This is a genomic window from Aeribacillus sp. FSL M8-0254 (genome assembly GCF_038008845.1).
GTDB lineage: Bacteria > Bacillota > Bacilli > Bacillales > Aeribacillaceae > Aeribacillus > Aeribacillus composti.
This window is the reverse complement of the sequence record NZ_JBBOZY010000001.1, coordinates 753,700-869,042: the sequence shown is the minus strand read 5'-3', so window position 1 is coordinate 869,042 and position 115,343 is coordinate 753,700. Positions and strand designations below refer to the sequence as shown.

123 protein-coding genes, 1 other RNA gene, 1 pseudogene and 1 CRISPR repeat array (1 of these 126 running past the window's edge) are annotated in these 115,343 nt (G+C 40.6%); of the genes and pseudogenes, 15 read left to right on the top strand and 110 right to left on the bottom strand.

Features of this window, described 5'->3' with window-relative positions; genetic code table 11:
• The 3 genes in view from NSQ44_RS04260 to NSQ44_RS04250 are tightly spaced (at most 57 nt apart) and all read right to left on the bottom strand, a layout consistent with a single transcriptional unit that may run on beyond the window.
• Window positions 1-53: the start of a YunC family protein gene (locus NSQ44_RS04260; RefSeq protein WP_063387095.1), read on the bottom strand. It extends 256 nt beyond the left edge of the window; only the first 53 of its 309 coding nucleotides appear in the window; it begins with the start codon at window positions 51-53; the stop codon falls past the left edge of the window.
• Window positions 54-110: 57 nt separating this feature from the next.
• Window positions 111-1,520 carry a bifunctional metallophosphatase/5'-nucleotidase gene (locus NSQ44_RS04255; protein ID WP_066249209.1) on the bottom strand — a complete coding sequence of 470 codons (1,410 nt, stop codon included), beginning with the start codon at window positions 1,518-1,520 and terminating at the stop codon, window positions 111-113.
• Complete coding sequence (locus NSQ44_RS04250; protein WP_340855221.1) at window positions 1,513-2,403, bottom strand: DUF72 domain-containing protein; 891 nt, start codon at window positions 2,401-2,403, stop codon at window positions 1,513-1,515. Before NSQ44_RS04250 ends, NSQ44_RS04255 begins: the two co-directional genes overlap by 8 nt.
• A gap of 529 nt (window positions 2,404-2,932) precedes the next feature.
• Between NSQ44_RS04250 and NSQ44_RS04245 the strand changes: the two genes are divergently transcribed.
• Entirely contained in the window at window positions 2,933-3,208 is a 276-nt protein-coding gene (locus NSQ44_RS04245; RefSeq protein WP_340855218.1) for an SMI1/KNR4 family protein, read from the top strand.
• A 1,048-nt stretch (window positions 3,209-4,256) separates the two neighbouring features.
• On the opposite strand, the gene sufB is transcribed toward NSQ44_RS04245, so the two are convergent.
• The 16 genes from sufB to NSQ44_RS04165 all read right to left on the bottom strand — a co-directional run bounded on the left by sufB (window position 4,257) and on the right by NSQ44_RS04165 (window position 21,654).
• Window positions 4,257-5,654: a Fe-S cluster assembly protein SufB gene (gene sufB, locus NSQ44_RS04240; protein ID WP_063386926.1), complete on the bottom strand. Its 1,398-nt coding sequence runs from the start codon at window positions 5,652-5,654 to the stop codon at window positions 4,257-4,259.
• Between the two features lie 31 nt (window positions 5,655-5,685).
• A complete protein-coding gene (gene sufU / locus NSQ44_RS04235) occupies window positions 5,686-6,120 on the bottom strand; it encodes a Fe-S cluster assembly sulfur transfer protein SufU (protein ID WP_063386927.1) in 435 nt (144 codons plus the stop codon).
• Entirely contained in the window at window positions 6,110-7,330 is a 1,221-nt protein-coding gene (locus tag NSQ44_RS04230; RefSeq protein ID WP_340855214.1) for a cysteine desulfurase, read from the bottom strand. The genes sufU and NSQ44_RS04230 overlap by 11 nt, the downstream gene beginning before the upstream one ends.
• The gene (gene sufD / locus NSQ44_RS04225; RefSeq protein WP_340855213.1) at window positions 7,330-8,640 is read right to left on the bottom strand and encodes a Fe-S cluster assembly protein SufD; all 1,311 of its coding nucleotides are present in this window, start codon (window positions 8,638-8,640) and stop codon (window positions 7,330-7,332) included. The genes NSQ44_RS04230 and sufD overlap by 1 nt, the downstream gene beginning before the upstream one ends.
• Window positions 8,641-8,657: 17 nt before the next feature.
• Window positions 8,658-9,443: a Fe-S cluster assembly ATPase SufC gene (sufC, locus tag NSQ44_RS04220; RefSeq protein WP_063386930.1), complete on the bottom strand. Its 786-nt coding sequence runs from the start codon at window positions 9,441-9,443 to the stop codon at window positions 8,658-8,660.
• A gap of 1,038 nt (window positions 9,444-10,481) precedes the next feature.
• Complete coding sequence (locus tag NSQ44_RS04215) at window positions 10,482-11,327, bottom strand: MetQ/NlpA family ABC transporter substrate-binding protein (RefSeq protein WP_340855212.1); 846 nt, start codon at window positions 11,325-11,327, stop codon at window positions 10,482-10,484.
• Between the two features lie 18 nt (window positions 11,328-11,345).
• On the bottom strand, window positions 11,346-12,014 hold the full coding sequence (locus tag NSQ44_RS04210) for a methionine ABC transporter permease (RefSeq protein WP_066249196.1): 669 nt from the start codon (window positions 12,012-12,014) through the stop codon (window positions 11,346-11,348).
• On the bottom strand, window positions 12,007-13,032 hold the full coding sequence (locus NSQ44_RS04205; protein WP_063386934.1) for a methionine ABC transporter ATP-binding protein: 1,026 nt from the start codon (window positions 13,030-13,032) through the stop codon (window positions 12,007-12,009). Before NSQ44_RS04205 ends, NSQ44_RS04210 begins: the two co-directional genes overlap by 8 nt.
• Before the next feature lie 265 nt (window positions 13,033-13,297).
• On the bottom strand, window positions 13,298-13,612 hold the full coding sequence (locus NSQ44_RS04200) for an SCP2 sterol-binding domain-containing protein (protein ID WP_340855209.1): 315 nt from the start codon (window positions 13,610-13,612) through the stop codon (window positions 13,298-13,300).
• Window positions 13,613-13,726: 114 nt separating this feature from the next.
• Entirely contained in the window at window positions 13,727-14,038 is a 312-nt protein-coding gene (locus NSQ44_RS04195) for a thioredoxin family protein (protein WP_340855205.1), read from the bottom strand.
• Window positions 14,039-14,054: 16 nt separating this feature from the next.
• Window positions 14,055-14,405 carry a toprim domain-containing protein gene (locus NSQ44_RS04190; RefSeq protein WP_063386937.1) on the bottom strand — a complete coding sequence of 117 codons (351 nt, stop codon included), beginning with the start codon at window positions 14,403-14,405 and terminating at the stop codon, window positions 14,055-14,057.
• A gap of 791 nt (window positions 14,406-15,196) precedes the next feature.
• Window positions 15,197-15,580, bottom strand: a complete 384-nt coding sequence (gene gcvH / locus NSQ44_RS04185; protein ID WP_340855202.1) for a glycine cleavage system protein GcvH — start codon at window positions 15,578-15,580, stop codon at window positions 15,197-15,199.
• A 63-nt stretch (window positions 15,581-15,643) separates the two neighbouring features.
• On the bottom strand, window positions 15,644-16,003 hold the full coding sequence (locus tag NSQ44_RS04180) for an arsenate reductase family protein (protein WP_066249190.1): 360 nt from the start codon (window positions 16,001-16,003) through the stop codon (window positions 15,644-15,646).
• Window positions 16,004-16,205: 202 nt separating this feature from the next.
• Complete coding sequence (locus tag NSQ44_RS04175; RefSeq protein ID WP_340855199.1) at window positions 16,206-17,990, bottom strand: acyl-CoA dehydrogenase family protein; 1,785 nt, start codon at window positions 17,988-17,990, stop codon at window positions 16,206-16,208.
• 88 nt (window positions 17,991-18,078) lie between these two features.
• Window positions 18,079-19,254, bottom strand: coding sequence for an acetyl-CoA C-acetyltransferase (locus NSQ44_RS04170; RefSeq protein WP_340855196.1), 1,176 nt, complete (start codon window positions 19,252-19,254; stop codon window positions 18,079-18,081).
• Between the two features lie 18 nt (window positions 19,255-19,272).
• Entirely contained in the window at window positions 19,273-21,654 is a 2,382-nt protein-coding gene (locus tag NSQ44_RS04165) for a 3-hydroxyacyl-CoA dehydrogenase/enoyl-CoA hydratase family protein (RefSeq protein ID WP_340855192.1), read from the bottom strand.
• A 172-nt stretch (window positions 21,655-21,826) separates the two neighbouring features.
• On the opposite strand from NSQ44_RS04165, the gene NSQ44_RS04160 reads away from it, so the two are divergent.
• Both NSQ44_RS04160 and NSQ44_RS04155 read left to right on the top strand, forming a co-directional pair.
• Window positions 21,827-22,090: a hypothetical protein gene (locus NSQ44_RS04160; RefSeq protein WP_198318588.1), complete on the top strand. Its 264-nt coding sequence runs from the start codon at window positions 21,827-21,829 to the stop codon at window positions 22,088-22,090.
• 14 nt (window positions 22,091-22,104) lie between these two features.
• On the top strand, window positions 22,105-22,455 hold the full coding sequence (locus NSQ44_RS04155; protein ID WP_340855189.1) for a spore coat protein: 351 nt from the start codon (window positions 22,105-22,107) through the stop codon (window positions 22,453-22,455).
• 361 nt (window positions 22,456-22,816) lie between these two features.
• Here NSQ44_RS04155 and NSQ44_RS04150 read toward each other — a convergent pair whose 3' ends face one another.
• Genes NSQ44_RS04150 through NSQ44_RS04130 form a run of 5 tightly spaced genes read right to left on the bottom strand, consistent with a single transcriptional unit; the run spans window position 22,817 to window position 26,719 of the window.
• Window positions 22,817-23,068 carry a YusU family protein gene (locus tag NSQ44_RS04150; protein WP_339229535.1) on the bottom strand — a complete coding sequence of 84 codons (252 nt, stop codon included), beginning with the start codon at window positions 23,066-23,068 and terminating at the stop codon, window positions 22,817-22,819.
• A 15-nt stretch (window positions 23,069-23,083) separates the two neighbouring features.
• Window positions 23,084-23,848, bottom strand: a complete 765-nt coding sequence (locus NSQ44_RS04145; RefSeq protein ID WP_340855185.1) for an IucA/IucC family C-terminal-domain containing protein — start codon at window positions 23,846-23,848, stop codon at window positions 23,084-23,086.
• Window positions 23,836-24,657: an ABC transporter ATP-binding protein gene (locus tag NSQ44_RS04140; protein WP_063386944.1), complete on the bottom strand. Its 822-nt coding sequence runs from the start codon at window positions 24,655-24,657 to the stop codon at window positions 23,836-23,838. The genes NSQ44_RS04145 and NSQ44_RS04140 overlap by 13 nt, the downstream gene beginning before the upstream one ends.
• Window positions 24,658-24,668: 11 nt before the next feature.
• The gene (locus NSQ44_RS04135) at window positions 24,669-25,721 is read right to left on the bottom strand and encodes a FecCD family ABC transporter permease (protein ID WP_340855183.1); all 1,053 of its coding nucleotides are present in this window, start codon (window positions 25,719-25,721) and stop codon (window positions 24,669-24,671) included.
• Complete coding sequence (locus NSQ44_RS04130) at window positions 25,718-26,719, bottom strand: FecCD family ABC transporter permease (protein ID WP_339229540.1); 1,002 nt, start codon at window positions 26,717-26,719, stop codon at window positions 25,718-25,720. Before NSQ44_RS04130 ends, NSQ44_RS04135 begins: the two co-directional genes overlap by 4 nt.
• A gap of 161 nt (window positions 26,720-26,880) precedes the next feature.
• Here NSQ44_RS04130 and NSQ44_RS04125 point away from each other — a divergent pair, with 161 nt between their 5' ends.
• Entirely contained in the window at window positions 26,881-27,873 is a 993-nt protein-coding gene (locus tag NSQ44_RS04125) for an ABC transporter substrate-binding protein (protein WP_066249177.1), read from the top strand.
• 479 nt (window positions 27,874-28,352) lie between these two features.
• Here NSQ44_RS04125 and NSQ44_RS04120 read toward each other — a convergent pair whose 3' ends face one another.
• From NSQ44_RS04120 to NSQ44_RS04105, 4 genes are all read right to left on the bottom strand, one after another.
• Window positions 28,353-29,681 (bottom strand): TrkH family potassium uptake protein, encoded by a 1,329-nt coding sequence (locus tag NSQ44_RS04120; RefSeq protein WP_340855179.1) that lies wholly within the window; start codon window positions 29,679-29,681, stop codon window positions 28,353-28,355.
• A gap of 80 nt (window positions 29,682-29,761) precedes the next feature.
• Complete coding sequence (locus NSQ44_RS04115) at window positions 29,762-30,523, bottom strand: FixH family protein (protein WP_340855176.1); 762 nt, start codon at window positions 30,521-30,523, stop codon at window positions 29,762-29,764.
• Window positions 30,524-31,135: 612 nt separating this feature from the next.
• Window positions 31,136-32,515: a class II fumarate hydratase gene (gene fumC / locus NSQ44_RS04110; RefSeq protein WP_130156803.1), complete on the bottom strand. Its 1,380-nt coding sequence runs from the start codon at window positions 32,513-32,515 to the stop codon at window positions 31,136-31,138.
• A 143-nt stretch (window positions 32,516-32,658) separates the two neighbouring features.
• A complete protein-coding gene (locus tag NSQ44_RS04105; RefSeq protein ID WP_063386951.1) occupies window positions 32,659-32,976 on the bottom strand; it encodes a MerR family transcriptional regulator in 318 nt (105 codons plus the stop codon).
• Between the two features lie 214 nt (window positions 32,977-33,190).
• Here NSQ44_RS04105 and purU point away from each other — a divergent pair, with 214 nt between their 5' ends.
• Together purU and NSQ44_RS04095 are read left to right on the top strand one after the other, a co-directional pair.
• Window positions 33,191-34,090 carry a formyltetrahydrofolate deformylase gene (purU, locus tag NSQ44_RS04100; RefSeq protein WP_063386952.1) on the top strand — a complete coding sequence of 300 codons (900 nt, stop codon included), beginning with the start codon at window positions 33,191-33,193 and terminating at the stop codon, window positions 34,088-34,090.
• A gap of 738 nt (window positions 34,091-34,828) precedes the next feature.
• On the top strand, window positions 34,829-35,101 hold the full coding sequence (locus tag NSQ44_RS04095) for a hypothetical protein (protein ID WP_340855174.1): 273 nt from the start codon (window positions 34,829-34,831) through the stop codon (window positions 35,099-35,101).
• 410 nt (window positions 35,102-35,511) lie between these two features.
• Here NSQ44_RS04095 and ssrA read toward each other — a convergent pair.
• The 14 genes from ssrA to rpoN form a co-directional block, all read right to left on the bottom strand.
• Window positions 35,512-35,842, bottom strand: a transfer-messenger RNA (tmRNA) gene (gene ssrA, locus NSQ44_RS04090).
• Between the two features lie 109 nt (window positions 35,843-35,951).
• On the bottom strand, window positions 35,952-36,425 hold the full coding sequence (smpB, locus tag NSQ44_RS04085; protein WP_063386953.1) for an SsrA-binding protein SmpB: 474 nt from the start codon (window positions 36,423-36,425) through the stop codon (window positions 35,952-35,954).
• Between the two features lie 134 nt (window positions 36,426-36,559).
• On the bottom strand, window positions 36,560-38,842 hold the full coding sequence (rnr, locus tag NSQ44_RS04080; protein ID WP_066249291.1) for a ribonuclease R: 2,283 nt from the start codon (window positions 38,840-38,842) through the stop codon (window positions 36,560-36,562).
• 30 nt (window positions 38,843-38,872) lie between these two features.
• Complete coding sequence (locus NSQ44_RS04075) at window positions 38,873-39,619, bottom strand: alpha/beta hydrolase (protein ID WP_063386954.1); 747 nt, start codon at window positions 39,617-39,619, stop codon at window positions 38,873-38,875.
• A 154-nt stretch (window positions 39,620-39,773) separates the two neighbouring features.
• Window positions 39,774-40,007 (bottom strand): preprotein translocase subunit SecG, encoded by a 234-nt coding sequence (secG, locus tag NSQ44_RS04070; RefSeq protein WP_063386955.1) that lies wholly within the window; start codon window positions 40,005-40,007, stop codon window positions 39,774-39,776.
• A 40-nt stretch (window positions 40,008-40,047) separates the two neighbouring features.
• On the bottom strand, window positions 40,048-40,560 hold the full coding sequence (locus NSQ44_RS04065; protein ID WP_340855171.1) for a YjdF family protein: 513 nt from the start codon (window positions 40,558-40,560) through the stop codon (window positions 40,048-40,050).
• 254 nt (window positions 40,561-40,814) lie between these two features.
• On the bottom strand, window positions 40,815-42,107 hold the full coding sequence (eno, locus tag NSQ44_RS04060; protein ID WP_130156821.1) for a phosphopyruvate hydratase: 1,293 nt from the start codon (window positions 42,105-42,107) through the stop codon (window positions 40,815-40,817).
• A 19-nt stretch (window positions 42,108-42,126) separates the two neighbouring features.
• Entirely contained in the window at window positions 42,127-43,662 is a 1,536-nt protein-coding gene (gene gpmI / locus NSQ44_RS04055) for a 2,3-bisphosphoglycerate-independent phosphoglycerate mutase (protein ID WP_340855168.1), read from the bottom strand.
• Window positions 43,655-44,416 carry a triose-phosphate isomerase gene (gene tpiA, locus NSQ44_RS04050; RefSeq protein WP_340855165.1) on the bottom strand — a complete coding sequence of 254 codons (762 nt, stop codon included), beginning with the start codon at window positions 44,414-44,416 and terminating at the stop codon, window positions 43,655-43,657. Before tpiA ends, gpmI begins: the two co-directional genes overlap by 8 nt.
• A 34-nt stretch (window positions 44,417-44,450) precedes the next feature.
• A complete protein-coding gene (locus tag NSQ44_RS04045) occupies window positions 44,451-45,635 on the bottom strand; it encodes a phosphoglycerate kinase (protein ID WP_130156827.1) in 1,185 nt (394 codons plus the stop codon).
• A gap of 146 nt (window positions 45,636-45,781) precedes the next feature.
• The gene (gene gap / locus NSQ44_RS04040; RefSeq protein ID WP_063386960.1) at window positions 45,782-46,789 is read right to left on the bottom strand and encodes a type I glyceraldehyde-3-phosphate dehydrogenase; all 1,008 of its coding nucleotides are present in this window, start codon (window positions 46,787-46,789) and stop codon (window positions 45,782-45,784) included.
• A gap of 49 nt (window positions 46,790-46,838) precedes the next feature.
• The gene (locus tag NSQ44_RS04035) at window positions 46,839-47,861 is read right to left on the bottom strand and encodes a sugar-binding transcriptional regulator (RefSeq protein ID WP_063386961.1); all 1,023 of its coding nucleotides are present in this window, start codon (window positions 47,859-47,861) and stop codon (window positions 46,839-46,841) included.
• A gap of 124 nt (window positions 47,862-47,985) precedes the next feature.
• Complete coding sequence (locus tag NSQ44_RS04030; protein WP_063386962.1) at window positions 47,986-48,237, bottom strand: glutaredoxin family protein; 252 nt, start codon at window positions 48,235-48,237, stop codon at window positions 47,986-47,988.
• 15 nt (window positions 48,238-48,252) lie between these two features.
• The gene (rpoN, locus tag NSQ44_RS04025; RefSeq protein ID WP_340855159.1) at window positions 48,253-49,557 is read right to left on the bottom strand and encodes an RNA polymerase factor sigma-54; all 1,305 of its coding nucleotides are present in this window, start codon (window positions 49,555-49,557) and stop codon (window positions 48,253-48,255) included.
• Window positions 49,558-49,631: 74 nt separating this feature from the next.
• Between rpoN and yvfG the strand changes: the two genes are divergently transcribed.
• On the top strand, window positions 49,632-49,847 hold the full coding sequence (gene yvfG / locus NSQ44_RS04020; protein WP_063386963.1) for a protein YvfG: 216 nt from the start codon (window positions 49,632-49,634) through the stop codon (window positions 49,845-49,847).
• 135 nt (window positions 49,848-49,982) lie between these two features.
• Here the strand turns inward: yvfG and NSQ44_RS04015 are convergent, their stop codons facing one another.
• The 6 genes from NSQ44_RS04015 to NSQ44_RS03990 form a co-directional block, all read right to left on the bottom strand.
• Complete coding sequence (locus NSQ44_RS04015) at window positions 49,983-51,014, bottom strand: ABC transporter substrate-binding protein (RefSeq protein WP_063386964.1); 1,032 nt, start codon at window positions 51,012-51,014, stop codon at window positions 49,983-49,985.
• Between the two features lie 151 nt (window positions 51,015-51,165).
• A complete protein-coding gene (locus NSQ44_RS04010) occupies window positions 51,166-52,026 on the bottom strand; it encodes an ABC transporter permease (protein ID WP_066249140.1) in 861 nt (286 codons plus the stop codon).
• Window positions 52,027-52,809, bottom strand: a complete 783-nt coding sequence (locus tag NSQ44_RS04005) for an ABC transporter ATP-binding protein (RefSeq protein WP_340855155.1) — start codon at window positions 52,807-52,809, stop codon at window positions 52,027-52,029. It abuts the gene before it with no gap.
• A gap of 17 nt (window positions 52,810-52,826) precedes the next feature.
• Window positions 52,827-54,251 (bottom strand): 8-oxoguanine deaminase, encoded by a 1,425-nt coding sequence (locus tag NSQ44_RS04000; protein ID WP_340855152.1) that lies wholly within the window; start codon window positions 54,249-54,251, stop codon window positions 52,827-52,829.
• A gap of 252 nt (window positions 54,252-54,503) precedes the next feature.
• Entirely contained in the window at window positions 54,504-54,746 is a 243-nt protein-coding gene (locus tag NSQ44_RS03995) for a hypothetical protein (RefSeq protein WP_340855150.1), read from the bottom strand.
• 195 nt (window positions 54,747-54,941) lie between these two features.
• Window positions 54,942-55,073 (bottom strand): hypothetical protein, encoded by a 132-nt coding sequence (locus tag NSQ44_RS03990; protein WP_340855147.1) that lies wholly within the window; start codon window positions 55,071-55,073, stop codon window positions 54,942-54,944.
• A 386-nt stretch (window positions 55,074-55,459) separates the two neighbouring features.
• Window positions 55,460-55,759: a CRISPR direct-repeat array (repeat unit 30 nt; unit sequence GTTTCAATTCCTCATAGTTAAGATAAAAAC).
• A 299-nt stretch (window positions 55,760-56,058) separates the two neighbouring features.
• Here NSQ44_RS03990 and NSQ44_RS03985 point away from each other — a divergent pair.
• Window positions 56,059-57,285, top strand: coding sequence for an IS110 family transposase (locus NSQ44_RS03985; RefSeq protein ID WP_044897903.1), 1,227 nt, complete (start codon window positions 56,059-56,061; stop codon window positions 57,283-57,285).
• Window positions 57,286-57,895: 610 nt separating this feature from the next.
• Here NSQ44_RS03985 and NSQ44_RS03980 read toward each other — a convergent pair.
• From NSQ44_RS03980 to NSQ44_RS03945, 8 genes are all read right to left on the bottom strand, one after another.
• On the bottom strand, window positions 57,896-58,897 hold the full coding sequence (locus NSQ44_RS03980) for a histidinol phosphate phosphatase domain-containing protein (RefSeq protein WP_339198957.1): 1,002 nt from the start codon (window positions 58,895-58,897) through the stop codon (window positions 57,896-57,898).
• Between the two features lie 21 nt (window positions 58,898-58,918).
• A complete protein-coding gene (locus tag NSQ44_RS03975) occupies window positions 58,919-59,704 on the bottom strand; it encodes a DeoR/GlpR family DNA-binding transcription regulator (RefSeq protein ID WP_340855144.1) in 786 nt (261 codons plus the stop codon).
• Window positions 59,705-59,722: 18 nt separating this feature from the next.
• Entirely contained in the window at window positions 59,723-60,742 is a 1,020-nt protein-coding gene (locus NSQ44_RS03970; protein ID WP_339194449.1) for an ABC transporter ATP-binding protein, read from the bottom strand.
• Window positions 60,739-61,605, bottom strand: coding sequence for an ABC transporter permease (locus tag NSQ44_RS03965; RefSeq protein WP_063386972.1), 867 nt, complete (start codon window positions 61,603-61,605; stop codon window positions 60,739-60,741). The genes NSQ44_RS03970 and NSQ44_RS03965 overlap by 4 nt, the downstream gene beginning before the upstream one ends.
• The gene (locus NSQ44_RS03960) at window positions 61,602-62,456 is read right to left on the bottom strand and encodes an ABC transporter permease (RefSeq protein WP_340855140.1); all 855 of its coding nucleotides are present in this window, start codon (window positions 62,454-62,456) and stop codon (window positions 61,602-61,604) included. The genes NSQ44_RS03965 and NSQ44_RS03960 overlap by 4 nt, the downstream gene beginning before the upstream one ends.
• 97 nt (window positions 62,457-62,553) lie before the next feature.
• A complete protein-coding gene (locus tag NSQ44_RS03955; RefSeq protein ID WP_340855137.1) occupies window positions 62,554-63,390 on the bottom strand; it encodes an alkaline phosphatase family protein in 837 nt (278 codons plus the stop codon).
• The gene (locus NSQ44_RS03950) at window positions 63,380-64,492 is read right to left on the bottom strand and encodes an ABC transporter substrate-binding protein (protein WP_340855134.1); all 1,113 of its coding nucleotides are present in this window, start codon (window positions 64,490-64,492) and stop codon (window positions 63,380-63,382) included. The genes NSQ44_RS03955 and NSQ44_RS03950 overlap by 11 nt, the downstream gene beginning before the upstream one ends.
• Window positions 64,493-64,658: 166 nt before the next feature.
• Window positions 64,659-65,537 carry an IS982 family transposase gene (locus NSQ44_RS03945; RefSeq protein ID WP_044899180.1) on the bottom strand — a complete coding sequence of 293 codons (879 nt, stop codon included), beginning with the start codon at window positions 65,535-65,537 and terminating at the stop codon, window positions 64,659-64,661.
• 533 nt (window positions 65,538-66,070) lie between these two features.
• Here NSQ44_RS03945 and NSQ44_RS03940 point away from each other — a divergent pair.
• On the top strand, window positions 66,071-67,210 hold the full coding sequence (locus tag NSQ44_RS03940; RefSeq protein ID WP_340855131.1) for an IS110 family transposase: 1,140 nt from the start codon (window positions 66,071-66,073) through the stop codon (window positions 67,208-67,210).
• A 281-nt stretch (window positions 67,211-67,491) separates the two neighbouring features.
• On the opposite strand, the pseudogene NSQ44_RS03935 reads toward NSQ44_RS03940, so the two are convergent.
• Together NSQ44_RS03935 and NSQ44_RS03930 are read right to left on the bottom strand one after the other, a co-directional pair.
• Window positions 67,492-67,856: pseudogene (locus NSQ44_RS03935) on the bottom strand (transposase); the annotation flags it as partial.
• A gap of 141 nt (window positions 67,857-67,997) precedes the next feature.
• Window positions 67,998-69,173: a family 4 glycosyl hydrolase gene (locus tag NSQ44_RS03930; protein WP_340855127.1), complete on the bottom strand. Its 1,176-nt coding sequence runs from the start codon at window positions 69,171-69,173 to the stop codon at window positions 67,998-68,000.
• 157 nt (window positions 69,174-69,330) lie between these two features.
• On the opposite strand from NSQ44_RS03930, the gene NSQ44_RS03925 reads away from it, so the two are divergent.
• Together NSQ44_RS03925 and NSQ44_RS03920 are read left to right on the top strand one after the other, a co-directional pair.
• Window positions 69,331-70,161, top strand: coding sequence for a MurR/RpiR family transcriptional regulator (locus NSQ44_RS03925; protein WP_340855125.1), 831 nt, complete (start codon window positions 69,331-69,333; stop codon window positions 70,159-70,161).
• Between the two features lies 1 nt (window position 70,162).
• The gene (locus tag NSQ44_RS03920) at window positions 70,163-71,290 is read left to right on the top strand and encodes a glycerate kinase (protein WP_094245217.1); all 1,128 of its coding nucleotides are present in this window, start codon (window positions 70,163-70,165) and stop codon (window positions 71,288-71,290) included.
• Window positions 71,291-72,348: 1,058 nt separating this feature from the next.
• On the opposite strand, the gene NSQ44_RS03915 is transcribed toward NSQ44_RS03920, so the two are convergent.
• The 4 genes from NSQ44_RS03915 to NSQ44_RS03900 form a co-directional block, all read right to left on the bottom strand.
• On the bottom strand, window positions 72,349-73,863 hold the full coding sequence (locus NSQ44_RS03915; protein ID WP_339211034.1) for an acetyl-CoA hydrolase/transferase family protein: 1,515 nt from the start codon (window positions 73,861-73,863) through the stop codon (window positions 72,349-72,351).
• Window positions 73,864-73,996: 133 nt separating this feature from the next.
• On the bottom strand, window positions 73,997-74,641 hold the full coding sequence (locus NSQ44_RS03910) for a LytTR family DNA-binding domain-containing protein (RefSeq protein WP_066249117.1): 645 nt from the start codon (window positions 74,639-74,641) through the stop codon (window positions 73,997-73,999).
• Window positions 74,642-75,118: 477 nt separating this feature from the next.
• Window positions 75,119-75,640, bottom strand: coding sequence for a DUF4352 domain-containing protein (locus NSQ44_RS03905; protein ID WP_340807098.1), 522 nt, complete (start codon window positions 75,638-75,640; stop codon window positions 75,119-75,121).
• Between the two features lie 887 nt (window positions 75,641-76,527).
• Window positions 76,528-77,031 carry a tyrosine-type recombinase/integrase gene (locus NSQ44_RS03900; protein WP_340855121.1) on the bottom strand — a complete coding sequence of 168 codons (504 nt, stop codon included), beginning with the start codon at window positions 77,029-77,031 and terminating at the stop codon, window positions 76,528-76,530.
• Between the two features lie 538 nt (window positions 77,032-77,569).
• Between NSQ44_RS03900 and NSQ44_RS03895 the strand changes: the two genes are divergently transcribed.
• The 3 genes from NSQ44_RS03895 to NSQ44_RS03885 are packed head-to-tail and all read left to right on the top strand — an operon-like array spanning window position 77,570 to window position 78,516.
• A complete protein-coding gene (locus NSQ44_RS03895; protein WP_340855119.1) occupies window positions 77,570-77,899 on the top strand; it encodes a hypothetical protein in 330 nt (109 codons plus the stop codon).
• A complete protein-coding gene (locus NSQ44_RS03890) occupies window positions 77,832-78,098 on the top strand; it encodes a hypothetical protein (protein WP_340858298.1) in 267 nt (88 codons plus the stop codon). The genes NSQ44_RS03895 and NSQ44_RS03890 overlap by 68 nt, the downstream gene beginning before the upstream one ends.
• A 1-nt stretch (window position 78,099) precedes the next feature.
• The gene (locus NSQ44_RS03885; protein ID WP_340855117.1) at window positions 78,100-78,516 is read left to right on the top strand and encodes a helix-turn-helix domain-containing protein; all 417 of its coding nucleotides are present in this window, start codon (window positions 78,100-78,102) and stop codon (window positions 78,514-78,516) included.
• Window positions 78,517-78,541: 25 nt separating this feature from the next.
• On the opposite strand, the gene NSQ44_RS03880 is transcribed toward NSQ44_RS03885, so the two are convergent.
• The 34 genes from NSQ44_RS03880 to NSQ44_RS03715 all read right to left on the bottom strand — a co-directional run bounded on the left by NSQ44_RS03880 (window position 78,542) and on the right by NSQ44_RS03715 (window position 106,272).
• Window positions 78,542-79,519 (bottom strand): LysM peptidoglycan-binding domain-containing protein, encoded by a 978-nt coding sequence (locus tag NSQ44_RS03880; protein WP_340855115.1) that lies wholly within the window; start codon window positions 79,517-79,519, stop codon window positions 78,542-78,544.
• A complete protein-coding gene (locus NSQ44_RS03875) occupies window positions 79,519-79,923 on the bottom strand; it encodes a phage holin family protein (protein WP_340855112.1) in 405 nt (134 codons plus the stop codon). Before NSQ44_RS03875 ends, NSQ44_RS03880 begins: the two co-directional genes overlap by 1 nt.
• A gap of 2 nt (window positions 79,924-79,925) precedes the next feature.
• On the bottom strand, window positions 79,926-80,135 hold the full coding sequence (locus NSQ44_RS03870; protein WP_340855110.1) for a hypothetical protein: 210 nt from the start codon (window positions 80,133-80,135) through the stop codon (window positions 79,926-79,928).
• A 118-nt stretch (window positions 80,136-80,253) separates the two neighbouring features.
• Window positions 80,254-82,536: a phage tail protein gene (locus NSQ44_RS03865; RefSeq protein ID WP_340855108.1), complete on the bottom strand. Its 2,283-nt coding sequence runs from the start codon at window positions 82,534-82,536 to the stop codon at window positions 80,254-80,256.
• A 146-nt stretch (window positions 82,537-82,682) separates the two neighbouring features.
• Entirely contained in the window at window positions 82,683-83,948 is a 1,266-nt protein-coding gene (locus NSQ44_RS03860) for a hypothetical protein (RefSeq protein WP_340855106.1), read from the bottom strand.
• A 105-nt stretch (window positions 83,949-84,053) separates the two neighbouring features.
• Window positions 84,054-85,775, bottom strand: coding sequence for a hypothetical protein (locus tag NSQ44_RS03855; protein WP_340855104.1), 1,722 nt, complete (start codon window positions 85,773-85,775; stop codon window positions 84,054-84,056).
• Between the two features lie 14 nt (window positions 85,776-85,789).
• Complete coding sequence (locus tag NSQ44_RS03850; RefSeq protein WP_340855101.1) at window positions 85,790-86,176, bottom strand: phage distal tail protein; 387 nt, start codon at window positions 86,174-86,176, stop codon at window positions 85,790-85,792.
• On the bottom strand, window positions 86,173-86,883 hold the full coding sequence (locus NSQ44_RS03845; RefSeq protein ID WP_340855098.1) for a hypothetical protein: 711 nt from the start codon (window positions 86,881-86,883) through the stop codon (window positions 86,173-86,175). The genes NSQ44_RS03850 and NSQ44_RS03845 overlap by 4 nt, the downstream gene beginning before the upstream one ends.
• Window positions 86,883-87,467 carry a phage tail domain-containing protein gene (locus tag NSQ44_RS03840; protein ID WP_340855095.1) on the bottom strand — a complete coding sequence of 195 codons (585 nt, stop codon included), beginning with the start codon at window positions 87,465-87,467 and terminating at the stop codon, window positions 86,883-86,885. The genes NSQ44_RS03845 and NSQ44_RS03840 overlap by 1 nt, the downstream gene beginning before the upstream one ends.
• Window positions 87,467-89,608 (bottom strand): phage tail tape measure protein, encoded by a 2,142-nt coding sequence (locus NSQ44_RS03835; protein ID WP_340858112.1) that lies wholly within the window; start codon window positions 89,606-89,608, stop codon window positions 87,467-87,469. Before NSQ44_RS03835 ends, NSQ44_RS03840 begins: the two co-directional genes overlap by 1 nt.
• 263 nt (window positions 89,609-89,871) lie before the next feature.
• A complete protein-coding gene (locus tag NSQ44_RS03830) occupies window positions 89,872-90,489 on the bottom strand; it encodes a phage tail tape measure protein (RefSeq protein WP_340855088.1) in 618 nt (205 codons plus the stop codon).
• A 4-nt stretch (window positions 90,490-90,493) separates the two neighbouring features.
• Window positions 90,494-90,715, bottom strand: a complete 222-nt coding sequence (locus tag NSQ44_RS03825) for a hypothetical protein (protein ID WP_340855085.1) — start codon at window positions 90,713-90,715, stop codon at window positions 90,494-90,496.
• A 98-nt stretch (window positions 90,716-90,813) separates the two neighbouring features.
• On the bottom strand, window positions 90,814-91,179 hold the full coding sequence (locus tag NSQ44_RS03820) for a tail assembly chaperone (RefSeq protein ID WP_340855083.1): 366 nt from the start codon (window positions 91,177-91,179) through the stop codon (window positions 90,814-90,816).
• 57 nt (window positions 91,180-91,236) lie between these two features.
• Window positions 91,237-91,680, bottom strand: a complete 444-nt coding sequence (locus tag NSQ44_RS03815) for a phage major tail protein, TP901-1 family (protein ID WP_340855080.1) — start codon at window positions 91,678-91,680, stop codon at window positions 91,237-91,239.
• 7 nt (window positions 91,681-91,687) lie between these two features.
• The gene (locus NSQ44_RS03810; RefSeq protein WP_340855079.1) at window positions 91,688-92,131 is read right to left on the bottom strand and encodes a hypothetical protein; all 444 of its coding nucleotides are present in this window, start codon (window positions 92,129-92,131) and stop codon (window positions 91,688-91,690) included.
• A 5-nt stretch (window positions 92,132-92,136) separates the two neighbouring features.
• Window positions 92,137-92,499, bottom strand: coding sequence for an HK97 gp10 family phage protein (locus NSQ44_RS03805; RefSeq protein WP_340855077.1), 363 nt, complete (start codon window positions 92,497-92,499; stop codon window positions 92,137-92,139).
• Entirely contained in the window at window positions 92,499-92,897 is a 399-nt protein-coding gene (locus NSQ44_RS03800) for a hypothetical protein (protein WP_340855075.1), read from the bottom strand. The genes NSQ44_RS03805 and NSQ44_RS03800 overlap by 1 nt, the downstream gene beginning before the upstream one ends.
• A 12-nt stretch (window positions 92,898-92,909) precedes the next feature.
• Window positions 92,910-93,725: a hypothetical protein gene (locus NSQ44_RS03795; protein WP_340855072.1), complete on the bottom strand. Its 816-nt coding sequence runs from the start codon at window positions 93,723-93,725 to the stop codon at window positions 92,910-92,912.
• A complete protein-coding gene (locus tag NSQ44_RS03790) occupies window positions 93,722-94,093 on the bottom strand; it encodes a hypothetical protein (RefSeq protein WP_340855069.1) in 372 nt (123 codons plus the stop codon). The genes NSQ44_RS03795 and NSQ44_RS03790 overlap by 4 nt, the downstream gene beginning before the upstream one ends.
• A gap of 214 nt (window positions 94,094-94,307) precedes the next feature.
• The gene (locus NSQ44_RS03785; RefSeq protein WP_340855065.1) at window positions 94,308-95,330 is read right to left on the bottom strand and encodes a major capsid protein; all 1,023 of its coding nucleotides are present in this window, start codon (window positions 95,328-95,330) and stop codon (window positions 94,308-94,310) included.
• Window positions 95,331-95,391: 61 nt separating this feature from the next.
• A complete protein-coding gene (locus tag NSQ44_RS03780; RefSeq protein WP_340855063.1) occupies window positions 95,392-95,778 on the bottom strand; it encodes a hypothetical protein in 387 nt (128 codons plus the stop codon).
• Window positions 95,779-95,794: 16 nt separating this feature from the next.
• Entirely contained in the window at window positions 95,795-96,334 is a 540-nt protein-coding gene (locus NSQ44_RS03775) for a hypothetical protein (protein WP_340855061.1), read from the bottom strand.
• 20 nt (window positions 96,335-96,354) lie between these two features.
• Window positions 96,355-97,896, bottom strand: a complete 1,542-nt coding sequence (locus NSQ44_RS03770; RefSeq protein WP_340855058.1) for a phage portal protein — start codon at window positions 97,894-97,896, stop codon at window positions 96,355-96,357.
• Window positions 97,897-97,909: 13 nt separating this feature from the next.
• On the bottom strand, window positions 97,910-99,616 hold the full coding sequence (gene terL, locus NSQ44_RS03765) for a phage terminase large subunit (protein ID WP_340855056.1): 1,707 nt from the start codon (window positions 99,614-99,616) through the stop codon (window positions 97,910-97,912).
• 1 nt (window position 99,617) lies between these two features.
• Window positions 99,618-100,037: a phBC6A51 family helix-turn-helix protein gene (locus tag NSQ44_RS03760; RefSeq protein WP_340855054.1), complete on the bottom strand. Its 420-nt coding sequence runs from the start codon at window positions 100,035-100,037 to the stop codon at window positions 99,618-99,620.
• Between the two features lie 804 nt (window positions 100,038-100,841).
• Window positions 100,842-101,393, bottom strand: a complete 552-nt coding sequence (locus NSQ44_RS03755; protein WP_340855052.1) for a hypothetical protein — start codon at window positions 101,391-101,393, stop codon at window positions 100,842-100,844.
• On the bottom strand, window positions 101,386-101,697 hold the full coding sequence (locus NSQ44_RS03750) for a hypothetical protein (protein ID WP_340855049.1): 312 nt from the start codon (window positions 101,695-101,697) through the stop codon (window positions 101,386-101,388). The genes NSQ44_RS03755 and NSQ44_RS03750 overlap by 8 nt, the downstream gene beginning before the upstream one ends.
• Window positions 101,698-101,932: 235 nt before the next feature.
• Entirely contained in the window at window positions 101,933-102,979 is a 1,047-nt protein-coding gene (locus NSQ44_RS03745) for a DNA-methyltransferase (RefSeq protein WP_340855045.1), read from the bottom strand.
• Complete coding sequence (locus NSQ44_RS03740) at window positions 102,980-103,384, bottom strand: hypothetical protein (protein WP_340855043.1); 405 nt, start codon at window positions 103,382-103,384, stop codon at window positions 102,980-102,982. It abuts the gene before it with no gap.
• A gap of 34 nt (window positions 103,385-103,418) precedes the next feature.
• A complete protein-coding gene (locus tag NSQ44_RS03735; protein ID WP_340855040.1) occupies window positions 103,419-103,721 on the bottom strand; it encodes a sigma factor-like helix-turn-helix DNA-binding protein in 303 nt (100 codons plus the stop codon).
• 52 nt (window positions 103,722-103,773) lie between these two features.
• Window positions 103,774-104,217: a hypothetical protein gene (locus tag NSQ44_RS03730; RefSeq protein WP_340855037.1), complete on the bottom strand. Its 444-nt coding sequence runs from the start codon at window positions 104,215-104,217 to the stop codon at window positions 103,774-103,776.
• 86 nt (window positions 104,218-104,303) lie between these two features.
• Window positions 104,304-104,534, bottom strand: coding sequence for a hypothetical protein (locus NSQ44_RS03725; protein ID WP_340855034.1), 231 nt, complete (start codon window positions 104,532-104,534; stop codon window positions 104,304-104,306).
• Window positions 104,534-105,016: a DNA N-6-adenine-methyltransferase gene (locus NSQ44_RS03720; RefSeq protein WP_340855033.1), complete on the bottom strand. Its 483-nt coding sequence runs from the start codon at window positions 105,014-105,016 to the stop codon at window positions 104,534-104,536. Before NSQ44_RS03720 ends, NSQ44_RS03725 begins: the two co-directional genes overlap by 1 nt.
• Complete coding sequence (locus NSQ44_RS03715; protein ID WP_340855031.1) at window positions 105,016-106,272, bottom strand: HsdM family class I SAM-dependent methyltransferase; 1,257 nt, start codon at window positions 106,270-106,272, stop codon at window positions 105,016-105,018. Before NSQ44_RS03715 ends, NSQ44_RS03720 begins: the two co-directional genes overlap by 1 nt.
• 78 nt (window positions 106,273-106,350) lie before the next feature.
• Here NSQ44_RS03715 and NSQ44_RS03710 point away from each other — a divergent pair, with 78 nt between their 5' ends.
• On the top strand, window positions 106,351-106,728 hold the full coding sequence (locus tag NSQ44_RS03710; protein ID WP_340855028.1) for a hypothetical protein: 378 nt from the start codon (window positions 106,351-106,353) through the stop codon (window positions 106,726-106,728).
• Here the strand turns inward: NSQ44_RS03710 and NSQ44_RS03705 are convergent.
• The 14 genes from NSQ44_RS03705 to NSQ44_RS03640 are packed head-to-tail and all read right to left on the bottom strand — an operon-like array spanning window position 106,703 to window position 115,261.
• Entirely contained in the window at window positions 106,703-107,266 is a 564-nt protein-coding gene (locus tag NSQ44_RS03705) for an AAA family ATPase (RefSeq protein ID WP_340855026.1), read from the bottom strand. The two genes, NSQ44_RS03710 and NSQ44_RS03705, sit on opposite strands and share 26 nt — an antisense overlap.
• On the bottom strand, window positions 107,259-107,987 hold the full coding sequence (locus NSQ44_RS03700) for a hypothetical protein (RefSeq protein ID WP_340855022.1): 729 nt from the start codon (window positions 107,985-107,987) through the stop codon (window positions 107,259-107,261). The genes NSQ44_RS03705 and NSQ44_RS03700 overlap by 8 nt, the downstream gene beginning before the upstream one ends.
• Before the next feature lie 13 nt (window positions 107,988-108,000).
• A complete protein-coding gene (gene thyX / locus NSQ44_RS03695) occupies window positions 108,001-108,810 on the bottom strand; it encodes an FAD-dependent thymidylate synthase (protein ID WP_340855021.1) in 810 nt (269 codons plus the stop codon).
• Window positions 108,811-108,936 (bottom strand): hypothetical protein, encoded by a 126-nt coding sequence (locus tag NSQ44_RS03690; protein WP_340855019.1) that lies wholly within the window; start codon window positions 108,934-108,936, stop codon window positions 108,811-108,813. It abuts the gene before it with no gap.
• Window positions 108,937-108,953: 17 nt separating this feature from the next.
• Entirely contained in the window at window positions 108,954-109,541 is a 588-nt protein-coding gene (locus NSQ44_RS03685; RefSeq protein ID WP_340855016.1) for a dUTP diphosphatase, read from the bottom strand.
• Window positions 109,542-109,565: 24 nt separating this feature from the next.
• Window positions 109,566-110,282: a PhoH family protein gene (locus NSQ44_RS03680; protein WP_340855014.1), complete on the bottom strand. Its 717-nt coding sequence runs from the start codon at window positions 110,280-110,282 to the stop codon at window positions 109,566-109,568.
• Complete coding sequence (locus NSQ44_RS03675) at window positions 110,283-110,453, bottom strand: hypothetical protein (RefSeq protein WP_340855010.1); 171 nt, start codon at window positions 110,451-110,453, stop codon at window positions 110,283-110,285.
• 21 nt (window positions 110,454-110,474) lie between these two features.
• Window positions 110,475-111,518 carry a ribonucleotide-diphosphate reductase subunit beta gene (locus tag NSQ44_RS03670; RefSeq protein WP_340855008.1) on the bottom strand — a complete coding sequence of 348 codons (1,044 nt, stop codon included), beginning with the start codon at window positions 111,516-111,518 and terminating at the stop codon, window positions 110,475-110,477.
• Window positions 111,519-111,532: 14 nt separating this feature from the next.
• On the bottom strand, window positions 111,533-113,830 hold the full coding sequence (locus NSQ44_RS03665) for a ribonucleoside-diphosphate reductase subunit alpha (protein ID WP_340855005.1): 2,298 nt from the start codon (window positions 113,828-113,830) through the stop codon (window positions 111,533-111,535).
• A 17-nt stretch (window positions 113,831-113,847) separates the two neighbouring features.
• Window positions 113,848-114,012: a hypothetical protein gene (locus NSQ44_RS03660; protein ID WP_340855002.1), complete on the bottom strand. Its 165-nt coding sequence runs from the start codon at window positions 114,010-114,012 to the stop codon at window positions 113,848-113,850.
• Window positions 114,006-114,191, bottom strand: a complete 186-nt coding sequence (locus NSQ44_RS03655) for a hypothetical protein (RefSeq protein WP_340854999.1) — start codon at window positions 114,189-114,191, stop codon at window positions 114,006-114,008. Before NSQ44_RS03655 ends, NSQ44_RS03660 begins: the two co-directional genes overlap by 7 nt.
• A gap of 13 nt (window positions 114,192-114,204) precedes the next feature.
• Window positions 114,205-114,462 (bottom strand): hypothetical protein, encoded by a 258-nt coding sequence (locus NSQ44_RS03650; protein WP_340854995.1) that lies wholly within the window; start codon window positions 114,460-114,462, stop codon window positions 114,205-114,207.
• Entirely contained in the window at window positions 114,459-114,758 is a 300-nt protein-coding gene (locus NSQ44_RS03645; protein WP_340854993.1) for a hypothetical protein, read from the bottom strand. The genes NSQ44_RS03650 and NSQ44_RS03645 overlap by 4 nt, the downstream gene beginning before the upstream one ends.
• A gap of 11 nt (window positions 114,759-114,769) precedes the next feature.
• Window positions 114,770-115,261, bottom strand: coding sequence for a crossover junction endodeoxyribonuclease RuvC (locus NSQ44_RS03640; protein WP_340854990.1), 492 nt, complete (start codon window positions 115,259-115,261; stop codon window positions 114,770-114,772).
• Window positions 115,262-115,343: the final 82 nt, after the last annotated feature.

Sequence of the window (115,343 nt, the reverse complement as noted above, 5' to 3'; positions counted from 1 at the left end):
GTAATGGCGGTAAATTGATGATCACCAATTTTAACCGGCGATACAGATACCATAAAATACCCTCCTTCCCTACTTCACTTTATGAAAGGAAAGGTGATGTTGACAAAAATTTATTGATGGATTTGCAGGAACTGTTTCGATAATTTCCAAGCAAGTACATCTCTTAGCAATTCAGGCATGAAGTATATTTTATTCTTTACACGGCTTAATTGCGGATATAATGGACCTAATGTAAACATATCAATAGTTGCCACTGCATACACATGATTTTGATCAAGATGTTTTCCATTTACAAAGATCTTTTTCACATGTTCCTTGCCATCTTCCAACGTTTCCATGACCGTTTCAATGCCGTCAAAAACCATACGCCCCATTACTTTGCCTCTGAAGCCTAATCCTTTAAGCTTCAATTGCTCCATTTCTTTTGTCCGTGCTTGTAAAATAACTTCTTTTAATTGATCGCCTTGAACCATGATTTTACAAGGATTAATCGGATGAGGACAAATCCGGTGCAAATCGCCTTTTGTGACGAGTCCTTTCGGAAGCGATTCAAGCAATACTCCGGCATTCACCATGGAAACTTCCCCATCGCACCATTCTTTTAAAGCGGAAGCCAACAGTTTTGCAAATGGTGAATCTGAAAACCAATCAATCCGTAATTCTTCTTTTAATTCCACAACAGCTTCGTTAAGTTTTTGAGCACTTTCAGCTTTTTTTTGATCAAGCCACTTTATAGTAAAAACATCTTCTTTTTCAATCGTTTTCGTTTCAATAATCTCCGCTTTTTTATTTACCAGCTTCTTTTGAGCAGAGTCGATCTTAAGTTCAATATGTCCAAGCCACTGTCCAAACTTTCCTGCTCCCGCCAAAAGCGTATTGCCTACAAGCTTTCCACGATCAAGCACATGATGTGTATGGGCTCCTAATATAACATCGATATCAGGAAATTGTTGAGCAATCCATTCATCATCGGATATTCCAAGGTGTGATAAAAGAATGATAACATCTGCTTTGCCCCGGATTTCCTCCAATGTTTCTTTTATATTTGCCATCGGTTCTGTTATCATCCACCCTAACTGACGGTAAAATTGCTCAAAGCAAACCGTTACGCCTAAAATACCGATTCGGACTCCATTTTGTAAATGTTTAATCACATAAGGCTTTGCCCATTTTGGTCTAGTACCGTCTAAGTAAAATAAATTAGACACAATGACAGGGAATTGTGCATGATTATACAGCCGATCCAATGCTTCAAAAGGAAGAGTAATTCCTTCATTATTTCCAATCGTTATTGCATCTGGAGTTAAATGATTCAGCAGCTCAACATTTGCGACTCCCCCGGTCGCTTCAGTAATTGGGTGAAAGCGATCGACGTGATCGCCGATATCGAATAAAAAAACAGTTTCGTTTTTACTTTTATGAATATGTTTTTTTGTTTTTAGATAATGAACGATTTTCGGCCAATTTTCAAAATGGCTGTGCAGATCATTCGTATGATATATATGAACCGTCTCAATCAAAGTCGCTCTCTCCTTCAGTCGGATACTTTTCAAAACACTCAAATAAATCAAGCTGCCTTGGCGCTAAATCATGATATGTAATTCCTAACTTTTTCATCAGTTCTTTTCCATTGTCCGCCGCGTCTTTGCCCGAGTTGTTGTTGAAAATGAGATAGAGATCTTTAGTTTGCTTTTTCAGCATTTTTATGTGTCCTTTCCATTCATCAAGCTCTTGTTCATTATATCTATATAAATATCGTACTTCACGCCAATTCCCTTCTTTTGGCCTCAGCCATCCATGAACATTTCGTCCATGAAATCTTACCAAGGTCTTTTCTCTATTCGTGCAATATAATACGGTCGGAACTGAATTTTCCCCTGCCTGCGGCTCATCACAAATGGTGTGAATCCACCCTTCCTTCTCCATGAATTGAAGCGTTTTTTCATAATATGTAGGAAGGAACCAGGAGCGGTGGCGAAATTCTAGTGCACAAGGGGCATCCTTCATTTGCTCTTTGCACCATCGCAAGAAATCAACATTTTCTCTTTTGCAGTGAAACCAAGGGGGAAATTGAAAAAGGACCATTGCCAATTTATTCGCTTCTTGAAAGGGCTGAATCATTTTATAAAAAGCAGCGAACATTTCTGAGCGGCTTTCGAAAGATCCTAAGCCTGTTTCGTGTCCAGTCATTCCTTTATACGCCTTTACAATGAATTGAAAATTTTGGGGCGTCTCGTTCACCCATTTTCGAACGTTTTTCTCAGGCTGTATCGAATAAAAAGTGGAATCGACCTCAACAACAGGAAAATGTCCTGCATAAATCGTTAATTTATCATTCGATGATGTCCCGGATGGATAGAGAGAATCATGATCTCCCCAACCTGTCAAGCCTATGTAAATCATTTCTGACTCCTATCAATGTAGTCTTTATATACTCATCATAATACAGCATCGAAAAAGATTCACGATTTAAGCACTTTTTTGTTATAAAAGGCTGGCAGTATTTTTGGACATTGTATTTATAACAACAATAAAAATAAAGAGTTTTGCAACAAAAAAGTTCAAATATCTCATCCTGTACATTTGCTGATCGAAGAAACAGGTAAAGTAAAGATGTTATAAGGATCTATGATCAGGAAATAATTCACAGATTCATCATTTACAACTTGAAAAAGCTGATGCTGCCAATTGGACTACTTCAGATAGAAAAATTACAGAAAATGGTATAATAAACATATAAGAGCACAGTTTGGCCAAATGATAAAATACACCGTATTCGACAATTTTAGTAACCTCATACAACTGTAAAAGGATTTCCATAGAAAGATTGTTAGTCCTTGCTGGATGAATGATAAAAGAGTGATAGCCACAACATGTCAGTACGAATCAATTGACTTTAGATGCTTTGAATAAAAGACTAGATGAAAAGAATATGCTGGTTGTTCAAAATGAAGAAGGATTTTTAGGAAAACTACAATTTCGTTTCAATCCCCCTGTAACAGATGAAGAAATCAAGAAGCTGCCTTTTAATATTCCTAGTGACTATGAAACCTTTCTGAAAATATGTAATGGTGCTACATTATTTGATGATCCTGAAAACGGAGGTGGACTGCAATTATTATCTGTCGAAGAGATACTAGAATATATTGATTATCCTCCAGATTGGTTTCCTATTGGATATGGCTACGTTGGCTGCGGCTCATTATAGCTTTAGCTCCCGAAAGAAAAGGATATCTTTATTGGCTTGACAACGGCAGAAGTTTGGACGATCCGTTTGGGTTTCTAAACCTGACTTTTGAAAAATGGTTTGATTACTTTATAGTAGCCCAAGGTAGTAAGTTTTGGGAATGGACATGGGATTTTAATAGGTAAATTATCGCTTAGGGCTAAATATATTTTGATCGTATAAATAAGTTTGCTTCTTCTTTATGAAAGGGTCTCATTAAAAAGGATGCGGCTTCAGAAAATGACGCGCAATACAAATGTATTAAGGTGGTTGTGTTGAAGATCGTGAAAGAAGCCGTGATTGTTTCTCTTGCACTCCATAATTATGTATTTTAGGAACAGTTATATTTGGCCAACATCTTATACTCCTAATATGATGAATTTTTATTAGGAGATGAAATTACTGCAAATAATATAGCATTTGGTTTTATCAATCCATTATTTTTCTTGTTATCTTTTATTCTCCTTACTGTAATTTGCGGCTCGGTTTTATTTTTGTATGAGAAGATGTTCAAGCCTCATAGAAAAACGTAAGCCATCATTTATGGTGTTCTAGAGGAGAGGGGCAAGGGAAATTTTAAAGCCTTCTGATTCTTCTTTCTCACAGCCACTATTGGCATTGGAGAAAAGCTGTTATGCAATGTAAACCTTTGAAATAGTCCGGTGAGTGACGTTTCCTGCTTGTGACAGCCTCAGAAGCGTGCAAACATGCAAACTCCCTGTTCTTTCTTTACATGATGCTCTCCTTTAGCTGGAGCGAAAGATTAAAATACTAAAGCATAAAAATAACCGCTGACACATATCTCCATGTGACCAAGAAAATTGAGGACGAGGCACTGGAGTTGTATTAACGGTATACAAACATGAATATTTAATTTTTGTGGGTGAATTGTGGGACTGTCCAGAAAGTCAAATCCCCATTGAAAACAAAAAATTATAAACACCGATATATCAACTTTTCTAAAACATTCATGGGGGCGTCAATAAGCCGTAAAAACGACTTATTAGACACCCCCTTAGTATTATAAGGATTATCCAATACTTCCTTCCATTTCAAACTTGATGAGGCGGTTCATTTCAACGGCGTATTCCATTGGCAGCTCTTTTGTGAATGGTTCAATGAATCCCATGACGATCATTTCGGTTGCTTCCTCTTCAGAAATGCCGCGGCTCATGAGATAAAACAGCTGCTCTTCAGATACTTTCGATACTTTTGCTTCATGTTCCAAAGATATATTATCGTTTAAGATTTCATTATATGGAATCGTGTCGGAAGTTGATTGGTTATCCATGATTAATGTGTCGCATTCAATATTTGCACGTGCTCCATCTGCTTTCCGACCAAAATGGACAATACCTCGGTACGTTACTTTTCCACCTTGTTTCGAGATCGATTTCGAAACAATCGTAGATGAAGTATTCGGAGCTAAATGAAGCATTTTCGCTCCTGCATCTTGATGTTGACCTTTACCGGCAAGGGCAATGGACAATGTCATGCCGCGTGCACCTTCACCTTTCAAAACGACTGCAGGATATTTCATAGTTAATTTCGAACCGATGTTTCCGTCAATCCATTCCATTGTTGCATTTTCTTCACAAACCGCACGTTTCGTTACTAAGTTATACACATTGTTTGCCCAGTTTTGAATTGTTGTATAGCGGCAATAGGCTCCCTTTTTCACAATGATTTCTACAACAGCACTGTGCAGCGAGTTAGTTGTGTAGACAGGCGCCGTACATCCTTCAACATAATGAACGTGGGCACCTTCATCAACTATAATTAATGTCCGTTCAAATTGTCCCATGTTTTCTGAATTAATTCGGAAATATGCTTGCAAAGGCGTATCAACTTTTACTCCAGGCGGAACATAAATAAATGAACCCCCTGACCAAACTGCAGAGTTTAAAGCGGCAAATTTGTTATCAGTCGGCGGAACGACCGTCGCCCAATATTTTTTAAAGATGTCCTCGTTTTCTTTTAAGGCGCTGTCTGTATCTTTAAAAATGATGCCCATTTTTTCAAGGTCTTCTTTCATATTGTGATACACAACTTCTGATTCGTATTGGGCAGAAACACCTGCTAAATATTTTTGTTCCGCTTCAGGAATTCCGAGCTTATCAAAAGTACGTTTAATTTCTTCTGGAACTTCATCCCAAGAACGTCCTGAGTGTTCAGAAGGTTTTACGTAATAAGTAATTTCATCGAAATCTAAAGCAGACAAATCGCCGCCCCATTGAGGCATTGGCATTTTATAAAAATGATCTAAAGCTTTCAAGCGGAATTGCAGCATCCACTCAGGCTCATTTTTCATTTTCGAAATTTGTTCAACAATTTCTCTTGTCAATCCGCGTTCTGCTCGGTAAATAGAAACGTCTTTATCGACAAAACCATACTTATAATCGCCTATTTCAGGCATTTTTTTCGCCATACTTTCTCACTCCAATCTAATTTAAATTTTATCACTCGACTTCAGATCGCACACCTTTTTCCATCGCTTTCCAGGCAAGCGTTGCACATTTGATTCGAGCTGGAAATTTTGAAACGCCTTGCAATGCTTCAATATCTCCTAAATCAATATCATCATCGTATTCCTTGCCTTGCATCATATCGGAGAAGATTTTAGAAAGCTTCAGAGCATTTTCAATCGTTTGTCCTTTGATCGCTTCGGTCATCATGGATGCCGATGACATCGAAATGGAGCAGCCTTCCCCTTCAAACTTCGCATCGATGACTTTTCCATCTTCAATTTTCATTGTCAAATGAATTCTATCACCGCAGGTTGGATTGTTCATGTCAACCGTAACGCTGTCTTGAAGAGAGCCTTTATTTCTAGGATTTTTATAGTGATCCATAATGACTTGACGATACAATGTGTCAAGATTATCAAATGACATTGCCGAAATACTCCTTTGTTTTTTGAATTGCGCGAATGAATAAATCAATTTCTTCTTCAGTATTATATAGATAAAAGCTCGCCCGTGCTGTCGCTGATACTTTTAAGCATTTCATCAATGGCTGGGCGCAATGGTGCCCGGCTCGGATCGCAATACCTTCCGCATCCAGAACAGTTGCCACATCGTGAGGATGAATGCCTTCGAGGTTGAAGGTAACGAGCCCAGCCCGTTCTTTCGGTCCGTAAATTGTCATGCCTTCAATATTTGAGCATTGTTCCAATGCATATTGGGCAAGTCTATGTTCATGATTGAAAATATTCTCAAGCCCAATTTCTTCTAAAAAGTCAATTGCTGCGGCTAATCCAACTGCTCCGGCAATAATTGGTGTACCAGCTTCAAATTTCCATGGGAGCTCCTTCCATGTAGATTCATATAAACCGACAAAATCAATCATCTCTCCGCCGGTTTCAACCGGCTCCATATTTTCGAGCAGCTCTTTTTTTCCGTATAGAACACCGATTCCTGTCGGAGCACACATTTTATGTCCAGAGAAAGCAAGAAAATCACAATTTAAATCTTGAACATCAATTTTCATATGTGGTGCTCCTTGAGCAGCATCTACGACAAGAACAGCTCCGTTTTGATGAGCAATTTCGCCTATTTCTTTTACTGGATTGATCGTGCCAAGAACATTGGATACGAGCGCAATCGAAACAATTTTCGTATTGGCTGTAATCGTATTTCGAACATCACTTAATGAGATAGTTCCGTCTTCTTTTAGTGGTATATATTTTAACGTAGCTCCTGTTTCTTTTGCAACTTGCTGCCATGGAATTAAATTGGCATGATGCTCCATGTACGTAATGACAATTTCATCGCCTTCATTTAAATTGGCCCTTCCATAGCTCTGTGCCACCATATTTAGTCCTGTTGTTGTTCCCCGTGTAAAAATAATTTCCTGGACGGATTTTGCGTTAATAAATTGACGAACTCTTTCCCGTGAACCTTCATAGGCATCTGTAGCTTTTGTACCAAGTGTATGAACACCGCGATGCACATTTGAATTGTACTCGCGGTAGTATTTTGTGATTGCATCAATGACGACATTTGGCTTTTGCGATGTTGCAGCATTATCCAAATAAACTAAATCGCGGCCGTTGACCTTTTGACTAAGGATCGGGAACTGTTTGCGAATTTCTTTAATATCCATTACCGAACTTTCCTTTCAATAACCTCTGTCAATTGGTTTTTTACACTTTCAATCGGCATTTGTCTTACAACAGGATCTAAAAATCCATGAATAATTAATCGCTCAGCCTCCGATTTTGAAATTCCTCTGCTCATTAAATAGTAGAGCTGAATCGGGTCAACACGTCCCACAGATGCGGCATGGCCGGCGACAACATCATCTTCATCAATGAGCAAAATCGGATTTGCGTCTCCTCTTGCCTTTTCACTTAACATTAAAACGCGGGATTCCTGCTCAGCATTTGATTTCGATGCACCGTGCTCAATTTTGCCGATGCCGTTAAAAATGGACGTCGCACTGTCTTTCATAACACCATGTTTTAAAATGTTGCCTTCGGTATGTTTGCCAAAGTGAACGACCTTCGTCGTAAAGTTTTGAATTTGGCTTCCTCTCCCAACAACAACTGTTTTTGTATCGCCTATAGAACCGTCTCCGACAAGATTTGTTGTGTTTTCAGAAATCGTATTGCCGTCATTCATTAATCCTAATGCCCAAAGAATTTTTGCATCGCGTCCAGCAACCCCGCGGCGGTTCACATATGTTGTGATGTTTTCAGTCAGATTGTCAACCGCACCGTAGGAAACTTTCGCATTAGTATTGGCGATAACTTCGGTAATTAAATTAAACACAGCACCCTCTGTTTCGGTGGTCGAGATGTAGTTTTCGACATACGTAACAGAACTATTATCATCCGCAACGATGATCACATGATTAAACAAATTGGCTTCAGGGTTTTCATGTATAAAAACCGCCTGAAGAGGCTTTTCCACTTCTACATTTTTCGGCACATACACAAAGACCCCGCCGTTTAAATAGGCTGCGTGCAAAGCTGTCAGCCGATGTTCATCAATTTTTACTCCATCTTTCATAAAATATTGCCGAAGCAAGTCTCCGTGTTCCTTCGCAGCCGTGTGAATGTCAGTAAAAATAACTCCTTTTTCTTTCAAATCTTCAGAGACTGTCAAAAAAGCAGGCGTATTGTCACGTTGTATATAGAGATTTTTATGTTCTTCATCTGCCTCAATAAGCGTTTTTACTTCTTCCGGCAGCTCATCAAGAGAAGATAGAGTGCTGCTGGAAACGACATGTTTAGAAAACTGAGAGAAATTCCATTTGTCGATTTTTGTTTTATCCGGCTTTGGCAATGGAAGCTCTTCAGCTTTTGCAAGAGCAAGCAAGCGAAGATCTTTCAGCCAGTCCGGTTCTCCTAACTGTTTGGAGAAATTTTCTATATATTTCTGGTCAAACGGTAGTTTCGTTTCTACAGTCATTTTGATCCTCCTAACGCTTACGCTTCTTGCCCTACTGTTTCGTCTTCGATGCCTAATTCCTTTTTAATCCAGTCATATCCTTCTGCTTCAAGACGCTGAGCTAGTTCTGCTCCACCGGATTTCACGATTCTTCCTTGCATCATAACATGAACAAAATCTGGTGTAATATAGTTTAACAGACGTTGATAGTGTGTAATAATCAAGCAGCCAAACTCAGGGCTCCGCATTTCGTTGATGCCTTTGGAAACAATTTTCAACGCATCAATATCTAAGCCTGAATCAATTTCGTCCAAGATGGCAATCTTAGGCTCAAGCATCATTAATTGAAGTATTTCATTCCGCTTTTTCTCACCGCCCGAGAATCCTTCATTTAAATATCGCTGCGCCATCCCTTGATCCATTTCAAGAAATTCCATTTTTTCATCCATTTTGCGAATAAATTTCATTAAAGAAATTTCGTTGCCTTCGCCTCGGCGGGCGTTGATAGCTGAACGCAAGAAATCAGCATTTGTGACTCCGCTGATCTCACTTGGATATTGCATGGCAAGAAAAAGTCCTGCACGCGCTCGCTCATCTACTTCCATCTCAAGCACATCTTGTCCGTCGAGAGTTATGGAGCCTTGTGTCACTTCATATTTTGGATGTCCCATGATCGCGGAGGAAAGAGTTGATTTTCCTGTTCCGTTCGGCCCCATAATCGCATGAATTTCTCCGCCTTTTATTTCAAGGTTCACGCCTTTTAAAATTTCTTTCCCTTCTACGGAAACATGCAAATCTTTAATCGTTAATGTAGATCCTGACATAACCAATACCTCCATTAATCTATAGGTCAAATATTAATATCATTCTCAATTTATTCTCATTATTATTTTATAACAAATTAAAAATGAATACAACCTTTTAATATCTCACAACATTATTCATATTACCAAATTTTTAGGAACAAAGTATATAGTCATCTTAGTATCATTCAAACAAACTTGTTGTATGTATTCAATAAAAAGAAAAACCAGTCTTTGCTGACTGGCTGATTTAGTTTAGCGTAGACAAAAACAATTTCCCTTTCAGATTAGCTGTTACAATTTGGCTGCTGCGGTAATTTCGTTCTCTTTTTCTTTCAACCTTCATTCGCTTCTTATGTGTTCTCCTATATTCGTTATATCCCATTCCGTGAAATTGATGCATGGCTTTTTCCATTTCAGACGTAAATTTAATGTCTATCATTTCTTGGTTTAAATAAATAATGAACCAATCCTTTCATTTTTTATACAATTTAATGTTAGCAATGATTACAGCTTGCAAGCAACCTGCTGTATCGCTGATTAAAACAGCTTAAAACCCATTTTAAGCCAATGAGAAAGGATTAAAGGTTCAATCTTACAAATACTAAAAAATACTGAAAATTACATCTTTATTTATTTTTCATGCAAAACATTCCGTTCTAAATGCGGCCGCTAAGCTCATCACAAGTCCTTCTTCGAAAGCTGGTGCAAATCCTGCTGCTTCATATATTTCCTTTCGGCTGCATTCCCGCTGGAGAGAAAAAATACAATATTCATCTTGCATTTGACACTGATCGATCATGCTATTGATAGCTCAACCTTTTTGAAGCAAGCAATTGTAAAATTATGTTGAGTAAATGCCCCATTCCCTTTCTTATGTTCTGCTGAAGCGCTTAATTGAAATGAACAGCACTTTCTATTTGCTTATTTGGCGGTATAAATTTCACCTAAGTTCGTACGATTTTTCTTAAATTTAAATGAAATTTTGTCCAAACAATACCAGCTCAGCTTGGTCCAAAAAAAGAAGCTGCGCGTAAATATGCACAGCTTCCCAATTGATTATTCAGCAGGAATAACGGAGCCTTGATAATTTGTTTGAATAAATTCTTTAATTTCATCTGATTGCAACACTTCTACAAGAGCTTTAATTTTTTCAGAGTCTTTATCTTCACTGCGGACAGCAATGACGTTTACATACGGATTGTCTTTTGGCGATTCAAGAGCAATGGCATCTTTTGATGGGTCAAGTCCTGCATCCAGAGCAAAGTTCCCGTTAATTAATACAGCGTCGCCTTCATTGTTTTCATAAGCTTTCGTCAACATTGGCGCTTCGATGTCTGTTTTGAATTTCAAATTCTTTTTGTTTTCAGCTATGTCATCAACTGTTGCTTTCGTTTTATCAATGCCATCTTTCAGCTTAATTAAACCTTTTTCCTCCAGCATTGACAGCATGCGTCCATGGTCAGCAACTGAGTTACTCATGATAATAGTAGCTCCATCCGGAAGCTCCTCTAAAGATTTATATTTTTTTGAATATACGCCAATTGGCTCAATATGAATTCCGCCGGCATTGACAAAATCATATCCATGTTCTTGTTTCTGTGCTTCAAGGTAAGGGATATGCTGGAAGTAGTTTGCATCAATATCCTTTTCCGCTAAAGCTTTATTCGGCAATACATAATCAGTGAATTCTTCAATTTCCAATTTATATCCTTTTTTCTCAAGAAGCGGTTTTGCTTCCTCTAAAATTTCTGCATGTGGAACAGGAGATGCGCCAACTTTAATTACTTCATTTTTCTCATTGTCAGAGCCGCCGGAGCTGCCTCCCTGATTACTTCCACCTCCGCAAGCAGAAGCAAATATCATCGTCGCACCTAAAACAGTCGCTAAAAGCCATTTTTTCATATTATTTTCCTCCTTCGTTTAACGCTTATCAATTGCTCTTGTAATCATATCGCCGATCAATTGGATGATAAATACAATAATCAATATGAGTACAGTCGCAACAAATGTTACATCACTATGATTACGCTGAAATCCTTCTAAATAGGCAAGGTTTCCAAGACCACCGGCACCAATGGCGCCTGCCATGGCTGTATAACCTACCAACGCAATTGCTGTGACAGTTATTCCTGAAACTAAAGCAGGCATCGATTCTGGAAGCAGTACTTTGAAAATAATTGTGCTCATTGTAGCTCCCATCGATTTTGCAGCTTCAATCACCCCCTTGTCAACTTCCCTCAGTGCAATTTCCACCATCCTTCCATAAAAAGGGGCAGCACCAATGATGAGTGCAGGAAGTGCAGCATTAGCACCTAAAATGGTACCAACGATTGCTTTTGTAAAAGGAAGCAGCAAAATGATCAAAATAATGAAGGGAATTGAACGGAATACATTGACAACTGCTGCAACAAAGGAGTGGATAAACCGATTTTCCCACATGTTCCCCTTTGACGTTAAAAACAATAAAAGGCCTAATATAATTCCGAGAAAAAATGTAGCAAATACAGAAACAGCTGTCATATAAACCGTTTCATAAGTTGCATCAATGACTTTGTCCCATTTTACATTTGGCAACAATGTCTCAAACATTCGCAATCACCTCCAGCTCCACTTGTTGATTGCGAATAAATTCAATGGCTTGTTCAACTGTAGTTTCATCTCCATCAAAATGGATGATTAACGTTCCGTAGGATCCACTTTGAGTTTGTGAAATTTTCCCTTGCAAAATATTAACCTCTACATCGAACTCTTTAATAATTTTTGAAATCATAGGCTGCTCCGCTCTGTCTCCTACAAAGGTAAGTTTGACAACCTTTCCATGCTTGTACTTTTCAAGCAGGTAATCAATCGTTTCCATTGTTTCATCAGGTTCTGTAACTTGTTTAACAAATCGTTTTGTAATGTTAGCCTTCGGATTTCGGAAAACCGTCAACACATCACCATGTTCAACAATCTTCCCGTTTTCCATCACAGCCACTCTATGACAAATTTTTCGAATTACATGCATTTCATGGGTGATCAAAACAATCGTTAAACCTAATCGCTTGTTAATATCTACAAGCAAATCTAGGATGGAATCAGTCGTTTGAGGATCTAAAGCAGAAGTCGCCTCATCGCACAAAAGAACTTTCGGATTGTTCGCAAGAGCTCTTGCAATGCCAACTCTCTGTTTTTGTCCTCCGCTCAATTGCGAGGGATATGCATCTTCTTTTCCTTCTAAACCTACTAGTTTAATAAGTTCATCAACTCTTTTGAGCCGATCGCTTTTCTTCATGCCAGCAATTTCTAATGGAAAAGCGATGTTCTCCCGCACTGTTCTTGACCACAATAGATTAAAATGCTGAAAGATCATACTTATCTCTTTTCTGGCGGATCTCAGTTCTTTTCCTTTAATTTGGTCTATTCTTTTTCCCGCCACTTCAACTGTCCCATTTGTCGGCTTTTCAAGACCATTTAACAAGCGTATTAATGTACTCTTCCCAGCACCGCTGTATCCGATGATCCCAAAAATTTCTCCGCTCTGGATTTGAAGATCAACTTGATCGACAGCTTTTACTTGGCTATGATTCGTATGATAAATTTTTGTAACACCGTTGAGAGAAATCATGTTTACACCTTCTTTCACACATGCAGCAGCTTCGGTTTAATACTAAAAGCCTTCCTGCACAGCTGCAGAAAGGCACGATTACATTCAATTGACCTTCCTTTTTTTCAACGCAATTGTAGACAAAGCTTTATTGTACATGTGCACCCGCTATTTTTCTATTAAAACATTATTTTAAACAATACAAACTAACTGGGAGAGATTGTACCATTCAACAAACATTGTGTCAATATATTCTTTTCCGATATATTTACTCTATTTTAACCTGTTAGACCAATAAAGACAAGACAGATTCTAATCTTAAAATATCCCGAAATCTCCCCTCAACTTTTACTGCTTTCAATTTCATTAGTTGTTGGAGCTTTAGCTGGCCTGTAATGAGCTCTTCCATTTGCTCTTCATTTCCTATAATTTTTACATCAATGGATTCGATATTTCCATCAACTCGTCTTAATCCTTCCAAATCCAATTGATAACAATAAATGCTTGGGCCAAACTCAAAAGCAATAAACATAGGACGTGCCGGAAATAAAGGCTTTAAAAAATGATGATCATTTGCCTTTTCTAATAAAAAATCAAACATTGACAACCCTCCAGCAAATATTTTATTTTACTCATTCTTTCTAGCTTTCCTTCTTCCTGCTGGGAGTTGTCGACGCTTTCTAAAAAAAACTGACATATTTCTCAGGAAATATAATTATATGGTAGAAAAACTTTTTAACTTTTGATATAAATAGTCAATAGAATGAAACGCATATATTTTTTCGGCAATTTGTCCTTTTTTAAAGATCAATAAACATGGAACACTTTCAATTTTCCATTTTTCAGCAAATTCAGGGATATAATTCAAATCTTTCGTATATATGTTTATGGAAGGAATGATTTTTTCTACAATTTCCAGCATGCTTTTAGCTAATTTACACGTCCCGCAAAAAGGTGTATATAAAAATATAATGGTTTGCTCTTCATCGCTAATCGTATCTAATTGCTCTTTTGTTATTTCAATCATTGAACACACTCCACATTTATGATAAATATCTTGCATGTACATCAATATTTGCTCTCAGCAAAACGGCGGCAATATGCTGTTCAGGTGCGGATGCAACTTGACGGTACATTTTGTCTATATATAGATGGTTGGCTTCCGGAAGCTCCCGCTTAATTTGTTTTCTCAATTTTTCTCCTGCTTCATCCGCATCGACTAAAATATAAACATCCTTGAAAAATAAGCTTTCCGCCAATTCATCGAGCTTGGACAAACTTAACGTGCCATTTGTACAAATAATCTCAGCAGGTTCATTAATAATTTTCTCTACTTTTTTCTTATCAGACTTTCCTTCAACAATGATAACTTTCTCAATTTCTATCAGTGCCATTGTTATCACCTGCTTATAGATGCTTTTTGATATATACTTATTCTAAATGAAGTGGTTGATTCCTTCACACAAAACACTTTGATTGTCCGCACTTTTCCATTTATAATCGAGTAGGAGAGAGCGATTAACTCCCGTCCTCTCACACCACCGTACGTACGGTTCCGTATACGGCGGTTCCATTAAGATAATTGACGCAAGTCTTTATAACTTCCGTGAATAGCTGTTCTCTTTATGCCAGTGGTCACTCCACCCTCCAAGAGATCTCCCACGGGATTCACCGCTTCCTCCCTCAAGTGAGGTACTACGTTTTCTGTGTTCATCATGACTCACTGAATGCCAAGGGCTATTCTCTCTTAATTGTTCGGTCCTTCTTAGTTGTTCTAGACCAACTAATACTATGACCTCTGCTGACTTCTGACTGTTCAGCTATCTATCACTAGATAGGTTACCAAGGTTACTTGGCGTGCCAGCCAGACCTCCCCGGGTAAGAGTGTAATCTTTCCTTCCATCCATCTGCTTCATTTACTCTGTATCACCTTCGGCAGAAAGGGCTTTGTTTTGTCTTGCAAACTCACCCAGTGATACCTAGCCTCATATGAAGTTCGTGTTCCGAGAGACCTTAAAGTTTGCCGCTCGCTTCCTTCAGATTCCGCGTCACCACGGACACCCTTTCGTTGAGCTAACCTCTACTTCTGCCTTCGCAGCTCTGGACTTTCACCCTATAGATTACACCCATGCCGGGCGCACAAGAAAAGGAAACCCCCTTCTCAAAGGGAGACGGGGGTTTCATATTAGTCTTCTTTTACCATTTCTTCATATTCTTCAGCTGTCATTAATTTTTCAACATCTTGAATGTCATTTGGTTCAACAACAATCATCCAAGCCTTTTCATAAGGAGATTCATTTACATATTCAGGATTGTCATCCAATTCCTCATTCACTTCAACAACTTTTCCGCTGATAGGGGCATAAAGCTCAGAAACTGTTTTCACTGATTCAACGCTACCGAAAGGTTCGTCAGCGACTATTCCATCTCCAACTTCTGGAAGTTCAACAAATACGATGTCACCGAGTTCAGACTGCGCAAAATCAGTGATTCCAATTCTTACTTTGTCACCTTCCACCTTTACCCATTCATGCTCTTCAGAATAACGCAATTCTTTTGGTGTATTCAATGTCATTCCCTCCAATTATCATTTTTATATGAGAATTCTATTTAAATAGAATCTTTTCTAAATTTAATTTCCCCAAATCTTCTCAAATTCCTCTTCTTTAAAGCCAACGGTCACCTTTTCCCCATCGGTAACAATCGGCCGCTTAATGAGCATACCGTCTGATGCGAGCAAATCAAAGAGCTCCTCATCTGTTGCTGTTTTTACTTTTTCTTTTAAACCTAATTGACGATATTTTTGACCGCTCGTGTTAAAAAACTTTTTTAACTCCAATCCGCTCTTTTCATAAAAGGATTTTAACTCTTCTTTAGAAGGAGGATTTTCCACGATATGTATTTCACGAAAATCAATTCCGTGATCTTCCAGCCATTTTTTCGCTTTTCTGCAAGTTCCGCACTTCGGATACCAGTACATTGTTAAAGCCATTCCTTCTCACCTCCTTCATACAACACCAATAATATTTTATCATATCCGAATTGGACAAACATAATAACTTGATCAATAAATTTTTCAAATCCCCATTGAAAACAAAAAATTATAAACACCAATATATCAACGTTTCTAAAACATTAAAGGGGGTGTCAATTAGCCGTAAAAACGACTTATTAGACACCCCTAAGTCCCGCAGCTATACTATATATTTTTCCTCTTCAATCACTCTAGCTGCAATTTGGCGTTTTTTCTTAATGACATTTACAGGGATTTGTCGCATCAATTTTTTTAAAGCAGAGAGAAGAATCCGCAAGTCATCTCCTTCCTCGATCGCAACAATCGTTTCTTTTGCATTCGCCTCTAATTCCTGAAACGCTTCTTGCACAAACACTTGTGTATAAAGGAGCTTCTGTTTATTCTTTTCTTCTCCTGAGTTCACAATGGCCTTTTCTGTGCGCAAAATAGCGGATTCCATCGCATAAACGTTATTTACCGCATCCGCGATATTTGCAAGAATCTCTTGTTCCTGCTGCAAGGATTGGCCAAATTTTTGAGCTGCAGCACCTGCCAGCAAAAGCGTCACTCTTTTCGCTTGTTTCAACAAATATTTTTCTTGCTCCAATACGCCATCGCCGATTTCTTCCGGCATCCATGTCAACAGTTCTTTTTGAAGGCTTTGTGCTTTTTGAAGAAGAGGAAGCTCCCCTTTCATTGCTTTTTTCAAAAACATTCCCGGAACAAGCAAGCGGTTGATTTCATTCGTTCCTTCAAAAATGCGGTTAATTCTGGAGTCGCGATAGGCCCTTTCCACTTCATATTCCGCCATGTATCCGTATCCGCCATGAATTTGAACTCCTTCATCCGCTATATAATCAAGCGTTTCAGAACCGAATACTTTGTTTAATGAGCATTCGATCGCATATTCAGCAATCGATTGGGCAACAGCATTTCCATCCTTTTGCTCTTCAGGTGTTAAATAACTCATCCGGTCATCAAACAATCCAACCGTTCGATAGACTGAGCTTTCCATTGCATAAAGCTTCAGCGCCATATTGGCCAACTTTTCTTGGATTAACGGAAATTGGGCTATCGGCCGTCCAAATTGTTTCCTTTGCACCGCATATTTGACCGACAATTCGATGATGCGCTTGCTGGCTCCGATTGCTCCGACGGCTAATTTGTATCGTCCGATATTTAAAATATTGAAGGCAATTTTATGCCCTTTGCCGATTTCCCCTAAAACATTTTCTTTTGGCACTAAAACGTTGTCTAAGATCAATGTCCTTGTTGAAGAGCTTTTGATCCCCATTTTCTTTTCCTCAGGACCTGTTGAAACACCCGGAAAATCTCTTTCAACAATAAATGCTGTGAAATGTTCGCCGTCCACCTTTGCATACACGATAAAAACATCTGCAAAAGCTGAATTTGTGATCCATTGTTTTTCTCCGTTTAAAATATAATGTGTTCCTGCCTCATTTAGCTTCGCTGTAGTTTTTGCACCAAGAGCATCTGATCCTGATCCTGGTTCCGTTAATGCATATGCAGCGATTTTTTCACCGACTGCAAGGCTGGGCAAATATTTTTTCTTCTGTTCTTCATTTCCAAACAATACAATTGGAAGCGAGCCAATGCCTACATGGGCTCCAAATGTAATTGAGAAGCCCCCTGCGCGGGAAAATTGTTCTGCAATAAGAGCAGAGCTTACTTTATCAAGACCTAGTCCGGAATATTCTTCTGGAATATCTGCGGCGAGCAGACCAAGTTCGCCAGCTTGCTTCAGCAATTTCACCGAAATATCAAATTCATGGTTTTCAAGACGGTCAATAAAAGGAACAACCTCGTTCAGGACAAAATCTTCAGCTGTTTTCGCAATTATTTTATGTTCTTCAGTACAATCTTCCGGCGTGAAGATTCGATCAAAAGGAATTTCTTCCATGATGAAGCTTCCGCCCTTTATATAGGCCTCTGTTTTGTTTACCATCCAATATTCCCCCTTTTGGATTCATAAATAAGTTCGAAGACTCCATGTCATTTTCCATCATGTTTAGAAAACCTAACCTTTTGGTTTTTTATAGAAGCTCGAAAACTCCCGCTGCACCCATTCCGCCGCCGATACACATCGTCACCAATCCAAATTGTTCATTTCTTCTTCTCATTTCGTGGATAAGAGTTAATGTCAATTTTGCACCTGTACATCCAAGAGGATGTCCAAGAGCTATGGCACCTCCGTTTACGTTTACTTTCTCTTCGTCTAATTTGAGTTCTCTAATTACTTGAATCGCTTGTGAAGCAAATGCTTCGTTTAATTCAATGAGTCCAATATCTGAAAGTTCAAGACCCGCTAATTCAAGCGCTTTTGGCACCGCAACGACAGGGCCTATTCCCATCACTTCAGGCGGCACTCCTCCTACAGCAAAAGAACGGAATTTGGCCAGCGGCTTTAGCTGAAGCTCTTCCGCTTTTTTTCGATCCATTACCATAACGGCAGCCGCTCCGTCGCTCATTTGCGAAGAATTTCCCGCCGTTACAGATCCGTTTACTGCAAATACCGGTTTTAAAGATGAAAGAACCTCTTTTGTTGTTTCTGGTCGAACCCCTTCATCTTGGCGAAATATTGTCTTTTTCTCCTGCAGCTTGTTATTAGCATCAACTGTTCGGATCGTGGTTTCTACAGGAACGATTTCTTCAGCAAATGCTTCGTTTTGAATTGCTAATGCTGCTTTTTGGTGGCTCCGCACAGCAAATTCATCTTGTTCCTCTCGACTGATATTGTATTTTTGTGCGACCTGCTCGGCTGTATGTCCCATGCTCATGTAATATTCAGGCGCTTCCTCGGCAAGCTTTGCATTTGGCCGAAATACATTTCCAGTCATTGGAACAAGACTCATTGATTCTGTTCCTCCTGCGATAATGACTTCCGCATGCCCAAGCATGATCCGTTCAGCTGCATAAGCAATAGCCTGCAGCCCTGAAGAACAAAACCTGTTAATGGTTATTCCCGGCACTGTATAGGGGAGCCCTGCCAGCGCCGCGATATTTCTTGCAATGTTTAAGCCTTGTTCTGCCTCAGGCATAGCACAACCAATAATGACATCATCAATATGTCCGTCATAGTTTCCGGCCCGCTTCAATGTTTCCTTTACTACTAATGCTCCTAAATCATCCGGTCGTATGTTGGCTAATGCCCCTTTTTTTGCTTTTCCAACCGGTGTCCTAGCACCAGTGACAATGACAGCTTCCCTCATTTTTCTAACTCCTTTCTGTCAGTTGCGCAGCGGTTTTCCTTTTAACAGCATGTGCTGCATCCTGGCTTGTGTTTTCGGTTCACCTATTAAACTTAAAAATGCTTCCCGTTCCAAATCGAGCAAATATTGTTCATCTACCTTTGTCCTGTATGGAAGCTTGCCTCCCGCAATCACATAGGCTAATTTTTTAGCAATCTTTACATCGTGCTCCGAAGCGTATCCCGATAAATAAAGATTTTGTGCCCCTAATATCATGGCGGCATATCCGGTCTCGCCAACTACCGGAATTTTTTTGCGGACAGGGGGACGGTATCCGCTTTCATATAAAAACAACGCTTTTTGCTTCGCATCATACAGCAGGTGATCTTTATTGATGGTTATGGCGTCTGTCGGTTGAAGAAACCCGTTTTGCTGCGCTTCCTGTGCGGATTTGGACACCTTAGCCATGGCGATCGTTTCAAATGTTTTATTTGCGACCTTTTGCAGATCAATTTCAATATCATGGCCGATTTGGTCAAGAATTTTTATATACAGTTCTTTGTTTCCTCCCCCGCCCGGGATCAGTCCAACACCTGTTTCAACTAGGCCAATGTAAGTTTCCATAGCTGCTTGAATGCTTGAGGCAGGCAAACATACTTCCGCGCCGCCTCCCAATGTCATATGAAAAGGGGCCGCTACAACCGGCTTCGGACTATATTTAATTTTCATCATCGCTTGCTGGAACTTTCTTATCATCAGCTCAATTTCAAAATAATTTTCATCCTGCGCCTCCATTAACATAAACGCAAGGTTTGCGCCTACACAAAAGTGTTTTCCTTCATTGCCGATGACTAGCCCTTTATAATTTTTATCAACTTCGTCGATGGCAAAATCGATCATTTGCACAATATCATAGCCGATCGCATTGTTTTTCGAATGAAACTCGAGCAGTGCGATATCATCGCCGATATCGATTAAGCTTGCCCCGTTATTTTCTTTAATGATTGATTTTTCATTTTTCAACGATTGCACATGAATTTGTTTCATATTTGTTTGCAGCAGTCTGTACTCGCCCCGATGATAAAAATAAGTAGCGCCTTCGCTTTGTTTATAAAACGTTTCATTTCCATCCTTCAGCATTTGCTTGACCCATGCTGGCACTGTTCCGCCCTGCTGTTCAATGATTTCAACCGATCGTTTTATCCCGATTGCATCCCACATTTCAAACGGTCCAAGCTCCCAGCCAAATCCCCACTTCATCGCTTGGTCAATGTCAACGATCGTTTCGGCAATGCTGCCCAGCTGTTCTGCGGAATAAAGGAGCGTTGGAATAAGAATTTTCCAAATAAGAGTGCCTGCACGGTCGTTCGAATAAACAACTGCTTTTAACTTCTCCCCGGTGCCTTTTTCACGTCTCGCTATTTCGATAGAATCGGCACGCAGTTTTTTTCTATTTTCATATTCCATCGTATTTACATTCAATTCCAAAATTTCTTTGCCCGTTTTTTTGTAGAATCCTTGCCCGGCTTTTGATCCAATCCAGCCGTTTTCATGCATTTTCTTCATAAAATCCGGGACACGAAAAATTTCTTTTTCTTCGCCATCTACTCTTTCATATACGTTGTTTACGACATGAAAAAACGTGTCTAAACCGACTACATCAAGTGTGTGAAATGTGGCGCTTTTTGGTCTGCCGATCAAAGGTCCTGTCACGGAATCAACTTCTCCGACAGAATAATTCCCTTTCAGCATTTCACGTACGGTTACAAGAAAACCATATGTTCCAATGCGGTTGGCAATGAAATTCGGTGTATCCTTTGCGCAAACAACCCCTTTGCCAAGAACATCTTCACCAAATCTCTTCATAAATGCTACAACTTGTTCGTCAGTATCTTTTGTTGGAATAATTTCGAGCAGCTTCAAATAGCGTGGCGGGTTAAAAAAGTGAGTGCCTAAAAAATGTTTACGGAAATCTTCTGAGCGGTTTTCTGACATCGAATGAACGGAAACTCCAGACGTGTTTGTGCTGATAATGCTGCCTGGCCGCCGCCATTTGTCCACTTTTTCAAAAACTTTCTGTTTAATATCGAGCCTTTCCACAACTGCTTCAATCACCCAATCAGCTTCAGCAATTTTCTCAATGTCATCATCAAAATTCCCGATCTCAATTCGCTCTATATTTTCTTTTGCAGTCAATGGAGCAGGAGTCTGCTTCTGCAGTCTTTGCACAGCCTTTTGAGCATAACGATTTCGAACGATTGGATCTTTCAGCGTCAATCCTTGCTGTTTTTCTTCTGCCGTTAGTTCTGTCGGTACAATATCCAGGAGTAATACATGAATCCCGACATTCGCTAAATGTGCTGCAATTTGGGATCCCATCACTCCTGATCCGAGTACTGCAGCTTTTTTTATTTGACGCACAATTTCAAATCCCCTTTCATTTGAATGAACATTCATTCATTTTTGTCTGTTTTACTAAAGTATAAAATATTTTAAATTTTTGTTCAATATTCTTGTTAAAAAATTTTTGCATAACTCTTTAAAAATTGTGGGATATTAAATTTGTACATTTTTGAAAAAGGGGGCTTTTATGATGAATCAAATGCCAACCAATATGCAAAATATGCAGCAAAATCAAGTTTATAACGAACCGCCGCAAATTATTTCTGTAAAAGATCAACTATATTTAACAGATATGATGTCATGGAATTTAATTGCGATGAAAAAAGCACATTTTTTTGCTTCACAATGCCAAATTCCTGAAATTAAAGCTGAGTTGGAAAAGGTAGGAGAAATGCATCATCGCCACTATCAGCAGATATTAAATCAATTAAATGGCAATCCACAAATGCAGTAGAAAGGAGATTTATTATGCAAGCCGAGCAATCAAACAACAGGAAAATCAGCAATCCGGAAACAACAGTTCAAAAAAGCCCGCAAATGAACGACCGCGACTTTATAAATGATTTGCTTGCAACTGAAAAATATATGACACAAGGTTATAGTACAGCTTTGAATGAGCTTAGCCACACCGTTTTATACGAAAATATTCAAATGATTTGCGACGAAACGCAAAAATGCCAGCGGCAGTTATTTAATGTCATGTTTAAAAATGGATGGTATTCCCTTGAGGCGTGCGACAATCAAAAAATACAACAAAGCTATCAGCAATATGCTAATTATTTGCAGCAGCAATCTCCTTACAATCAAAACATTCAATAAAAATGAACTTAAAAGTGTCTGACCCCATTCGAGCAGACAACAAATAAAGAGTTAAAGCAGCCTTATTCCGGTAAACAAGCGGAGTAAGGTTTTATTTCTTTACGGGTTGAAATGTTATTCCCAATCGATTACTGAATAGGCGATCGAATGCTCATTCCGTTCTATATGATCACTATTTATCTGCTATTTTTAAAGTAAGAAGCATTTTGCTTTAGCACAAAAAATTTTTAACCTTTATCAGCATTCCATTGTTTCGTCCAACGTCAATGCTATGAAACCTTAAAGTTATTTTGAATGATACTATTCTGTCCGCATAAAAAATCCCCCTGCTGCTTATAAGGAGGACAACTTCAAATTTAGATCAACGTTTTCTATTATTTCTATGCTGTTCATTTAATTCTTTTATTTCATTAATAATAGCTTTCATTTGTTCTTTTGCTTCTGGAAATTTTTCATTCCAATGTTTCACTAGCGGCGGCATCGATTTTGCCATGTACGTATACAACACCCAAATTTTCACTTTTTCTTTTAATTCAGGAGACGATTTTCCAAGCAAGAGTTCGGTATACTTTTCAACAAGCGCATCAACCTGAGCTTGAAACTGGTTATCCATGTTTAATCTCTCCAATTACTTTTTTATTATACATTCACTAACATTCGGGCATGTTCTGCATTTTTTCCCTTCATCGTCTGTCAAATAAAACAGGCAGCATGTTTTTCTTTTTCGAATATAATCATCATATTGATCAGAATATGTCTTAGGACCAAAAAATTTTTTTAATGGGTTCCGATTAAAATCCCCAAACAATTCACCTTTTGCTTCCTTCACGCAATAAATAAAATCTTCTTTTATTTTTTCATGTTTATCTTCATGCTGCTTTTCATTGAGCAATGTTTCATACATCCAAAATATATAGATCGCAACATTTTCCCAAAGAATCCATTTTGAAATTTTTGCCTCTATTGAGACAACCTGTAAAAGACGTGTGATGTTTTCTTTAAATAATAAGGTTAACATTTCATCCCGCCATTTTTTTCTTTCTTGGGGAGCGATTGTGACTTCGTTCGATTTGAAATAAAAGCCCGGCAGCCAAAGCGGATCTTCGTCATCAGTGATCAGGACAAGATTTTTTATATCCACTTTTAAAGCTTTATCAAACATTGTCATGGTATAAAGAGCTAAAGCGGCTAAAAAAGCATATCTTTTAATAAACATTGACCCGGCTACATAAAGAGGTGCATTAAATTTAGGCTGAATATTTTTTAAAAACAGCTGCAGTTTTTCCGGTTTTAGCAGTTCCTCCATGTCAATTGATGAATCGGTTGCACGTTTTGCTTCTGAATATCGAAATTTTGACAGCACCTTTATTTCATCGAACGTCAACTTTCCCATGCCTGCATCCCTACTTTATTAATATTTCTCCCTTTTCCGAACGGAATACATAGCGGTGTTCCAAAAATCGGATCGCGAATAATTTTGCAATCCATTTCAAAAACATCTTTGACCAGTTGTACATTCATTACATCTTCCGGTTTTCCTTGTTTATAAATGTTTTTATCCTTTAATACGACGATATGATGAGCATAACGACAGGCTAAATTTAAATCGTGAAGAACCATGATGATTGTTCTTTTCTCTTTCATATTCAATTCAAATAATAAATCGAGTATTTCAATTTGATGTGTTATATCTAAATAAGTTGTTGGCTCGTCGAAAAGAATAATATCTGTATTTTGCGCCAAAGTCATGGCGATCCATGCACGCTGTTTTTGTCCTCCTGATAAAGAGTCCACTGTTCGTTCTGCCAATTCACTCATTCTAGTTGCTTCAAGCGCTCGAAAAACTAATTCTTCATCTTCCTTGGACCATTGGTTCAGCCAATTTTGATAAGGATACCGTCCTTGTTTAACAAGCTGCAAAACAGTTAATCCTTCTGGGGCTTCAGGCCCTTGCGGAAGTATAGCCAGTTTTTTTGCCACTTCCTTTGTCGGTAGCTCGGCAATGTCCTTTCCTTCCAAGAGTACTGAACCGCCTGCTGGCTTTAAAATTCTTGCCAAAGATTTTAATAAGGTCGACTTTCCACAACCGTTGCTTCCAATTAATACAGTAATTTCTCCCGTTGGAATAGTAAGATTAAGATCTTCAATAATCATATTCTGTCCATAAGCAAAAGTTAACTCATGAGTATACAATCTATGCATGCCATCACCTCCTAAATATTTCTGTGCTTCATTAACAAGTAAATAAAATAAGGAGCCCCGATCGCTGAAGTAAACACACCAGCTGGAATTTCATGCGGCAAAAAGATTGTTTTTCCCAATAAATCAGAAAGCATAACAATGAGTGCCCCGACTAAGGCTGAAATCGGCAGCATCAAACCAAAGCTTGAACCGACAAGCTTTCTTGCAATGTGAGGAGCAATAAGACCTACAAACCCTATCCCTCCTCCAAAAGCGACAGCAACAGCAGTCAAAGCGGTTCCTAGAAATAAGAGGAAAAAGCGGGTTAATTGTACCCGGTTTCCCATCCCGATTGCGATCTCATCACCAAAACTTTGAATATTGATCGTTCTTACAGTAACAACCGTTATCAAGAGAAGAATGATAGTTGCTGGAAACAAAATCTTTACTTGAGACCAGTTTGCTGCATAAACTGAGCCGGTTATCCAAATATTTGCTTGGGATGCTTGGTAAATAGGCCCTTTTATCATTAACAAAGTCGTTAATGCTTTAGTTAAAAAGGAGATTCCAATGCCGACCAACACAAGCCTGATGGCAGTCACACCGTTTTTCCACGACAATAAATAAACACAAATGCCTGTAACGGCTGCTCCTATGAAAGCTGCCAAAGGCATCCAATGAATGCTTACAGTTAAAGAATGATTCTTATCGGAAAACAGCATTAAAAATAGTACAACCGCTGCCGAAGCACCGCCGGTAATTCCGATAATGTCAGGGGATGCTAAAGGGTTCCGAACTAAATTTTGCAAAATTCCGCCCGCAACAGCCAAACACATGCCGACCAAAAGGGAAATAAGAATTCTCGGAAGCCTAAATTGTTTAATAACAAGCTCGTTCGTTCCATCCCCTATTCCAAAAATTGTTTGAAAAACTTGGACAGGGCTGATCATCACTTCGCCTACACTTGCACTGACAAGGATTACGAAAAACGCCGCAAGAAAGAAAACGAACGAAAGGAAAAAGGCCTTTTTATCAATTAAAAATGAAATGACATTTCCGATCCGAAGCGAAACATATTTTTTCATGATGCACGAACCCCCTTCCTTGCAATATAAACAAAAAATGGGGTTCCAATTATCGCCGTCATGACCCCTACAGGGACTTCTTCAGGCATGACAATGAAACGGGCGCCAATATCTGCTGCAACTAGCAAAATCCCACCAAATACTGCACAGAACGGCAAAATCCATCTGTAATCATTTCCGGCCACATACTTTGCAATATGGGGCACGACTACGCCGATGAATGCAATAGGACCAGCCGCTGCAACTGCACCGCCCGCAAAAAATATGACAGCACAGGCTGCAAAAAACTTCACTGTTCCTACTTTTAGTCCTAAACTTTTCGCCACTTCTTCTCCCATTACTAAGACGTTTAATTTAGAGGCGATAAATGTACAAATAACTAATCCAATCAAAATATATGGAAGAACAGCTGTCATTACCTCCATTTTTCGGCCTTGCACAGATCCTGCAAGCCAAAATAATACTTGATCCAACGCTGCTTCATTTAAAACTAACAAACCTTGCGTAAGGGAAGAAAAAAGTGCCGCAACGGCCGCTCCTGCCAAAGTAAGCTTTACAGGCGTCAATCCATCACTGCCCAATGAGCTGATCATGTACACAAGCATGGCAGCAAAAGCTGCGCCTGCAAAAGCAATCCAAGTAAACGCTTGTAAGCTGTTTACAGAAAATAAGGAAAAAGCTAGAACAATAAAAAATCCTGCACCGGCATTGATGCCAAAAACGCTTGGCGATGCAAGAGGATTTTTCGTAATAGCTTGCATCAATGCACCGGATAAAGCAAGACAAGCGCCGACTACACTCGCTATGACGGACCGAGGAAGTCGAACATTTTGTATAATAATATGTTCATTGGAACCATTAAAATGAAAAAAAGCATCCCATGCCATCTTCCAGCTTGTATCCGTATATCCATATACAATACTTGCACACATGCTGAATAATAGAAGCAAAAAGGAAAGAAAAAGTAAGATTGCTTTACGATTACTAGATAATGACAACTTCACGTCTCTCCTAACAAGTCGAACTTCTGATCCAATTGTACCAAATCATTTTGAATGTGAAAATCATTTTCAATTAATTATTGACTTTTAATTTCTCACTGATTACTATTATTAAGGAATTGAAAATCATTTTCAACTACATTTTAGGGGGTTACATAATGAAAAAAATATCAAAATTATTATTTTCCATCGTTGCCATACTCATGCTGGCAGTAATTGCTGCTTGCGGCAACGGGGACAGTAAAGAAGCTTCAAAAGAAAAGAAAGAAAGCTCAACTGAAAGTCAATCATACAAAGTTGAGCATGCAATGGGAACAGCTGAAATTCCAAAAAAACCTGAACGTGTCGTCGTATTAACGAATGAAGGAACCGAAGCGCTTTTAGCAATGGGATTAAAACCAGTCGGAGCCGTTCAATCTTGGCTTGGCGATCCTTGGTACGATCATATTAAAGATGAAATGAAAGACGTTGAAGTCGTTGGTACAGAAAGTGAAGTCAATGTTGAAAAAATTGCAGCTCTTCAGCCTGACTTGATTATAGGCAATAAGCTTCGCCAAGAAGCAATCTACGACAAGCTCAATCAAATAGCGCCAACAGTTTTTTCGGAAACATTAAGAGGCGACTGGCAGGAAAACTTTAAGCTATATGCAAAAGCCATCGATCGTGAAGAAGAAGGACAAAAAGTATTAGATGATTTTAATAATCATGTAGAAGAAGTAAAACAAAAATTAGGAGATCAAGTGAATCAAGAAGTTTCAGTTGTTCGTTTCATGGCTGGTGTAACGAGAATATATTGGAAAGATTCATTTTCTGGTGTGATTTTCGATCAAATTGGATTTAAACGTCCTGCTCAGCAAGAAAAATTGTTTACAGATGCAAATAAATTAGGAGATTTGGCAGTTGAAGTCGGAAAAGAACAAATTCCGGAAATGGACGGTGACATCATCTTCTATTTCACCTATGCACCGCAAGGAGACAAAGAAGCTTTGCAAGCAGAAAAAGAGTGGACAAACGATCCACTTTGGAAAAACTTAAATGCTGTTAAAAACGGAAAAGCTTACAAAGTTGACGACGCTATTTGGAACACAGCCGGCGGTGTGCTTGCTGCAAACCATATGCTGGACGACTTAGAAAAATTGTTAACTCAATAAAATTGAGATGGTCGAAAAGATAATTTTTTCTTACCTTGAAAATCAGCAATATGAATAAAGCCAAAGCAACCTTACTTCAAAATTCATTGGAGTAGGGTTGTTCAGCTTTTATGCACTTTTGTTTCGTTTAACTAAATTTTCGCTTTATTTTGGTTTATAAGATCATGATGTTAGAGTGAGATGCAATGGACCAATCTTAATTCATTCGTAAACGGAAATAATTTCCGTATCCACAATCATTTGTTTAACATTCTTTGTCATTCGTCTCTTCTGGCTTAAAACGATTAACCTATTTCATGTAACATAGAACGTTCTAAATTTAAAAAGAAGCTTTTGAATCAATTCCTCATTTTAAATTTTAGCCTCTAGTTTTATGAGCTCCCTCAAAACTCTGTAGTTTTCAAATACTCCCTCGATTGTATCTATAATATTCCATCAAGGAATATCTATTTCTGTAAAGCTTGCACAAACACTCTTTGTCATCCTGTAAGAACATCTTCGCTTGGGTAACGAATCTTTTGTTGTTCTTTTGACGATAATATAAAAAGCAACGTGAGAGAGCCGACCTTTCCTAAGAACATCATAAAAATAATGATGATTTTTCCGATAAACGTCAATGAACCGGTTATTCCTGCCGATAAACCTGTCGTTCCGAAGGCGGAAACAACTTCAAATAAGATATGCAAAAACGGCTGTCTTTCCGTAATATTTAAAATTAAAACAGCTGCAATAATAAATACGATACTTGACATTGTAACTGCCAGAGCCCTTATAACAGTGCTTGCTCCAATCGAACGCTTCAACAAATTAATTTCTGTCCTCCCTTTTAAAAAAGCGAGAACGGAAAAAATGATCACAATCGCTGTCGATAATTTAATTCCCCCGCCCGTAGAGGCGCTTCCGGCTCCAATGAACATGAGGAGAGAAATGAAAAATAACGACGAATCTTCCATGGCGCCTATGTCGATCGAGTTAAATCCTGCTGTACGAGGTGACACCGCCTGAAAATAGGCGGCTAAAATTTTTTCTCCCCATGTCAAAGGCTCCAATGTTTTCGGATTGTGAAATTCAATTAATAAAATAAATACTGTCGCTGCCACGTTGACAATGAGCGTTCCGATGATCATGATCTTCGTGTGCAAAGATAATTTTTTAAAAGTTTTTTTTGTCCAAATGTCCACTAATACTGGAAAACCGATACCTCCTAAAATAAATAAAAACGATATTACTAAAATGACCACCGGATCCCCAACAAATTGCATTAAGTTATCCTTCCATAAGGCAAATCCAGCATTGTTATAAGCAGAAATGGCATGAAAAAAGCTGTAAAATAATCCTTTTTCCCAGCCAAATTGCGGAACCCATTTTATCGATAGAATAAGCATCGCAACAAATTCAATCAAAAATGAAAAAATAAACAAATATTTTACAAGCCTTATTACTCCGCCAATTGACGTTTGGTTCAATTGATGCTGTATAAGAATACGCTCTTTTATGCCGATTTTTTTCCCAAGCACCATAATAATTAGCACTGCAAAGGACATGATCCCTAAACCGCCTATCTGTATAAGAAAAGCAATCACAAGCTGGCCAAATGGTGTAAAAACTGTGCCTGGATCAACGGTAACGAGACCGGTGACTGTCATTGCACTGGTGGCTGTAAAAAGAGCATCAATCCAGCTTATCGGTTCCTTTGTCGAAAATGGCAGCTTTAAAAAAAATGTTCCAATGACAATTGAGAATAGAAACACAACAACAAGCAATTGGGGGGGACTTAATTGAATCTTTCCTCCGTTCTTCTTCTCCATATTTATGCACCTTTTTTAGAGACTAAATTATGCAACAATTCCTTCTTAAATTCTTTCCTACAAAAAACAATATCCGTTCTTTATTTTTGAACCGTTACCTTCTTCGTGACATGCTCATGTAGTCCTTCATCATTGTTGACATGAACTTGGATTTGATAAGTCCCTGGATCAGAAAATGTATATTTCGCTTCATAAGTACCTTTCTCGTCTCCTGCAGCATCTACCCAATCATGCTTTTCAGAACCGTCCTTCCAAATTTCATAACGGACATTTGCATTTAACAACGGAGCGTTTTCTGCTTGAATTTTTGTTTGAATCAATGTTTCCGCATTCGCCTTTACATTTTCCGGCAGCTCCAATTGGATGTCTACAGATCCTTGAGAATGTTCATGAGTATGATTTGCGGTTTCTTCGTTTTCGCCCGTTGAAGCTCCATCTTTATGTAGTTCACCAATCACAATTTGTTTTTTGGGCATATTATGCTGATTTTTCGCCGTAACGTGTGATTGAACAAAAAAAACTCCATTTTCATCAAATGTGTGTTCAATCGTATATTGGCCGTCTTTTTCATGTTTTGCTTCTATCATTTTACTTTCTTCTTTTTCTCCTTCTTTCCATATTTCAAATTTTACTTCATCAGCATCTTCAACCGCTTCTCCTCCGTAGCTCACTTCAGCAGTCAACGAAACTTTTTCATGTATATTCGCATGGTCCGGCACTTTCAAATTGACTTCGAGCGGATGAACTTCGGTACTTTCTCCGCTGTTCTCTTGTTTCGTTTCATTTTGACCGCAAGCTGCAAGAAGGAAAACGGCGGCAAGCAATATAATGATTTTTTTCACAATAAATCTCCTTTCCTCAATAAAAATTAATTGAGAACTATTAAATAAAGAATAAATTTAATACATACATATTGCAACATTGCAAAGGTGAATATTTTGTGTAGGATTCATGAAATTTTTATGTGGAGGATAATGGTTTTTGCACCTGGCAGCATTGAATATAAATAAGAAAACCGGACGCACAAATTGAACATATCCCGATCAAAGATCAAATAGACAGTATTAAAAATCCCCCCCTTCTTCAGCGGCTTACAGAATAGTTGTATAAGGAATCACTGTCAAGAAAATCACTTAACAGAACTCTCCCCATACAACTCAGTAGGTCTGTAAGCTGAAGAAAGAAGCACTGTCTTCACTGTCTTCGAAGATATTTTTTAACTGCTAAGAATTTAAACTCAACTGAATAGTTTATGAACTTTTGTCCTTTTCTTGCTCAAAAAAATCACCTCTTAAAGCAGTGTTGACCAAATAGGGATTTTTCAACATCTACTTTAAGGGTGCAGTTCATAGACAGTATAGGTTTTTTTCTTTCTATCTAGACAAGAGGGATCGTATCAAGTAGTGAGTATCGGTATATATTTTCATCTCCCAGCAAAAATTCAATGTTTTCTGTTACACCATTTTCTCCGGCTGGACAATGCGGTCAAATTCTTCGGCTGACAGAAGGTTCAGTTGAACAGCTGCCTCCTTTAAAGTCAATCGTTTTTCATATGCAAGCTTTGCAATTTTCGCTGCATTTTCGTATCCAATATGAGGATTTAAAGCAGTTACGAGCATGAGCGAGTCTTGTACATATTTATCAATCACTTCTTTGTTTGCTTCAATTCCCACAGCACAGCGGTCGTTGAAGGAAATTATACTATCCGATAAAAGCCGGATCGATTGTAAAAAGTTATAAATAATAACCGGTTTGAAAACATTTAATTCAAAATTTCCTTGGCTTGCGGCAAAACCGATCGCTGCATCATTTCCCATGACTTGGACTGCTACCATCGTTAATGCTTCGCTTTGCGTCGGATTCACTTTTCCCGGCATAATGGAGCTTCCGGGCTCATTTGCTGGTATCGTGATCTCGCCAATTCCGCATCTTGGACCGCTTGCCAGCCATCTAACATCATTTGCAATTTTCATAAGATCAGCTGCCAAGGCTTTTAACGCTCCGTGTGCATGAACGATTTCATCATGGCTAGTTAGCGCGTGGAATTTGTTTTCAGAGGAACGGAATGATTCATTCGTTTGCTTGCTTATTTCATCTGCTACAAGCTGTCCAAACTGAGGATCCGTATTAATTCCTGTTCCGACTGCTGTTCCGCCGATCGCCAAATCTCTCAAGTTATCCATTGCTTCGACAATCATTTTTCTGCTTTTTCTCAGCATATGTACCCATCCGCTGATTTCCTGTCCAAGCGTGAGCGGTGTTGCATCCTGCAAGTGGGTGCGGCCAATTTTCACAAGATTCTCAAACTGCTTAGATTTCTTATCGAGTGTCTCTGTCAACAAATCAATTGCCGGCAACAGCTTGTTTTTTATCGCTATGACACCAGCAATATGCATTGCTGTAGGGAATGTGTCGTTTGAGCTTTGTCCCATATTCACATCATCATTTGGATGAATTTTTAATGATTCAAACCCATTTTCTTTCAAGTATTCATTTCCTTTAAACGAAATCACTTCATTGACATTCATGTTCGACTGCGTTCCGCTTCCGGTTTGCCATACTACGAGCGGGAAATGCTCATCAAGCTTCCCTTCTATAATTTCATCGCAAACATGAACGATCGCATCTTTTTTCTCTTTTGGCAGCTTTCCTAATTTTTCATTAACGATCGCTGCACCTCTTTTTAAAATGGCAAATGCACGAATGACTTCAATCGGCATCGTTTCAGTACCGATTTTAAAATTGTTTCTGCTCCGTTCCGTCTGTGCACCCCAGTAGCGGTCTTTGGGAACTTTTACTTCTCCCAGCGTATCTCTTTCTATACGATAGTCCATTTTCTTCTTCCTCCTTTTTAAATAATCATCTATTTTAAATATACCTCTAATATTTTGTTAAAAGCAAAAAAACTCTGATAATTTTTTATAAAAATGAAGAACTTTTTTAAATCAAAAAAAAAAGCGGTTCTAACCGCCCTGAACTATTGTTTTCTTATTTTGAAGTGTGCATTCAGCTGGCCTTGAATCATTTTTTTCTTATCTTCGAGCATTTTATCTCTTTCTTTTTTCAGCATTTCTTTTCTAATTTCAAACGTTTGAACGCCGTCTTCGATTTTATCTGCAATTTCCATTAATGTTTCAATATCTGAAAAGGAATATTTTCTCGTTCCTTGTTTCGTTCTTTCGGGAAAAATTAATTTTCTTTCTTCATAATATCGTATTTTTCTTGGTGATAGCCCTGTTAGTTCACTAACGATACCGATCGTAATGACTTTTTTATCCTTATATGATTCTGACATTGTTATACCTCCTTTTATAACGTTATTACGTTAAAATTTATAACATTTTCAGCCATTAACTTTATTATACAATTTTTTTTCGTATTTTTTAATTTTTATTGTAAGATTTTCTTACATTGAATACTTATAAATATTTTTTCCTTGTTCAAATTGACAAGAAAGCAAACTATTAGTATCCTTTGTACAGATCACATTTGGGTTGGAGGAAAGGTTTATGTTACATACGAAACAAACGAATCTTGAATCTTTTTTACATCAATATAAAGATCGCGCACGTCTTCTTATTACATGCAACGACCAGCCAGGAATTGTTGCAAAAATTTCTAAAGTTTTATATGAACACGGCGCCAATATCGTCCAATCAGATCAATATTCAACAGATCCTTCAGGCGGCACTTTTTTTATGCGCGTTGAATTTGAATTACCGGATATAGAACGTAAAAAAGGCGAGCTTGAAAAAGACTTTGAGCCGATCGGAAAAGAATTGCAAATGAAATGGCAATTTTCATATATGAACCAATTAAAGCGAATGGCGATTTTCGTATCGAAACAAGATCATTGCCTTCTCGATCTTCTTTGGCGTTATCAATCAGGCGATTTTTTTTGCGAAATACCTTTGGTAATCAGCAACCATCCAGATTTGCGTGAACCAGTTGAATCGCTTGGAATTCCGTATTATTACATACCGGTCAATAAAGACAATAAGCCGGAAGCGGAAAAGCAGCAGCTTGAACTGTTGAAGAAATATAATATTGATTTCGTCGTTCTCGCCCGTTATATGCAAATTTTATCTCCAGATTTCATCAAGCATTACCGGCATCGAATTATTAACATCCATCATTCGTTCTTGCCTGCATTTGTCGGTGCAAGACCGTATGAGCGCGCATATGAACGTGGAGTCAAAATTATTGGAGCCACTTCCCATTATGTGACGGAAGATTTGGACGAAGGACCAATTATTGAACAAGGGGTTAAAGAGGTCAGCCATCGGTACAATGTTGAAGATTTAAAAAGGGTCGGAAGAACGATTGAACGCGACGTTCTCGCCCGCGCTGTACAATTACATTTGGAAGACCGCATCATTGTTCACGGAAACAAAACGATTGTCTTTTAAATCGAGTAGGAGGGGGTGACTAACCCCCGACCTCTCACACCACCGTACGTACGGTTCCGTATACGGCGGTTCAATTAAGATCATTGACGCAAGTCTTTATAACTTCCGTGAATAGCTGTTCTCTTTATGCCAGTGGTCACTCCACCCTCCAAGAGGTCTCCCACGGGATTCACCGCTTCCTTCCTCAAGTGAGGTACTACGTTTTCTGTGTTCATCATGACTCACTGAATGCCAAGGGCTATTCTCTCTTAATTGTTCGGTCCTTCTTAGTTGTTCTAGACCAACTAATACTATGACCTCTGCTGACTTCTGACGGTTCAGCTACTTATCACTAAGTAGGTTATGAAGCGTATTTCACCTATCCGCCAGACCTCCCCGGGTAAGTACATGCACTTTCACACCATCTATCCGCCTCATTTACTCGATATGACCTTCGACAGAAAGAGCTTTGTTTTGTTTGGCAAACTCACCCAGTGATACCTAGCCTCATATGAAGTTCGTGTTCCGAGAGACCTTAAAGTTTGCCGCTCGCTTCCTTCAGATTCCGCGTCACCACGGACACCCTTGCGTTAAGCTAACTGCTACTTCTGCCTTCGCAGCTCGGGACTTTCACCCTATAGATTACACCCATGCCGGGCGCACATCAAAAAGCGCACTTGCTTTTCACAGCATGTGCGCTTTTTTTCAATAAGAGCTCTATTGATAAATTCAATTAACAAGGATGTGGCAAAAAAGAAAATGATCGTATACTTAAATACAAAAAATGCGGGATCATTTTTGAAAAAATATTTTGTTTTTATCATTCGTTTTCTATTGCTCTATACGGTATTTCAAATACTATCAGGTAATGTTTTAACTGCTTTTTACACGCCAGATTTTTCTGCAAAAACGGGCAGTCTTAGTCAAGAGGTAGTGTTCGGTGAGCCTTCTTCCATACCATTGCTTATATCATTGTTTATTGCTACAACAGCCTATTTTCTCACTCAAAAAGTGTTGAAAGCTGCAAAATAATAAGAAAAAAGGGCCTCAGCTTTGAACTGAAGCCCTTTCCTTTAGCAGAGGTAAATAAAAGAAACCGACATGTTTGCCGATTTCTTTTATTTCATTGTTAATTTTATAAAAATCACGGGAAACGTCTTTCTATAATGGAGACGGTGGGACGTGCTGATCCATGCTTTCGCAATGGCACTGACTATATCTTGAACCTAAACAGGTCCTCCGGCGTGTTATGCGAAATTTAGATTTGCCGTACGGCAGAATTTCGCATCCTAGTACTACCTTGAAGGCAGCCTATGAGTCGATACACGGCTGTTGGATTGCTCCACATACCGCTCGGTGTTGCCATATCGCAGAAACGACTTAGGTTTCACCGATTAAGCCGGATTTTCACTTGTGTGTTGCCACACAAGGCGACTATTTCCTAATCGAACCCACGTCCAGAGATATCGCCACTTAAGCATCTACGAGCGTATCCGACATATTTAACATTTCACTGTTCCTTAGCCTGTCGGCAGGCATCCGGACAGCTAGTCTGATTCGTCTCTTCCCTCTTCCTCAGACGGCGGAATCGGGCGTAGCCCACTTAAGTTGAACCCCTTTTCCTCCACATGGGCGATGGAAGAAAGGAGCCTTTAGCATTAAGCAGCTAAAGCGTAGTTGTTTTGTTTGCCAGTTATCTTTAGGCGACGTTGATGACGGAGACGATCCCTCCGGCTCGCAGCTTAAGCTCGATCTATCCCTGTCGAATCCAAAACGTCCCCGTTTTATTCGAGCTAGTGCTTGAGAAATATATTCAACTGGCAACGACATATATTATTATAACAAAAACAATATATTTTTCAATTGTCATTTATTGTTATCATTAATAGATCCCTTTTTGTTTTTGTTGAAATGCCCGTTCAATTTCTCTTTTCGCTTCTTTTCGTTTTAAATCCTCCCGCTTATCGTATTTCTTTTTCCCTTTTCCTAGCCCGATAAGCACTTTCGCAAATCCATTTTTAATGTAAAGCTTCAGCGGAACTAATGAATAGCCCTGTTCTTTTGTGGCCCCGATCAGCTTATTGATTTCTCTTCGATGCAAAAGAAGCTTTCTCGTTCTTAACGGCTCATGGTTGTATCGATTTCCCTGCTCATACGGGCTGATATGCATGTTATGAAGAAAAACTTCCCCTTTTTCCACTCTTGCGAACGCATCTTTTAAATTGGCGCGGCCGGCGCGAATCGATTTAATTTCCGTTCCCTGCAGGACGATCCCAGCTTCATACGTTTCTTCAATAAAATAGTCGTGGTGCGCCTTTTTATTTTGGGCAATCAGTTTCCCTTCTCCCTTTGACATTCTCTGTCACCCTTTCGTGAAAATTAGGGGTAAAGATTATTATAGCAAATGAACATTTTCGCCTCAATCAAGATTCTTTCTAAGTGAAATTTTGCTGTTTCAATGAGTTTGTTTTTTAGACATCTGGCCTCGCTTTAACGCTTTTTCTTCTTCCGCTTCTTTTTCGATACGTTTTTATAAAACTTTTTCTTTTTTGATTTCGGCGGTCTCGTTGACCATTCTTCCTCTTCTTCCTGATGTTTGCTCTTAATCACCTTCACCGTTTCAGGACGTGTTGATTTTTTTCGTTTTTTTCTCATACCGACAATTTCAAAATCGATGGATCGTTCCTCTTTATCAACATTCACAACGCGGACGGTAATTTCATCGCCGATGCGGTAAACATTTCCCGTTCTTTCGCCGATCATCGCATAATGACGTTCATCATAATGGTAGTAATCATCCGTCATATAGCTTACATGAACGAGACCTTCAACAGTATTCGGGAGCTCGACAAACATGCCGAAGTTTGTGACTGAACTGATGATTCCATCAAATTCTTCCCCAATCTTATCCAGCATAAATTCTGCTTTTTTCAAATCATCCGTTTCACGCTCCGCATCAACAGCCCGCCGTTCCATATTGGAAGAATGTTCTGCAATTTCCGGCAAAATTGATGCCCATTTCATCTGTGTCTTTTCGTCTATTTTCCCTTCAAGCAAATATTTGCGAATGAGTCGATGAACTATCAAATCAGGATAACGGCGAATCGGGGAAGTAAAATGGGTGTAAAATTCGGTCGACAATCCGAAATGCCCGACGCTTTCCGGATGATATTTCGCTTGCTTCATAGACCGAAGCATGACAGTTGAAATCACCATTTCTTCAGGTTTTCCCCGTACTTCATCTAAAATTTGCTGCAAAGCGCGCGGATGAATATTGTTTCCTGTTCCCTTCACGACATAACCGAAATTTGTAATAAATTCCAAGAAACGTCTTAGTTTTTCCTCATTCGGTTTTTCGTGAATTCGATATATAAACGGTACATTTAACCAGTGAAAATGTTCTGCTACTGTTTCATTTGCAAGCAGCATAAATTCTTCAATTAACCGTTCCGCTACAGATCGTTCCCGAATAATGACATCATACGGTTTGCCTTTCTCATCCACCAAAACTTTCGCTTCCTTAAAATCAAAATCGATCGCTCCGCGCAGCATTCTTTTTTTCCGTAAAATCGACGCAAGCTCAGCCATATCCTCAAGCATGGGGACAATTTCTTGATATTTTTCCCGAAGCTGTTCATCCTTTTCAATCAAAATTTTATTGACATTTGAATAAGTCATCCGCTCAGCGGAGCGAATAATACTTTGAAAAATATCATGCTGAACTACGTTCCCATATTCATCCACAATCATTTCGCACGATAATGTCAGACGATCCACCTTCGGATTCAGCGAACAAATTCCGTTTGATAAGCGATGCGGTATCATCGGAATGACGCGATCAACTAAATATACGCTTGTCCCGCGTGCAAATGCCTCTCTGTCAATCGGAGTTCCTTCTTTTACATAATAACTGACATCTGCGATATGCACGCCAAGCTTATAGCAGCCGTTATTTAACTTTGTTACTGTTACGGCATCATCCAAATCTTTTGCATCTTCACCATCAATAGTAATGATTAATTCGTTGCGAAGGTCTCGTCTGTTCTTGATTTCCTCGCTCTTAATCTCATCAGGTGTTTCGTTTGCTTGCTTTAATACATCATCCGGAAAGCTCAATGGCAGCTGATGCTTATGAATGATTGATAAAATATCGACGCCTGGATCATTTTTATGGCCTAAAATTTGTACGACTTCTCCTTCTGCACTCATTCGTCCTTCAGGATATGACGTGAGTCGGACAATTACTTTATGACCTTCAACCGCCCCATTTGATGCATTTTTCGGAATAAAAATGTCGTTGACAATCTTTTTGTCGTCAGGTATGACAAATCCGAAGTTTTTGCTTTCCGTATATGTTCCGACAATTTCCGTTATTCCTCTTTCCAAAATGCGTATGACCGTGCCTTCCTGTCTCGCCCCGCTTGTTTTCGGGCTTAGCCGCACAAGAACTTTGTCTCCATGCATCGCATGATTCAGCTCGCCGGGCGGAATGAACACGTCATCAAAACCTGGTTCATCCGGTTCAACGAAAGCAAATCCGCGGGCATGTCCGACCAGTGTTCCGCGGATCAAATTCATTTTTTCTGGAACACCGTATCGATTTGCTCTCGTTCGCACAATGAGGCCTTTTTCTTCCATCTTATTTAAAGTAATAATCAGCTTTTTAAATTCGTCTGCGTCCTCTAGCTGAAAAGCTTCTTCTAATTCCTCCACAGTCAAAGGTTTATAAGCCTCTTCCTTCATAAAAGAAAGAAGCCTTTCAGCTAATTGCATATCGGGTTCTGCCAATACAATAACCTCCTTTTACTCCTGCCAATCAAGGCTCTCTAAAAATTCATAGACGTCCTGATGCAGTTCATCTCGCTGCTTGTCAAGCGTAATAACATGCGACGATTCTTCATACCATTTGATTTTTTTTATATTTGAGCTTACTTCGTTATAAATAATATTTGCACTATCCGGATTGATCATTTCATCGTGCCGCGCCTGAACCACAAATGTCGGGGCATAAATCATATCGACATTTTCTCTCACATCAGAAATCAAACGCTGCAGAGCTTTCAACGTTTTCATTGGTGTTTTTTGAAACTCTTCCATTTCCGCCTCAATCTGTTCTTCCGGCTTTCCTTCAAATTGTTTATATTTGCGGGCATATTTTAAAATCCCTTTATACATCGTTTCTTCGCTTTTAATATACATCGGGGCGCACATTGGAATAATTCCTTTTACAGGTACAGTGTATCCCAGTTTTAAAGAAAAAACTCCTCCAAGAGACAAACCGGCAACTGCAATTTCTTTAAAACCTAAGTCTTTCAGATGTTCGTAGCCGCCCATCACATCTTGCCACCAGTCATCGGGACCGGTATGAACCAATTCTTCCGGAGGAACCCCATGGCCTTTATATTGAGGGGCATGACAAGTATACCCTTTATCTTGCAAAAAACGCCCAAGCATCCGCACATCTGCTGAATTTCCAGTAAAGCCGTGAAGCAGCAGTACAGCACGATTCCCACCTTCAAACGTAAAAGGTTTCGGCGGTAAAACTTTCATTTTAAAATCTCCTTCTCTTTTTAAATTCTTTATTTTTTACAATGAACTGTAGTATGAAAAAAGTTTGAATTCCATTATATACCAAAAACGTTGTTCATTCAACAGCTTTATTTTCCCATAGAAAAAAGGCCTGTTTGACAGACCTTTCTAGCTATTATAATCCAAACCATGAAACAGCAATCGCTAAAACAAAAAATAACACAGAAAGAACGATTGTAATACGATGTAAGATTAAATCTATTCCACGCGCTTTTTGCTTCCCAAAAAGCTGTTCAGCACCTCCGGAAATGGCTCCAGATAATCCAGCACTTTTTCCAGACTGCAGTATCACCACAGCGATCAGCGCAATAGATACAATAGCTAATAGTATGACAAGCAGAGTATGCATGTCCACTCCACCTCCTAAAAAAACGCACATTACAATAGTTTTAATGTATCATAAATTGGCTCATTACACAATAGCGTATCCATTCAGAAAATACGAAAGCGGATGTATTGAAGCAAGTCATCCAACTCTGTATTACCTTCCACGATGTTTTGCCTTCGCTTTTAAACGCTTTAACTCTCTTTTTCGCTTGATGAGAGCTTCGCGAAAGCTCCTTGCGCAAAACTTTTCTCTCTTTTTTACGATGCTCCAATTCTAGCTGAAGAGCTGTTTGGGCATATTGGGCATATGTGGAAAGCGGCCTTGTTTTCATTTCCTTTGCAGCTTCACGCTGCAGTCGCTTCGGATTTTTGCGCTTTTTCATTTCAAGCGGCACGGCGGTTGTTGTGCGGCACTTGTGCAGTAACGATAGCATCGGACCATTCGCAAATGCCAAAACTTCATCATCTTTTGGCTCTGGACGAAATACGTAGCGAACCGCTTTTAAAGCTTCACCTTCCTTTTGCTCAACCACACCGATCCAGAATTGTCCATCGTAAAAAAAAGTCAACTTCATGAAAGGCCCTCCTTGTAAAACGTAACGACAGCAATGGACATCCCAAGGAGGGGAAGGATACTGACACTCTTTCAGAGTGCGCCCGGACTACCAACCGGGACTGTGTTTTTATGCTGTCTATGTTTTTATTATAAGTTTGTTTATTGGCAATAAGAAAATATTTACACATCGTCTAGGCTATGATTTTGTGTGCTTTGAGCTTAATTAAAAAAGGTCTAACCAAATAACTCGGTTAGACCTTTTCATAGATAGTGTTATTTTTTCAAGTTATAGAAAGATTTAATTCCTTGGTAAATTGCAGTATCGCCAAGTTGATCTTCGATGCGAAGCAATTGATTGTATTTCGCAACGCGGTCCGTTCGGGAAGGTGCGCCTGTTTTAATTTGGCCTGCGTTTGTTGCCACAGCAATGTCTGCAATGGTGCTGTCTTCCGTCTCGCCTGAGCGATGGGAGATGACCGCTGTATAGCCGGCGCGTTTTGCCATTTCGATCGCATCAAACGTTTCTGTTAACGTTCCGATTTGGTTAACTTTAATCAGAATAGAGTTGCCGACTCCTTTTTCAATGCCTTCCGCTAATTTTTTTGTATTTGTTACAAATAAATCGTCTCCGACAAGCTGAACTTTTCCGCCTAAACGTTCTGTTAACAGTTTATGGCCTTCCCAGTCGTTCTCATCAAGTCCGTCTTCAATCGAAATGATCGGATATTTGGAGACAAGCTCTTCATACCATTGCACCATTTCTTCCGACGTTTTTACAACGCCTTCTCCTTCTAGGTGGTACTTGCCGTCTTCTTTATTAAACAGTTCAGAAGAAGCAACATCCATCGCAAGCTTAACTTGTTCGCCAGGTTTGTAGCCGGCTTTTTCAATTGCTTCGATAATAGTTTGCAAAGCTTCTTCATTTGATTGTAAATTTGGAGCGAATCCGCCTTCATCACCAACAGCTGTATTATATCCTTTTCCTTTTAATACAGATTTTAATGAATGGAAAATTTCCGCTCCCATCCGCAGTGCTTCCCGGAAGCTTTCCGCGCCGACCGGCATAATCATGAATTCTTGAATATCAACATTGTTGTCTGCATGAGCGCCGCCGTTTAAAATGTTCATCATCGGCACAGGAAGAGTTTTCGCATTGAAGCCGCCGAGATATTGATACAGCGGAACACCTAAATAATCAGCTGCAGCACGAGCAACGGCCATAGAAACACCTAAAATTGCGTTTGCTCCCAGCTTTCCTTTATTTTCTGTTCCGTCAAGTTCGATTAATAGTTGATCGATGGCATTTTGTTCCGTCACATCAAAGCCTAACAGTTCTGGGGCAATAATTTCGTTCACGTTTTTAACTGCTGTTAAAACCCCTTTTCCAAGGTAGCGTTCTTTATCACCGTCACGCAATTCAACAGCCTCGTACTCACCTGTGGATGCACCGCTAGGTACAAGCGCCCGTCCAAATGCACCTGATTCTGTATACACCTCTACTTCAACTGTCGGATTTCCTCTTGAATCAAGCACTTCACGTGCATAAACATCAGTAATAGCTGGCATATTGCTTCATCTCCTTTATTTATGATTTAATAAGACTTTTCCCTGTCATTTCTTTCGGTTTTTCCAGCCCGAGCAGCTCGAGCATCGTTGGTGCTAAATCGCCTAAAATTCCGTCTTCTCTCAATTCGATTCCTTTTTTCGTTATAATAACCGGCACTGGATTTGTCGTATGTGCGGTTTGCGGTTTTCCGTCAAGTGTAACGACTTCGTCCGCATTTCCGTGGTCAGCAGTTATAATAGCTGTTCCGCCTTTTTCGAGAATCAAATCCACCACTTTTCCGAGACATTCATCAACCGCTTCGACTGCCTTTATCGTTGGCTCAAGTTTGCCGGAGTGGCCGACCATGTCCGGATTGGCAAAATTCAATATGATCGCATCATGCTTGTCAGCCTCAATTTCTTTTAAAAGCGCCTCAGTTACTTCATATGCGCTCATTTCCGGTTTTAAATCATACGTGGCTACCTTCGGTGAATCAATTAAAATCCGTTCTTCGCCAGGAAACTTCTCTTCCCGGCCTCCGCTCATAAAGAACGTAACATGCGGATATTTTTCTGTTTCTGCTATGCGCAGCTGCCTCAATCCGGCTTGGGAAATGACTTCGCCAATTGTGTTGTCCAAGTTAACCGGCTTGAAGGCAACATATCCTTTCACCGTTTCGCTAAAATGCGTCAAACAAACGAAGAATAAACGTTTTGGATGTTTCGGTCCCCTATCAAAGGAACGGAAATCTTCATTTGTGAATGTATTCGAAATTTGAATGGCGCGATCCGGACGGAAATTATAGAAAATGACCGCGTCATCATCTTGAATGGTTGCAACAGGACTGCCGTCTTCTTTTGTCATAACAGAAGGGATGACAAACTCATCATAAATCCCGTGTGCATAAGAATCTTCAATACATTCGTATGCGTTTTTGTAAGCTGGCCCTTCGCCATACACCATCGCTCTGTATGCTTTTTCTACTCGATCCCATCTTTTATCTCTGTCCATCGAGTAATAGCGGCCTGAAATCGTTGCGATCTGTCCTACTCCGTATTCATTGATCTTTTCATTCAGCTGATCAATATATTGCTTCGCCGTTTGCGGACCAACATCGCGTCCGTCCAAAAATCCATGAATGAACACATTTTTCACTTGCTGATCTTTCGCCAATTTTAACAAGGCGAATAAGTGGTTAATGTGGCTGTGAACGCCGCCATCCGATAATAAGCCGAAAATGTGAAGGTTCGTTCCTTTTTCTTTCACGTGGTTCATAGCTGAAAGAAATGTTTCATTTTCAAAAAATTCGCCTTCACGAATCGCTATGTTAACGCGTGTTAAACTTTGGTATACAATTCTGCCTGCACCGATGTTTAAATGTCCAACTTCAGAATTTCCCATTTGACCTTCCGGCAAGCCGACAGCTTCTCCACATGCTTTTAACGTTGCATGCGGGTATGTATTCCAAAATCGATCAAAATTCGGCTTGTTCGCTTGAGCCACAGCATTTCCTTTCACTTCGTCACGCAGAGCAAAACCGTCTAATATAATTAACGCTACTGGCTTTTTACTCATTTTGGCCTTCCTCCAATAGCTGCAAGAAAGAGCGTGGTTCCAGGCTTGCGCCTCCGACTAATGCTCCGTCAATTTCCGGCTGGTTTAGAAAATCTTTAATATTTTCCGGTTTAACACTGCCGCCATATTGAATGCGAACTTCGTTTGCAACATCATCGGAATAAATATCGGCAATTACACCCCGAATATGGGCACATACTTCATTGGCATCCTCCGGAGAAGACGATTTTCCTGTGCCAATCGCCCAAATCGGCTCATAAGCAATCACGATGTTTTTCACAGCCGACGCATCGACTCCAGCCAACGCTTTTTTGACTTGATCGCCAACAATTTCATTCGTTTTTCCAGCTTCACGCTCAGCTAATGATTCGCCTACACATACGATCGGAGTTAATTCGTGTTTGAAAGCAGCCAATACTTTTTTATTCACGGTTTCGTCTGTTTCGGCAAACATTTCCCGGCGTTCGGAGTGTCCAATGATCACATAATCAACACCGATATCCGCCAATGCAACAGGGCTGATTTCCCCTGTATAAGCTCCGCTTTCTTCAAAATGCATATTTTGAGCGCCAATTTTTAGTTCAGAGCCTTCAGCCAATTCCACAAGCTGACCTAAAAATAAGGCAGGTGCACATATAACGGAATCAACTTTATCCTGTGGGGGAACGAGTGATTTAACTTCCTTTACAAAGCTTTTTGCTTCTTCCAGCGTCTTATGCATTTTCCAATTCCCTGCAATAATCGGCTTTCTCATCTTTACACCTTCCTTTTTACGGAAATGGTTGTGGTTATTTGTCTTCCAATATTTGAACTCCCGGAAGTTTCTTTCCTTCCATGAACTCTAAAGATGCTCCTCCTCCGGTTGAGATGTGGTTCATTTTATCCGCAAGACCGAATTTTTCTACTGCTGCAGCTGAATCACCGCCGCCGATGACCGTATAAGTATGTTCTGCTTTCGCCAAGCTTTCCGCTACAGCTTTTGTTCCCTTTGCAAAAGCATCCATTTCAAAAACGCCCATCGGTCCGTTCCAAACAACAAGCTTTGATTGTTGAATGACATCCGCATAAATTTCAGCCGTTTTAGGTCCAATGTCAAGTGCTTCCCAATCAGCCGGAATACTGTCAATATCCACTACTTTTGTATTGGCATCATTTGAAAAATCATCTGCTACCACAACATCTACAGGCATATAAAAGCGAACGCCCTTTTCTTTGGCACGTTCCATAAACGATTTTGCCAGTTCTATTTTATCTTCTTCAAGCAAAGACTTGCCGATTTCGTGACCCAGCGCTTTTACAAACGTATAAGCAAGTCCTCCGCCGATAATCAAATTATCTACACGTTCTAATAAATTTTCGATAACTCCGATTTTATCTTTTACTTTTGCACCCCCGATAATCGCTGTAAATGGGCGGTCAGGATTATCAAGCGCTTTAGATAAAACATTGATTTCTTTTTCCATTAAAAATCCTGCAACAGATGGTAAATATTCCGCAATGCCTGCGGTGGATGCATGTGCGCGGTGAGCAGCGCCAAAGGCATCGTTAACATATAGATCCGCCAATTCAGCAAAAGCTTTAGCAAGCTCAGGATCATTTTTTTCTTCGCCAGGATAAAAGCGTACATTTTCCAGAACGAGAATGTCGCCATTGTTTAACTTGTCTACTTCCGCTTTTACAGCCGCACCGTAAGCTTCATCTACTTTGACCACCTTTTTGCCTAACAGTTCTTCTAAACGCTTCGCTACAGGCGTCAATCGAAGCTCTTCCACAACCTGTCCTTTTGGTCTGCCAAGGTGGCTGGCAAGCAATACTTTCGCTCCTTGATCCGCCAAGTATTGGATCGTTGGGAGTGCAGCTCGAATGCGTGTATCATCGGTTATTTTGCCATCCTGCATCGGTACATTAAAGTCAACTCGGCAAAATACCGTTTTCCCTTTCACATCGACATCTTTTATCGTTTTCTTGTTCATGGCTCAAGCTCCTCCTTCACAATAACGATCAGGAAAAAATTCTTCCTACATGTTGAAAGGGAAAGGGGAATGTAAACGTCCCCTTCCCCTTCCCGCTTTTCATTATAGCTTTTTAAACAGGCAAGCTACAAGTCCGTATTTAAAGATTATAAACCTTGTTTTGCAATGTAAGCCGCCAAATCTACCACGCGGTTTGAGTATCCTGTTTCGTTATCGTACCAAGAAACAACTTTCACCATGCGGTTTTCAAGCACCATAGTAGAAAGCGCATCAATCGTAGAAGAATGAGTATCACCATTATAGTCTCTGGATACAAGCGGCTCCTCGCTGTACGCTAAAATACCTTTCAATTCTCCTTCAGCTGCTTCTTTAAGCGCCGCATTTACTTCTTCCACTGTTACGTCTTTTTCAAGCTCAGCCACTAAGTCAACGATGGACACATTTGGTGTCGGAACACGCATTGCCATACCGTTAAGTTTTCCTTTTAATTCAGGCAATACGAGCGCAACTGCTTTAGCCGCACCAGTTGTTGTCGGTATGATAGATTCTGCTGCAGCGCGAGCGCGGCGGTAATCTTTGTGTGGCAAGTCTAAAATTTGTTGGTCATTTGTATAAGCGTGCACAGTTGTCATCATGCCTCGAACAATGCCAAATTTTTCATGCAAAACTTTTGCAAACGGAGCTAAGCAGTTTGTTGTACATGAAGCGTTGGAAATGACATGATGATTGCTTGGATCATATTTGTCTTCGTTTACGCCCATAACAATTGTGATATCTTCTTCTTTAGCCGGCGCAGAAATGATTACTTTTTTCGCACCTGCTTCAAGGTGTTTTGCTGCATCTTGACGGTTCGTGAAGCGACCAGTAGATTCTACTACAATGTCAACGCCAAGGTCTCCCCAGCCTAATTGAGCTGGATCGCGCTCGGATAATACTTGAATTTCTTTTCCATCCACGACCAAGTTATTTCCGTTTACCCCGACTTCCACATCGAGTTTTCCATGAACAGAATCGTATTGTAAAAGATGTGCAAGCATGTTTGCATCTGTTAAATCATTTACTGCTACTACTTCTACTTCAGGATTTTTTAATGCTGCGCGGAATACATTGCGTCCAATACGACCAAAACCATTAATACCAATTTTCACTGCCATCTTTAAGTCCTCCTTCAATTTTAGGAATGATGTTTATATTGAGGGAGCTTTACAGTTCCCTTAATAACTCTTTAGCTGCCACTTCGTCAGTTACTAAAATCGTGGCTAATGATTGATTCATATACGCTTTGATCGCTTTTGCTTTAGAGGCTCCTCCAGCAACCGCGATCACATTTCGTATGTTTTTTAAGTCCTCCAGCTGCATTCCAACCGTTTGAACTTTATGGACGACTTCACCTTTTTGGTTGAAGTAATAACCGAAAGCTTCGCCTACTGCTTTTCCTTTTTTAATTTTTTCGAAATCTTCCTTCGGAGTCTTTCTTCGCTCCGCCATTGTTTGAGCATCCCCGATGCCATGAACAAGCATTTTCGCTGAACGTATAATTTTTAAAAGGTCTTTTATTTCCGGTTCTTCGATAATGGATTCATATGCTTCCTTGCTTAGCTGGTCAGGAACATGGAGCAGCCTGTATTTCCCATGTGCACGTTCAGCTATTTTGGCGCAAATCGTATTCGCCTGGTTTTCAACATTTTCCCCTAGTCCGCCTCTTGCAGGGACAAATAAAACATTTCGGCGATGACCTAACGGAATCATCATTTCAGCAACAGCTGCCAGCGTTGTGCCGCCTGCCACAGCAACAACCTCGTCATCCTGCAAATGATTCATAATGCATTGTGCACAAGCTCTTCCCATTTCTTTTTTCACGAGGGGCGAATGGTCGCTGTCACCTGAAACAACAATCACTTCATCTAAATGAAGCTTCTCTTTTAATGTAGTTTCCAAAAAAGTTAGACCTAAAACATCTTTCATCATTTCTTCCAATGATGAAAGAAGATCATCCCCTTCTTTCGTTAAGGTCATTCCCGAGGGGTGAATATGAATTAAATTTTGTTCCTTTAAAAATTGCACTTCTCCACGCAGAATTCTTTCACTGATGCCTAAATTGTTTGACAAGCTTCGTCTTCCTACAGGCTGCATCAGTCGAATGGACTGCAAAATTTGATAGCGCTTTTGCATAGTTTGGAGAAGATCAGGCAATAATTTTTTTTGAGCTTCAATTAATGATTGCATTTTCAAGACCCTTCAGCTCTTTCTTTCCGGGACTTTTTTTGTCCCTGTAAGACAAATTATGTCCCAATTATAGCAAAAAAATTCACCCCTTGCTACATATATTATTTTAGCAGGAGCGCAAATGTTAATCAACAGAAACAAGTTCCAGCAAACGTTTTCTTAAAGAATTTTCTTCAATTTTCCCAAAAATAACAATCTTTCCATTCACTTCAATGACTGGAATCATTAGTTGATATTTTTCCAGCAGCCGGTCATCTTGATAAATATCTTTTTCTTTCAGATCAAAGGGTATTTCAGCTTGCAGCTTATACAGCAATTCCTTTGCTTCATCACACAATGGACATGTTTGCTTCGTATAAAGAACCACTTGATTCACGAATCCAATTCCTTTCTAATTATATCTTTTTCGCAAATTGGACGAAGGGATATTGAGCTGATCGCGGTATTTGGCCACTGTTCTTCTCGAAACATTCATATTATAATTCTCTTTCAACAGGTTGGCAATTTTTTGATCTGAAAGCGGTCTTTGCTTATTTTCTTGATCAATTAATTGCTGAATGACCTGTTTAACATTCGCACTTGATGTATCTTCTTCTCCCACTTTGTTAGTGAAAAAATATTTCAACTCATATAAACCGAAAGGAGTTTGAACAAATTTATCATTGACCGCTCTGCTTACAGTCGACTCGTGAATGTTAAGAGAATCAGCGATATCTTTTAATGTTAGCGGTTTCAAAACGTTGTTTTTCAAATAGAAAAAGTCTTTCTGAAATCGTATAATTTCCTGCATAACTTTGACAAGCGTTTCCTTCCGCTGCTCAAGCGATTTTAACAGCCAGCGTCCTTGATGGAGTTTAGTCTGTACGTAAGATTTTACATCTTTTTCTGTTTGTACAATCGGTTCATAGTCCCGATTGATTTTAATTTGCGGCAAAAGATCTTCATTATAATATACAATCCAATCTCCATTTCGCTCTTCAATCATTAAATCAGGGGTGATATAATTCGGGGTTTCCTCATCAAATTGCAGACCAGGTCTTGGATTCAATGTTTGAACAAAATCGAAAATTTGCTGAAGAGCATTCAGCGACAGACCTGTCTTTTTGGAAAGATCCTTCCAAGCTTTTGTGGCAAACAGATGAAAATGCTCTTTTAACACGAACTCGGAGCCTTCAGGTTTTTCCTCGATTTCTTTAGCCTGCAAAAGCAAGCATTCTTGAAGCGAACGTGCCCCGACGCCAATTGGATCTAATGATTGCAGTACAGACAGCTGTTTTTCCAAAAGATCGATCGAAATTTGGAACTTTTCCGATAGGCGGGATAAGTCTTCTGACATATAACCATTTGAGTCCACTGCATCGATTAAAATATGAATAGCACGCCGTTCGTTTTCGGTAAAACGAAATTCTACGAGCTGATTTCGCAAATGATCTTTTAGCCCCATCCCTTTTTTCGGCATATTTTCGATCCAGCGGCCATCCTCCTTGTTTGCCCTCTGCTGCTTTCTTTGATTATGATAAAATATCGGTGGATGGGATTCTTCCAATTCCACAAAGGGGTTTTCAAGCGTAATTTCCCTCAAGTAAGATACTAAATCGATTGTAGAATATTGCAAAAGCCCTATGGCTTGCTTCAGCTCTTTCGTCATCGCCAATCTCAAGGATTGGTTTTGGACTAAGTCCATTTTTATATGCATCAGAACTCCCCCCCTTTAGTTCTATTTTACATGAAGAATTTAAAAAAAGAATCTAAAATTTTGGAGGAACGAACATGACACAGCTTTTTTCTGTTTCCTATTTTAAAGAAAACTTTAAACAGTACATTGAAATGAATAAAGAAAAATCTTCAAAGATTGATGCCATGAACAGCTACTACCGATCTGTCGTCTCAACTTTAATTTACGACCAGCTAACCAAAAATGCAGAAATATTGAAAAGACTGCAAAATCTTGATCAAGCATATAATCAAGTGAAAAACGAGGAATAAAAGAACTTTTAAATTTTAATGTATGGGAGCAGTTTTTGAAGTCGGCATATAAGCCGATTTCTTTTTTTGCAGTAAAGCTTTTGGTTAAAACAAAAAACTGAGCAAATATAAGCTGCCCAGCTTTTGTTTTCATTTTTATTTCGATTCATGTTTTGGCAAATATTCTGTCGTAAAAATTTCCTTTGCATCAAATGTTTTTTCTAATAAACCGAGATCGTGCAATTGTTTAATTAATGTTGCCCAGCGTTCTTCCGTCATATATCCGACTCCATGCTCTGCTCTATCTCCTCCATATACAAAATCCACTTGTGTTTCGGCTTCAAATTTTAATGATTCTAATTCCATATCAGCGTTGTCTTTCTGAATCACTTTATTAATCTCTTCGTAAGAATCTTTGTATAAATACCATCCTTCGACAAAAGCATCCACAAATGCTTTGACAGTTTCTTTATTTTTTTCTAAATAGTCTTTTGTAACATATAACACAACGTTATAAGGATTATAACCTGCATCAGATATGAGCTTCGTTTCTACATCTACTCCATCTTTTTTTAAGAAAAACGGCTCTGAAGTCACAAAGGCTTGGCTTACAGAATTGGGATCGCTAATAAAATTCGAATGCTGTCCTGTATAAGCCAATTCTTGTACATTACTTAAATTATATTTAGATTTCAAAAAGTCCCAATACGTAATACCAGGCTGTATATATACTTTTCTTCCATTTAATTCATCAAAATCGTCAATTCCCTTTCCTTTATGGAACATTAATGCCTGCGGGCTTCCTTGCATGGCAGCAGCTACAGCGACTAATTCAATTCCTTGATTTCTAGCAATAACCATTTGGTCAGCATGTGCAAGCCCAAAGTCAGCACTTCCAGATGCAACCATTTGAATAGACGAGACTTGCGGCCCGCCCGGTTCGATCGTGACTTTTAAACCGTTTTTTTCAAACAATCCGTTTTCTTGTGCTGCATACAAACCGCCATGCTGCGCCTTCGGAAACCAATTTAATACAATTTTTACATCTTTTAAGTCTTTTTTCTCTTCATTCGAAGCGCTGTCTCCCTCGTTTGTTGAGCTGCTCGACTCTTGTCCGCCGCAGGCGGTGAGGAAGAACATGAATATAATCCCGATTAATAGAAAACTCGCTTTGCGCCATGCTTTCAATTCTTTTTCCCCCTTTTTGCACTTTTTTTGAAACTCAATAAAGCTCGTTCCCTAACGCAGCAAACCATTTTTATGCAAAAAAAATTAGCAAATTAAATTCAGCTCTTGTAAGCAATAGTGATTATGTCAACTTAATTTTTGTTCAAATTTTTTATTTTTCTCCCTTCATCGCGGATTCGTGCCATGATCTCAGCATGAAATGAGAAAACAAACTTACGAGTAAGTAAAAGACAATCCCAAAAATAGCAGCGGCAATTCCGCAAGCAAATAAATATGGTGTTTTTAATTGAACGGCTGCTACCGTAATGGCATACCCTAAACCGCCTTTTCCTCCGCCAATTCCAGCTATATATTCACCCGTAATAGCTCCAACGATCGATAGCGTGCTGGATATTTTTAAGCCGGTCATCATGTAAGGCATAGCAGCCGGAATTCGGAGCTTCCACATTTTTTGCCATTTTGACGCATTATATAAAGTAAATAATTCGCTCATATTTTTATCGACTGAATTCAATCCCATTAACGTATTTGAAATGATCGGAAAAAATCCAATTAAAAATGAAATCATCACAATCGAATTGAAGCCCGAGCCGAACCAGATAACAACGATCGGTGCAATAGCTACAACCGGTATCGTTTGTAAAATAACCGCATACGGGTAAATGCTTATTTCTAAAATTTTTGAGCTTGCTAATAAAACCGCAAAGCCAATTCCAATGATGGCGCTTATTACAAATCCGATCACAGATTCAGCCACCGTTATTTGTATGGCTGGCCATAATAACTCCCAATCTTCAACCGCCGCTTGAAGGACGTCCGTCGGTTTTGGAAGTATAAACGGCTGCACGCCAACCATAATCGGTACAAACTGCCATAAAGAAAGAAAAACAACAAGCGCAGCAATCGGACCAATAATCTTCCATTTTGATTTGCTCCATATTTTCAGTTTGCCAGTATTATTTGATTGAGCGACAATTTCCTTCGTTTGAGTGGTTGCTGTTTGTACAGACATTTATACCAACTCCCTTCGGGTTGAACTATTCTCAAGACTTTGCGAGGAAATATCGACATATTCTGTAAACCGCTCATCTGTCCGCTCCCTCGGATAAGGAAGATCGACATCGATGATAGATGATAATCGTCCGGGCCGAGCTGACAACACTGCAATTCTAGTAGAAAGATAGACAGCTTCAAATACATTATGAGTAACGAACAAAATTGTCATTTTCTCCCTTTTCCATATTTCAAGCAGCTCCGTCTGCAAGGTCTGTCTTGTAATCTCGTCTAATGCAGCAAACGGTTCATCCATTAACAGCAATTTAGGTTTTGCAGCCAACGCTCGAGCTATAGACACCCTCATTCTCATTCCGCCTGACAACTGCCTAGGATATGACTTTATATAATCCTTTAGTCCAACCATCTCCAATACTTTGATCGCATCCTCTTTGCGGCTTTTTTTATCCGAACCCCTTAATTCTAAAGGCAGCATCACATTTTCCAGCACCGTTCTCCATGGAAGCAAGTTGGCATCTTGGAATACAAAAGCAACATCATTTGTATTTTTTATAACTTCTTTCGGGTTTTGCCCAAATACTTCTACCTTGCCCTCAGTAGCTTCGCCTAAACCTGCCACCATTCTTAATGCCGTTGATTTCCCGCAGCCAGACGGGCCGAGGAAGCTTATAAATTCCCCTTCTGTGATGGAAAAATGGAATTGGCTTAAAGCGACTGTGCCGGTATTGTAAATCTTACTAACATGATGAAATGCGACAATCTCGTTTCGAATTGCTTCCACTGCTTATCCCCCCTTATCTAAGTTAGAATAGCTGAGTTTCTTATTCTTGGTTTTTTATAATTGACTTTTGTATGCTCAAGAGCCGTTTCCAGCATTCTTTCAGCAGCTTTTTGCGCCCGCATGGCAAATGATTCTTCATCGATATTGACAAGACGCCCTTTATCTACGACAATCTGTCCGCCAACGATAGTCATATCGACTGTCGGTGTGCCCGCTAGAATCGGAAGTGCCGTATCGTTGAAAAGCGCACCGGCAAATTCTAATCGATTCGTATCAATCATAAACATATCAGCAGCCTTGCCGACTTCCAATGAACCAATGGCATCTTCCCAGCCAAGCACTTTAGCTGAGCCTCTCGTCGCAATCGACAAACAATCTTCAGCACTTAGCGCCATCGTTCCATGCTGAAGATTATGGAGCAGGTTCATAATTTTTAAATCTAATAATAGATTGGAAGAATCATTAGAAGCTGAACCATCAACACCAAATCCCACTTTTACCCCTGCATGCAGCATGTCCATAATTCGCATCGTTCCGGAAGCCATTTTCATATTGCTGCTCGGACAATGAGCAACTCCGCAGCCGCAAGCACCCAGCTTGGCAATTTCTTTGTCATCAAACCAGATTCCATGTGCATACCACACGTCTTCGCCGACCCAACCTGTTTCTTCCATTAGTTCGAAAGGACGCATGCCAAACTTTTCTCTGCAAAAATCCTCTTCATCGATCGTTTCCGCCAAATGGGTATGCATCCGAACGCCATAACTGCGTGCTAAATCCGCTGATTCACGCAGCAAGTCTTTGCTAACCGAAAATGGTGAACAAGGTGCAACACCTACCCGCAGCATCGAATATTTACTAGGATCATGATAGGTTTCAATAATTCTCATGGTATCTCGAAGAATTACATCCTCCGGCTGAACGATTTCATCTGGCGGCAATCCCCCTTTTGATCGGCCTAAACTCATAGAACCTCTAGTTGGGTAAAAACGAATTCCGATCTCACGTGCTGCCCGTATTTCCTCATCAATTAATTCACCGCTGACTCCATTCGGAAAAACATAAAAATGGTCAGCTGATGTCGTACAACCGCTTTTAAGCAACTCACCTAATCCGACAACAGCACTTAAATACACATCTTCCGGCCTTAGATGGCGCCAAATATCGTACAAAGCGATTAGCCAATCAAACAGCTCAACATTTTGCACCCAAGGGATATTGCGGGTGAAAGTCTGATACAAATGATGATGCGTATTGATTAACCCCGGATAAACAATTTTTCCGCGCGCATCAATGACAATATCCGCTGACTCACAAGGTAAATCATAGCCGATCGCTTTAATCTCTTGACCGACAACATACATGCTGCCGCCTGGGTATTCCGTTCGATTTTCATCCATCGTAATAATATTTTTGGCATTTTTTATGAACAACATCTTCATTCATTCACCCCTTTATAATACGATCAATCCCCTTTATGTTAATTTTTATAACATAATACGTAATGTATATTTATTATATATTCTTTTCAGCTGTTTAACATTAGCGGATATTCACAATTTTTAATGTGATTTTGTGTATTTTAACTAAAAATTTACGTATTTATGTTATATATTATGACATAAATGACGTTTTTTAAGAGAGTGGATGATCTTTCATATTTTTGAAATAAAAAGCCCAGTTTTTCAACTGAGCTAAATAAATATTTTTCGGCAACCGTTATATATAGGGACTTCCAAACGAACAGGCAATGTTGAATGAATCCGAATGTGACAGTAAAAGAGATGACCAGATTTAAATCTTGTACTCTTCATCCGTAGTGTAATCCCTTTTGCATGCCGGTTGAAATTTTGCAATGTGACTGGTTCATTCGGATGGCCGCCATCAGTAACCGGCTTTGCCTGAATTGTTTTGTCAGAAAAGATTTCCTCCTGCAAACTCGGCTTCCATCAGAACCGTTTCATCCGATCACATATAAGGGAGTACGCCAGGACGAATGATCAGCGCCGTAACAGTCACATACCCTTGTGTCTTCGTCGTAATCTTGTATGCGTTTTTCCCTTATACACATTACATCCTCTCTCAGGTAAAATAAAAAAGCACTCCTAAAAGGAGCGCCAATTTTTGAAAAATTAATAGAATTCAACATCATCTATCTTCCATGAAAAACGATCAGATCTTGTATCTTCATTTTGTTTTTCTTTTTGATCATCAACAAGTTTATTTTTATTAGTAACAACAGGTTCTTTACTATCCTCTTTCATTTTCTTGACCATCTCACATAAAAAATTGTGATCACTATAATCTGCTTTATTTTAAAAGTCGCTTCTTTATCCAAAAATATTTCTTCTTCGCCCTAATAAACTGATTTGGAAAAATTTTTTCTTCAACAATGCTATTAAACGGTATACATTCAATCTTTTCGCTTAATTCTTCATCATCAAATGCTGGGTATCGTAACGTACCTACAACCATACGGATTACCAGGAAGCCCTCCTGCAGGTGGATTATTTACTGTACAAAAAAACTTTCCATCTATTTGTCCATGATTTTCTTACTCTTTTATCGTGTGATATCGATTATTGTTTCAAATCTTATGGATAAGATAAAAAACGAAGAGTTGCTTCAGCTTTTCTTGCGGTCTGATACAGTTTCAATTCCTCATAGTTAAGATAAAAACAATGTCAAACAGAATGACTAGAGAACAACTTGGCGGTTTCAATTCCTCATAGTTAAGATAAAAACTCAATTGAAAATTTCAAAAGACAAATGTCCGAATTGCTAGTTTCAATTCCTCATAGTTAAGATAAAAACGTCACTTAGCAGGGCGCACACAGTCTGTTATCTTCGCTAGTTTCAATTCCTCATAGTTAAGATAAAAACCTGACCTATACATCCTCGATGATCTCGAAAGTCGCGAGTTTCAATTCCTCATAGTTAAGATAAAAACTTTTAAAGTATATCCTTTTGTTTTGCTTCTGTATTTTCGTTTCAATTCCTAATAGACCCCCATGCCGCAAAAGCGGCACCAGCAGATGATGAAAATAGTTCGTCCATGTATACTTAATCTTAGGCTGGCCAGCGAGGTCGTCTTACCTTGGTGCCATGAGCCCGTTAATTAGACAGACCCCGACGACCTGGTGCACCACAGACTGTTGCTCCCTGGGGAAGCACGCGGGATAGAATGACGTGTATGGTCGTTGCACCGCCAGCCTGTGTTTATTACATGTTAGGCATGGGGGAACGAACATGGACATTATCCATACTCATGTTTGTGGATTAGACGTTCATAAGAAGAACGTCGTCGCTTGTATTATTACTCCGGATCATCAAGAGATCCGCACGTTTTCTACCATGACTGAAGACTTGCTTATGCTTGTAGACTGGATCAAGGCGCATGGCGTCACTCACGTGGCCATGGAAAGTACAGGTTCCTACTGGAAGCCAATTTATAACCTGTTGGAGATGGAAGACATCAAGATTTTAGTGGTCAATGCCAAACATATCAAAAATGTGCCTGGTCGCAAAACAGATGTAAAGGATGCCGAGTGGATCGCTGGACTCTTACGCCATGGATTGCTACAAGGTAGTTACATCCCTGACCGCCAGCAACGGGAGTTGAGGGAACTCATCCGTTATCGTCGCAGCCTGATTGAAGAGCGGGCTCGCGAAATCAACCGCATCCAGAAGGTACTGGAAGGGGCTAACATCAAACTCTCCTCGGTGGCGACCAATGTGCTGGGCAAATCGGGTCGAGCCATGATCGAGGCTTTAATTAATGGTGAAACTGACCCCGATGTGCTATCCGAACTGGCTCAGCGCCGTCTCAAACGGAAGAAAGAGGAGTTGAAAAAGGCCCTGAAGGGCCTCATCGGCCCTCATCAACGCCTGATGCTTAAAACCCAGCTTGAGCATATTGATCACTTAGATGCCTTGATTGAAGAACTGGATGCTGAAATCAAGGAGCGGATGCGCCCTTTTGAAGATGACCTGGAGCGGTTAGATACGATCCCCGGCGTTGGTCGGCGCACAGCGGAGCATATTTTGGCTGAGATTGGCCCTGACATGACACAGTTTCCTTCGGCAGCTCACTTGTGTTCATGGGCAGGAGTCGCCCCAGGGAATAACGAAAGTGCCGGAAAACGAAAGTCAGGGAAAACCCGCAAGGGAAACCAGAAGCTTCGTAGCACCCTGGTGGAAGCCGCCCGTGCCGCTGCTAGGTCCAAACACACCTATCTATCCAGCCAGTACCACCGTATTGCTGCACGCCGGGGGGCCAATCGTGCAGCGGTTGCGGTCGCTCATAGCATCCTGACTATTGTCTACCATCTCCTCAAAAAGAAGCAGACTTACATCGAACTTGGTCCACATTACTACGAAGAACGCAAGCGCCATCAAGTCGCCAGACAAGCGATTCGGAAGTTGGAAACACTAGGGTTTAAGGTCATGGTAGAGCCGTCAAATCAAACAGCGTAGTTAACCGAAACAGTAACCATCAGGTGCATAAACATGACTTATTCCAGCAAATACCAATCTGCTGGTGTTAACACCCCCTGGATTTTTTGTGCTTTTTTCATGGACTTAAATTTTCGGGATAGTTAAGATAAAAACTCACGAGGCCAATATTACTGGGATGGAACAGACTAGTTTCAATTCCTCATAGTTAAGATAAAAACACATTTGCTATTGTTGATAGTCGAGGAGTTGAAACATTGTTTCAATTCCTCATAGTTAAGATAAAAACCTGACCTATACATCCTCGATGATCTCGAAAGTCGCGAGTTTCAATTCCTCATAGTTAAGATAAAAACCCAAAAGTTGTTGATATGACAAAGTTTTGATAATACTGGAAATTTTGTTATTTTCATTTTAACGTAAACAGGAATTTTTATCAATTCTTTGTTTTTCATTTATTTTCTGCAGTTTTTGTGTCGTTATTCAAAAAAATAAAGTGTCGTCGATCCCCCGGGATTTTTGCACGATTGGAGGTCGACGACAATTTTTAAGAGGTTCCGTTATAATTGCAAGTTTCCATCTCTTTCGTACATAGTTGAAAACAGTTTATAATATCATAAGTTTTCCCGTACTACTTGTCTAAATCAATTTCAATTCTTTTCCTTTTCTCAAATGTTGCTATTTTCTTAATGCCGATTGATTTTAACAATTCTCTCGCTTCATCTAATAAATTGCCTACATCATCTGGAAAATGAGCATCAGAAGACATAGTTATAGGTACTTCATATTGAGATAAAATTTTTAAAAATTCAGGACTTGGACACATCTCATTAATCGGATAGCGGTAAGCAAGTCCTGTATTGATTTCAGTTGCCGTATCATTTTCTTTTAAGCTTTGTGCAATACGGCGGTAATAGCCTTTCAGATCTTCTTCATTTGGCCGAAATCCATATACTTTTAAATTATCAAGGTGCCCTACAATATCAAACAGTTTTGAAGAAATGGCTTGTTCAATAACTTTAAAATGTTCCTCATAAAGAACATTTAAATCAAAATGGTGAAAATACTCTTTAGTATCTGGGTTATCAAATCCCCATCCTTTATAAAAATGAACAGAACCTATTACATAATCCCACTGATATTGAGATAATATCTCTACAAGGTCCTCTTCACACCCAGGAAAGAAATCTGCTTCAATCCCAAACTTTAATCGAACGCCCTCTGCTTCCCATTTTCGCTTTTCATTTTCTATCAACTTGGCAAACTGCTCGATTGAGACACATGAAACTATATCCAACCAATTATTTTGCAATGTGCCAAGTCGATCATTTTCTAAATAAATATATTTCTTATAAAAGGATTTCATTTCTTTAAATCGATATAGATGATCAACTATTCCCACTTCCTTTAACCCGATTTTTTTTGCTTGTTTTAAATAAAAATCTAGCCAAAATGAAGAAAATGCCCCTTGTTCCATTCGATAATTCATAATTCTCGCTGTTCCCATAAGCCATTCTTTAGAATGAGGATCATATGGGATTTTCCAAAACTGTTCAATCGCTCGAACAGTTCGATTCCACCAATTTAATGAATATGGTCCTTCTTCTAAATGAACGTGGTAGTCTACTTTCATCATAAAATCCTTTCAGATTTATTAGTCTGCAGTAATCCAGTTAATACCATTTGTTTTTTTATGATTTTTCCACCCTTTTGGGATAGGTTGATCACAAACAATCACATCTACTTTTTCAAGAGGACAAATTTTACAAAAAGCATCGACACCAACTTTTGAATGATCAACAAGTAAAATAATTTCTTTTGACACATGTATCATTTCTTGAGAGACAGACGTTTCTGTCAAATCATAGTCACTTACGCCGCCATCTATAGAAACTCCTCCTGCTGAAATGAAGGCCTTATCAATATGAAATTGACTTAACATTTTTTCAGTTAATCTTCCGCCTACTGACTGCTGCTTTGGATTTAGTTGGCCGCCTAATAACAATACTTCTCCAGAAAACATTTTTTGGTTTAATAGATCAGTTAAAACTGAGGAAACTGGCAAAGAATTTGTTAAGATTGTTATTTCTTTTTTATTTTCAATAGATCTTGCCAATTCTAATGCGGTTGTTCCAACATCGATCACAATTGTGTCGCCATCTGAAATAAGCATGGCCGCTGCTTTTCCAATTTTTATTTTCGCTTCTTGGTTCACTATTTTTCTCTGTACAAATGGAGGCTCTGTTCCTTGATAAGATTTTTTTACTGCCCCGCCATATACTCGCTTTAATAGTCCTTTTTCTTCTAAAATCATTAAATCCCGGCGGATTGTTTCTTGAGAAACTTGAAATTGCTCGGCAAAATCAATGACCTTTACTTTTCCGGTTCGATCTAATTCTTGAAGTATGGCATTTTTTCTTTCCTCTGGAAGTATGGACATTAACTAAAACTTCCTCCTTTAAAACACAATGCATTCCGATTTTGGAATGATTAGATGAAGATTTTCTCCTTGTTTAAAGAAATGTTCACGAGAATGGAGATAATCTACTTTCACTAAAACTCCATTGACGTTCATTTCGTACCTAATTACATTGCCTATCATCGAAACATCCTGAACTGTCCCTTGAACAATCCATTTTTCTTCAATATTTGACACATCTGCTGTTATCTCAACTAAATCGATAACTTCTGGCCGAATAGCCACTTCTTGTCCTTCAGTAGCAAGCTCTTCTGTTTGAATCATCTTCTGAAATTGATCCATTTGCAAAACATTATAATTTCCAATAAATTTAGCCACAAATGAATTAACTGGTGAGGTATAAATTTCACTTGGAATGCCAGATTGAACAATGCTTCCTTCGTTCATAATATAAATTGTATCGGACATTGTCATCGCTTCTTCCTGATCATGTGTCACAAATATAGTGGTAATCTGAAACTCCCTTTGAATTTTTTTTAATTCTAGCTGCAAATTTCTTCGAATTTTCGCATCTAATGCACTTAATGGTTCATCTAAAAGCAATACTTTCGGCTCTAAAATAAGACTTCGTGCAAGTGCAACTCGCTGCTGCTGTCCTCCAGAAAGCTGATGAGGGTAGGAATCTTCCTTACCGATTAAATCCATCATCTCAATCATACGTTGCACACGATTTTTAATGTTTTTCTTCTTTTTCATCTTTAAACCGAATGCAATATTGTCAAAAACGGTCATGTTAGGAAAAAGGGCATATGATTGAAAGACCATCCCAATTTCCCGATTACGCGGTTCCATATTTGTAATATTTTTTCCATCTACATGAATAGCTCCTTCATCAATATCGACCAATCCTGCTATAGATCTTAATAAAGTGCTTTTACCACAACCACTTTGTCCGAGTAAAGTAGCGAACTCTCCTTGTCTAAGCGATAAAGAAATTTTATTTAAAACCGTTTGCTGCTGATAACGCTTCGTCACCTGATCAATTATTAAGTAGCTCATTTATGTTCACCCTTTAAAAATCCTTTTGTTTTTTCACCAACTAAAATCAGCTGCTTCCGTTTTCCAAATACTGACTGAAATTGCATCGGCCGTTTTTTAAGTTTTAAAATAATCCATGTTAATAGTAAAATAATGACATAATATGTAATAACAATTGCACTTGCTGTATGCCCGCTTTTATTTAACTTTTGATAAAGATAAATTTGGATCGTTTCAAACCGTCCGCCAACAAGCAAGTTCGCTAATACAAATTCACCAAACAATAATGCAATGGAAAGCAAGGTCGAAACGAAAATTCCTGACAAGATGTTTGGCACTACAATTTTTTGAAATGCTTGAAACTTGGTCGCCCCCAACAATTCAGCTGCACTGACTAATTCTTGAGCATTAATTGTTTGTAAGCTGTTCCGAATACCTTGATACATGTACGGCATTGTAATCACGAAATAAGCACCGACTAAAAGCCATGGTGTACCAGAGATTTGCAATGGACCGCTGGAATATACTTTAATCAATCCTACTGCTCCTACAATAGGCGGAATTCCGTACGGAAGCATCGCTACAGCTTGAAGAATTCTTTCAAATCTTCTAAAATAAACCGCAACAATAAATATTGTCGGGAGCATTATGATGTTGCTTATCGCCACTGTGACTAGTATGAGAAATAGGGATCGAAGCAAAGCCTGATAAAAACGTTCATCACTAAATAATTCTCCATACCACTTAAAAGTAATACTCTCCGGTAATAACGTATGATCCCACTTGCCTGCAATTGAAAATATCAAAGTAGCTGCAAGCGGCAGGAGCAAATAAATAACTAAAACAACAAGAACAGTTTTATGGAAAATTTTATTGAATTTCAAGATAAATCTCTCCTTATCCGCCGCATCATGCGGTTATTAATCCACATTGCAGCAAGCATTGTTACCGCTAAAAGAACACCAAGCGCGCTGCCTAACTGCGGCTTTAATGCAACATCACTTGCAACAAGTGATGCAATTTGCAGCGACAGTAAATTATAATTGTTTCCCACAAGAGCATAAGCTGTTGCATAGGCTCCCATAGCATTGGCAAACAAAATGCTTAATGTCCCAACAATACTAGGCAGCAAATAAGGAATGCCGATATGGAGCCAAAAGCGGACATTTGTTGCGCCTAACAAAGATGCTGCCTCCATCCATTGTTTTTGTATCCCTTTATAAGCGGGATATAATAACATAATTGCTAATGGAATTTGGAAATAAATATAGACAAGTATGAGACCTGACCATGAGTATAAGTTAAAATCGGCAAATAAATCTAAACCAAGTTCAGCAAAAAGAAGTGTAAATAACCCGTTAGTCCCTAGTAAAATAATGTAGGAAAAAGCAAGCGGAATACCTTCGAAATTTGATGTCATATTTGTAATCATCAGCATGCGATCTTGAATTTTTTTCGAAAAACGGGTAATGGAATAGGCCGTTATAATTGCAATGATAATGGAGACAACTGATGAAAATAACGAAATCAAAACACTGTTTTGAACGGCTTGTAAATAATAAGAGCTATGAAACACTGTAAAATATTGAATCATTGAAGGTGTTTTACCATCATCCGCCAAAAAACTGTTATGAATCATAGCAAATAATGGCCAAAACTCAAAACTGATGACAAGCAAAACAAATGGAAAAAGCAAAACCAACAAAAATAATTTTTGTTTTTTAAATTTTCTCAAGGATTTTCGCTCCTTTAATTTGTTCCGCCTTTAAATTCGATCTAGCAGTAAAGCTAGATCGATTTTATTTGATGAACTAAATGCAAAAGCTGTCGGATTAATTGAAAACTTTTTTATTTTTTAGTCCTGGCATTTGATATGAAATCATTTCTTCTGAAGGTTCAATCCCCAGCAATTGACAAACAATCGGTGCAAAAGCTAGTTGTGGAATCACTTCATCATACACACCAGCTTCTATTTTCTCGCTTATGACAAATAGCGGTACATCCCTCTCACAGGATGTTGTGCCACCATGATTTCCTGTTTCACTCATTCCATGATCAGATGTAATTAAAATTTGATACCCTTCCTGTCGCCAAATCGGTACAGTTTGAGCTAGCAAACTGCCTACTTTTAAAATTTGTTCCCGATATTCTTTAGATTCCGCTCCAAATTGTTCACCTTTTAAATCAACACCCATAGGATGAATGTATAAAAAATCGGGCATATATTTTCTTCTTAAGTATTCTGCATCAGCCATTAAATGAGAATCAGGATATTCATCTTCCCAATAAAAAATTCCATATTGAATAGGTTTTGTTTCATCCATTTGGAAACGATCTTCCACAAAATCAAACGGTGCTCGATTATAAAGCTCGCTTACCCAATAGTAAGCCGCTGCGGCATTACGAAGACCTTGTTCTTTTGTTAAGTGAAACAGACTTTTTTGCTTCGATAAGCGAACTGTCTGGTTAGTTGTTATACCGTTTGTAGAAGCAGGTGTCCCAGTCAATAAAACTTCATATAATGGCCGAGATAAACTTGGCAGTTCCGATTTCATTTTATATAATGCTGCTTGTTTTATTTCAACGAGGTGCTGTAAATATCCGAGTGCATCATATGCTTTGTCATACCGCATTCCATCTACAACGACGACGATTACTTTATTTGACATGTACTTGCACCTCTTCTTGCCATATTTGCGGCAATTTTTTTGCTGTTTCTTCCCACACTTTATGGTCTTCAACTGGTTTTGCATTTTTGTACTGTTCTTCTGGTATCATTTTTTCAGCTACTTCTGAAGGCAGTTCGACTTTACGAATTGGTCGAGCATATCCTTTTGCTAAATTAATTTGACCTTCATCACTTAATATATACTCTCTTGTCAGCATTGCGGCATGAGGGTGCTTTGCATATTTATTAATAATCGTTGCATATCCACTGACAACAGAACCTTCTTCTGGAATGGTAATTTCAAATTGTTCACGGTTAATTTGATCAGCATAATTAAGAGCATTAAAGTCCCAAAGAATCGCTACTTCCACTTCCCCTTTTTCAATCATGGCCGGGGAAGGGTCCGTTAAACTAAGACGACCTTGTTTTGCAAGTTTCGCGAAGAAATCAATACCAGGTTGAATGTTCGATTCATTACCACCAAGTGCCATTGCCGCTGCCAAAATGGACATTTGCGCTTGTGTGGCCCTCTGAACATCACCGACTGTTACTTTGTAATCACCTTCTAATAGATCATTCCAAGATTTTGGAGGATTTTTTACAAGCTCTTTATTTGTTAAAAAAGCAATGGTACCTTGATAACCAACAACCCAATCACCATTGTCATCCTTCGCCCAATCAGGTATTTCATCCCAATAGGAAGTTTTATAAGGAAGTGTTAATTCTTTCTCCTCTGCTACAGGCCCAAATGAGATGCCAACATCACCAATATCTGCTGTCGCATTATCTTTTTCTGCTTCAAATTTAGCTATTTCTTCAGCACTGGACATATCTGTATCTGTATGCTTTAACCCATACTCCTCTGAAAGTTCTTGCCATGTTTCTTTCCAGTTTGCCCAAGTATCCGGCATTCCGACACTATTCACTTCACCTTCCTGTTTAGCTTTTTCAACAATTTCATCAAGAGTAAGTGATTCAGTATCGATTTCTTTGGAAGAAGATTCACTTCCGCCGCCTCCACAAGCTGTCAAACCTAATAAACTTAACCCTAAAATACAGACTTGTAATGACTTGCCGGCTTTCCCAAAATGATTTTTCCCCATCATTCACTTCTCCTTTTAATGTGAATTGTTTTTGTTTTTTGTTGATTGTTTATGATTTCAGTATAAAAATAGAATGTAAATCACATATAAATTCAACATTAATATTTTGTTAACTTATACAAGTTTCTAAATGAAACAAGAAGAAACCCGTGGTGCTAGTTGAGCGCTAGCGCTCAACTAGCCCGAGTGTTACAAGCGAATACACCAACAAGATGCCATCTAGTGCCACTTCAAATCCTGAAATCGTATTCGCACGAATGTCTGTCATACGATACTGGTCAATAAGGACGGAGAACACCGTTTCGATTACTTTCCGTTTTTGTTTGAGCCATGTCTCCCATGACTCCGATGGGCGGTGTTTCTGGTTTTTGCGAGATGGAGTCCAAAAAGCGATTTGGTACGCCTCATACAACTTTTTTTGCAATTCACTACTGATGAATCCTTTGTCACCCAAGTTATAGGGGTGAGGAATTTGAGTCATGACGGTTTCAGCTGCAGTTCGATCGTGACAGGACGCCTCGGTTACCACGTATCCCATAGGTAGCCCTTGGTCTGTCACTTGAAGATGAAACTTAAACCCATAGTACCACTGCTTTTTCGATGCACAAAATCCAATGTCAGCGATGCCTTGAAATCGTTTGACACGGTACATTCTTGCGGCATGGCACAACTCGATTGGCATGCTATCTACGACCGCATAGGCATGGTGTTGCCCACGTTTCGCCAGTTCATGACGAATCCATTTGATCGCAAAGCGCAGCGCTCGGCAACGGCGATTGTATCGAGAACGTTCGAGAAAACGTCCATCCGTGAACAAGTTCCCAGTAACAAAGCGATGCCATGCACGTTCGGAAGAGAAGCCAAGCAACTTTCCTAACAGATGAATGGCAATGATCACTGCGTCTTCTTGTTTCGCCAAATGACGATTGCGGCGTTGAAGATAGCATTGAATGTGTGACAGCTGGGCAGAAACAAAAAAGAAAATGGCTGCATATTGTTTTTGAATTTTCGCTTTGTCTGTTGTAAAATGAAAGTGCTCTTGCATGGGGATTCTCCTTTCGAATGTTTGGTCGCACTTTCATTCTACAGGAGATCCGCAGGCAAGGGCTATTTTATGCTTACTCGATTTTATCTAGCACCACGGGTAAGAAGAAATTTTTTAATTCATATTACTACCAAACGAGAGTTGAACTAAGAATCTTGATGAAAGTTTTTCCAACTTTCGAAAATAAAAATTTTATCTATACAAGAAAAATCAATTTCATAAATCTCTTTTAAACTTCCATTGCAGTACAATTTCATGAAAAAAATTTCTAAGCATAAAAAACAATCATGAATTTTCATTCACAACCCTGGCATGAAAATGGATATTTCTTTCCCATAATGTAGATAACACAAACAGTTAACAATACGTAGGCTTTTATGGTGGATGATACCCTGAATAAAAAACTGTTTGAGTGGATTTGGTGAACAACCCATTGTTAGCTCATTCCTTTAGAATGATGACTACGTACAGAAAAATGCTTATATTTCAAATTCACTCGCTGTTTGTGAATCTACTTTATGGGAGGGATTATATTGGATGTACTGATGACACGTTGTGCAGGATTAGATGTACATGCTGAAACAATTGTTGCTTGTGTCATGATTGGCGAACAGGACGATGAATTATTCATTGAAACAGAAACTTTCCCCACTTTAACAAAGGATCTCTTTCGTTTACTAAAGTGGTTGGAAAACCATGGCATTACGCACATTGCGATGGAGAGTACTGGAGTTTATTGGAAACCTGTTTATAACATTTTGGAGGATTACTTTGATATTACATTAGCGAATGCTCAAAGAATCAAGAATGTCCCTGGAAGAAAAACAGATGTTTCGGATGCAGAGTGGATTGCGAAGTTATTGCGTTATGGACTGATTGAAAAAAGTTTTGTTCCACCAGAAGATATACGAAACCTTCGTGATTTAACTCGGCTTCGTAAAAAATGGATCGGCCATTTGACTTCAGAAAAAAATAGGATTCTGAAAGTATTAGAATGCTCAAATGTTAAACTAAATTCAGTTATTTCAGATGTGTTTGGTGTTTCTGGAAGAAAACTTCTATCCAAATTAATTCAAAATGGATATGTTGATTCCATTGATGTAGAAAATAGTATTCACGGAAGAATGAAGCACAAAAAACAAATGATTACAGACTCTTTATTCGGTACTTTAAACGATCATCAAATCTTTCTAATCAAACAATCTTGGCAACACATCGTTTATTTAGAATCATTAATCAGCCAAATCGAGGAAAGAATAGATGAAATTCTGAAGAATTATAAAGAAGAAGTGGAGTTATTACTAACGATTCCGGGTATTAAAAAGGATTCCGCAGCAATTATTATTGCAGAGATTGGGGTGAACATGGAACAATTTCCTACCTCTCAACACTTAGCGTCTTGGGCCGGAGTTGCTCCAGGAAATCATGAAAGTGCAGGAAAACGAAAGTCAACTAAAACGACTAAAGGGAATCCTCATATCAAAACTGTACTGTGCGAAGTAGCATGGGCAATCTCTAAAAGTAGGAATCGTTGGTTAGCTGCTAAATATTGGTCGATTGCTGCAAGAAGAGGAAAGAAAAAAGCACTCGTTGCCATATCGCATCGAATGCTTCGAATCATTTACTCTATGCTAATTAATAAGGAGCCTTATAAAGAACCTTTAATTAATTAGTATAACCAAAGAAGAATAAGTTTAAACAAAGTTACCTTCCATTAGGTAGCTCTGCTTTCTTATTGTCTTTTTTAGGTTATTTATATATTACCCTCAATAGATTGAAGCTATTCATGGGCTAAGTGGAATTAAATTATTTTCACAGAAAAAAGCTTCTCAAATTTATTTGAGAAGCACAGCTTATAGAGAAAGGGGTATTTTTTTCTCTACAAGCTTTTTTAGTTATTGTGAATTTCCATAGTTTTTACTTAATTAATTGTTGAAAATAGCCCCTCACACACCTAGCCTACCTTTGCTAGGTGTGTGGAGATCTTTTTTATGTTCTGACAGGCAGCCGTAAGTAGCACTTGCTCACGTGCATTCTCTAATCCCCGTAACCGGTAATAGCGAAGCCCGTGCAGTTCTTTTGAATCCGCGAAGCTTCATTCTACTTTTTCTTTTCTTAATTTATCCTTCTGGCGAAAGCCGATCTAGCCTGATTTGTTCTTTGTGTTCTTCCCAAACATTACGTGTGAGCACTTTTTGTTTGTTTTTGGATCTCGTACATTGTTCGAGCTAAATAAGGAACCGAATCATGTACATGACCTGGTATGACAAAGGCATCTGTAATCATATTAAACTTCCTATCAGTCGTCCGATGATCTAGATCAATCAACAGATGTTTTAGGAATGAAAGTTTCAATTCCTCGTAGTTAAGATAAAAACCTCCATACGATGAAGATTATGACCATTATGGGGATTATAGTTTCAATTCCTCATAGTTAAGATAAAAACATATTTGCGTCTTTTATATTTGCGTTAGACAACATGGTTTCAATTCCTCATAGAATGTTGGAATTTCTCCAACTGCGTATGGTCTAGGCCCGTTTGAGGTTATACTTGCAGCCACTTCAACCATCGCATCATCCGGCAAATTGCTGATGATTCCATCATTTTTCAAAATGACAATAAAATTGTCGCCTTTGTTGTATGCAATGGATTCTGCAACAATTAAGATAAACTCGCCATGCGCATCATTTGCTACTACGTTGGAATCTTTTGCAGTTCCTGTTTCAGCAACGCGCACACAATCTTCAAATACGCGTTTCTCTCTTCCGGCTTGTACTTCATTTGCACGCGTAAAATCCGGATTCAATTTTTTCAGCACTTTATCTGGATATAGATAATACTGTAAATACGTATTCGGCAAATAGTCCGGAAAATCTCGCACCATTTGCTGTACCATGGCATACGTTTCGAGCCATGATTTATCCCTTTGCTCGTAGTCAGCCGGGCGGAAGCCGTTTTTCAAAATCATTTCCCTTATCTCAGGCAATTTGTCATTGCCTTGCGGATCATATAAATGAGTAAACCAGCCAAAGTGATTTAATCCGAAGTATACAGGATCAAAATCACGTTCATTCATATTTAATAAACGGCCGTACGAACGAAGCAAGTTTTCAGGCTGGTCGCAAATATTGAGGATTCTTTTATCATCAGGAAACATTTGCTGTAACGCAATCGCAACAATAGCAGCAGGATTTGTGTAGTTTAAAATCCATGCGTCTTTCGTTTTGCTTCTGACATCCTTGACCAATTGAATCATATCGCGGATCGATCTCATACCGTAAGCAAAACCGCCCGGCCCGCATGTTTCCTGACCGATAACCCCTAGTTTCAACGGGATCTTTTCGTCTTTTTCACGCATTTCATAGCCGCCAGTACGCATTTGCACAAAAACAAAATCGATATCTTCCGTGAATGCTTCCTCTTTATCTGTTGTATAGCTAAAATGAATGTCAGGGTACTCTTCTTTAAAGAGCACTTTCGCAAATTCGCCAATTATTTTTTGGCGTTCGTAATTGATATCATACATGACCAATCGGTTGATCGGGAAAGTATCTTGACGCGAGCAAATTGCTTTTAAAAGCCCTGGCGTCCAAGTACTACCCCCGCCAACAATAAGTACATTGAATTTTTTCATTGTGTTTCAGCTCCTGGTAGTAATTTTTCATGTAACTGCTTCTACCGATATCTTAACGAACGAAAAAACAAAGACAGAAAAAATTTCATTTTATGAAACTTTTTTCATGGTCATTTATAATAGAACGTACAATAAATATGAAATCCGGAGTGATTCGATGTACAACTTTATGGCTAAATTATTAAACTTCATTGAATCTTCAACAGACCAAACAAAATCAGAAATCATTATTGCCGAATATATTTTGAGGAATGTGGAAAAAATCCCGAAAATGTCCATTTATGAATTAGCTGAAGCGTGCCATACATCACCTGCAACGATCACCCGATTTTGTCAGCGCTTTGAAAATATTACGTTTAAAGAGCTTAAAGAATATGCCAGATCATTTATTGAATTTAATGATACCGAAGTAGACTATCAAAACCTAAAAACGAAATTTAATATAAAACAAATAAACGAATATTATGATGAATTACATGCTTCTCTGAAGCAAACAGAGCAATTTCTCCGCTCAAAGGAAATCATTCAAGTTGTTCACGAAATTAATCACTCAAAAAAAGTTGCTTTTTTTGGGGTAACATTTTCGCATCTCATTGCAAGAAATGCACAATTCAAATTTATTCGTCTGGGCAAATATGCTACTGCGTACAGCAACCATGAAAATCAAATTTCCGAAGCAGAATCACTTACGCCCAGAGATTTAGCCGTTGTCATTTCTTTTTCCGGAGAAACAAGATTTATCGTTCAGCTAGTAAAGGTATTAAAGAAGAGAGGCATTCCTATCGTTGCGATTACAGGCAATGAAAAAGGCTATTTAGCACAGAATGCGAAACAAATCATCAAAGTGAGCAGCTGCAAACTAGAATCCTTTAAATCACCTATTTTGGAAGAAATCAATATGCTGAGTGTAATTAATTCCATTTATCTCGTTTACTCTATCGTTTTTAAAAATTCGGAAGGATATCAGACAAACAAAGGAGGCAGCTAAAATGAATATTGTCGTAGCACCTGATTCTTTTAAAGGGAGTCTGACCTCTTCTCAAGCAGCAAATATTATGAAACAAGCAATACTTGACCTTCATTATGGTGATACAGTAAGAACAAAACCAATGGCTGACGGCGGAGAAGGAACAGTCGATGCATTGTTAGCCTCTTCAGCCGGGGATCGCATTGAGGTAACCTGTACAGGCCCCTTGGGCAAAAAAATAAAAACATATTATGCCATCCTCGAAAACAATACAGCTGCTATTGAAGTTGCCAATATCGCTGGGCTTGTCCAAGTGCCTCCTTCACAACGAAACCCGGATGTGACCACTACTTTCGGACTTGGCGAAGTGATGAAAGATGCATTGGATAAAGGCTGTAAATCGTTTATTATCGGGCTTGGCGGCAGTGCTACAAATGATGGGGGCCTTGGCTTTTTACAGGCGCTTGGCATGAAAGCTTGGGATAAAGAAGGAAAAGAAGCGGGGATTTTCGGAAAAGATTTATTGGAGGTCAATCAAGTAAGTTTCGACCGTTTGGATCCGAGATTGGAACATATTACAATAAAGGTTGCTTGTGATGTGGACAATCCGCTATGTGGTGAAAAAGGTGCCAGCGCAGTTTACGGACCGCAAAAAGGTGCCAGCAGCAAACAAATACCGATTTACGACGAAGCATTGGCCCGATTTGCTGCTCTTATTGAGAAGCAGCAAGGAAAAGTCTTCAATAACGTGAAAGGTGCAGGGGCAGCAGGAGGCTTGGGATTTGCATTCCTTGTACTAGGCGCAAAGCTTATATCCGGTGCTGAGCTTGTAGCAGAAGCTTCGAACTTGAAGGAAGCAATAGAGCAGGCGGATCTTGTCATTACAGGAGAAGGACAAAGCGATGAACAAACATTATACGGAAAAGCGCCCGGCTATATCGCTGATCTCGCTCAAATATACGGAGTTCCAACGATATTAATATCCGGCTCGCTTGCAGGCAATTTGGATGTGCTCCGCAGCAAATTTCACGGATGCTTTTCGATTATTACTAAACCATTGACGATTGAGGAATGTATGGATCAGGCAAAACAGCTATTGTACAACCAGACGAAGCAAGTGATGCATCTTATTCACTCTTTGAAGATATAATCGGATCCAGGTTTTCGCTTTTATAATCCAGATGGGGAAATTTTTTTCAGATGTTTATGTTGAATACTGCAAAAATAACTTACCCCTTATTCCATCTCAATTTTATCTAGAAGATTGACCGGCAAATCTCCAAAATTCCACATTAGAGAGGCATCTAAGATCTTGTTCAACATCTAAGATGCCTCTTTTGTAATGAAGGTAAAAGAAATAATAGATGTATTCCATTAAGCACCGACAATATCTTCACAATTTTGTGTTAAATTATCGAATACAGATCATTTTCCTCACGATCATCCATGTTGTCTTTAAACAAGTCTATAATGCTTCCTGCACTTTTAAACGGTTCTTTCAACTTTTATTCCATAACTCCGTTTTTAACCCATATACTTTTCTTCTTGGTGCTGCAAATGCTAAAGTTCTTTAATGATTTCGACTTCGATGTTAAACAACCGTTCCGTTAAACTATTTCCTTCCATTCCTTTTGGATTTTCGCAGAAAAACTCAAAATTACCAAAATTGCCAAAAAGGTGAATGCGTATTAACTTCTCCAATCCTAGTAAGTCTTTATATAAGCGTGTTCTGAACCGAATTATTTGCCAAAACTTTGATGTCGAACGTCCTTTCTTGAAAAAACACGAGATTGACGACTTCCGGAATATCGACTTCAGTATCAAGTTTATCGGGTGATACAGCAATTTGCGTCAGAAAAATGATCAATTAACATTAGATACCAGTTGACGCTGTAATCAATAACCCTTGCAAATCCGTCCTTATTCTCAGAAAACAGTTGATCAAAGCGCTCACTATCCGTTCTGTATGATGATTTTCGCAAAAACAATCGTTTTCTGCCTTCAACTCGAATTTATGTTTTATTAAATTTTTCAGTACAGTATCAATTAATAAGTCCATTCGTTTAGTGCTTTTAACGCTAAGGGGGGTGAAAACATTTGTTGTGTGATATCCACAAAATTGATTTCTAGTTGATAAATTCCTTCTTTGATCAAGCTGTGCCGATCTCTTCGCATGTCTAGAAAATGCACGAATAAATTGTCATCCGATTAAACGCTATGTGCAATCTCTTCACGCATCGTTCCGTTTTTAGTAAAATTTATATGCCATGAAAGAGCTTTTTCTAAAACATGTGGTGTATGCCCTCCTCTTGCAAGAGCTTCCTGATAATATTCACGAAGCTGGTCGCGATACATCGGATGGGCGCAGCGTTCGATAATCAGTTCCACACGCTCTCTTGGCGCCAAGCCCCGGAGATCCGCATACCCTTGCTCGGTGACGATGACATCGACGTCATGCTCCGTATGGTCAACATGGGAGACAAAAGGAACAATGCTTGATATGTTTCCGTCTTTCGCTATTGATTTTGTCACAAAAATCGCCAGGCGGGCATTTCTTGCAAAATCACCTGATCCGCCAATGCCGTTCATCATTTTCGTTCCAAGTACGTGGGTTGAATTGACATTGCCGTAGATGTCCACTTCCAATGCTGTGTTAATGGAAATCAAACCGAGCCGGCGAATAATTTCAGGATGGTTGGAAATTTCCTGCGGTCTCAGCACTAAACGGTCGCGGTATTTCTTAAAATTCGAGAAAACCTCCTTCATTTTCGGCTCTGAAAGGGTAATCGAACAACAAGAGGCAAAACGGACTTTGCCCGCATCTATCAAATCAAAGACTGCATCCTGCAATACTTCAGAATACACCTCTAAATCCTCAAATTCTGAATCCAGCAAGCCATGAAGAACTGCATTGGCGACGGAACCGATGCCTGACTGCAGCGGGGCCAAACGTTCCGTTAACCGGCCGGCTTTAATTTCTTTACGCAAAAACTCTATCAAATGCTGCGCCATAATGACTGTTTCTTCATCCGGAGGCACAATTGTCGACGGAGAATCCAGCTGATTGGTAAATACAATTCCTTTTACCTTCTCTATATCAATCGGTATTCCGATCGTACCGATTCGATCATTCGATTTTGTCAGCGGAATCGGTTTTCTTTCCCCTTGTTTCTCCGGTTCATACAAATCATGCATTCCTACTAAGTCTGCAGGCTGTGCCATATTAATCTCTATAATGATCGATTTTGCGTGCTGGGCAAATGTCAACGAGTTTCCAATGGAGGTTGTCGGAATAACCATTCCATCTCTTGTAATAGAAACCGCTTCCAAAATTGCAAAATCGATTGGATCCATAACATTTGAGCGCACTAATTCAGCAGTATGGGACAAATGCTGATCGACAAATAAAAATTCTCCCCGATTGATTCCTTTTCTCATCGTAGGATCTGCCTGAAAAGGAAGCCTCTTGCCTAAAATGCCAGCTTCAGTGAACATTTTATCGATATCAGAACCTAAAGAGGCTCCTGTATACACATTTACTTTAAACGATTCTCGCTCTGCACGTTTTACCAACGCATATGGAACCGCTTTCGCATCACCCGCGCGTGTAAATCCGCTTAACCCTAAAGTCATCCCGTCTTTGATCCATGATGCGGCTTCATCAGCTGTGACTATTCGATCGCGCAAACGCAAATCTTCAATCCTTTCCAATTTATTGTCCATTTCCCCATCATCTCCCCTTTAATGAATTTAAAATTTATTTTACCGATAAAAGTTAATGGGGCAAGGTTTTGGGGATAAGTGACCGAAAATTCAGATAAACAACTCAATTTCCATACTAAAACAGAACGATTTTTTAAAATCCAAGCAATTTTCGAAAATAACTGGAGTAAGACTGACTGACAGGAATTTTATCACCGTTATTCATCAACAGCAAAAAAGTTGAATGCGCATCAGGGTAGATCTCCTTAATATGGTTGACATTCACAATAAAAGCCCGATGACAGCGAATAAAATAGTCCTTTGGAAGCAAGTATTCAAATTCCTGGAGAGAGTATTTATGCGTTCCTGAGCATCCTTCAGTGTACACATAGGTCTTTTTATCTTTTGCTTCTAAATACGCAACTTTCGAAAAAGGAATAGGAACCCATCCATCATCAGTTTTGACGGTCACAACAGATTTTCCATCCGTCAAAGCAGGAAAAATCGCAGTGACGCATCCCTCAAGCTTTCCTTCCCAAAAAAACGGTACAGCCATCCCGTGATAAGGAACGCCAAACACATCGCGGTTAATAAACTCAGAAACCTTTTGTTTGGTGTGCAAAGCTTTATACGCAATCGTTCCTTTTCTCACCAAGTCTCCCGGTCTGATTTTCAAATCAATCCGTTTGCTCGGCCGGTAATAGATATATTCCTTTGTATTGGAAACAGCAATCGAAACTTCATCAGAAAACAATTCACCAATAACGTCTAAAATGGAAACTACTGAAATACGTTCCATTCTTCAACACCCTTCGTGATCTATAAATCTTGCAAGATATTATTATTTTACATCTTTTTTCACCCTTTTTGGCATAGTTCTTATCGAGTGCGATGAATGATTAGATGACGCATAGAAGTTTGTGCAAGCAAATTTTCGGATTTACAGCCCACAGCCATGAATGAAAATAGTTCTTGCCAATTCATATTTTTTGATACCGCCAACCAGGAATATTTTCACAGTAAAAAGAGGAAGATTCTGAGATTTACAGTCAAGGAAACGGAGAACGGATGGCCTTGTTTCTGCCAGCCGTGCATTGAAATTTCACTAACTATCTAAAGTTTTCTTTTTTCAACTATTTTGCCGTAATAAAAGGGGAAACGATTGCTTGTCAACATACAACTGTTTGATAATGCTAGCCTCCATTAACTAAAATTGAAAACGAAATCGCGACATTTTCTTCCTCAAAAAAAAAAAGATGGCGCAAAATGCGCCGCCTTATTGAGGAGTTATTTCAAACGTTATATTTTCGTTGTCCCAACTGAATGATGGTGTGTAGACTAATTCGTATTTTGAATCCTCAGGAACATCGAAGTAAATTTTACCGGTAATTTTCTTACCTGCGCCAATATTTTCATTCATAAAGCCGTCATCATGACCGAAATACTCTTCGTGTTGTGTTCCGTCTTGTGTCGAGATTGCAAACTCTTCCGCGCCAAAATATAACTGCTCTTTTCCGTTATTGACCGTTTCAAATTCTATCGCCAATACTTTACCTTTTTCTGCTGGCGTATATTCGGCATCATCTACGTATTTAGCACTTTTTAGAGTTAATTGTAAGTCGCCTAACTTAACGACATCGCCAACTTTGAATATTTCCGGTTTAGCTTCTTCTTTCTGTTCTTGCGCCCCTTCCGATGTTCCTACTTTTTGTGCACCTTCTTCGCCTCCGCATCCGACTAAAGTCGCGAGGCTAAGTGCGAAAACTGAAAATAAAAACCCCCATTTTCGTTTTTTCACTAACATTTACCTCACTTTCCAAAATTTTGACATCTTCATTATATTTTTTTATCTGCTATTTTTCAACATATCCCATGACTTTTCGACTATTTTTTTCGTATTATTGCTTGGTGTATATTCTAGGTATATTTACACAGTAGATATATCCGCGTGATCAAGAATCATTTGTAGCGAACAAATATCGTCACCTTTTTCAAATAGGTTACGATAAATGTATGTCTTAAACAGTGTAAGACTTACGCAACATTCGTCTTTTAGTTTGAATATTTTTCTGATGTTTCCTTCTTTTTAACTTTTCACTATATTGATTAACGATACATATGAAATGTTACCGAAGTATCCTCGAATTTCTTCTATCAAGTAGTTTACATACTTCTTTAGTCATTGGAACAATCCGGCTTTTACGGCTATTGTTTTTGGTCCCAGTAACATAATAATACAGTCAGCTAAAAACATCTGAAATTTCTGACTATTCAACTTAGTTTGCCCTTTGTTCTCACTCTAACATTAGTTTAATAGCACCATAGTCACGAAATCCCGTAAATACCTAAATACCTATATCTTTACGTTTCATAGCCTCTTTACTTGCGTGTCTGTAGGCACAAAGATTCGTTGTTCATCCTTATTAATTTTGGCATTTTTTTGACGAGACTTTCTTCAAAATAATACCGTATTTATGTAGCTTTCTAAAAATCGATTTAATAGCACCGAAAAGAATATCCACGGTTACAGATGACGTATTAATGTAACGTCTAATTTGGTCAGTAGTAAGACCGATTCATTGGAACGGCTCTTATTTTCCGATTCTTGTTTTTGGAACCGGGCAACATAATAACCGAGTTATCAAAATCAATATCGGATATTTCTAAATTTTCAATCTCGTTTGCTCACAGTCCGCAATATAGCATCGTTATTATCGCAACATAATCGCGGTAACCTGCAACGCTTGTTTTATCGATGATTGAAAATAGCCGTTTCAATTGCTGGTCAGAAAATCCAAAAATGGGTTTTTCATCTGTTCTTAGTTTCGGGATGTCTTTGCCTGGATTTTCCGTCAAGATTCCCTCTTTAACTAATCGCGAAAATATAGATTTTACCCCGCCAAGTCTGATATTGACTGTTCCGGCTGCCAGTCCATCTATTTGCATGCGTTGCCGTATGTATTTTCGAAAATCTTCTCGTGTTACGTCAAAAACGTTTTCCTTTCCGATTATTTTGAAAAATTCTCGCCAGTTTCTGCGGTAATCATTAATCGTCCGATCTCGATAGTTTTCCGTTTCAAAAATACGGATTATCTCATCAAGCGCTTTTTCATAATGAAGATTTTCCCTGCTAATTTCGTACTTAATGCCCGTTTCGCGACGTTTTACTATCCCTCGTTTTTTACGCAATAAAAAAACCTCCCGTTTTTAATTACGGAAGGTTTAGCGTTGTTCACGGTACCGACACATACGAGGCGACGCTTACAGTATGAAAATTCTAGAGACGTTTTCATGGAACGGTGTCTTTCCCGTTCAACCTGCGTCTTAAATTTCGCCTAAAATTTCGGTGTCTCTTTCCCGTCATATCAACGTTTTCAGCTTATTTGACGCGCTCGGAGGGACTCGAACCCCCGACGGACGTGGTACCGGAAACCTTTTGCGAAATATAAACGTTGATTTAAACGGGAACCTTTGTGTTAACATATTTTATAATTCGGTCTCGAAAAATACGAGACGCGGTTACTGTCGTTATTATACCGAAATTTTAACCGATATTCAAGCGTGTTTGAAACGAACAAATAATATAGAGTAGATATTAATTCGAATGAGTGGATTTTTTATGCAAAAAAATTAAAAAAAAACTATTGACTGATACGAATTCGCATCATATAATAAAATCAGAAAGTGATACGAATTCGAATCAAATAACAAGAAAGGGGAATGGAAAATGAAAAAAGTAATGGTTAGAGCTTGGGAAATCGCTAAAGAGGGAGTGAAAAAATTCGGCGGTAAAGTAAAAGAATATTTCGCAATGGCTCTTAAATTAGCTTGGAAAGAAGCGAAAAGAATCGCTGCAGATCAAACAGGTTCCATCAAATTGACGGGCTCCGAAAAACAGGTGAAATGGGCGGAGGATATCCGCAAAGTTGTTGTCGAAAACATTGATAGTGTTTTTGCAGTTTTGGACAAATCTTTTGAAGAAAACAAAAATGAACTATCTGAAAGAAAGCTCGAAAGAGCAGAAAAAGCTATCGAAGAACTCAAAAAAAATTACTAATAACTTCATCGAAAACGAAAGCAACGCTGGGGAATGGATTGAAAAATTCAAAAGCGTTACCAAAAGGAACGCTAATGTTAAAAGAGAAATCTTCAAAGCGATAGAAAACGAAGTTGAAAATTTTGATATTCGTGTTGCTCGCGCTGTTAATGATGTTTTTGTCACAGCTGACATTAAATTCTTGAAAGGAGAGTTTTAATATGTTCTTATACGATGTTGTCACACCTGCGGAAATAGAAGAAATGTTTTCCCTGCCGGAAGGATCTGTTCGACGGGATCTCCGGCGCAGTAAGTTTAGACAATCTGAAATCCGGAAAAGTGGCGCAACGTGGTTGATCACGTTGCGTGAAGCGAAAAGAGTGTATAGCGATTATGAAGACAAAATCCAGGTCAAAAAAGACTGGAATTGGGTACGAAACTATATTGATAGTGAATTGAATCCGGTGCTAAAAGAAGAAATCGCTGATTTTCTTGATGATGCCCCGTTTGATCGCATCTATGAACTGTATCTTGACGGGATTGAAGGAGCTGGGATCGATGACGGAGAAGAATACATCAGCTTTGTAGAATGGTTCTATCGCTTCAAAGAAAGTGCGGAAGAATGGGAAGAGGATTAAGCACGGTCTGATGACCGTGCTTTCGTTATTTTACTCGTATTTTCTGACCGGGGTACACTAAATCAGGGTTTTTGATTTTGTTAAGATTTACTAGCTTATCTACCGTTGTGCCGTATTTTTTCGCTATTTCCCATAGTGTGTCGCCTTTTTGAACGACATGGTAACGGGCGGCGGTAGTTGTATTTGCTTTCGGTTTGCCCGGCACTTTCAGTTTCTGACCGACAAAAATAAGGTCGGGGTTCTTAATTTTATTTATTTTCGCGAGTTCACTGACGGTTGTTTTGTACGTATGAGCGATTTTCGATAGTGTGTCGCCTTTTTTGACTGTATATACTGAGACTGATGATGTTGTCTTTTTAGTACTACTTTTTGCAGAATTAACTTTTTTTACCGGTGCTGCGCTTTTCGTTCCCTCTGTAAAATATTCCAGCTTTTTATCACTAATAATCATATTCAAGTCCAGATCTCCGTTGTACCCATCAAGTCGCCCAACGCTTGTATATTGCCAGATGTCGCACGGGAAGTCCGGTTTGGTTTGCGGTTTACCGTTATTCGTTCCATATCTCGGTATCCAAATGGCGTCAAAGTCGCTCATGTCTAAGTTGAATTTCTCGTACAAATGATGGGCAATATATACGCCAACCTTTTTCGCTCCGAGTTGACGTAACTTCTTCACATACGCTTTAACGCCGCCACGCATATCCTTCATGCTTTCTTCTTCAACGTCTAAAAACCAAAATGTCGGATTTAAATCCTTCGTCCGGTTATAAAAATCAGTGGCTTCCACTTCCATGTCAGACACGGAAACTCCACGTACCCATGCGTAAGCTGCGGTTGGTACGCCCCGTTTGCGTAATTCAGCGTGATGTGTTTTATATGCGCGGTCAACCGTTTTGTAACCGTACTGCGTGCGAATAATCGCAAAATCGAGTTGTTTCGCTAAAGTGTCGTAGTCGATCTTTTTCGGGTCTTGATGATGCGATAAATCAACGATATAACCCATTACTTACCCTCTCCTTCGCTTTTTTCGTTCAAAATGTCGATAGCTTTTTTGAGCGCTCCCGGAACCGGAACACCGATTCTACCGGCGTTTTCGAGGATAGACAGCGCTTCGTTTGCCAAAAAGAAAAAGATTGTAGCATCACGCAAAATATGGCCGTCATAACCTAACGCAACGTCCATCAAGTGGGCAACAGCAACAACAAAAAAGACCACCACTTTTTTGGCTATCCCTTTCATTCCAGTGCTGCTGTTCAATTTTCCTTCGATCCCCGCCGCAACGAATCCTGATACGTAATCTATTACGACAAACGCTAGTAGGATACTTAACAATGTGCTCCATCCCCCAAACGCAAATGAGATAACTGCTCCGATTCCGGCTGAAACGTATTTAATGACGTTTTCCACGCTTATTCTCCTTTCTTCTCTAACTCTTCCACTTTTCTTTTTAGTTCTGCAATTTCTTTTTCTCTTTCCTGCAAATCTTTCTTCATCTGTTCGTTTTCTTGAAATAATTCAGTAATTTTCGAATCCCTTTCCGCAATTTTCATACTTGCTTCTGCCAGTTGGTTTTGGTACGAAAAAATAATATATTCGGCGTTATGCTTCGCTTTTTCCATCTTTATCCCTCTTTCTCCGCATTTAATTTTTTGGCGATTCAATTTGTTTATGTCGTTTTTCTTCATCCAAGACGATCGGAACAGGTTTTTGTTCTTTGACGTTCACGTCATTCACCTCCTATGCCTTAGGTTCGTAAATAATAATAATCTGTAGCTGAATTTGCGTTGCGCTCGGCGTATCAGAAGCGTCGTTTTTCGCGACATATACATCAAATCCTGAATTAGAGATGTTATATGCTCTTGCATTGTAAAAAACTGAACTGCCCCCCATTGGTTGTACAAAAACAGCAAAGACATTTTCAGCGTTATTCATATTGTAACGCCCAGTTTGATACCGCTCATTTGGGTCAACATTAAAATCCCAAATATCAACAAACAACAAGGCGTTTCCATTCAACGAACCTCTTCTATTGATAACATCAGAATCAATAGCGATTCCTAGCGCATTATAATAATATCCGTCCTTATATTTTAGGTATGATTGGTTAGGAAGCCACGCTTCGTCAGTATAAATACCTGTGTAAGATTTCCCATTACTTCCTCCGTCTATTATGAGATGTTGATTTAAACCGCCACTACCGTCATATTGCCAAACTTCAAATCCGAAACGTTTATTCGCTCCCGGAGATTCTGTGCCTCGACCTGTATAAACGAAAACACCGCCCCAACGAGTATTGTTATAATAATTATTTTCTAGTGTTATTTGAGATGTTTGATAATTATACGCTCCCGACCTAACAGAATAAAGGTCGAGACGACCAATTGTTTTCTCGTCACGACCTTCGCCGTACAAATAAGTCTTAGATTCGGAAAAATTGATTTCAAAAAAATTCTTAGCGTTTGTATCGGTTTCCGCAGACCCTATATAAAAGTAATCCTTGTATCCAACAATACCGAATCCTCTTATATTAGGATTATCAGTTTTCCAAGACGAACTTAACGTTGCGACTGTTCCGTAGTCGGGAGACGGCGATGCATTTCCCGGATCATAAAAATAAATCTCATAATCATAAATTTTAACCATGTCTCGATTGTTAATTTTGCTAATCAATGACCCGGATTCAATCGTCACTGAATTTCCCTGCCCGTCATCAGATATTACCGTAATTCCTCGCAATGTTCCGGCGGTGATTACGTCCGCAACGATTCCAGAACCCGTCATTGCTGTTCGGAACGTCTGTCCGCCATCGTCAGAAATACCGATTCCGGCTGCGTTAAACACGACAATTTTGTTCGGGTCGTTTTTATCAACCGCCATAAGCCCGCCATTTGGCGGCACTTTCAATTCGCTCATTACGCCTTGCAGCTCTTTCGTCGCCTGAATGACCGCATTGTCGAGGACGGAAAACGGTATCTTTGTACGCCCTTGCATTATTTCGTTCACACGTTCAACTGCCGTCTGTATGTTCGATTGATAACGTTTCGTAATAGACGGCGTGCCGAACGTTAGTTTTAAGTCAATGACGTTGCCTTGCCAATCCTTTGTGATCGAAATTTGAACGACACGCACTTCCGTGTCAAGTCCGATTCTTTCATCGATCAAAAATACGCGATCACCCAATTCCGGCTGCGCCAACGCATAACCCTGCCGTCTTAAGTCGTGAATATCGGCGGAAACGCTAATTTTTAACGATTCGTCAACAAGCGTTTTAAGTTGTTCGTCCATCGTCTCGACTTGCGTAATGCGACCGTCCATAATCGGCGGTGCTTCCCGGATACCGATGCCGGGAATTTGCGCAAGTGGAGACGTATATTCACGAATCAAATTTGCCAACTGCCAGCCATCCTCGTCCGAATAGTCGCCGTACCCTTTCGCATATGTGTAAAATTCGCTTGCGTCGTTTTCCTGTACGATATTTGAAGCGTTCAGGCGGTGTCGGTACATAAAACCCGTGTCACGACCGATTTGTGATTCCAAATAGACGGTATTTCCGACAATACGAAACTCGCATTTATAGCGTTCGAGACCTTTTTTAAACATTGACAGACGTGTTTCTCCGCCACCTAGACCCTCCCATTCTACAGCCGCAAACGAATCGACAAGAACGAAATCAAAGCCGGTATTGGCGAAAACAAGCGAGAAAAACTCGCGTGCCGTCATGTGTTCGTTGTATTCCGTGTAAATACGCATTGTATCGAATTTGTCGAAAAATAAAGGAATCGCCTTAACTTCGACTGTAAGACGATTCCCTTTACCTAGCTTTTTCGCGTATATGATTTTATGAGTAACTCCGTCGTGATCAACGACTTCCCACATGCGGTCGATATTGTCGATAAAAAGATCGTTTACTATGTTTGAAATGAACGTTGCCGAAAGCGATTGGTTTCCGTTTAATTCTAAATCTTTTGTTGACGTTGCTTGCGCTGGGTATTCGTTCCCCTCCAAGTCTCTTACGTACATAGATTCACCTCCAAAGAAAAAGAAGCCGTCCAAACGGAGTTGACCGACTTCTTATAAACGACCGTTTCCCGTTCAATTGATGTTCATATTCGCAAAATTATTACTTACATCACAAAGTTTTCTAATTTTTAGTTAAAAGCGTCATTTTATCTTAATGATAAAAATACATGCTTCAAATGATTCTTATTTTTTTTTCTATCAAGATGCTGTTCATAATATTTAAAACTTGGGTTGTTAGACAAAAACAAAGCTACAATAAACCAATAAAACGCCATTACAGGGATAAGAAGCATTGCGCCATCTGATAATGAAACTATAAGATAAAGTGTTAACCCTAAAGCCAGACTTTTTTTAAATGGCGTTCTATTGAAAGGTACTTTTCGTAAAAAGTGCAATACTAAAGGGGAGCACATCGCTAGCATAAAAAAACAAAATCCTGAAATCCCAAAAAATCTAATTACAGATAAATACACAACCTCCGCTATTCCAAGAAACGGTTCGGATGGAAAAAAGCTAATATTCTCTAAATAATCGAATTGCTCGATTCTTCCACCCAACCTTTCATCAAATACGAATGACCACTCAAATCCCATTAATTTCAACGACCAGTAAATACCAGTGAACACGATTAACATAAACGATAAAGTGGAAATAAAGTTATTAATGTTTATTCTTTTTATATAAATTGAGTATAGAATGTGGTATATAATTAAACCAAACCACACTGTTCTAGAAAGGGTTAAAATAAAAGATAAATTCACAATTATTTTTTTGAACTTACTTTTTTCAAGCAAATTGTACAAAGGAAAAAGCATTAGAAGGGAAACCCCGTAGATATTTCCATTATTATAAGTGGAAATCAGTTTAAAAATTCCACCTCGGTTAATAAATTTATTCTCCATATTTCCAACATCGTCCGCGTTAACAGTCAAATAAGGGATTTCTATAAACCTGCCAGTCTCTAATTTATAAAAGAATAAGAAAACCCCATACAAAGCTACCAAAAAAATCGCGTTCCTCAAGAAATCAAGAAGAAAAGTTAAATCCATTTTATCTAAATAATGACTAAAAACAAATAGGAACATCCACGGAATAAAAACAAAAGAAATAATCAAAGACAAAGACCTTCCTATATCCCCAATACCATTTAATAATAACGTCGAAACCGCGGAAACCTGAAACGGCAAAGTCGCCGAAAGTGTAAGTAAATGGTATTTATTAAATGTTTTTACTTTCTTTAATAATAACCCCAATAACCCTGTAATACTTACTAATCCAAGGAGAAAGTACCCCCATGTTAGAGGAATTCCGGCGACTTTGACACCACCTTTTGGAAAAATAACTAAAAAAGAAACTAGTAAAAAAACCATTAATTTGTACTGTTTCCTTAAAATTTGTTTCTCTTTCTGCATAAAGTACCCTCTTTTACAAACTTCTTCTATGATATTTTATTATATTAACCAAAATAGTATAAATCAACCGTTATTGGGTACTTATGTGTTTCCATTCATTTTAATTTAGTTGCCCGTAAGAGCTCTATCCTGTACCCAAGTTCCCGGCGTTCCGCTTGATACACAAATCCAACCTCTAATCACATATTTGCTTCCTGCGGTTCCTTGCTCGATCGGAGCAATATTTTTTACATAGTCGCCTTGCGACCAAGTACCTGTTGTCGGCGCGGCAGTTCCATACCTTACCCTTCCGTCACCTTTTGGGTTAAATGTGTAAACTCCTGAAGCATCGTATTGTTTGAATAGGTACAAGTCTCCATCACGATAAGTATTACATAAAGTGGATGATGTTTCTAAAAATAAATCATAACGGTTTCCAATTAATCCTGCTATTGTATTTAATACGTAAGAGTTAAATGTTCCCGTTAATTTTCCTTGAATGTTGGATTTTTGACATGAAGCATAGATTCCATAATCCCATGTCCCGTTAATTTGAACATCGGAAATGTCCATATTGATACATGTGTTATTCAAAACTAACCCCATCGAAGAAGCATCCATTGTTGTAGCCGCTTGTGCTTTTAGTATTGCTGCTACAACGTTTTTGCAATAGTTAAAACTAAATGCTCTATATCTCACGCTTTCGCCTTGTACGTTCGCAATTGTTCCTTCGATTCCGTTGAGGTTCAAAACGTATCTGACGTTTTTCCCTGTAATATTGGATATAGTGATATTTTTTAATGTGTTGAAATCAGAACCGCCCGAACTAATGCGTACAACTTCTTCGGTATCTTGACCTATAACATTTGTAATTGTAATATTTTCGATCAATGAGTTATTGAGAGCGTCAACATTGATCGCGTTTTTTCCGCCTTTAACATATACACCATCAATTAAAACATTAGTAATTGTAAATGTGGACTCATTGTTTTGAATTGCAACCCCTCGTTGTCCTGTTGTACAATCTACTATTACCCCTCTCATTTCGATTGAATCTGCATTTTGACCGATATTCAAGCCGTTATCTAATGTATTTTTAGGAACATATGTCCCTCCATACACACGAACATTTTTTACAACATGCATCATGTCTGTTCTATCTCCAACTGTAACTAATCCCCCCTCAGGAGTTCCGCCAGTTGGTCCAATAAAAGTAGCCCCTCTAAAATCATAGTTAACATTGTCTTTCTTAAGTTGGAGTTCTCTTGTTAAATAAAATGTTCCTTGTGCTTTCAATGTTTCGCCTGGTTGTAAACTTGCAATTGCGGTTTCAAACGATGTAACTGAATCTTGAACACCTGTATTGTCTGCGCCAAACTCGGTCACATCTTTAATACCATTTGCCTTTTTGTTTAAAATTCCAATTTTATCGTCAACTTCGTTCAATCTATCCCGCAAAACCGGAAACGTCGTCCCATCCGCTTTTGTTCTAGCTTGTTCGATCTCTTGTCTATTTTCTTCAATTTCTGCGCTCAATCTTGTATCCACTTCATTAACCGGTCCTGCATCAATTTGCTGTATTTCCATCCAAGCCCCGTCATAAAAACGATAAACTTTACCGGTATCCCTAACGAAAACCGTATGACCTACTTCCGGGTTTGGGTAGGCTGTCGCAATATCTGCATAAGTGTTGACGGGCTCAAGCCATAACAGCTTTGCGCTGTCAATTATAGATTGCGTCGCTTCTTCAATCGCCCTGTTTTGCACATCATACAATTCTTTGAAATTTTCGTTTATATTATTGCGGTTTTCTCGATCCCAACTCGTTCCGATTTCTCTTCGTGCCATTGACATCCCTCCGGTTATAAGTAGTAAAATCTAAAGTCAAATTCTACAGTCGCTCTACTAGCGCCGTAAATTTGAAAATCATTCCAACCGGGCGACAACTCGATAAATCCCTTATTCGTTTTTCGTAAAAAATTAAGTCCATTTGATGTGATATTCGGACCGTCTAAAACGATTGTTTGCGTATCAGAAACAGCTTCGTTTACACGGAAAACCGTTCCGTTTGTAAGATTACGTAACTCAAAATAGCTAGCCGATTCTCTAACTTGTTTAATCGTAATCTTTAAATCTTGTTGGAACGGATGGATCGGCACGTTTCCAGCGTTGTACACACGAAAAGAAGTTTTATCATAAACTGTGTACATTGTTTGTTTTAATCTTGCGAACTCTGCCCAAGTCGTCATGATTCCGCTCTCCAAACAAGCGTTATATTATTCGTCCCTGCCGGAAGTGCCGTTTTAAATGTAACTGTAATATTCGTTGCATCCGCTGTAATATAGCTAATTTCCGCCGTTCCTGCATCCGCACTACCCGCTTGCACTTGATAAAACGATGGTACAACACCTAATCCATGTGCGATATTTACCGTCGTTGCCGATCCATCACCAGAAGTTGTAAATACTCCTTTCGCAATACTTAGTAATTTGTTGTTCACTTCGTTTATCGCATTAACAATACTCGTTTTATCGCTTGTATTTAGACTAGCTAGAGTTCCAATGTTCGTTGTATTTGTATTAACTTCCCCTTGAACCTCGTTAACCGCTTCAACTAAACTGTTTTTATTTGTCGTTGTTAAATTTGATAACGTTCCAATATTCGTTTCGTTTGCGTCCGCTTTTCCTTTTACTTCGTTAATTGCCGCTACCACCGTTGACTTATTCGATGTTGTAAGTGACGATAAATTGCCGATCTCGCTGTCATGCTCATTAATTGCAGAGACTAAATTACTTTTTGATGTTGTTGTCAAATTCGATAAAATTCCGATTTCACTTGCCCTATTTTTTATTTGTGTATCTATTTTAGAAAAGTTATCACTTAGCGATTGAGCAACTTCTATATCATCATTTTCGTTTGGTAAATACAAATTATAATTCGGTGTATATGAAGCCATTAGATTTCACTCCATTTCTTAGACCCGACATGATACCATCTTGTAGGCACATATTCGACATCTCCCATTTCCTCGATCAACCCCATACCGAAACCCCACAACTCGTCATCGGCGTTAATTCCGTTTTCTTGGATGTCTTGCGTTGTGCCGACGGATTCGGCGAATGGAAGTTCGGTTGTTTCAAACGACATCTCACCAAACCCGTATTTATACGTTTGTTCAATATCGAACGAACTTGCCAACCGTACTAAATACCGTTTGCCCCCGACATACTTATTGTCGCCGACCTGAAAAATATCACGTCGCAATTCGCGAACATAAAATGATTCAGTGTCTACCGTCAACTCGAACAGTAAGTCGCGAAGCAACGGGTAGTCGAGTAGGTCATTCGCTTTAAAATAAAAAGGCACGCTAATTGCTCGCGTGCCGTAAGTAGCGCCTATATTAACGCGCCCGTGACGTCCTTCTATTTCGCTGTATGTCGGAAGTATTTCGATTGATCCGACGATAAAATCACGAACGATTATGTCATAGTCGCTTAATTTAAATGTCTTTCCGTTTTGTTTCGTTATTTCAACGTCCATTAACCGAAATACCTCCTTATCGTAGCATCAACCGCATTTCCTTCGTTTACATATCCGCGAACAAGATGACCGACACGTTCTCCGTCCATTACGATTGTCATACCGTCAAGTGACCGTTCTAACCGATCAATCGCAGCCGCTAGTATTTCGTCGCGCGAATCAACATCGACTGTTCCGTTTACTGCGCTAGACAGCGAACCAAAAACGCCTGTAGGTGTCGAGTAAGCGAGCGATACGCTTGGTACGTCAGGCGTTGCCCATTTAGCCATTTGTTCAGCTGCGCTAATTACGTCATTTTTCATTCGTTTGATACCTGCTATAAGACCCAACGGCAAATATTTACCGACCTCATCTCGCATAACACGAGAAGGTGAGTGTATGCCGAAAAACGAAAGAAATTTATTTTTTATTTTTCCGGCAATATCCGTAACCGCACTAATAACTGCGCCGGCCATTGAGGATAGACCGCGTACTAGACCGGAAATAATGTCCTTACCGACTGATACTAAATCTATTCCTTTCAAAAAACTTACAACTTTATCAAAAGTATCAGTGAAAAATTTGCGAATATTATCAAGACCGCTACTAACGAAATCTTTAATCGTGTTAATTGCGTTTGATATAATTGTTCGTATGTTTGAAAAAACATTTGAAACGAACGAGCGTACTGCGTTAAAAACGTTCATAAATGTTGCACGAATACCGTTTAGAGTATTTTTAAAAAAATTAACCGTACTATTCCATATGTTTTTTAGAAAATTCCATATTGAAGTGAATACTTTACTTGTGTTAGTTTTTATTGCGTTCCATCCAGTAGAAAAAATCGATCTTAGCCCGTTTAGTAACGCTGTTCCAGCTTTTAACAAACGACCGTAAAGTAATAAATTGAACAAGTTCCAAACGAATTTAATTGCGCCAGAAACGATTTGTTTTATTGCATTCCAAAGCGCACCCCAGTTACCTGTAAACAATGCAGAGAACGCTTGGATGATGCCGGTTATAACAGCGATTGCGCCTTCAATCACGCCTTTTATGTTTTCCCATACGGATTTGACGATATACTCAACTGCGGGCCACACGAATTTGAATAGAGCAAGAATAGCGTTTAGAATTGGCGTAATAAATGCGACAATGCCATTCCAAATATTCATGAACGCTTGTGACAAGTCAGGCCATATTTGTCGCCACCACTCAGACAGCGCCGATATTTGTTCGCGGATAAATGTCGTGACCGCTGTTAACGCTGGTTGAACGAATGTCATCAAAGTTGAAAAAACGCTATTAATGACGTTACGGAAACCTTCGAATTGTGAGTAAGCGAAAGCAAAAGCCGCAACAAGTGCCGTTATTCCAGCGATAGCTAACGTAATCGGATTCGTCAAAAACGCTAATGCGCCTGACAATAACGCAGTTACCCCGCCAGCTTGCGCAATAGCCGAAATTAACGGCATAATTCCCGTTAGCATAAATCCGATACCAGCTGCGACCGCTCCAAGTACCGCAATAAGACCGGTTAAGCCGGCGGTTAGCGCTAAGCCAATCGCAACAAATTTTTGAACGGCAGGACTAGCTTCGTTAAAGCGTTGTATTAATCCGCTAAGCCACGTTGCGAACGCTTGAATGTAAGGCGCTAATTGACTACCGATTAGTATTGATAACGTTTCAAACGCACCGCTCAATTCTTCTAGTGCACCGCCAATTCCGCCCATCATTTGTTCTGCGGCTTCTTTTGACGCGCCGCCACTATTTTCGAGCGCTTTCGTCATTTTTTCGATCTCGGACGGGCCGGCTTTCATGAGCGCCAAGAAACCACTAGCCGCTTCTGTTCCGACAATTTGCGAAAGCGTCGCGAGTTTTTGCGTATCGGTCATACCCTTCATCGATTCTTGAAACTCGCGTATTACACCGGCAAGACCGATGAATTTACCGTTTGCGTCCGTCACCTGTATGCCCATCGATTCCATCATTTTTGCGGTTTGTTCCGCCGGTTTAAGCAGTTGAACTAAACCGCCGCGAAGCGTTGTGCCCGCTTGCTCACCGCGTATTCCAACATCTGCCATTATCCCAGTCGCCGCAGCTAACTCTTCGAGTGAAACGCCTAATGACGAAACAACTGGTGCGGCGTATTTAAACGAATCAATTTGTTACCCTACCGGCTCTTTATCCGGTAGCTCCGGGGCTTTCGCCGCATTACGAGGCGTCAATTCGCCTCCGGTTCGGACTATATCTTCACCCTCGCCATTACACGTTAGGGTGGGGCGCGCTCGTGGGACTTTACCACCCTCGCCGTTATGCGTTAGGGCTCCATGTCCTAGTCTCTACGCCTTCCCGCCGTTTCCGGTCGGGCTTGGCTCGGTATTAGCATAGCCTTTCGCCTTAGCCTCTACCGAATTCACGCCCTGCTTTATGCTGCGAGTTTCCCCGCAACCCAGCACCGTTTGTACTGCATGTCTTGTATACCTGCTGCCGACTGATTAGCCGTTTGCGCTAATACGTCAGCAACTCTTGTCGCTTCACTCGCCTCAAGTCCGAATGCGTTGAGTGCGGACGAAACAGTATCCGCCGTTAGCGCCAAGTCCTCGCCGGACGCTTCTGCTGCCGCAATTATTCCCGGCATGGCGGCAATGATCTGGTTTGCATCATATCCTTTCGCAGCCATTTCCGTCATAGCCGTCGCTACTTCGCTTGCACTTTTCGTTGTAGTTGCGCCCAAATCCAGCGCTGCTGCACGCATTTCTTCTAGTTCACCTGACGTTGCTCCGGCGATTGCTCCGGCTCTGCGCAACGCGGTGTCAAAATCAACCGTTGTCTTTACCATGCCAGCCAAAGCTGTAGTTGTTGCTGCCGAAACAGCGCCAAACGTTGTACCGATTGTCGTACCGACGGACGATATTCCGCTTGCCATTCGTTCAATTTTTTGCACGGACTGTCCGAAATTTTGCACGCTTTTTGCTCCTTCGCTCATCCCACGTGCTAAATTCGATATATCCGCGCCTACTTTGACGAGAATATTTTCTTCCAAGCCGTCACCCCCTCCGTTCTGTTGTCAACGTCGAAAGCCATGCGTTGATTTCATCAACTTCTTTTCGCCGTTCATTTATCGTCTTTTTGTCGTGAGTTTGTTCGTTAGGCCGCTTGAACAAATCCGTTAATTTCGGTCGGTTTTCACGGTGTGCCTTTTCGATCATAAGCGCCTGAACTGCCATCCGCTCATAATCGTCGTATCGTCGTTCATTTTCCGCTTTCATAAGAATCTCAAATTCGCGCGGTGTTAGCGATTTTACTTCGTGTGGGTTTAATCCTAGATACCGCCAACCGTTAAATATCGCCTGATCGTATTCGTCTCTTATTTCAGAAGCTGTTCCATCGCTTTCTTCGCTTCTTTGTTCTCTTTCAGCAGTTTGTCGACCGTCTTCTTGTAGAAAAAACTATTCGCAACAATTTCGTTAGACAATTTAACAATTCCGTCGAGATCGAGTTTTTCGTTTTGAATTGATTCGTCAATTGCTTTTTCAATGTCTTTTAACGCGAAATTTTCGCCGGTGTGGAACAGTGCGGCGTGAATGATGTGCGGGAAAGTGTTGAGGTCGCCCATAATCGCTTTTCCGATAACTTCAAACGAACCGCCTTCGAACAAACAGTTTAAGTATTTAACACTTTCAAACGTTAGTTTTAGTTCGTATTCTTTTCCGTTTATTTCAAAACGTGCCATACGTTATTACCTCCGTTATTTTAGTAAAAGAAAAGGCGGGTTGTTGCCCGCCGCTAATTAATCGATAGATGTTGCGCCTGCTGGAACTTCCGTCAATGTCTCATTCGTCGTGCTTCCGACAAGCGTTGCTTCAAACGAGTATGTTGCGTTATCTTCGTCAGGGTATTCAAATTCTAGCGAGGAAATCATGTATTTACCGACTTCCGCCTCTTTCGTATCAGTGTTAATTTCGAGAATTTCTGCTAACTTTTTGGTTTTTATGCAATCTTTTAAATAATCAATCGCCGGATCGTCTGTTGCCATTATTCCTTCGAACGAAATCGATTCCGTTACTGCCCCGTAATCAACTCCGTCAATGTCCTTAGTGTTGACTTCAACCTCGTCAGCTTCGTACGAACGTCCGCCCGTTGTTTGATAAAGAACGCGCAAAATTTGTTGTTGAGATAGTTCATCGGTAAAACGGACTGCATAAATAATTTTTTCACCTTTCAAAACCGCCATTTATTCGTCACTCCTTCGTTTTTGTTTCGATGTTTTGAACAAACACGTCAAAATAAACACGATGGTATTGCGATTTTTCCGTGATGTCATCTACCGGCATAGGAACGATACGCTCAACGGTGCAATTAAAAATGCCAACCGGCGGAAATCCCGGCTGGCTCGTATCAAGCAACGCAAAATCGTCGTAAAGAAAAATTTTACGTATATTTTCTTGTAATTTCGCCCGTTCAGCCGCAGTTCTTGCGAATAGCCCGACTTGAAAACGGTATATCGTTTCGACTGCTTCGCGTTGTTTCGCAAGTATTGTTATATCGTCTTGCATTTGTTCGATTGTTAAAAACGGCTTTTGCGTTTCGTCCGGCAACGTCACGCCGTCGAAAATCCAAATAACGCGTAAACCTGTTTTCTGCTCTAGGTGACGCATGATTGACGCTTGAATATCGTACTGCAAATTCGTCACCCTTTCGCTATTCTATTTCGTATTGCTTCGCGGTATTTCGTTCGATTATTCCAAATTGCTTTGCGTACGAAACCTTTTTTCGATTTATGCTCGTATTCTTGCCGTGTTGCATACGGCAAGTTTGAGCCCCATTCCCACGCAATTTCTTCGCCTTCTGCTTTTCTCGGCGACGACGAAATCGAATTTTTTAATGCTCCGGTATCAACCGGTGCCATTTCTGCGGATTCACTCGCCATTTTCCTAGCGTATGTTTCCGTTATTTTTTCAAGATCACGTTTCGCAGGCTCTCCGCCTGTTTCGGTGAATCGTTTTAATACGTCATCAATTCCGAAAACTTGAACGTTCATTCTTCGCGCCATTACGAAATCACCAGCCCTAACACTTCAATACGATTGATTTCGCCGATACCTTTTTTGTCTTTCGCGAGAATCTCATACTGCTTGCCGTCATATTCAATGCGCTCAATTTTATCAACGATGTCGGCAACGTCATCAATCGCAATCGATAGCCAAATGTCGCCATCTTCGACTTCTATTCCGTTTTCCAGTCGTCGATCAGCGCCTGCTCCGGTTGCCGACGAAATCTCGGTGACTACGCTTTGTACCGTTCGACTTACTTCCGTTTCTCCAATCGGCTCGTTCGTAAACGGGTCGCGTTCGGTAACGTCCTTGTACTTTACGATGATTGTTGACGTGCGATTTGCGACCAGTTCCGCACGATTCGCTTTCATCCACGCTATATCATGTTCGGTTAGCAACGTAATCACCTCCTACAAATATTCGTCTTTTAGAACCGGAACAATGAACGCTGAACACTGCGGGTGTGGCGAGTAAATTTCGGTATCAGTCGGCTTGAAAATTCCGCGTCCTTGACCGTATCGATTTTCCTGCGCCAATTCATAGCACCTGTGTTGTTGGTGGCGCGGGTGACGGCTTCCGTTTTCAACAATACGCACCCAGTCCGCAACTTCGCTTCGCTCAATACTCATAGCGTTGGCTGTTCGGTACGCCGTGTTGCCTTCCGTTATAACTAAGCGCCGAATCATCCACGTTTCGTTCTCGTAGATTCGACGTATGTTACGCACCATCGTGCTAACCGATTCGCCTTTGATTATGTCGGCGCGAAGTTGTGACGCAATAGCGTCGCGAATTTCGCCCGACACGTTCCAAATACGATCTGATAGCACTAGTCCATCGTCGCTGAATCTCGTTGCCACATACTCGACGACATTCCGATTTAAACGTTCTATGCCGCTTTTTATAAGCGTAGTCCCTACGACTGTTTTAACGGCGGCATTAGCTTGCTCAATCGCAAATTCTGCCGATTCATTTATCGTTTTATTTAACGCTTGCTCGCCGTATTGGCGCATTGAACGTTCTAACTGCTCTAATTCTCGTAACAAACGCATTAAGCGCTGCTTTTTAATCGTGCCGTCGTCCGCCACAAATTCCGCTAATAAGGCGGCAACGTCGTTACGAACACGTCCGATTTCGCGAATGGCGAACGCGACTTGTTTTTCATTGAGCTTGCCGTACTCGTTGGCGATTCTGCGGAAAATTGCGTCTAGTTTTTCTTGTGAATTCATGATCGATCAATCCGTTTCATAACAAAAAAACTAGAGCCACTTTTTCGCGCTTTTTCCACTTCGTACTGTCCGCGAATGTCTTGCGCTAGTTTTCGATATTGTTCAGATACGTTGGATTTGTCGACCGATTCCTCGCCGTCCTGATAAGAAAAATAGTGCGCGGTAGCTAGAGCAATTTGCCAAGCGCCTTCGGCTTGTGCGTAAAGCAAAATTAAATTTACGTCAGATTCGGGAACGTTACTTGATGACGCAAAGCCGTGAACCTGCATCGCGTCATCAACGAGTTCCTCAGCGTCTGTTAGTTGAAAATTCGGAACGCCTTTAAACCGTATTAACAACCGCTGTGCAAGTTCCGTCTTTGTCGCCATTCAGCGTTCCCTCCTTACTTCGTAGACGTGTTGCGCTTTTTGGTTGCGGGCTTTTTCGGCGCTGACGAACCTTTTTCACCCGTAACCTCCTGCGCAAGAATACGAACGTAGCCGATTTTTTCGAGATATTTTGCGCTACGTTCGTCAATTTCGATTTTTGAGCCGGGTTGGTTACCGTCTACAACCGCCCCGACTACTTCAACTAGCTTTTTCATTATGCTTGTGGCGTGAATACGTCAGCGTGGAAGATTAGTCCTGGCGCTTCGATTGCTGGGAATCCAGCAGCCACCGCGCGTAAAACGGATTGAATTGGCTCTTGTTTGTCATATGCTTGCAACACAATTCCCGGTTGGAAATTGTTTTCAACAGTTGGGCCAAGTAGGAAGTTACCGACACCTTCGCTTAACATTACAACGCGATTTACTGGGAAATATTCAACCACTTCATCGTTGCCAGTGTAAATGTCTTTAACCGTTACTTTGCGGTCAGTAACAATCTGAATCGGAGGCAATCCAAATCCGTCAAGTACCGCGTTTAGTTCTGCTTGACTTACGCGAGTAGAACCTTCTGGACGACCTGCTTCGGTAACGATCACTTTGTTCCGCAATAATTTCGCTTGAACTTCGCGACTCATTAAAATTACGTCTGGCGATTTTCCGTTAGTGTTTTCGTAAATTTCGACCCAGTTTAGTAAATCGGCAATAACATCACGGTTAACGTTATCCCAATCATCTGGCGATGTTAAAGCGACTTTGTGTTCAGATGGAATACCGAAGTCAACGTTTACTTTTACGCCGTTTTTGTTATATGAGAAGTTACCCTTCGCTAATGCTTCCATTTTGATTACGCCAATACGACGTTGAATAGCTTGAACGAGATCAACGCCTTTAAGCGCTAAACGCTCAATCATCGCAGCTTTTTCGCCATTATTACGCGCTTGGTTTAACGCCAGTAATTCTTCCTCTGTCGCGATATATTTAATACCCATTTTCGCGATTTCGCCCATACGGGAAGCAACTGCGTCACGGTCAACAACTGGAGGCTCTGAACCGTATCCGATCATCGCACCAATGTGTTTAGATTTTTTAATAATGTCGTATGCGAACGTATTTGAATAGATTTCTGCGTTCGGTAAGAAACGATCGCCTAACGTTGGTTCAGCTTCTTGCAAAGTTTCGTCTACTAAACCGCGCAATGCCGGCTCTTTAAATTCTTCTAAATGTGTGATACCTGCCATAACTCTATTCCTCCTAAATTATTAATTTTTAAGACGCATCCACACCGAAAGCGCCTTTACGTTAAATGTGTTTTACATATCTAATGTTTTTGTTTGCTTCTTTAAAAGCATCAGTAGCACCAATAATTTTCGCATCGTAAACAGAACCGCGAACAATAACCTCGCCGACTACTACGTCATTTACTCCGTCAACGTCAACGTTCACGTTTAAAATTGCGAATTCATCAAAGCCGGGTTCGAGTGTTCCCGGAGTTGTTTCGCTGTACTCCTCGAATTTACCTGTTGTAGTATTACGAGCGATTGCTGTTCCGGCTTCTAGTGTTTTAGCGCCGATTGCAACCGCGTCAAGTGTTGCGCCTCCTTCGATGAATTGAAAATGCTCAGACGCTAAAATGTTTTTACCGCTTTTAAACGGCTGCTCAGTGATTTTTAAAGTGTAGCCTGCCATTTAATGACCCTCCTAATTATCGAATTTTTCCTTTCTCTTTTAGGCGTTTGAATATATTACGCCCGATTTCCGCCTCATCTTTCGGTTTCGGCTGTTGCTTTTCAGTGTTGCCTGCGCTTGGATCAACGCCTACTGCCCTTTTCGGCGGAATATCCGCGATTAATGTTTCGAGTGACGCTTTAAGTTCGTCATCATTTTCGCCAGTTAAATACTTACGGTACCGTTCGATTTGCTCGCTTGTGTAGCCGGCTTGTGCGAGCATTGCGTCTTTTTTCGCGTCAAGCGCACTAATTTTAAATTTTTCAAGTTCCTTCTGCGCTTTTTCGTACAAGGCCTTGTATTCGTTTTGTTCCTCAAGTTTCTTGCGCTCTGCTTCATCGCGCTCTTTTTCGATTTCCGCCAACTTACGTTTTAACTCGTTGACTTCATCTACTTTTTGTTTAAAACGCTCATACGGAATTTTGTTGTCGACTTGCGGTTTTTCCGCCTCCGCTGGCGATTGATTGTCGACATTATCCGTTTGATGTGTTTGTTCGTTTTTAATTTCTTCGCTCATTCAAAAACCTCCGTTTAACGTCACGCGGACGAAGTTTCGTTGTATGGATCTGTTGTTTGTCTTCGTTGTGCAATTTCGTTAGTAATCTCTTGTTTTTTCGCGTTTACATTTTCGACGCCTAATCGCTGCATTGCTCCTGCCGTTGATTCAAAACCTGCGCTTGTTTCAAGTGTCAGTAATTCGACTAATTCTTTTCGATTGTCCGGTAAAGGTAAAACAAATTTAATTTCGTTGTCATAATCGTCACCAATTAGTTTTACGACTTCTCGGTCGTAAGCGAATACCGGACGATCAACACGAGCCTGCAAATATCTAATTGTTTTCTCGTGTAGTTCCTCTAATCGCGGACCCCACGAAAGCCAATGTTCCTCGGTTTCTTGAATTATGTCGTGAAATAAAACGTGCAATGCTTCGCCATTAAGTCCGCCGAAATTCAATTCCTGCGGAACGATTTGCGGTAAACTAGTTATCTCGTGAAGCGCTGCTTTAACGCGAGCATATTGGTCTTTAAACGCTTCTTTCCAACGGAAGCCCGATTCAACCTTTTTAATTTCCGGCGCTCTACTGTCTACCGCACCGCGAGCCTCAACAACCGCGCCCGGCGCAATCGCCATTTTAGCCGCCGTTCCTTCCGGTGCGTCTAGTACCGCAGTCATCGGGAACATTTCGAACTTTAACGAATCGATTGCATCTTCGTTCATTTCGTTTAAAATGTCGGTTTGCTCTTTCATGTCGTTTACTTCGGAATAATCTACTGAATCGCCTGATAAATCATTGACTGGGAACAGTACAACCGGAATGAAATCGAGTCCCATCGATTGTTTCGGCGTGATTTGCTCGACTAAATCTAGGTTGTAATCATAAACCGCTTCTTCGAGGAAGCACTCGCCATTTTCGAGCGAGAACGTCTGTTTTCGAATAAGTTCTTCGCCTGTTTCTTCGTTGTCGATGAACGACACGAAATGAACCGCAACCAATTCCTCGTAATCATCATCGCTATAAACCGGTATTATTTCGTAGTCCGGTCGGAATATCCACTTAATTTTGCCTGTATTCGGATTAAACACGATTTTACAACCGACACGACCGGCAATTAAACGGTCACGCGCCGCTGCAAGCAACTTTTCTCGCATTTTGTTTTCGCGCCAAAGCTGATATAACAAACGCTCATACGCTTCCGCCCGTTCATTTTCGCGACGTTGTGCTTCGCTAGGCTCATAGTCGGGTTTTGTCGCTTCTATCGGGTCGTCAATTTGTTTTGGTGTGACGGATATTCCGTGCTTACCGCCCATTTGCCAACGGGCTTTGCGTTTGATAAACGCTTTAAAATAGTTTGTAGCGTAACGCGTTGGGTCATAGTCGAGTCCGGGTGGTCGCGGCAAATCCTTCGCCTTGACCAATTGCCCCGTTTCTGGATGAATGTGTTGCTTACCGTCGTAATAGTCATAGTTTCGTAGTTGCTGATTAATACGTTGCCACGTTGAGCGCCCTAACGCTTGTTGATACGGCGAAAACAGCAATTCGTCCATACTCTGCGGGCTTAATAAATTGTAATCCGCCAATTACACCACCTCCTTAACGTAAGTTTCGTTTGTATGTTTTCACGTAGACATTTCCGCTTTTCGCAGCGTCATAACACATTGAGACCGCGTCAGGGAAATCGTCGTGCTTGTGCATCGGGTATAATTCAAATTGCTCGAGCGCTAATCGATCCGTTCGTCTGAATCGAATACGCCCCGCTTGAATATCCGGTAGTAACGCCTCAATACGCAACGCTTTCCGCGTGCGTTGCTTAATATATTTTAAGCGCGTATGGCTCGGATAACCGTGTTTACGAAGTTCCTCTGCCAGTTTGTCTGCGATAAACTCTTGTGCCATTTGCGCCTCAACCGCTAGTCTTTCGTATTGGAATTGCAATGTCCGCTTAACAGCTTCGCGCAATAATACGTCCGGGTGACAGCGCTCCATGAACACGTCATAAACGTAGCAAACGCCTGTTTCGTTATTACGCGCCATTGTGACAATAACCGAATAGTCACCGCGATCCTTACCCATTGCCAAGTCAATAGCGCCAAAAAACGAAATATCCTTACCTTCGAGGTCTTTATCGTCAAAATACGTAAAATACTCGGGCTTGAATATTTGCCGTTCCTCGTCGGTCGGCTCGTTTTGATATTCCTGGTTGAACGCTTTGGTGCCGTTTTCTTCAAGTTTGACCATGAACTCGTAATACGTGAAATACTCCGGCCACAAAATCGACGCGCCATCTAGCATTTCCAATTCGTGTTCCTCGTAGAACTTTCGTGCTTTTTCCGCTGCTTCCGGGTCGTCACTGCGGTAAATTTCACGCCAACGTTGCCACAAGTCCTGACGTTTCGCCCACGATTTTACCGCCGAAAACTTTTTCGATTTAAAGTCGCGCCGCTCGCGAATAACATAGTCTAGCAAACTATCAAAACAAAGAATTGTTCCAAGATAAATGCAAATACCTTCGCGCGATAACGCCGGCAACATTTCCTCGCGGAACCAAGCCTTTGATTTTTCAATTAGTTCGCTCGTATTCGTCGAATCCTTCGATTCTAAATCGTCTAAAATGAAAAGGTCCGGCCGCGTATTCCCATGACGTAGACCGCGCATTTGCGTTCCTAATCCTTTTGCCTCGACTTTTGTACCGCTTGACGTGATAAACTCGTATTTATTATCAACTTCGTTCTTGGACGGCCGCGGATCGAGCAACTCGCCAAAGTCTTCGCGCAGCTTGGCGTTGAATTTTAGCTGATAGCGCGTCCATGTAATGAAGTCGCCTGCTACGTCCGTTGTTTCCGAAATTTCCACAATGTATTTGCGGTGTCGATAAACGACCTGGTGCGCGAGGAAAATATTCGACAAATAAGCTGTTTTAGCGTGACCCCGCGGACAGGCCCACGCAACGTGTTCGCGCTGTTTACCGGTTATTACGTCGTTTAGCAAGTCACAAAGCGTTTTGTGAAAGTCGGCTGCGTTTTCGTAGTTAACGCCCGACGGAATTAAATTGCCTTCGTTTTCAGGATTACCGTTATCGCTAAAATATTCCATCGCGAAGTACAGCACGTCACGCTCGCCGCGTTGAACGCGTTCTAACTTTTCGAGCAACGTCAAATTCGCTTCCAGCCGGTCAAGATCGTAGTCAACCGCTTTATTCGTTTCGATCAACCGGCGAATCAGGTTGTTTTCTTCGCGAAGTTCGTTTATTAGTCGTTCGCGCGCCGGTCGATCGAGCCATTTACCGTCTACAAACGCCAAACTATTCGCCGTCCTTTTCGCCTAAACGCGCAAGTAACGCAGCTTTACGCTCTTCGAACGACTGGCTGTCGCGATTATCGTTAAGTGTGATTTCGGTTTTGTCGTCAAGATCGCCGACGCGCTTCAAAAACAATTCGATTCCTTTCATAGAACCGCGCGAAATACCGTCAATTAGTTTTTTGTAAACGAACGGCAAATACGTGTTGACGTACGTGCTGGCAACGTAATTTTTATAAGCGATAAAGTTTTCGTCGCCCGTTTCCCATCGATGTAGCGTCATGCGTGAGACGCCTACTTCCGCAGCGATTTCCTCTTTCGTTTTGCGCTCGTCCTTATCGGTAAAATCGTATTCAACGAGTAAGACCGCCGCTTCCTTTTGACCGGGCTTTAGTTTCGTTTCGTCGTATTGAAATCGTTGCATAATACGTCCTCCTTTCGTGGAATAAAATAACGGAGGGCAACGTAGCCGCTCCGCTTAGCCCTCGAGTTTTGAAATTTTGTAGAAAATGTTTCGGGGTCAGGGCGGGTCGGTTCGAAAACCGATACCCCCGCCCCTATCTCTGCGAACACTTGTTCGTTGCATATCGATGTATCGTATATTCATCGCTACTTTACATAAGGTCTTTTATGTAATATACAAGAGATGAATAAACGTTGATATAACGCCATTTCACAAAGTTATGCAAATTATCGTTTATGCACGATTTTATACAAACGTTGATATGACGCTATTTGCGGCATGTTTGCGAGTTTGTGAATCTGTTATCGAATGCATAAATCTCGAATTCGAGATAACGCCAACCCCTCGAGTTTTCGGCGGTCTGTCCGTCGTGAACGCGTTGCCCGGCGAAATCAACCGTTCTCGTAACGGACAAACACGCGACTATTCCGATAAGCTTCATTATTATATTGGCGAATAGAAGGCGTGTTACATCGACACGGAAAAAGGCGGCCAAATGTGGCGCGCCTAACGTTTGTTTTTATATATACTTCTTCGAATAATCTTTCATATAATTTCTTCTGCGACCATACCATATAAGTATTATTAGTATTATTCGCGACAAGTATATGAGCTTGCGAATATACTTGCGCAAAGTATTTGTTTCTCTTTTACTTATTGCTCTTTTACGTATTTCTCTTTTTACAGTCCGCTCTGCGCATACTAACCGTCGTATGTCCTGCGCATATCACCGGTAGTATGTCCTGCGCATACTAAGGCGAAATATCAACGTCTTCGCTTCGGTAAATAAACGCTGAAATCCGGCTTAATGATTTCCCCGAACTCGTTAACGATATACCCATCGTCTGTAATTCGCGGACAGAACGACGGGAAGTACCATTTAAAACGTTTTGTCCCTTCGTAATGACCAGTCGTGCGGATAATTCCGTTTGTTTCGAGAATGGCCGCCAACAAATTAATGCGATTGCGATCAATGCGTAAGTGCGCTTGAATCGTTTCGTAATTCAAGAAGCACGCGCCAAAGCGATCATTCAGCGTGCCATCTGCGCGAAAGTAATTGCCGTCAATATACGACTGCAATAAGAAATAGAACGCTACGATGTCGCGAATCTCAGGCTTACGCTTGTATTCCGCATACACAACGTCATAAGCTTCGTTAATTATTCGCGGAAATACCTTGCGCATTAGTTCACGGTTGTATATCTCAAATCCTTCCGGATTATCAAGCAATAACGCCTTGTCATTCGGTTGTGGCTTCCGCTGTTTTTGCGGGCGCTCTTCGTTTTCATACGGTTGGAACGCCAATATATTACTCATCGGCGCTCACTTCCTCGATAGATTTAATATTGCGTATAGCGTCGAATACTAACGGTTTATAACCGCCTCTAATCGTTTGGCTCAACGATAAGCTATTGTAAATTTTGATAGCAAACTCAGCTTTAGCCGTTTCTTTTGATAACGCCTCTACTTCGATTGTTTTAACGTATGACTTGTCGTGATTAGGTATCGAAGTGTAAAAGTATTCGCCGCATACGTTTTTGCAATTCCATTCGTCGTAAGGATCTATGACCTCTTGCGCTATTTTTAGCGTTGGTGCATACGTAATTTTGTACTTTTTCATACCATCGTCTCCCTTAACGATTTATTTCCCTTTTTAAAATCGCGGAACAGGAACGGTAGGGATTGCCGTTCTTTTCGGAGCGTCCTCCTATTTCCGCTATGTATAAAAGCGCCGGTTCAACCCAGCGCTAAAAAGCCCGCCAATTTGGCGAGCAATTAGACATCTTCACATATAACGCAAACATTTCTCGATAAAGTAAGCCGTTTTCAATCATTCCGCTGAAAATATGGAAATATTACGTTACACTTCGTTGTCTTGCGTCAGCTTCCGTATCCCACACGTTTTCCAACCGCTGATTCGCGATCTTAACGTATTCGGGTTCACGTTCAAACCCGATAAAATTCCGGTCTAGTCTCGCCGCAGCAACCGCTGTAGTTCCGCTTCCCATGAAGCAATCGAGCACGATCGCGCCTTCGTTGGATGAATAACGGATAATGTCTTCGAGTAATCTAACGGGTTTTTGCGTTGGGTGTTTTGTTTTCGGGTCTTCGCGGAAAGAGTATGCCCAAACGTTTTTAACACCGTCGGACGCGTTGAAGGTGTAGCGTTGTTTTTCGTATTCTTGACGCAATTGTTCGTATTCTTGGCGTAATTGCTCGTATTCTTGGCGAAGTGATTCGTATTTTCGGAAACCACTCCATTCATCGATCTTGAAAACATCAATCAATTCGTTATACGTCTTGGCGGTAGGCAAATCCCATTGTGTCGATTTCCAATAAAAAGCGTGCTCCGCCTTTCGATGCTTTAGAGTTTTATTTATTCCGCTAATTTTTAAACCTATAAAATTTTGCAATTCGCGAAAGTAGTTTCGTAGAGTCGTAAAATTGTCGAGTGAGTGTTTAACGCGAGTCAGTCCCGTCTCATCCTGAAACGTATAAAACAAGCAATATTCCGCCAAATTCAAGTAATTTCGAAAGTGTTTTTGTGATCCGTACAAGTCTTTAATGTAATTGTTGTCGAGCTTATCTATCGTTATAAAACTTTTAAATACAAATTCTGTGTTTTCTTCTAACGCTTGCATCAACCGCCACACTTGCGCCATATCGTTATGGAACCAATAAAACGAACCGTTCGGCTTCAACACACGCTCACACTCGCGAAATACATCCGCCATCCACACCACGTAATTATCAACGCTACGCCACTTGTCCCAACGTTTATCTTTACCGATGTTATAAGGTGGGTCTATTACGATAAGGTCAACGCTATCGTCCGGCAACAAGCGCATGCCTTCAACAGCGTCCATCTGATAAATACGGTTTAATTCGAGACTACCGATCATTTACCGCTCCCCTTTTTTCGACTTGTACTTCCGGTCCATGTACGCATTCTCCGCCTTGCTTCGCTTTCTTCGCGTCGGCTTTTCGTGCTTGCGACCGTCGCTAGCGACATATTCAAGCGGCGCCATGCCGACCTCGTGTCTTTCGATTTCCTCGCGCTGCCTGTCGCTGTGCACCGGATACTCGGTGTTGCGCGTTTTCCACGGCGTGCTATCGCTCACCTCCTCGTACAAGCAAAGCGTCGCCAGCCGGTCCAATTGCGCCGGGTCAGGTCGACAACCAGTTGCGGCAATGTATTCGTCCGTTAGCCGTTCAATTGCGGCGAATCGTTCAGCACGCGTCAGCTTGCCTGCCTTTGTTTGCGCCCATAGTTCGTTTATACGTTCGTTGAATTGTTCGAAATTCATTGTGCGTCAGTCCTTTCCGTTTCGTTTTTGTAGACTAACCGTTACCCATTGAGTAACCTTCGCCCATTCTCGCCCACTTTTCGTACACACGCGCAACTTTCGCCGTTGCTACCGTAACCAGCCGATTGACCGTTTGCTTGCTGGCGCCCATCCGCTCGCCCGCTTCCACCTGCGTCAAGTCATCGAAATACACCAGTGTAAGCGCCTCACGTTGCCTTTCGGTCAAGCCGGCATTTTCGATTGCCGTTGCCAAGTCAACGAGCAAGATAACTGCGTCATAATCTCCGTCATATTGACGCTCAACTAACGCGTGGTAGTCGCGCAATAAGCGTTTCACACCATCTGGATTATCAAGTGCGTAGCGTTGTTCAAGTGCCCGTTCTTTTGCGTTAGTGTCGATCGGTCATCACCTCCATTCCGTTTATCAATTCCGTTCGCAACTCGTTCACTTTTTCCGCTACCCACTCGTCCTTCAAATCGAATTGTTCCAACGCCATTAGCACGGCAATTCGTTCAACTGTGCGATTGTCTTGTTCGTGGCTTTGCGCCCACCATTCGCGCAACCGCGGCTTAAACGTCGTAATTAACTCAACCCATGCCGTATCGTAACCGGCAACAGGCACGCCCCAACCGGACTGCGACAAAACACGCCAAGCGAAGTCCTCGACTGCATGCGGTGACGTAAATTTCGCATGCAAATCGGACTCAAGTAAACGTTCAAGCCACGATTCGCAGGCTATATAATAAACGAGCCGTGCATCAGTTTTCGGCGGCCGTTTCATAATCGTTTGCGACCGTGACCAGTCGAGTACTTTGTCGATAACTCTGCGCATTGTGTTGGCGTCTAAATTGTCGAGCGTGATCTCCGCGTTTATTAGCGATTTTAGTCCGTAGAAGTATTGTTTTTGTTTACCCACTTTTATGCCTCCGTTTTTAGGAATCTCGTAAATTGCTTATGTCCGTCGGCGCCGAGCTTGTAAAAAGAATCCCAGCGCCACAGCCCGTGTAACTTGCGAAATTCCGCTGCTTTTTTCGAAATCCACGCCATATATTCCCAAGTCTGCCATTCGTCGCCCTCGCGTAAGCCATGCGCCTTACAATACGCTACAAACCTTGGCTGACATTCCACAAGGTTAGGAACTTTCGCCATCATTCCGCCTCCTTCGCGTCCATGGCGCTAATTTTCGGCGAGTTATGCATACCGTCAAACACGACGACCGCGCTCGGGAAAGGCGCGGAATTCGCCCCGTCACCGAACTTCAACCGTCCGCGCACAAACCGGATTTCTTTCGCCCTCATTACGTAATCGTGCCAGTATTTCGTGTCAGTCCGCGCAGGAATCAACGCAACCACTAACGTGTTAGGTTTCGTGCCTTCCTCGTATGCTTTGCGTATCCAATCGCCAATGACGCGGCCATACGGCGGATTCATAAACACGCGCTCGCCCGACCAGTCTTGAATTAATCCGTTCTCCTTCGGCGTGTAATATTTCGAACATTTCGCGTTTGTGCCGTCCGAGCACGGGTCTAGCGTGAAATGAAATTCCGCATTAAGTCTATCGAAAAAGTCTTGCGGCGTCGCCCATAAATCGGTCGCGGAAGAAAACATCGTTTTTAAGGTTTGCTCGTTCATTAAATCGCCCCTTTCTGCGAATAATAATCCGCCACAATCTCGTCCTGCCAATCGAAATCCCACGTTGACCGCAGTTCGACAGTACCGTCCGCACGTCGCCACTCGACTTCTTCGCCTGTGCCGAGCGTCAGTTCTTGCCAACGGTAAGGTCCGTCAGGATACGTTCGACTTGCGTCGCGAAAACCGTCGCAAGATTCATTGCCGTGCGAAAAGAAGAACGATTCGTTTCCTTTTTCGATACCGTGCCACGACGGTAAATGCGGGTACAAATTTTCCCGCGTCAGGTTTCCGTCCGTCCAGTCGTCCACCAATTCGTCTAGTTGCGTTAGTCCATCGCCCCATTTGTCGGTTGACCGACCTTTTTCGTCCCAACCAATGTCGGTCACCTTTGCGAAATATGCAGGCGTTTGTCCTTCGAAAAATTCCGCGCCAAAGCCGTCAATATCGCTCCAATCAGATCGTCTAAAATTACTGCCCCATCGTTTTGTGACCGCTTTGATTTTACGGGCGTTTGGTGTAACCTTTCGCACAATTAATATTTGCGTTGGTATCGTGGTTCCGACGTGTTGGAACGTTTCGCCCGGCAACATAATCGTCGCGACTTGCCAACACGTGTTAAATAACAATTCGCGGGCTTTTTGTGTTTGCGAATTAAATGCGATACCTTTCGGCAGTATAAACGCAATATAACCGCCTGGTTTTGCGCTACGAATGGCGTGCTCTATAAACACTGCTTCGGACTTGCCACGATATTTGTCTTTGCGTTTGGTCAACGTTTTCCAGTCGCTGAAATCGCCATCTGACATATCAATTTCGACTGTTTCTCCATACGGCGGGTTGCCGATCACCACATCGTAATAATTTTCGCGATTGTGCAAAATGGCGTTACCTTGAATGACGTTGGCCTGCAGGTAAATTAACGATGTTACCTTTGCGCTTGTTTGGTCGAGTTCTAACGCTGTTATTTCCGCATCGGATGGCGCGTGTTCGAGGAAAACACCGCTGCCGACGCTTGGTTCCAACACTTTCGGCGCTTGCGTAAGTCTCGGTTTTAGTACGTCCCACATAAATTTCGCGACATGTGTCGGCGTGAAAAACGCGCCTCCGTTGAAACCTTTCGGCAACAACCCGCCTATTGATGTGTAGTTTTCGCGAAGAAATCGAATATCGTCGTCAGTTATTTGATCGCGTGGCTTACTCACAATTTCCATCGACTTAACATTCGCCTGCCAACGTTCCCTTTGCGCTTTGCCCATTAAATACCACCTTTCGCTTGATTTTCGTTTAAAAATCGATTATACTTATCGTAAAATATCAGAAAATGAGGTGTACGTTTGAAAAAGGAATACAGCGATATGCTCGCCGGTTTCGAGTTCGTGCCTGCCGACGGCGCACCGTTTATTACGCTCGACAATCAGCGTCGCTTTTACATAAATAGAACCGCGCGGAAACTATTGGACGTCAAACCTTACGACCGCCTTGCCGTTGCTTTTCGTGCGGACAACAAAGCGCTTGCCATCGTCAAGCCCGGCGTAATTGACGACATACACGCTGATTTAGCGCAGTACGTCATTGACAAACGATATTACATGTCGGCAAAGCGATTCGTCAAACAACATCCGTTTCCGATCGAAGAAGCACCGTACAAATTCGCGTATGATCGCGGTTCAAGCGACGGGAAGGTGTTTATTTTTCGGTTAGCTGGCGAATAACCACGTCAATCTTCGCACACAATTCGTCAACCGTTCCGTCATTCACTACTTCGTAATCAACCTCGAAAGTATCAACGAGCAATTCCGTTTCGTGCGCCAAGTCCGCTTCGGTAAAGTCATCGCCGACTTTCCGCGCACGTTCCAACCGCAATTCATCTGGCGCAGTAATACGCACAAATACGAAACCTTCTCGTTTCAGCCGGTCATATTCGTTTTGTTGTCGCACGTCCTCGATCAAAACTCGCGATCGACCGTTGCATTGATTTTGCGCCAAATACTCATCAACTTTTCGCATGGTTGCGTCAATCCACATGTTTTCGTCAATCATTGTCCGCGCCCATTGACCGAACGACTGGTAATAGGCGCGTGGCTTCGGTTGTCGCGGTATTTGCGGAAAAGCACGGTGAAACGCATTCTTGAGCGCGTCGCCAAAGGCAAACGGTTGAAAGTCGTGCATAAGCGACAAGTAACCGGCAACTAACGACTTGCCTGAACGAAGTTTGCCACAAATGGCGAGTTTGATTGGCGATTTATTCATCGCCCTTCACCGCCTTTACTAGCGCTACTAACGGCTGCGTGCGTTCGTCTAACGTGACAATATCGTCGATAATCATTTCGATGTTTTCCTCAACCGTTCCTAAATCGACGTTAATGTTTTGAATATCGACTTCAATCCCGTCAATTTTGCGTGCATATTCGCCGAGTTTCCGTTCCAACTCCGCCACTCGTCGCGCTAAATTGGCGAGTAGGTCGAGGACGGATTCGGACGCTTCGGTTTCGTCGTCGCTTTCTTCGGCTGGCTCAACGGGTTCAAGAACGAGGTATTGAAAATGATAAATAGCGCCTTTTTCACCTAAATCATGCGGACTTATCATTCCACCGAAACTGCTGCCGTCTGTTTCGATGATTTCAACTATTTCGCCGACATTTCTATAGACTAACGTATCGTTTGCTACAACAACGATAACCTTTTCACCGACTTTCGCCTTGCGGTCGACTAGGCGGTAACGCTGGCCGTCGATGTGTACGATACTAGTCGGCTCTAGTGTTCGGTAGTATCCGTCATATACATATACCCACCCGTCAATATAAACGCCATCTTCCGATCCTTTTGTAACCTTGTGGATTTCATTGGTATTAATCGTGAAAATATACTCGCCCACTTCCGCCTTCCGATCAACCTCGACATACTCACGCAACACACCGCCTAAGTTTTCGTCGGGTAAGATATGGACGTTAGTCCAGTGAATTCTGCTCATTCCGATTCCTCCTTTAAGTTTGCTCGAAAAACACGTCCGTCCACGGCTCAACTTCAACGACTGCTTTCCGTAATTCTTCAGCTAATTCCGCAATCTCCGCTTGAGCTCCGCGTCCTTTACGTCGCTTACCGTAGAAATCGAGCAAAGCGCGTAAGTTTGCGGTCATTACGATGTTCGTTGCGGCAGCGTTCGGTAACACCATACGGGCGTCTTCGGCTGCGACGCCTGCTTCACGGAGTAAGTCGTACATTTCTTGCGCTAATTCCATAGCTTCCGCGAAAATTTCATCGGCGCTTATAGGTACGCCCGCCGTACCTATTGCGGTCTTATCTTCGGTAATTGACTTTGGCACAACGTAATCAAATCCGCCCGTCTTGTCGTCAGAGCCAAAGCGAATATAACGTTGTGACTGTACGCTAAATGAAAAGCCGATACGGTGACGTGTTAGTTGCGCTAATAAAGCGCGAGAAACGCCTTCGATCGCGAATGTGAACGACAAATGCTCAAGCGTTGACAAATGTTTGCTGCGTACAATTTGACGGAACAGACGGTCAGCTTCCGTTCCTGCTTCGCCGTCCGTCGCTTTGCTGCCGAAATATTTCTCGCCTTCTTTTGCAACGATTTCTGACGGTTTATTGGCGCTGTAGCACGTTCGAATTGATGTGAGTGAAACCGCTTGGCCGTCGGTAACGCTCATGTCGTTTAATTCGTTATTTTCGTAACCGTCAGGGAACGTATGCTCTCCATAATCGAATTGTTTTCGAAATTCTTCGCTCAATCGCGTGTGCGCTAATAACTTAACATTCATTTTTGTTTCCGCCATTTATTCCGTCTCCTCCAATTCGTAAACACGATAGTCAACGCCGCATTTCGGACAATCAGGTAAAAATCCGTTGTCCTTTAAGTTAGCGTAAAATTCTATTTCGCAGTTTGTACATTCGAATTTCATTCCGCTTTTCACTCTCCTTACATATCGATTTCTTCGTGCCGGTTTTCCGGCGTGATTTTCGACAGCAATTCGTCAAGCTGAAACTTAACGCCCGAACTACCGAACCCACCTTCGCCGCGCTCACTGTCGCTCAATTCGTCAACCTCGACAAAATGCGCTTGCTCGACCGGTTTAATGACCGCTTGCGCGATGCGATCACCTTTGCGGATGATGTACGTTCCAACCTTTGCTGACAATTGCTTCATGTTTTCGTCATAAATTCCGGTAATACCGCCGTCAATAGTTTCGAAATGATAAGATTGTACGTCAATTTTTGGCGCAATATTATCGACAATCACACCGATCTCGCCCCTAAATCCGCTGTCGACCGTACCAAGCACAACGCGTAATTTCGTTTTCAAGCTAATTCCGCTTCGTGGTCGCACTTGGAGTTCGTAGCCCGACGGCAATTCAAACGCCAAACCCGTACGGACTAACTTCGTTTCGCCCGGTTCTATAATCGTGTCTTCAATCGCGACAAGGTCAAAGCCGGCATCGCCTTCGTGTGCGTATTTCGGTATGACTGCGTCAGGGTGTAGGCGTTTGATTTTAACGTTCACTTTCATTCGCTCTCAACCTCCGTAATAGGCTTAAATATTCCCCTTCGCTTCCAACTCCGCAAATTCCTGCGCCATCTCGTGATTTCGCAAAATATCCTCAACGATTTCCACAACAGGATGGCGCTGAACTTCCGTTAAGTTAATATGATCGAAATATTCGTAAGCTTCTCGCTCATATAAACCGGCAAGCAACCGGTAAAGCCCGTTCGTTTTCGTGTTCCGTAGTTTCGTGTTGTCAATTTGTGCAAAGTTCCCGATGAATACGAATTTCGAACCAATCGTCGGTCTTGTTGCGATCGCTGCGATTGTGTGAACGTCGAGGTTCTGCGCTTCATCTATCATAAGAAATGCGTGATTGATTGATCGTCCACGAATCGTTTGAATCGAATCGAAAAATATCTTGCGTTTGTCGTCGTCGCCTTCCGCAAAGTATTTCTTTAATTCGCTAGGTTTGGCTGTCATCACTTCGAGATTATCCATAAACGGTGCGACGAACGGATAAGTCTTTTCGTTAAGATCGCCCGGCAGTGCGCCAACGTCCATACCAACTTGCGTTTGAAGTCGTGTATAAATCAATTTGCGGTAATGTCGCGTTTCAATCGTGTGTTCCAGCCCAACTGCTTGCGCGATTAAGGATTTACCGGTGCCTGCCGGTCCAGTTAGAAACGTAAAAGGCTTGTCGCTAATCAACGCATGCATGGCTCGTTTTTGTGCGTTATTTTTCGCCGATATTCCGAAAAACGCCAATCAGTTTTCCTCCCTCACGTTTCCTTTTTCGTCAAAGTAAAACCCGTTGCGCTCGGCAATATGTTCAACCTCCGAATAGTCTGGCTCGCGACTGTCGGCAATAATCGCCAGCAGTCGCTTGAAGTCGCGTTTAATGCGTGAGTTGCGAATTTTAATCGGTTTATCGTTCATTGGCGTTCCTCCTTTAGTCGTTTATAATTCGTCAAATCCGTTGTCTTGCACGTTCACTTTCGTATATTGACGGCTTTTTTGCTCGAAAAAGTCCGTTTTTCCTAAATCGACTTCCTGATACGCTTTAATCCATTTCATCGGATTTTTGCGCGGTGTGTCCGGGAACGCTTCGTAACCATACCCGAGTTGGTTGCAGCGAACATTTGCGTAAAACTTAATGTATTGTTCTAAATCGCGCATACTAATTCCGTCAATTCGATCGCCAATGACCGTTTTGCCCCACTCGATTTCCAGTTCAGCCGCTTTACGGAATGTTTCGATTGCAAACTGTTTCAATTCGTCGGTATCATATTCCGGGTTTTCAACGAGAACTTGACGGAAAATTTTCGCAAACAGATCGACATGAATTTGTTCGTCACGATTGATGTAATTTATCATCGTACTTGTCGCGACCATTTTTTGATTCCGTGCCAAATTGTAGAAGAACGCGAAACCGGAGTAGAAGAATAGACCTTCGAGTATTACGTCAAACACGATCGATTTCAACAAATTCTCCACAGTCGGATTTTCGGCAAAATCGATGTACCCACCGACAACAAAATCGTTTCGTTTTCGCAATGTCGGTTCTGTTCGCCAATATTCAAACACTTCGTCCTGAACGTTTTTCGGCACAACCGACGACAAAACGTAGCTGTACGAATGATTATGGATGACTTCCTGCTGCGCTAATATAATCATTAATGCGTTAATAGATGAATCGGTTAAATAGTCGGCAACTTTGCCGGCATAATCGGTTTGAACACTATCCAATAACGCTAACAGTCCGATAATTTTCAAGTAAGCGTCTTGCTCGTGCTCAGTTAGTTTCGGAAATTGTTTGACGTCAGGCGTCATATCAATTTCAAATGGCGTCCAAAAATTCGCAAGCATCCGTTTGTATTTTGGGAACGCCCACGGATGGGCAATGTCGTCCCAATTCAAAACGTTGGAACATCGCCCATTCACGATGGCGGTAGATTTATTTGGCGCTGTCGTGTCCATTAATTTTCGTTTTTCTACTCGCATGTTATCGTCCTCCCTTAGCTTGCACACCATTCACATTCTTCGATTTCATCAGATGTTGACCGTACGTAATAGGTTGTTTTCAGTCCTTGTCGCCACGCCATCAAGTGTAAATCGAGCAAGTCTTTCGCTTTAACGTTGTTAGGTACATAAAAGTTAAACGAAATAGACTGGTCAATATGGCGTTGACGAACCGCATTTTGCCGGATACTCCATTTTTGATCGATTAAGTACGCTGTTTTTCGGTAAATGTTAAACGTTTTATGGTCGATGTCTGGCGCAGTGACCGGAATCTTGTAATCTTTCTTTTCCTCGCTGTATTCGATGTTAAAAATCGGGTCTATCGACGCTGTACTTCCGGCGATAATGGACGTGGAAGCGTTTGGCGCTACCGCCATTAAGTAGCCGTTACGGATTCCTGTCCGCATAATTTCCGACTTAAGTTCGCCCCATTTTAAATCAGCGTAGTAATAGAATCCGCCACAATCCACTTCTTCTGCGTAACGTTTATCGAAATACTCGCCGGTTGACCAATCCGAACCTTCAAACGCTGGGTAAGCACCTTTCTCTTTCGCTAAGTCAGCGCTCGCCTTAATCGTTAGATACGCAATCTTTTCGTAAAGTTCATCTGCATATCTTACGGCTTCTTCCGATTCCCATTCAATATTCTTCAACGCAAGTAAATGATGCCATCCGAACGTACCTAATCCAATGCCACGATATTTTTGATTAGTTAATTGCGCTTGCAAGACTGGAATATTATTCAAATCAATTACGTTATCGAGCATGCGTACTTGAATCGGTATAAGACGTTCTAAAACACCGTCCGTAACCGCTCTTGCTAGGTTGATAGACGATAGATTACAAACGACAAACTCGCCCGGATTTTTAACGATAATGATTTTACCGTCCTCGACGTACTGTTCTTCAACCGTTGTGACGCTTTGATTTTGTGCAATTTCCGTACATAAATTCGAGCAATAAATCATTCCTTCGTGCTTATTCGGATTCATCCGATTCACTTCGTCGCGATAGAACATAAACGGCGAACCTGTTTCAAGTTGGCTAATCATAATCCGTTTCATAACTTCGATAGCCGGCACACGCTCTTTCGTCAGTTCGTTGCATTGAACACATTCTTCGTATTTTTCACGAAATGAGCCGCTGCCTTTTTCTTCATCGTAAAAATCTTCCAGCGAGTAGCCCATTACGCGACGGACTTCGTGCGGGTCAAATAAGTACCAGTCGCCCCGTTTTTCGACTTGCTCCATGAAAATGTCGGGTATGCACACACCGGTATACAAGTCGTGTGTCCGCAAACGTTCGTCACCGTTATTCAATTTCGCGTCAAGAAAAGCGAAAATGTCTTTGTGCCACACGTCGAGGTACACGGCAATTGCGCCTTTTCGTGTGCCAAGCTGATCGACACTTACCGCCGTATTGTTCAGCTGCTTCATCCACGGAATAACGCCAGATGACACACCTTTGAAGCCTCGAATATCACTACCACGACTTCGTATTTTTCCTAAGTAGACACCTATTCCGCCGCCATTTTTCGATAGATTCGCAATGTCTGTGTTTGAATCGAAAATGCCTTGCAAACTGTCGTCAACGGTATCGATAAAACAACTCGACAACTGGCCGTAAGACTTTCCGGCATTGGCAAGTGTTGGCGTAGCAACCGTCATATATAGATTGGATAGCGCCCAATACGCTTCTTTTACGAGTTCTATTCGCTTATTTTCCGGTTCTAACGACATGAGATACATTGCGATGATTAAGAATCTTTCCTGCGGTAACTCAAACACTCTGCCGTCGTGATCTTTCGCTAAATAGCGATCAGCAAGCGTTCGTAGTCCAATGTAAGTAAATAAATTGTCGCGTTCCGGCTCGATGATTTGCGATAGTTCAACGATTTCTTCTTTTGAGTAGCGTTCTAATATTTTCGGGGAATATACGCCAAGCGTTGTTAGCGTGGTTAATAACGAGTAAAAGTCGTCATATTTCTTTGCCGCGTCATAAACACGACTGCGTGACGCTTCTTTATATAGTTTTCGCATATAGATTCGTGCCGCAACGAAAGTCCAATCGGGATTAGCCATGTCGATGTTTTCCAACGCCGTGAGAATAAGTAAATTCGTAATTTGATCGGCACTGTATTCGTCGCGCACGGTAATAGCATTTACGATTTTTTCTTTGTACTCGCCTGTTTCTATTCGATCAAAGCCGCTTGAAACTTCGTCAATAAATCTAATTAAACGAATTTCATCGAATGGCAGTCGTCTTTTTCCGTCATTTTTCGTTATGATCGTCATTAAGTCTTAAAACCTCCTTACTGAATCGTAAACAACCGAATTAGCGTATCGATAAACGGAATAATAACCAACAATATTAAAACGATTTTACCTGCGATTAACTGTTCATTTCCTTTTGTATCCATATAGATGTATATAAACAAAAGCAACGTTAAACAAACGATAGAAAAAATCGTCAACAACCGTTGTTCACCTCCACGTTCAACAAATCGCGTAAGTCGCGCAAATGCTTTTCATGTTCGTCACGTTCTCGTTTAAGTTCCGTTAATTTTCGTTCTACTCGCCTAATTTCGTATTCGATGTCGACAAGCGTTTGTTCTTCGTCAGCCACTAATCGGCGCAATAAGGCGTAGTCAATCATCGCCGTCTCCCCACTACTCACTCCAACAGATCAACTGTGGCCCTGTATACGTAAAATTTCCAAGAAACTCAGCAAAAGTCATTTCTTTATAACCCGTCTCAGTCTCAAACATTCCGACGGTGTTAAACGGAATTTCTTCAACGTCTGGTCCTTCTTCGCCGTAATAATCGTCATCAATTCGCGTAAAATGATCTGCGATCGCTTCTTCCGCTGTCATTGCCGCGATGTACTCCGGTCGATCGTCGCCTACTGCGAAAATTTTAAAGTTCATTTCGATTCCTCCTTCGTTTTTAAAAGAGCTAAACTTTCGATTGAATATCTCGTAAAATCATCGACGGCACTTTCGATGGTAATGCGTTGTGCTTCCGGTTTGTTTTCACCGTGTATAAATAATTGATCGAACGTTCCACGCCCATCATACGAAACGAACAACAACGCTGGCAGCTTCTTGAAAGTCAACGAATATGTTCCGTCTTCATTTTTAACAAAGTTTAATTTCTCGTGATAATTCACTACGGCCTCAACGGTTTTAAATAATGGACCGCGTTTTTGTTTTTCGTTTTCCATCGTTATTCCTCCTATCGTTTTATTAATCCGTTATCAATCGCCCAAGCCAACGCTACCGCCACCGCGTCACTCTCGTCATCTGTCGCAAACTCACCAATGTAGCCAGTCAGCCGTCGAACCGCCGCTTCCACTTCGTCTTTTTCCGCCTTACCCTTGCCGACAACTAAACGTTTAACTTTCGATTGGCTAATCGTGGGGTGCGTAAAATTCAAACCGAATTTATTCAGCGCTTGATCTATTGCGCCCCATGCCGAGAATACCGGATGGTTTTGGCGTGACGACCGCCCTTGGAAATCTTCGCGAATGATTACGTCATAGTCCGTGCCGTGTCGAGCGATGAACACTGTCGCCCATGCTTCAACGATTTCAGCACGTAAGCCGTGTGGTTGCCTGGCGTCGGTTTTGACGTGCGACACCGCAAGGATAGTCGGTTTGTTGCGCTTGACTTCTAGGATTACCACGCCTGGCGACGACATTGACGTGTCGAAGGCGAGGATTTTCATTCGCCGACCTCCTTCGCGATAAGCGCCGCAACGAATCCGAGTAGTGCCGGCCCTAACACTTCGTCGTAAGACGCATTAAAAA

What these genes read in the sequence shown, in the direction of transcription:
- NSQ44_RS04250 (WP_340855221.1), bottom strand. Translation starts at nt 2,403, where the DNA reads ATGATTTACATAGGCTTGACAGGTTGGGGAGATCATGATTCTCTCTAT.
- NSQ44_RS03725 (WP_340855034.1), bottom strand. Translation starts at nt 104,534, where the DNA reads ATGGCGAAAGTTCCTAACCTTGTGGAATGTCAGCCAAGGTTTGTAGCG.
- NSQ44_RS03825 (WP_340855085.1), bottom strand. Translation starts at nt 90,715, where the DNA reads ATGAAAGCGGAAAATGAACGACGATACGACGATTATGAGCGGATGGCA.
- NSQ44_RS04145 (WP_340855185.1), bottom strand. Translation starts at nt 23,848, where the DNA reads ATGGGAAAGTTGACGTTCGATGAAATAAAGGTGCTGTCAAAATTTCGA.
- NSQ44_RS03850 (WP_340855101.1), bottom strand. Translation starts at nt 86,176, where the DNA reads ATGACGACTTGGGCAGAGTTCGCAAGATTAAAACAAACAATGTACACA.
- NSQ44_RS04230 (WP_340855214.1), bottom strand. Translation starts at nt 7,330, where the DNA reads ATGGATATTAAAGAAATTCGCAAACAGTTCCCGATCCTTAGTCAAAAG.
- NSQ44_RS03675 (WP_340855010.1), bottom strand. Translation starts at nt 110,453, where the DNA reads ATGAACGATAAACCGATTAAAATTCGCAACTCACGCATTAAACGCGAC.
- NSQ44_RS03890 (WP_340858298.1), top strand. Translation starts at nt 77,832, where the DNA reads ATGAACTATCTGAAAGAAAGCTCGAAAGAGCAGAAAAAGCTATCGAAG.
- NSQ44_RS03730 (WP_340855037.1), bottom strand. Translation starts at nt 104,217, where the DNA reads ATGCGCAGAGTTATCGACAAAGTACTCGACTGGTCACGGTCGCAAACG.
- NSQ44_RS03980 (WP_339198957.1), bottom strand. Translation starts at nt 58,897, where the DNA reads ATGAAAGTAGACTACCACGTTCATTTAGAAGAAGGACCATATTCATTA.
- NSQ44_RS03855 (WP_340855104.1), bottom strand. Translation starts at nt 85,775, where the DNA reads ATGGCACGAAGAGAAATCGGAACGAGTTGGGATCGAGAAAACCGCAAT.
- NSQ44_RS03760 (WP_340855054.1), bottom strand. Translation starts at nt 100,037, where the DNA reads ATGCAACGATTTCAATACGACGAAACGAAACTAAAGCCCGGTCAAAAG.
- NSQ44_RS03970 (WP_339194449.1), bottom strand. Translation starts at nt 60,742, where the DNA reads ATGAGCTACTTAATAATTGATCAGGTGACGAAGCGTTATCAGCAGCAA.
- fumC (WP_130156803.1), bottom strand. Translation starts at nt 32,515, where the DNA reads ATGGACTATCGTATAGAAAGAGATACGCTGGGAGAAGTAAAAGTTCCC.
- NSQ44_RS03880 (WP_340855115.1), bottom strand. Translation starts at nt 79,519, where the DNA reads ATGGGTTATATCGTTGATTTATCGCATCATCAAGACCCGAAAAAGATC.
- rnr (WP_066249291.1), bottom strand. Translation starts at nt 38,842, where the DNA reads ATGCAATTAGCTGAAAGGCTTCTTTCTTTTATGAAGGAAGAGGCTTAT.
- NSQ44_RS04245 (WP_340855218.1), top strand. Translation starts at nt 2,933, where the DNA reads ATGCTGGTTGTTCAAAATGAAGAAGGATTTTTAGGAAAACTACAATTT.
- NSQ44_RS04210 (WP_066249196.1), bottom strand. Translation starts at nt 12,014, where the DNA reads ATGTTTGAGACATTGTTGCCAAATGTAAAATGGGACAAAGTCATTGAT.
- NSQ44_RS03790 (WP_340855069.1), bottom strand. Translation starts at nt 94,093, where the DNA reads ATGGCGACAAAGACGGAACTTGCACAGCGGTTGTTAATACGGTTTAAA.
- NSQ44_RS04160 (WP_198318588.1), top strand. Translation starts at nt 21,827, where the DNA reads ATGAATCAAATGCCAACCAATATGCAAAATATGCAGCAAAATCAAGTT.
- NSQ44_RS03870 (WP_340855110.1), bottom strand. Translation starts at nt 80,135, where the DNA reads ATGGAAAAAGCGAAGCATAACGCCGAATATATTATTTTTTCGTACCAA.
- NSQ44_RS04140 (WP_063386944.1), bottom strand. Translation starts at nt 24,657, where the DNA reads ATGCATAGATTGTATACTCATGAGTTAACTTTTGCTTATGGACAGAAT.
- NSQ44_RS03955 (WP_340855137.1), bottom strand. Translation starts at nt 63,390, where the DNA reads ATGTCAAATAAAGTAATCGTCGTCGTTGTAGATGGAATGCGGTATGAC.
- NSQ44_RS03780 (WP_340855063.1), bottom strand. Translation starts at nt 95,778, where the DNA reads ATGGCAGGCTACACTTTAAAAATCACTGAGCAGCCGTTTAAAAGCGGT.
- thyX (WP_340855021.1), bottom strand. Translation starts at nt 108,810, where the DNA reads ATGGCGGAAACAAAAATGAATGTTAAGTTATTAGCGCACACGCGATTG.
- NSQ44_RS04010 (WP_066249140.1), bottom strand. Translation starts at nt 52,026, where the DNA reads ATGTCTGTACAAACAGCAACCACTCAAACGAAGGAAATTGTCGCTCAA.
- NSQ44_RS03690 (WP_340855019.1), bottom strand. Translation starts at nt 108,936, where the DNA reads ATGAAATTCGAATGTACAAACTGCGAAATAGAATTTTACGCTAACTTA.
- NSQ44_RS04150 (WP_339229535.1), bottom strand. Translation starts at nt 23,068, where the DNA reads ATGGATAACCAGTTTCAAGCTCAGGTTGATGCGCTTGTTGAAAAGTAT.
- NSQ44_RS04000 (WP_340855152.1), bottom strand. Translation starts at nt 54,251, where the DNA reads ATGAAGATGTTGTTCATAAAAAATGCCAAAAATATTATTACGATGGAT.
- gpmI (WP_340855168.1), bottom strand. Translation starts at nt 43,662, where the DNA reads ATGAGTAAAAAGCCAGTAGCGTTAATTATATTAGACGGTTTTGCTCTG.
- NSQ44_RS03775 (WP_340855061.1), bottom strand. Translation starts at nt 96,334, where the DNA reads ATGAGCGAAGAAATTAAAAACGAACAAACACATCAAACGGATAATGTC.
- smpB (WP_063386953.1), bottom strand. Translation starts at nt 36,425, where the DNA reads ATGTCAAAGGGAGAAGGGAAACTGATTGCCCAAAATAAAAAGGCGCAC.
- NSQ44_RS04105 (WP_063386951.1), bottom strand. Translation starts at nt 32,976, where the DNA reads ATGTCAGAATCATATAAGGATAAAAAAGTCATTACGATCGGTATCGTT.
- NSQ44_RS04200 (WP_340855209.1), bottom strand. Translation starts at nt 13,612, where the DNA reads ATGTTTGATTTTTTATTAGAAAAGGCAAATGATCATCATTTTTTAAAG.
- sufD (WP_340855213.1), bottom strand. Translation starts at nt 8,640, where the DNA reads ATGACTGTAGAAACGAAACTACCGTTTGACCAGAAATATATAGAAAAT.
- NSQ44_RS03650 (WP_340854995.1), bottom strand. Translation starts at nt 114,462, where the DNA reads ATGAACTTTAAAATTTTCGCAGTAGGCGACGATCGACCGGAGTACATC.
- purU (WP_063386952.1), top strand. Translation starts at nt 33,191, where the DNA reads ATGTTACATACGAAACAAACGAATCTTGAATCTTTTTTACATCAATAT.
- NSQ44_RS04120 (WP_340855179.1), bottom strand. Translation starts at nt 29,681, where the DNA reads ATGGAGAAGAAGAACGGAGGAAAGATTCAATTAAGTCCCCCCCAATTG.
- NSQ44_RS03865 (WP_340855108.1), bottom strand. Translation starts at nt 82,536, where the DNA reads ATGTACGTAAGAGACTTGGAGGGGAACGAATACCCAGCGCAAGCAACG.
- NSQ44_RS03785 (WP_340855065.1), bottom strand. Translation starts at nt 95,330, where the DNA reads ATGGCAGGTATCACACATTTAGAAGAATTTAAAGAGCCGGCATTGCGC.
- NSQ44_RS04195 (WP_340855205.1), bottom strand. Translation starts at nt 14,038, where the DNA reads ATGATTGAAATAACAAAAGAGCAATTAGATACGATTAGCGATGAAGAG.
- NSQ44_RS03805 (WP_340855077.1), bottom strand. Translation starts at nt 92,499, where the DNA reads ATGGCGCGAAGAATGAACGTTCAAGTTTTCGGAATTGATGACGTATTA.
- NSQ44_RS04205 (WP_063386934.1), bottom strand. Translation starts at nt 13,032, where the DNA reads ATGATTTCTCTCAACGGTGTTACAAAAATTTATCATACGAATCATAGC.
- tpiA (WP_340855165.1), bottom strand. Translation starts at nt 44,416, where the DNA reads ATGAGAAAGCCGATTATTGCAGGGAATTGGAAAATGCATAAGACGCTG.
- NSQ44_RS03820 (WP_340855083.1), bottom strand. Translation starts at nt 91,179, where the DNA reads ATGGCACGTTTTGAAATAAACGGAAAAGAATACGAACTAAAACTAACG.
- NSQ44_RS04175 (WP_340855199.1), bottom strand. Translation starts at nt 17,990, where the DNA reads ATGGTAAACAAAACAGAGGCCTATATAAAGGGCGGAAGCTTCATCATG.
- NSQ44_RS04125 (WP_066249177.1), top strand. Translation starts at nt 26,881, where the DNA reads ATGAAAAAAATATCAAAATTATTATTTTCCATCGTTGCCATACTCATG.
- NSQ44_RS03845 (WP_340855098.1), bottom strand. Translation starts at nt 86,883, where the DNA reads ATGGCTTCATATACACCGAATTATAATTTGTATTTACCAAACGAAAAT.
- NSQ44_RS04035 (WP_063386961.1), bottom strand. Translation starts at nt 47,861, where the DNA reads ATGCAATCATTAATTGAAGCTCAAAAAAAATTATTGCCTGATCTTCTC.
- NSQ44_RS03655 (WP_340854999.1), bottom strand. Translation starts at nt 114,191, where the DNA reads ATGATTGACTACGCCTTATTGCGCCGATTAGTGGCTGACGAAGAACAA.
- NSQ44_RS03815 (WP_340855080.1), bottom strand. Translation starts at nt 91,680, where the DNA reads ATGGCGGTTTTGAAAGGTGAAAAAATTATTTATGCAGTCCGTTTTACC.
- NSQ44_RS04135 (WP_340855183.1), bottom strand. Translation starts at nt 25,721, where the DNA reads ATGAAAAAATATGTTTCGCTTCGGATCGGAAATGTCATTTCATTTTTA.
- NSQ44_RS03985 (WP_044897903.1), top strand. Translation starts at nt 56,059, where the DNA reads ATGGACATTATCCATACTCATGTTTGTGGATTAGACGTTCATAAGAAG.
- NSQ44_RS03700 (WP_340855022.1), bottom strand. Translation starts at nt 107,987, where the DNA reads ATGAGCAGAATTCACTGGACTAACGTCCATATCTTACCCGACGAAAAC.
- NSQ44_RS03795 (WP_340855072.1), bottom strand. Translation starts at nt 93,725, where the DNA reads ATGAATTCACAAGAAAAACTAGACGCAATTTTCCGCAGAATCGCCAAC.
- NSQ44_RS04095 (WP_340855174.1), top strand. Translation starts at nt 34,829, where the DNA reads ATGATCGTATACTTAAATACAAAAAATGCGGGATCATTTTTGAAAAAA.
- NSQ44_RS03645 (WP_340854993.1), bottom strand. Translation starts at nt 114,758, where the DNA reads ATGGAAAACGAAAAACAAAAACGCGGTCCATTATTTAAAACCGTTGAG.
- sufU (WP_063386927.1), bottom strand. Translation starts at nt 6,120, where the DNA reads ATGTCATTTGATAATCTTGACACATTGTATCGTCAAGTCATTATGGAT.
- gap (WP_063386960.1), bottom strand. Translation starts at nt 46,789, where the DNA reads ATGGCAGTGAAAATTGGTATTAATGGTTTTGGTCGTATTGGACGCAAT.
- NSQ44_RS03685 (WP_340855016.1), bottom strand. Translation starts at nt 109,541, where the DNA reads ATGAAAGTGAACGTTAAAATCAAACGCCTACACCCTGACGCAGTCATA.
- NSQ44_RS04215 (WP_340855212.1), bottom strand. Translation starts at nt 11,327, where the DNA reads ATGAAAAAATGGCTTTTAGCGACTGTTTTAGGTGCGACGATGATATTT.
- secG (WP_063386955.1), bottom strand. Translation starts at nt 40,007, where the DNA reads ATGCATACTCTGCTTGTCATACTATTAGCTATTGTATCTATTGCGCTG.
- NSQ44_RS04180 (WP_066249190.1), bottom strand. Translation starts at nt 16,003, where the DNA reads ATGGCTTTAACAATGTACTGGTATCCGAAGTGCGGAACTTGCAGAAAA.
- NSQ44_RS03975 (WP_340855144.1), bottom strand. Translation starts at nt 59,704, where the DNA reads ATGTCCATACTTCCAGAGGAAAGAAAAAATGCCATACTTCAAGAATTA.
- NSQ44_RS03705 (WP_340855026.1), bottom strand. Translation starts at nt 107,266, where the DNA reads ATGAATAAATCGCCAATCAAACTCGCCATTTGTGGCAAACTTCGTTCA.
- NSQ44_RS03665 (WP_340855005.1), bottom strand. Translation starts at nt 113,830, where the DNA reads ATGACGATCATAACGAAAAATGACGGAAAAAGACGACTGCCATTCGAT.
- NSQ44_RS03750 (WP_340855049.1), bottom strand. Translation starts at nt 101,697, where the DNA reads ATGAAAAAGTACAAAATTACGTATGCACCAACGCTAAAAATAGCGCAA.
- NSQ44_RS03840 (WP_340855095.1), bottom strand. Translation starts at nt 87,467, where the DNA reads ATGGACGTTGAAATAACGAAACAAAACGGAAAGACATTTAAATTAAGC.
- NSQ44_RS04045 (WP_130156827.1), bottom strand. Translation starts at nt 45,635, where the DNA reads ATGAACAAGAAAACGATAAAAGATGTCGATGTGAAAGGGAAAACGGTA.
- NSQ44_RS04075 (WP_063386954.1), bottom strand. Translation starts at nt 39,619, where the DNA reads ATGAAAGTTTTACCGCCGAAACCTTTTACGTTTGAAGGTGGGAATCGT.
- NSQ44_RS03920 (WP_094245217.1), top strand. Translation starts at nt 70,163, where the DNA reads ATGAATATTGTCGTAGCACCTGATTCTTTTAAAGGGAGTCTGACCTCT.
- NSQ44_RS03715 (WP_340855031.1), bottom strand. Translation starts at nt 106,272, where the DNA reads ATGGGCAAAGCGCAAAGGGAACGTTGGCAGGCGAATGTTAAGTCGATG.
- NSQ44_RS03990 (WP_340855147.1), bottom strand. Translation starts at nt 55,073, where the DNA reads ATGAAAGAGGATAGTAAAGAACCTGTTGTTACTAATAAAAATAAACTT.
- NSQ44_RS03720 (WP_340855033.1), bottom strand. Translation starts at nt 105,016, where the DNA reads ATGAACGAGCAAACCTTAAAAACGATGTTTTCTTCCGCGACCGATTTA.
- sufC (WP_063386930.1), bottom strand. Translation starts at nt 9,443, where the DNA reads ATGTCAGGATCTACATTAACGATTAAAGATTTGCATGTTTCCGTAGAA.
- sufB (WP_063386926.1), bottom strand. Translation starts at nt 5,654, where the DNA reads ATGGCGAAAAAAATGCCTGAAATAGGCGATTATAAGTATGGTTTTGTC.
- NSQ44_RS03925 (WP_340855125.1), top strand. Translation starts at nt 69,331, where the DNA reads ATGTACAACTTTATGGCTAAATTATTAAACTTCATTGAATCTTCAACA.
- NSQ44_RS03895 (WP_340855119.1), top strand. Translation starts at nt 77,570, where the DNA reads ATGAAAAAAGTAATGGTTAGAGCTTGGGAAATCGCTAAAGAGGGAGTG.
- NSQ44_RS03945 (WP_044899180.1), bottom strand. Translation starts at nt 65,537, where the DNA reads ATGCAAGAGCACTTTCATTTTACAACAGACAAAGCGAAAATTCAAAAA.
- NSQ44_RS04190 (WP_063386937.1), bottom strand. Translation starts at nt 14,405, where the DNA reads ATGGCACTGATAGAAATTGAGAAAGTTATCATTGTTGAAGGAAAGTCT.
- yvfG (WP_063386963.1), top strand. Translation starts at nt 49,632, where the DNA reads ATGACACAGCTTTTTTCTGTTTCCTATTTTAAAGAAAACTTTAAACAG.
- NSQ44_RS03670 (WP_340855008.1), bottom strand. Translation starts at nt 111,518, where the DNA reads ATGCGAGTAGAAAAACGAAAATTAATGGACACGACAGCGCCAAATAAA.
- NSQ44_RS03745 (WP_340855045.1), bottom strand. Translation starts at nt 102,979, where the DNA reads ATGATCGGTAGTCTCGAATTAAACCGTATTTATCAGATGGACGCTGTT.
- NSQ44_RS03640 (WP_340854990.1), bottom strand. Translation starts at nt 115,261, where the DNA reads ATGAAAATCCTCGCCTTCGACACGTCAATGTCGTCGCCAGGCGTGGTA.
- NSQ44_RS04155 (WP_340855189.1), top strand. Translation starts at nt 22,105, where the DNA reads ATGCAAGCCGAGCAATCAAACAACAGGAAAATCAGCAATCCGGAAACA.
- NSQ44_RS03910 (WP_066249117.1), bottom strand. Translation starts at nt 74,641, where the DNA reads ATGGAACGTATTTCAGTAGTTTCCATTTTAGACGTTATTGGTGAATTG.
- NSQ44_RS04170 (WP_340855196.1), bottom strand. Translation starts at nt 19,254, where the DNA reads ATGAGGGAAGCTGTCATTGTCACTGGTGCTAGGACACCGGTTGGAAAA.
- NSQ44_RS03915 (WP_339211034.1), bottom strand. Translation starts at nt 73,863, where the DNA reads ATGGACAATAAATTGGAAAGGATTGAAGATTTGCGTTTGCGCGATCGA.
- rpoN (WP_340855159.1), bottom strand. Translation starts at nt 49,557, where the DNA reads ATGCATATAAAAATGGACTTAGTCCAAAACCAATCCTTGAGATTGGCG.
- NSQ44_RS03950 (WP_340855134.1), bottom strand. Translation starts at nt 64,492, where the DNA reads ATGGGGAAAAATCATTTTGGGAAAGCCGGCAAGTCATTACAAGTCTGT.
- NSQ44_RS03860 (WP_340855106.1), bottom strand. Translation starts at nt 83,948, where the DNA reads ATGCAGAAAGAGAAACAAATTTTAAGGAAACAGTACAAATTAATGGTT.
- NSQ44_RS03930 (WP_340855127.1), bottom strand. Translation starts at nt 69,173, where the DNA reads ATGAAAAAATTCAATGTACTTATTGTTGGCGGGGGTAGTACTTGGACG.
- NSQ44_RS03740 (WP_340855043.1), bottom strand. Translation starts at nt 103,384, where the DNA reads ATGAATTTCGAACAATTCAACGAACGTATAAACGAACTATGGGCGCAA.
- NSQ44_RS04065 (WP_340855171.1), bottom strand. Translation starts at nt 40,560, where the DNA reads ATGAAGTTGACTTTTTTTTACGATGGACAATTCTGGATCGGTGTGGTT.
- NSQ44_RS03755 (WP_340855052.1), bottom strand. Translation starts at nt 101,393, where the DNA reads ATGAGTAATATATTGGCGTTCCAACCGTATGAAAACGAAGAGCGCCCG.
- eno (WP_130156821.1), bottom strand. Translation starts at nt 42,107, where the DNA reads ATGCCAGCTATTACTGATGTTTATGCACGTGAAGTGCTTGATTCAAGA.
- NSQ44_RS03885 (WP_340855117.1), top strand. Translation starts at nt 78,100, where the DNA reads ATGTTCTTATACGATGTTGTCACACCTGCGGAAATAGAAGAAATGTTT.